Annotated in this window: 112 protein-coding genes, 3 tRNA genes and 2 rRNA genes; 58 read left to right on the top strand and 59 right to left on the bottom strand. The window is 52.9% G+C overall.

Annotated features, from left to right (window positions below):
* The first annotated feature begins 17 nt into the window (after positions 1 to 17).
* Complete coding sequence (locus ACQE32_RS16965) at positions 18 to 521, top strand: GNAT family N-acetyltransferase (protein WP_085068243.1); 504 nt, start codon at positions 18 to 20, stop codon at positions 519 to 521.
* A gap of 170 nt (positions 522 to 691) precedes the next feature.
* On the opposite strand, the gene ACQE32_RS16960 is transcribed toward ACQE32_RS16965, so the two are convergent.
* Positions 692 to 1039, bottom strand: a complete 348-nt coding sequence (locus ACQE32_RS16960) for a putative T6SS immunity periplasmic lipoprotein (protein ID WP_427022125.1) — start codon at positions 1037 to 1039, stop codon at positions 692 to 694.
* A 115-nt stretch (positions 1040 to 1154) separates the two neighbouring features.
* Positions 1155 to 1556, bottom strand: a complete 402-nt coding sequence (locus ACQE32_RS16955; RefSeq protein WP_427022124.1) for a hypothetical protein — start codon at positions 1554 to 1556, stop codon at positions 1155 to 1157.
* Positions 1557 to 1898: 342 nt separating this feature from the next.
* Between ACQE32_RS16955 and ACQE32_RS16950 the strand changes: the two genes are divergently transcribed.
* Both ACQE32_RS16950 and ACQE32_RS16945 read left to right on the top strand, forming a co-directional pair.
* Entirely contained in the window at positions 1899 to 2603 is a 705-nt protein-coding gene (locus tag ACQE32_RS16950; RefSeq protein ID WP_426982163.1) for a hypothetical protein, read from the top strand.
* Positions 2600 to 2911 carry a DUF2645 family protein gene (locus ACQE32_RS16945; protein WP_250651630.1) on the top strand — a complete coding sequence of 104 codons (312 nt, stop codon included), beginning with the start codon at positions 2600 to 2602 and terminating at the stop codon, positions 2909 to 2911. The genes ACQE32_RS16950 and ACQE32_RS16945 overlap by 4 nt, the downstream gene beginning before the upstream one ends.
* Before the next feature lie 49 nt (positions 2912 to 2960).
* Here the strand turns inward: ACQE32_RS16945 and miaE are convergent, their stop codons facing one another.
* Together miaE and rraB are read right to left on the bottom strand one after the other, a co-directional pair.
* Positions 2961 to 3731, bottom strand: coding sequence for a tRNA isopentenyl-2-thiomethyl-A-37 hydroxylase MiaE (gene miaE, locus ACQE32_RS16940; RefSeq protein WP_426974833.1), 771 nt, complete (start codon positions 3729 to 3731; stop codon positions 2961 to 2963).
* A 66-nt stretch (positions 3732 to 3797) separates the two neighbouring features.
* Entirely contained in the window at positions 3798 to 4214 is a 417-nt protein-coding gene (gene rraB / locus ACQE32_RS16935) for a ribonuclease E inhibitor RraB (RefSeq protein ID WP_085068248.1), read from the bottom strand.
* A gap of 159 nt (positions 4215 to 4373) precedes the next feature.
* Here rraB and argF point away from each other — a divergent pair, with 159 nt between their 5' ends.
* The 7 genes from argF to nrdG all read left to right on the top strand — a co-directional run bounded on the left by argF (position 4374) and on the right by nrdG (position 12488).
* A complete protein-coding gene (gene argF, locus ACQE32_RS16930; RefSeq protein ID WP_426974834.1) occupies positions 4374 to 5393 on the top strand; it encodes an ornithine carbamoyltransferase in 1020 nt (339 codons plus the stop codon).
* Positions 5394 to 5631: 238 nt separating this feature from the next.
* Positions 5632 to 6564 (top strand): aspartate carbamoyltransferase, encoded by a 933-nt coding sequence (gene pyrB, locus ACQE32_RS16925; protein ID WP_426982161.1) that lies wholly within the window; start codon positions 5632 to 5634, stop codon positions 6562 to 6564.
* A gap of 12 nt (positions 6565 to 6576) precedes the next feature.
* Positions 6577 to 7038: an aspartate carbamoyltransferase regulatory subunit gene (gene pyrI, locus ACQE32_RS16920; protein ID WP_085068253.1), complete on the top strand. Its 462-nt coding sequence runs from the start codon at positions 6577 to 6579 to the stop codon at positions 7036 to 7038.
* A gap of 77 nt (positions 7039 to 7115) precedes the next feature.
* The gene (gene ridA / locus ACQE32_RS16915) at positions 7116 to 7502 is read left to right on the top strand and encodes a 2-iminobutanoate/2-iminopropanoate deaminase (protein WP_426982160.1); all 387 of its coding nucleotides are present in this window, start codon (positions 7116 to 7118) and stop codon (positions 7500 to 7502) included.
* A 523-nt stretch (positions 7503 to 8025) separates the two neighbouring features.
* Positions 8026 to 9693 carry an alpha,alpha-phosphotrehalase gene (treC, locus tag ACQE32_RS16910; RefSeq protein WP_427022123.1) on the top strand — a complete coding sequence of 556 codons (1668 nt, stop codon included), beginning with the start codon at positions 8026 to 8028 and terminating at the stop codon, positions 9691 to 9693.
* Positions 9694 to 9906: 213 nt separating this feature from the next.
* Entirely contained in the window at positions 9907 to 12027 is a 2121-nt protein-coding gene (nrdD, locus tag ACQE32_RS16905) for an anaerobic ribonucleoside-triphosphate reductase (RefSeq protein WP_427022122.1), read from the top strand.
* The gene (gene nrdG, locus ACQE32_RS16900) at positions 12024 to 12488 is read left to right on the top strand and encodes an anaerobic ribonucleoside-triphosphate reductase-activating protein (protein ID WP_250651623.1); all 465 of its coding nucleotides are present in this window, start codon (positions 12024 to 12026) and stop codon (positions 12486 to 12488) included. Before nrdD ends, nrdG begins: the two co-directional genes overlap by 4 nt.
* Before the next feature lie 46 nt (positions 12489 to 12534).
* On the opposite strand, the gene ACQE32_RS16895 is transcribed toward nrdG, so the two are convergent.
* Entirely contained in the window at positions 12535 to 13167 is a 633-nt protein-coding gene (locus ACQE32_RS16895) for an NAD-dependent epimerase/dehydratase family protein (protein WP_427022121.1), read from the bottom strand.
* A 151-nt stretch (positions 13168 to 13318) separates the two neighbouring features.
* Here ACQE32_RS16895 and ACQE32_RS16890 point away from each other — a divergent pair, with 151 nt between their 5' ends.
* The gene (locus tag ACQE32_RS16890) at positions 13319 to 13840 is read left to right on the top strand and encodes a type 1 glutamine amidotransferase domain-containing protein (protein ID WP_085068262.1); all 522 of its coding nucleotides are present in this window, start codon (positions 13319 to 13321) and stop codon (positions 13838 to 13840) included.
* A gap of 89 nt (positions 13841 to 13929) precedes the next feature.
* Here the strand turns inward: ACQE32_RS16890 and ACQE32_RS16885 are convergent, their stop codons facing one another.
* A complete protein-coding gene (locus tag ACQE32_RS16885) occupies positions 13930 to 14370 on the bottom strand; it encodes a YhbP family protein (protein WP_427022120.1) in 441 nt (146 codons plus the stop codon).
* A gap of 89 nt (positions 14371 to 14459) precedes the next feature.
* Between ACQE32_RS16885 and ACQE32_RS16880 the strand changes: the two genes are divergently transcribed.
* Complete coding sequence (locus ACQE32_RS16880) at positions 14460 to 14762, top strand: GIY-YIG nuclease family protein (protein ID WP_085072233.1); 303 nt, start codon at positions 14460 to 14462, stop codon at positions 14760 to 14762.
* Here ACQE32_RS16880 and ACQE32_RS16875 read toward each other — a convergent pair.
* Positions 14743 to 15252 (bottom strand): GNAT family N-acetyltransferase, encoded by a 510-nt coding sequence (locus tag ACQE32_RS16875; RefSeq protein WP_250651620.1) that lies wholly within the window; start codon positions 15250 to 15252, stop codon positions 14743 to 14745. The two genes, ACQE32_RS16880 and ACQE32_RS16875, sit on opposite strands and share 20 nt — an antisense overlap.
* Positions 15246 to 15770 (bottom strand): ubiquinone anaerobic biosynthesis accessory factor UbiT, encoded by a 525-nt coding sequence (gene ubiT, locus ACQE32_RS16870; protein WP_420851604.1) that lies wholly within the window; start codon positions 15768 to 15770, stop codon positions 15246 to 15248. Before ubiT ends, ACQE32_RS16875 begins: the two co-directional genes overlap by 7 nt.
* Before the next feature lie 204 nt (positions 15771 to 15974).
* Here ubiT and ubiU point away from each other — a divergent pair, with 204 nt between their 5' ends.
* From ubiU to ACQE32_RS16855, 3 genes are all read left to right on the top strand, one after another.
* A complete protein-coding gene (gene ubiU, locus ACQE32_RS16865) occupies positions 15975 to 16970 on the top strand; it encodes a ubiquinone anaerobic biosynthesis protein UbiU (protein ID WP_250651619.1) in 996 nt (331 codons plus the stop codon).
* Between the two features lie 9 nt (positions 16971 to 16979).
* Complete coding sequence (locus ACQE32_RS16860) at positions 16980 to 17858, top strand: U32 family peptidase (RefSeq protein ID WP_427022119.1); 879 nt, start codon at positions 16980 to 16982, stop codon at positions 17856 to 17858.
* Between the two features lie 172 nt (positions 17859 to 18030).
* Positions 18031 to 19041, top strand: a complete 1011-nt coding sequence (locus ACQE32_RS16855; RefSeq protein WP_426974844.1) for a luciferase-like monooxygenase — start codon at positions 18031 to 18033, stop codon at positions 19039 to 19041.
* Between the two features lie 66 nt (positions 19042 to 19107).
* Here ACQE32_RS16855 and ACQE32_RS16850 read toward each other — a convergent pair whose 3' ends face one another.
* From ACQE32_RS16850 to rlmE, 16 genes are all read right to left on the bottom strand, one after another.
* Complete coding sequence (locus ACQE32_RS16850) at positions 19108 to 21024, bottom strand: DEAD/DEAH family ATP-dependent RNA helicase (RefSeq protein WP_427022118.1); 1917 nt, start codon at positions 21022 to 21024, stop codon at positions 19108 to 19110.
* A 178-nt stretch (positions 21025 to 21202) separates the two neighbouring features.
* On the bottom strand, positions 21203 to 22087 hold the full coding sequence (gene nlpI, locus ACQE32_RS16845) for a lipoprotein NlpI (RefSeq protein WP_426974846.1): 885 nt from the start codon (positions 22085 to 22087) through the stop codon (positions 21203 to 21205).
* A 126-nt stretch (positions 22088 to 22213) separates the two neighbouring features.
* The gene (pnp, locus tag ACQE32_RS16840) at positions 22214 to 24343 is read right to left on the bottom strand and encodes a polyribonucleotide nucleotidyltransferase (protein WP_085068274.1); all 2130 of its coding nucleotides are present in this window, start codon (positions 24341 to 24343) and stop codon (positions 22214 to 22216) included.
* Positions 24344 to 24630: 287 nt separating this feature from the next.
* Positions 24631 to 24900, bottom strand: coding sequence for a 30S ribosomal protein S15 (rpsO, locus tag ACQE32_RS16835; protein ID WP_275555870.1), 270 nt, complete (start codon positions 24898 to 24900; stop codon positions 24631 to 24633).
* Between the two features lie 106 nt (positions 24901 to 25006).
* Positions 25007 to 25951, bottom strand: coding sequence for a tRNA pseudouridine(55) synthase TruB (truB, locus tag ACQE32_RS16830; protein ID WP_427022117.1), 945 nt, complete (start codon positions 25949 to 25951; stop codon positions 25007 to 25009).
* The gene (gene rbfA / locus ACQE32_RS16825; protein ID WP_250651614.1) at positions 25951 to 26355 is read right to left on the bottom strand and encodes a 30S ribosome-binding factor RbfA; all 405 of its coding nucleotides are present in this window, start codon (positions 26353 to 26355) and stop codon (positions 25951 to 25953) included. Before rbfA ends, truB begins: the two co-directional genes overlap by 1 nt.
* Positions 26356 to 26454: 99 nt before the next feature.
* On the bottom strand, positions 26455 to 29145 hold the full coding sequence (gene infB, locus ACQE32_RS16820; protein ID WP_085068281.1) for a translation initiation factor IF-2: 2691 nt from the start codon (positions 29143 to 29145) through the stop codon (positions 26455 to 26457).
* A 17-nt stretch (positions 29146 to 29162) separates the two neighbouring features.
* A complete protein-coding gene (nusA, locus tag ACQE32_RS16815; RefSeq protein WP_085068282.1) occupies positions 29163 to 30650 on the bottom strand; it encodes a transcription termination factor NusA in 1488 nt (495 codons plus the stop codon).
* Positions 30651 to 30674: 24 nt separating this feature from the next.
* Positions 30675 to 31127 (bottom strand): ribosome maturation factor RimP, encoded by a 453-nt coding sequence (gene rimP / locus ACQE32_RS16810; RefSeq protein ID WP_157130228.1) that lies wholly within the window; start codon positions 31125 to 31127, stop codon positions 30675 to 30677.
* Positions 31128 to 31337: 210 nt separating this feature from the next.
* Positions 31338 to 31414 (bottom strand) — tRNA-Met (locus tag ACQE32_RS16805).
* 59 nt (positions 31415 to 31473) lie between these two features.
* Positions 31474 to 31560: transfer RNA gene (locus ACQE32_RS16800), tRNA-Leu, on the bottom strand.
* 47 nt (positions 31561 to 31607) lie between these two features.
* A complete protein-coding gene (secG, locus tag ACQE32_RS16795; RefSeq protein WP_085068285.1) occupies positions 31608 to 31937 on the bottom strand; it encodes a preprotein translocase subunit SecG in 330 nt (109 codons plus the stop codon).
* A gap of 280 nt (positions 31938 to 32217) precedes the next feature.
* Positions 32218 to 33552: a phosphoglucosamine mutase gene (gene glmM, locus ACQE32_RS16790; protein ID WP_085068287.1), complete on the bottom strand. Its 1335-nt coding sequence runs from the start codon at positions 33550 to 33552 to the stop codon at positions 32218 to 32220.
* 7 nt (positions 33553 to 33559) lie between these two features.
* On the bottom strand, positions 33560 to 34393 hold the full coding sequence (gene folP, locus ACQE32_RS16785) for a dihydropteroate synthase (protein WP_426974848.1): 834 nt from the start codon (positions 34391 to 34393) through the stop codon (positions 33560 to 33562).
* 81 nt (positions 34394 to 34474) lie between these two features.
* Positions 34475 to 36409 carry an ATP-dependent zinc metalloprotease FtsH gene (gene ftsH / locus ACQE32_RS16780; RefSeq protein ID WP_250651612.1) on the bottom strand — a complete coding sequence of 645 codons (1935 nt, stop codon included), beginning with the start codon at positions 36407 to 36409 and terminating at the stop codon, positions 34475 to 34477.
* Between the two features lie 172 nt (positions 36410 to 36581).
* On the bottom strand, positions 36582 to 37211 hold the full coding sequence (gene rlmE, locus ACQE32_RS16775; RefSeq protein ID WP_085068291.1) for a 23S rRNA (uridine(2552)-2'-O)-methyltransferase RlmE: 630 nt from the start codon (positions 37209 to 37211) through the stop codon (positions 36582 to 36584).
* Positions 37212 to 37336: 125 nt separating this feature from the next.
* Between rlmE and yhbY the strand changes: the two genes are divergently transcribed.
* Positions 37337 to 37630, top strand: a complete 294-nt coding sequence (gene yhbY, locus ACQE32_RS16770; protein WP_085068292.1) for a ribosome assembly RNA-binding protein YhbY — start codon at positions 37337 to 37339, stop codon at positions 37628 to 37630.
* A 225-nt stretch (positions 37631 to 37855) separates the two neighbouring features.
* Here the strand turns inward: yhbY and greA are convergent, their stop codons facing one another.
* A complete protein-coding gene (gene greA / locus ACQE32_RS16765; protein ID WP_085068294.1) occupies positions 37856 to 38332 on the bottom strand; it encodes a transcription elongation factor GreA in 477 nt (158 codons plus the stop codon).
* A 250-nt stretch (positions 38333 to 38582) separates the two neighbouring features.
* On the opposite strand from greA, the gene dacB reads away from it, so the two are divergent.
* From dacB to pmrB, 3 genes are read left to right on the top strand one after another with little or no spacing between them, the layout of a single operon-like run.
* Entirely contained in the window at positions 38583 to 40016 is a 1434-nt protein-coding gene (gene dacB, locus ACQE32_RS16760) for a serine-type D-Ala-D-Ala carboxypeptidase (RefSeq protein WP_426974885.1), read from the top strand.
* Between the two features lie 5 nt (positions 40017 to 40021).
* Positions 40022 to 40684: a two-component system response regulator PmrA gene (pmrA, locus tag ACQE32_RS16755; RefSeq protein WP_426974849.1), complete on the top strand. Its 663-nt coding sequence runs from the start codon at positions 40022 to 40024 to the stop codon at positions 40682 to 40684.
* Positions 40681 to 41775 carry a two-component system sensor histidine kinase PmrB gene (gene pmrB, locus ACQE32_RS16750; protein WP_426974850.1) on the top strand — a complete coding sequence of 365 codons (1095 nt, stop codon included), beginning with the start codon at positions 40681 to 40683 and terminating at the stop codon, positions 41773 to 41775. Before pmrA ends, pmrB begins: the two co-directional genes overlap by 4 nt.
* Positions 41776 to 41936: 161 nt before the next feature.
* Here the strand turns inward: pmrB and cgtA are convergent, their stop codons facing one another.
* The 3 genes from cgtA to rplU all read right to left on the bottom strand — a co-directional run bounded on the left by cgtA (position 41937) and on the right by rplU (position 43903).
* Positions 41937 to 43109, bottom strand: coding sequence for an Obg family GTPase CgtA (cgtA, locus tag ACQE32_RS16745; protein WP_085068298.1), 1173 nt, complete (start codon positions 43107 to 43109; stop codon positions 41937 to 41939).
* Between the two features lie 209 nt (positions 43110 to 43318).
* Positions 43319 to 43576 (bottom strand): 50S ribosomal protein L27, encoded by a 258-nt coding sequence (rpmA, locus tag ACQE32_RS16740; protein WP_038628771.1) that lies wholly within the window; start codon positions 43574 to 43576, stop codon positions 43319 to 43321.
* Positions 43577 to 43591: 15 nt separating this feature from the next.
* Positions 43592 to 43903, bottom strand: a complete 312-nt coding sequence (gene rplU / locus ACQE32_RS16735) for a 50S ribosomal protein L21 (RefSeq protein WP_085068300.1) — start codon at positions 43901 to 43903, stop codon at positions 43592 to 43594.
* A 257-nt stretch (positions 43904 to 44160) separates the two neighbouring features.
* Between rplU and ispB the strand changes: the two genes are divergently transcribed.
* Together ispB and ACQE32_RS16725 are read left to right on the top strand one after the other, a co-directional pair.
* Positions 44161 to 45132, top strand: a complete 972-nt coding sequence (gene ispB / locus ACQE32_RS16730) for an octaprenyl diphosphate synthase (protein ID WP_427022116.1) — start codon at positions 44161 to 44163, stop codon at positions 45130 to 45132.
* Between the two features lie 282 nt (positions 45133 to 45414).
* Positions 45415 to 45690 carry a helix-turn-helix domain-containing protein gene (locus ACQE32_RS16725; RefSeq protein WP_420851603.1) on the top strand — a complete coding sequence of 92 codons (276 nt, stop codon included), beginning with the start codon at positions 45415 to 45417 and terminating at the stop codon, positions 45688 to 45690.
* A gap of 86 nt (positions 45691 to 45776) precedes the next feature.
* Here the strand turns inward: ACQE32_RS16725 and murA are convergent, their stop codons facing one another.
* From murA to mlaF, 7 genes are all read right to left on the bottom strand, one after another.
* Positions 45777 to 47036 carry a UDP-N-acetylglucosamine 1-carboxyvinyltransferase gene (gene murA / locus ACQE32_RS16720; protein WP_250651607.1) on the bottom strand — a complete coding sequence of 420 codons (1260 nt, stop codon included), beginning with the start codon at positions 47034 to 47036 and terminating at the stop codon, positions 45777 to 45779.
* Between the two features lie 68 nt (positions 47037 to 47104).
* Positions 47105 to 47359, bottom strand: coding sequence for a BolA family iron metabolism protein IbaG (ibaG, locus tag ACQE32_RS16715; RefSeq protein ID WP_085068306.1), 255 nt, complete (start codon positions 47357 to 47359; stop codon positions 47105 to 47107).
* A 117-nt stretch (positions 47360 to 47476) separates the two neighbouring features.
* Positions 47477 to 47782 carry a lipid asymmetry maintenance protein MlaB gene (gene mlaB, locus ACQE32_RS16710; RefSeq protein ID WP_250651606.1) on the bottom strand — a complete coding sequence of 102 codons (306 nt, stop codon included), beginning with the start codon at positions 47780 to 47782 and terminating at the stop codon, positions 47477 to 47479.
* Positions 47775 to 48413: a phospholipid-binding protein MlaC gene (gene mlaC / locus ACQE32_RS16705; RefSeq protein ID WP_250651605.1), complete on the bottom strand. Its 639-nt coding sequence runs from the start codon at positions 48411 to 48413 to the stop codon at positions 47775 to 47777. Before mlaC ends, mlaB begins: the two co-directional genes overlap by 8 nt.
* A gap of 12 nt (positions 48414 to 48425) precedes the next feature.
* A complete protein-coding gene (mlaD, locus tag ACQE32_RS16700) occupies positions 48426 to 48965 on the bottom strand; it encodes an outer membrane lipid asymmetry maintenance protein MlaD (protein ID WP_426974853.1) in 540 nt (179 codons plus the stop codon).
* 4 nt (positions 48966 to 48969) lie between these two features.
* Positions 48970 to 49752: a lipid asymmetry maintenance ABC transporter permease subunit MlaE gene (mlaE, locus tag ACQE32_RS16695; RefSeq protein WP_250651603.1), complete on the bottom strand. Its 783-nt coding sequence runs from the start codon at positions 49750 to 49752 to the stop codon at positions 48970 to 48972.
* A gap of 4 nt (positions 49753 to 49756) precedes the next feature.
* Positions 49757 to 50572, bottom strand: coding sequence for a phospholipid ABC transporter ATP-binding protein MlaF (mlaF, locus tag ACQE32_RS16690; RefSeq protein ID WP_085068317.1), 816 nt, complete (start codon positions 50570 to 50572; stop codon positions 49757 to 49759).
* Positions 50573 to 50797: 225 nt separating this feature from the next.
* Here mlaF and ACQE32_RS16685 point away from each other — a divergent pair, with 225 nt between their 5' ends.
* The 11 genes from ACQE32_RS16685 (at position 50798) to npr (ending at position 58853) form a co-directional block, all read left to right on the top strand.
* A complete protein-coding gene (locus ACQE32_RS16685) occupies positions 50798 to 51778 on the top strand; it encodes a calcium/sodium antiporter (protein ID WP_427022115.1) in 981 nt (326 codons plus the stop codon).
* Positions 51779 to 51792: 14 nt separating this feature from the next.
* Positions 51793 to 52779 (top strand): arabinose-5-phosphate isomerase KdsD, encoded by a 987-nt coding sequence (gene kdsD / locus ACQE32_RS16680; RefSeq protein ID WP_426974855.1) that lies wholly within the window; start codon positions 51793 to 51795, stop codon positions 52777 to 52779.
* 17 nt (positions 52780 to 52796) lie between these two features.
* Entirely contained in the window at positions 52797 to 53363 is a 567-nt protein-coding gene (gene kdsC, locus ACQE32_RS16675) for a 3-deoxy-manno-octulosonate-8-phosphatase KdsC (protein WP_085068325.1), read from the top strand.
* Positions 53360 to 53935, top strand: coding sequence for an LPS export ABC transporter periplasmic protein LptC (lptC, locus tag ACQE32_RS16670; protein ID WP_250651599.1), 576 nt, complete (start codon positions 53360 to 53362; stop codon positions 53933 to 53935). The genes kdsC and lptC overlap by 4 nt, the downstream gene beginning before the upstream one ends.
* The gene (lptA, locus tag ACQE32_RS16665) at positions 53916 to 54461 is read left to right on the top strand and encodes a lipopolysaccharide ABC transporter substrate-binding protein LptA (protein ID WP_418304148.1); all 546 of its coding nucleotides are present in this window, start codon (positions 53916 to 53918) and stop codon (positions 54459 to 54461) included. The genes lptC and lptA overlap by 20 nt, the downstream gene beginning before the upstream one ends.
* Positions 54462 to 54466: 5 nt before the next feature.
* On the top strand, positions 54467 to 55192 hold the full coding sequence (gene lptB / locus ACQE32_RS16660) for an LPS export ABC transporter ATP-binding protein (RefSeq protein ID WP_085068332.1): 726 nt from the start codon (positions 54467 to 54469) through the stop codon (positions 55190 to 55192).
* Positions 55193 to 55240: 48 nt separating this feature from the next.
* Complete coding sequence (gene rpoN, locus ACQE32_RS16655) at positions 55241 to 56674, top strand: RNA polymerase factor sigma-54 (RefSeq protein ID WP_426974856.1); 1434 nt, start codon at positions 55241 to 55243, stop codon at positions 56672 to 56674.
* 23 nt (positions 56675 to 56697) lie between these two features.
* Positions 56698 to 56985 carry a ribosome hibernation promoting factor gene (gene hpf / locus ACQE32_RS16650; RefSeq protein WP_085068335.1) on the top strand — a complete coding sequence of 96 codons (288 nt, stop codon included), beginning with the start codon at positions 56698 to 56700 and terminating at the stop codon, positions 56983 to 56985.
* Positions 56986 to 57176: 191 nt separating this feature from the next.
* On the top strand, positions 57177 to 57659 hold the full coding sequence (ptsN, locus tag ACQE32_RS16645; protein ID WP_208615348.1) for a PTS IIA-like nitrogen regulatory protein PtsN: 483 nt from the start codon (positions 57177 to 57179) through the stop codon (positions 57657 to 57659).
* 70 nt (positions 57660 to 57729) lie between these two features.
* A complete protein-coding gene (gene rapZ / locus ACQE32_RS16640; protein WP_250651597.1) occupies positions 57730 to 58584 on the top strand; it encodes an RNase adapter RapZ in 855 nt (284 codons plus the stop codon).
* Positions 58581 to 58853, top strand: a complete 273-nt coding sequence (gene npr, locus ACQE32_RS16635) for a PTS phosphocarrier protein NPr (RefSeq protein ID WP_085068341.1) — start codon at positions 58581 to 58583, stop codon at positions 58851 to 58853. The genes rapZ and npr overlap by 4 nt, the downstream gene beginning before the upstream one ends.
* An 8-nt stretch (positions 58854 to 58861) precedes the next feature.
* Here the strand turns inward: npr and mtgA are convergent, their stop codons facing one another.
* Both mtgA and arcB read right to left on the bottom strand, forming a co-directional pair.
* Entirely contained in the window at positions 58862 to 59548 is a 687-nt protein-coding gene (gene mtgA / locus ACQE32_RS16630) for a monofunctional biosynthetic peptidoglycan transglycosylase (protein ID WP_426982149.1), read from the bottom strand.
* 917 nt (positions 59549 to 60465) lie between these two features.
* A complete protein-coding gene (gene arcB / locus ACQE32_RS16625; protein ID WP_427022114.1) occupies positions 60466 to 62802 on the bottom strand; it encodes an aerobic respiration two-component sensor histidine kinase ArcB in 2337 nt (778 codons plus the stop codon).
* A gap of 858 nt (positions 62803 to 63660) precedes the next feature.
* Here arcB and gltB point away from each other — a divergent pair.
* Positions 63661 to 68130, top strand: a complete 4470-nt coding sequence (gltB, locus tag ACQE32_RS16620) for a glutamate synthase large subunit (RefSeq protein WP_426974859.1) — start codon at positions 63661 to 63663, stop codon at positions 68128 to 68130.
* Positions 68131 to 68140: 10 nt separating this feature from the next.
* Complete coding sequence (locus tag ACQE32_RS16615) at positions 68141 to 69559, top strand: glutamate synthase small subunit (RefSeq protein WP_085068349.1); 1419 nt, start codon at positions 68141 to 68143, stop codon at positions 69557 to 69559.
* A gap of 51 nt (positions 69560 to 69610) precedes the next feature.
* On the opposite strand, the gene sspB is transcribed toward ACQE32_RS16615, so the two are convergent.
* The 5 genes from sspB to zapE form a co-directional block, all read right to left on the bottom strand.
* On the bottom strand, positions 69611 to 70099 hold the full coding sequence (sspB, locus tag ACQE32_RS16610; protein ID WP_085068351.1) for a ClpXP protease specificity-enhancing factor: 489 nt from the start codon (positions 70097 to 70099) through the stop codon (positions 69611 to 69613).
* A 5-nt stretch (positions 70100 to 70104) separates the two neighbouring features.
* Positions 70105 to 70746, bottom strand: a complete 642-nt coding sequence (gene sspA / locus ACQE32_RS16605; RefSeq protein ID WP_249893174.1) for a stringent starvation protein SspA — start codon at positions 70744 to 70746, stop codon at positions 70105 to 70107.
* 298 nt (positions 70747 to 71044) lie between these two features.
* Positions 71045 to 71437: a 30S ribosomal protein S9 gene (gene rpsI, locus ACQE32_RS16600; protein WP_085068355.1), complete on the bottom strand. Its 393-nt coding sequence runs from the start codon at positions 71435 to 71437 to the stop codon at positions 71045 to 71047.
* A gap of 15 nt (positions 71438 to 71452) precedes the next feature.
* The gene (gene rplM / locus ACQE32_RS16595) at positions 71453 to 71881 is read right to left on the bottom strand and encodes a 50S ribosomal protein L13 (protein WP_006121722.1); all 429 of its coding nucleotides are present in this window, start codon (positions 71879 to 71881) and stop codon (positions 71453 to 71455) included.
* A gap of 226 nt (positions 71882 to 72107) precedes the next feature.
* Complete coding sequence (gene zapE / locus ACQE32_RS16590) at positions 72108 to 73235, bottom strand: cell division protein ZapE (protein ID WP_426974860.1); 1128 nt, start codon at positions 73233 to 73235, stop codon at positions 72108 to 72110.
* A gap of 174 nt (positions 73236 to 73409) precedes the next feature.
* Between zapE and zapG the strand changes: the two genes are divergently transcribed.
* From zapG to degS, 3 genes are all read left to right on the top strand, one after another.
* Positions 73410 to 73811, top strand: coding sequence for a Z-ring associated protein ZapG (zapG, locus tag ACQE32_RS16585; RefSeq protein WP_085068359.1), 402 nt, complete (start codon positions 73410 to 73412; stop codon positions 73809 to 73811).
* A 108-nt stretch (positions 73812 to 73919) separates the two neighbouring features.
* Positions 73920 to 75290, top strand: coding sequence for a serine endoprotease DegQ (gene degQ, locus ACQE32_RS16580; protein WP_426974861.1), 1371 nt, complete (start codon positions 73920 to 73922; stop codon positions 75288 to 75290).
* A gap of 94 nt (positions 75291 to 75384) precedes the next feature.
* The gene (gene degS, locus ACQE32_RS16575) at positions 75385 to 76440 is read left to right on the top strand and encodes an outer membrane-stress sensor serine endopeptidase DegS (RefSeq protein ID WP_426974862.1); all 1056 of its coding nucleotides are present in this window, start codon (positions 75385 to 75387) and stop codon (positions 76438 to 76440) included.
* A gap of 99 nt (positions 76441 to 76539) precedes the next feature.
* Here the strand turns inward: degS and mdh are convergent, their stop codons facing one another.
* A complete protein-coding gene (mdh, locus tag ACQE32_RS16570) occupies positions 76540 to 77475 on the bottom strand; it encodes a malate dehydrogenase (protein WP_426974863.1) in 936 nt (311 codons plus the stop codon).
* Positions 77476 to 77916: 441 nt separating this feature from the next.
* On the opposite strand from mdh, the gene argR reads away from it, so the two are divergent.
* The 3 genes from argR (at position 77917) to yhcN (ACQE32_RS16555) (ending at position 79548) form a co-directional block, all read left to right on the top strand.
* Positions 77917 to 78387, top strand: a complete 471-nt coding sequence (argR, locus tag ACQE32_RS16565; RefSeq protein WP_250651589.1) for a transcriptional regulator ArgR — start codon at positions 77917 to 77919, stop codon at positions 78385 to 78387.
* A 509-nt stretch (positions 78388 to 78896) separates the two neighbouring features.
* Positions 78897 to 79160: a peroxide/acid stress response protein YhcN gene (gene yhcN, locus ACQE32_RS16560; RefSeq protein WP_085068369.1), complete on the top strand. Its 264-nt coding sequence runs from the start codon at positions 78897 to 78899 to the stop codon at positions 79158 to 79160.
* 118 nt (positions 79161 to 79278) lie between these two features.
* Positions 79279 to 79548, top strand: a complete 270-nt coding sequence (gene yhcN / locus ACQE32_RS16555) for a peroxide/acid stress response protein YhcN (protein ID WP_426974864.1) — start codon at positions 79279 to 79281, stop codon at positions 79546 to 79548.
* A 152-nt stretch (positions 79549 to 79700) separates the two neighbouring features.
* Here the strand turns inward: yhcN (ACQE32_RS16555) and ACQE32_RS16550 are convergent, their stop codons facing one another.
* The 5 genes from ACQE32_RS16550 to aaeX all read right to left on the bottom strand — a co-directional run bounded on the left by ACQE32_RS16550 (position 79701) and on the right by aaeX (position 84739).
* Positions 79701 to 79988 carry a barstar family protein gene (locus tag ACQE32_RS16550; protein ID WP_426974865.1) on the bottom strand — a complete coding sequence of 96 codons (288 nt, stop codon included), beginning with the start codon at positions 79986 to 79988 and terminating at the stop codon, positions 79701 to 79703.
* A 47-nt stretch (positions 79989 to 80035) separates the two neighbouring features.
* Entirely contained in the window at positions 80036 to 81487 is a 1452-nt protein-coding gene (locus ACQE32_RS16545) for an NAD-dependent succinate-semialdehyde dehydrogenase (RefSeq protein WP_427022113.1), read from the bottom strand.
* A 131-nt stretch (positions 81488 to 81618) separates the two neighbouring features.
* Complete coding sequence (gene aaeB / locus ACQE32_RS16540) at positions 81619 to 83583, bottom strand: p-hydroxybenzoic acid efflux pump subunit AaeB (protein WP_427022112.1); 1965 nt, start codon at positions 83581 to 83583, stop codon at positions 81619 to 81621.
* An 11-nt stretch (positions 83584 to 83594) separates the two neighbouring features.
* Positions 83595 to 84527: a p-hydroxybenzoic acid efflux pump subunit AaeA gene (aaeA, locus tag ACQE32_RS16535; RefSeq protein WP_427022111.1), complete on the bottom strand. Its 933-nt coding sequence runs from the start codon at positions 84525 to 84527 to the stop codon at positions 83595 to 83597.
* Between the two features lie 8 nt (positions 84528 to 84535).
* Positions 84536 to 84739: a p-hydroxybenzoic acid efflux pump operon protein AaeX gene (gene aaeX, locus ACQE32_RS16530; protein ID WP_085068381.1), complete on the bottom strand. Its 204-nt coding sequence runs from the start codon at positions 84737 to 84739 to the stop codon at positions 84536 to 84538.
* A 271-nt stretch (positions 84740 to 85010) separates the two neighbouring features.
* Between aaeX and aaeR the strand changes: the two genes are divergently transcribed.
* Positions 85011 to 85931, top strand: coding sequence for an HTH-type transcriptional activator AaeR (gene aaeR, locus ACQE32_RS16525; RefSeq protein WP_426974868.1), 921 nt, complete (start codon positions 85011 to 85013; stop codon positions 85929 to 85931).
* A gap of 33 nt (positions 85932 to 85964) precedes the next feature.
* Here aaeR and tldD read toward each other — a convergent pair whose 3' ends face one another.
* The 8 genes from tldD to csrD form a co-directional block, all read right to left on the bottom strand.
* On the bottom strand, positions 85965 to 87410 hold the full coding sequence (tldD, locus tag ACQE32_RS16520) for a metalloprotease TldD (protein WP_085068385.1): 1446 nt from the start codon (positions 87408 to 87410) through the stop codon (positions 85965 to 85967).
* A 64-nt stretch (positions 87411 to 87474) separates the two neighbouring features.
* Complete coding sequence (gene yhdP, locus ACQE32_RS16515; protein WP_427022110.1) at positions 87475 to 91305, bottom strand: AsmA2 domain-containing protein YhdP; 3831 nt, start codon at positions 91303 to 91305, stop codon at positions 87475 to 87477.
* Positions 91306 to 91483: 178 nt separating this feature from the next.
* Positions 91484 to 92953 (bottom strand): ribonuclease G, encoded by a 1470-nt coding sequence (gene rng / locus ACQE32_RS16510; protein WP_250651580.1) that lies wholly within the window; start codon positions 92951 to 92953, stop codon positions 91484 to 91486.
* Positions 92953 to 93540: a Maf family protein gene (locus ACQE32_RS16505; RefSeq protein ID WP_426982145.1), complete on the bottom strand. Its 588-nt coding sequence runs from the start codon at positions 93538 to 93540 to the stop codon at positions 92953 to 92955. Before ACQE32_RS16505 ends, rng begins: the two co-directional genes overlap by 1 nt.
* 8 nt (positions 93541 to 93548) lie before the next feature.
* Positions 93549 to 94037 carry a rod shape-determining protein MreD gene (mreD, locus tag ACQE32_RS16500; RefSeq protein ID WP_085068391.1) on the bottom strand — a complete coding sequence of 163 codons (489 nt, stop codon included), beginning with the start codon at positions 94035 to 94037 and terminating at the stop codon, positions 93549 to 93551.
* Positions 94034 to 95092 carry a rod shape-determining protein MreC gene (mreC, locus tag ACQE32_RS16495; RefSeq protein WP_426982144.1) on the bottom strand — a complete coding sequence of 353 codons (1059 nt, stop codon included), beginning with the start codon at positions 95090 to 95092 and terminating at the stop codon, positions 94034 to 94036. The genes mreD and mreC overlap by 4 nt, the downstream gene beginning before the upstream one ends.
* A gap of 68 nt (positions 95093 to 95160) precedes the next feature.
* Positions 95161 to 96204 carry a rod shape-determining protein MreB gene (gene mreB, locus ACQE32_RS16490; RefSeq protein ID WP_003855260.1) on the bottom strand — a complete coding sequence of 348 codons (1044 nt, stop codon included), beginning with the start codon at positions 96202 to 96204 and terminating at the stop codon, positions 95161 to 95163.
* A 305-nt stretch (positions 96205 to 96509) separates the two neighbouring features.
* The gene (gene csrD, locus ACQE32_RS16485) at positions 96510 to 98459 is read right to left on the bottom strand and encodes an RNase E specificity factor CsrD (RefSeq protein ID WP_426974871.1); all 1950 of its coding nucleotides are present in this window, start codon (positions 98457 to 98459) and stop codon (positions 96510 to 96512) included.
* 212 nt (positions 98460 to 98671) lie between these two features.
* Here csrD and ACQE32_RS16480 point away from each other — a divergent pair, with 212 nt between their 5' ends.
* From ACQE32_RS16480 to ACQE32_RS16400, 17 genes are all read left to right on the top strand, one after another.
* Positions 98672 to 99655, top strand: coding sequence for an MDR family oxidoreductase (locus ACQE32_RS16480; protein WP_427022109.1), 984 nt, complete (start codon positions 98672 to 98674; stop codon positions 99653 to 99655).
* Positions 99656 to 99773: 118 nt separating this feature from the next.
* Complete coding sequence (gene msrP, locus ACQE32_RS16475) at positions 99774 to 100778, top strand: protein-methionine-sulfoxide reductase catalytic subunit MsrP (protein ID WP_427022108.1); 1005 nt, start codon at positions 99774 to 99776, stop codon at positions 100776 to 100778.
* A complete protein-coding gene (gene msrQ, locus ACQE32_RS16470; protein WP_427022107.1) occupies positions 100779 to 101384 on the top strand; it encodes a protein-methionine-sulfoxide reductase heme-binding subunit MsrQ in 606 nt (201 codons plus the stop codon).
* A gap of 235 nt (positions 101385 to 101619) precedes the next feature.
* On the top strand, positions 101620 to 102072 hold the full coding sequence (gene aroQ, locus ACQE32_RS16465; RefSeq protein WP_250651574.1) for a type II 3-dehydroquinate dehydratase: 453 nt from the start codon (positions 101620 to 101622) through the stop codon (positions 102070 to 102072).
* Between the two features lie 21 nt (positions 102073 to 102093).
* Positions 102094 to 102561 carry an acetyl-CoA carboxylase biotin carboxyl carrier protein gene (gene accB, locus ACQE32_RS16460; RefSeq protein WP_426974875.1) on the top strand — a complete coding sequence of 156 codons (468 nt, stop codon included), beginning with the start codon at positions 102094 to 102096 and terminating at the stop codon, positions 102559 to 102561.
* 11 nt (positions 102562 to 102572) lie between these two features.
* Positions 102573 to 103922 carry an acetyl-CoA carboxylase biotin carboxylase subunit gene (accC, locus tag ACQE32_RS16455; RefSeq protein ID WP_426974876.1) on the top strand — a complete coding sequence of 450 codons (1350 nt, stop codon included), beginning with the start codon at positions 102573 to 102575 and terminating at the stop codon, positions 103920 to 103922.
* Between the two features lie 59 nt (positions 103923 to 103981).
* Positions 103982 to 104242, top strand: a complete 261-nt coding sequence (locus tag ACQE32_RS16450; protein ID WP_426974877.1) for a YhdT family protein — start codon at positions 103982 to 103984, stop codon at positions 104240 to 104242.
* Positions 104232 to 105683, top strand: a complete 1452-nt coding sequence (gene panF, locus ACQE32_RS16445) for a sodium/pantothenate symporter (RefSeq protein ID WP_426974878.1) — start codon at positions 104232 to 104234, stop codon at positions 105681 to 105683. Before ACQE32_RS16450 ends, panF begins: the two co-directional genes overlap by 11 nt.
* An 11-nt stretch (positions 105684 to 105694) precedes the next feature.
* Positions 105695 to 106576, top strand: coding sequence for a 50S ribosomal protein L11 methyltransferase (gene prmA, locus ACQE32_RS16440; protein ID WP_250651571.1), 882 nt, complete (start codon positions 105695 to 105697; stop codon positions 106574 to 106576).
* A 171-nt stretch (positions 106577 to 106747) separates the two neighbouring features.
* Complete coding sequence (locus ACQE32_RS16435; protein ID WP_427022106.1) at positions 106748 to 107482, top strand: carbonic anhydrase; 735 nt, start codon at positions 106748 to 106750, stop codon at positions 107480 to 107482.
* Between the two features lie 311 nt (positions 107483 to 107793).
* Complete coding sequence (gene dusB / locus ACQE32_RS16430; RefSeq protein ID WP_250651569.1) at positions 107794 to 108759, top strand: tRNA dihydrouridine synthase DusB; 966 nt, start codon at positions 107794 to 107796, stop codon at positions 108757 to 108759.
* 24 nt (positions 108760 to 108783) lie between these two features.
* Positions 108784 to 109080: a DNA-binding transcriptional regulator Fis gene (fis, locus tag ACQE32_RS16425; protein ID WP_000462905.1), complete on the top strand. Its 297-nt coding sequence runs from the start codon at positions 108784 to 108786 to the stop codon at positions 109078 to 109080.
* Positions 109081 to 109272: 192 nt separating this feature from the next.
* Positions 109273 to 110193 (top strand): kdo(2)-lipid IV(A) palmitoleoyltransferase, encoded by a 921-nt coding sequence (gene lpxP / locus ACQE32_RS16420; RefSeq protein ID WP_250651568.1) that lies wholly within the window; start codon positions 109273 to 109275, stop codon positions 110191 to 110193.
* A 417-nt stretch (positions 110194 to 110610) separates the two neighbouring features.
* Positions 110611 to 111636: an amino acid ABC transporter substrate-binding protein gene (locus tag ACQE32_RS16415; RefSeq protein WP_426982139.1), complete on the top strand. Its 1026-nt coding sequence runs from the start codon at positions 110611 to 110613 to the stop codon at positions 111634 to 111636.
* A gap of 65 nt (positions 111637 to 111701) precedes the next feature.
* On the top strand, positions 111702 to 112880 hold the full coding sequence (locus tag ACQE32_RS16410; protein WP_427022105.1) for an amino acid ABC transporter permease: 1179 nt from the start codon (positions 111702 to 111704) through the stop codon (positions 112878 to 112880).
* 15 nt (positions 112881 to 112895) lie between these two features.
* Positions 112896 to 113996 carry an amino acid ABC transporter permease gene (locus ACQE32_RS16405; RefSeq protein ID WP_427022104.1) on the top strand — a complete coding sequence of 367 codons (1101 nt, stop codon included), beginning with the start codon at positions 112896 to 112898 and terminating at the stop codon, positions 113994 to 113996.
* An 11-nt stretch (positions 113997 to 114007) separates the two neighbouring features.
* A complete protein-coding gene (locus tag ACQE32_RS16400) occupies positions 114008 to 114763 on the top strand; it encodes an amino acid ABC transporter ATP-binding protein (RefSeq protein WP_427022103.1) in 756 nt (251 codons plus the stop codon).
* A gap of 165 nt (positions 114764 to 114928) precedes the next feature.
* Here the strand turns inward: ACQE32_RS16400 and rrf (ACQE32_RS16395) are convergent.
* The 3 genes from rrf (ACQE32_RS16395) to rrf (ACQE32_RS16385) form a co-directional block, all read right to left on the bottom strand.
* Positions 114929 to 115044 (bottom strand): 5S ribosomal RNA (gene rrf / locus ACQE32_RS16395).
* An 86-nt stretch (positions 115045 to 115130) separates the two neighbouring features.
* Positions 115131 to 115206, bottom strand: a tRNA-Thr gene (locus tag ACQE32_RS16390).
* A gap of 14 nt (positions 115207 to 115220) precedes the next feature.
* Positions 115221 to 115336, bottom strand: a 5S ribosomal RNA gene (gene rrf, locus ACQE32_RS16385).
* Between the last annotated feature and the right edge of the window lie 7 nt (positions 115337 to 115343).

Raw genomic sequence — 115343 nt, 5'->3', positions numbered from 1 at the left:
TAATCTGAGCCAGACGTATGAATATCGCCCCAGACACTTCGCTTCGCGTCCGCCCGATTACCGCAGCAGATAACCCGTATATTGCGCAGGTAATACGTACCGTATCCGCTGAGTTCGGCCTGACCGCTGATAAAGGCTATACCGTTTCCGATCCTAATCTGGATCGGCTATTTGAGCTGTATAACACGGAGAATAGCGCCTACTGGGTTATCGAGCTGGATGGCAAGATTATGGGCGGCGGCGGCGTGGCTCCGCTGCAGTGCAGCGCGCCGGATATATGCGAACTGCAAAAAATGTATTTCCTGCCGCAGCTGCGCGGTCGCGGCATGGCGCACCGTCTGGCGCTACAGGCGATGGATTTCGCCCGTGAGCACGGCTTTAAGCGCTGCTACCTGGAAACCACCGCCAGCCTGACGCAGGCGATTCGGTTATATGAAAAACTGGGTTTTCAACATATTGACGGGCCGCTCGGTTGCACCGGTCACGACGACTGCGAAGTAAGGATGTTAAAGGCGCTGTAAGCGCCTTTTATTGGCTTGTCTTAATGAGTTCATCACTGGTGAACACAGCTGTACTTGGTAGCAGTACCAGGTAAAAGCAGTAAGTTGAAATTAACACATATGAGAGTTTTCGTTATAGCATAGCGTTATACTATGGAAACAAACCTTATCAAGTCACTGATAAGATTAAGTTATCTTCCTCCCGAGCTAATCTTTCCCTGGCGATCAACGGAAAACTCCAGCCTGTACTTATCGTTATCTAAAATATAAATAAGAGTGTATTTCGCATCTGATTGCAGGCTTGTAGAAATACACGTATCTGGATAAGTTTTTTTTATATTATCTTCTGTAGCAATAGGCTTTTTATAATGATTAACGGAAGAGCTTAGCAAGTAGTAAGATAACACCTTACCCGGCTGTGCATTAATACACACTGAATTTAAAGTAATGCTTGCGTTACCAGGATTTCTAAATTGCAGTCTGTCCCCTGAACCGCAGGATGTTAAAAAAAACAGAGCGAGTAAAATAAAATCTCTCAAAAAGGAAACCCTCCCAATACTTTTTTATATTTCAAAATTAATGAATTATGGTTTTCATTCTGATGAAGGCCTTTATACTTTACAATATAAGGATAATTTTTAAACCCGTGTGACGTTAGCAACCAGTAATGAGCGACGATAGCAGCCTGTTGCTCCATTGAATAGTCAGCCAGCCTGACTTTGTCAAATCATAAGAGTAATCAGCAGCCCATGAGAATAGCCCACGCATTATCACATACATGCCCTTTTGTTTTTGCCAGACATGCATCATTTCATGTATAAAAAGGTGTTGTAAATCGATGGAAGTATAAGAGTAATCATCTGAATATACATTGGTTTCAAACCATATCTCACCAGTTGGCGTCATCGCAGTATTGTTTTCTTGCATGCCAAAAGGTAAAAAGCTCCCGTGATGTATCCAAACCTTATTGTATTGGATTGAATGATGATATAGTTGCTGAGATAAATTAATTTCCCCAGGTGTCATTAAACGTAACCCACCTCTTTGTATCCCCATAAAAACCTCCTTGTCTGCTGTCTATAAATCATACTCTGCTTTAGATAGATGCTGTCAATTAAAAATGCGATATATTGCTTAGCTTGTCACACTTGCCAGTATTGCGCTTTATTGTAATAGTGTTGTTTTTAACCATTTTTAGATTTGTATTATTAATTCCTACATTATTATCGTATTTATAATTTTAGTATATTTACGGGCCGCTCGGTTGCAACGGTCACGACGACTGCGAAGTAAGGATGTTAAAGGCGCTGTAAGCGCCTTTTTAATAGATTCGTTATTGACGACTTTTTAACCAGAAAGTAAAATATAGTCTATGGAATTAATGCCAGGAGAGGCGACATGAATATGTTTTGCAAAGTTGATAACGAAGGTTTTCCCCATTGGAACGGAGTCGACTTCATGCGTTTTTGGTTTCTTCCAAATAACCAACGCTTCCTTACAGGGGAAAATTACCTGTGGGCCTATAAAGCGGCTTACCTGACTTATAATAAAGATAAAGTAATTAAAATAGCAAAAGAAGAACATATCCCGGCTTTATTGTTGGCAGGCGTTGCTATCGCTGAAGTCGGCGGGACACCAGAAAGATTAAAAGGCTATGGTGTATTACAATTCAGGCAATTATTAGAATTTTTACTTAAAAAAGATAATCAATGGTCTAACGCCGTCTCAGTTGGTGCCGTAGCAATTCAGTTGAGGGCGGTAGCGGAAACCTTAGGCATAAACCCTAAAAATCTTAGTTCTCTTCAACAGTTTCAGCTAGCCACATGTTTGTATAATAATGAGTTTAACTTACGTATAGTTGCACAACATCTACGACAGTTAATTAAATATGATTATCCAGACGCTGATACCGAAACGCTAAATGATGAGCAATTAATTTTGGCTGGCTCACGTTATAACCGGGGCACATCCCGGGACAAACAAGATATCATTGATTCTATCCATGCACCCAAAGGGCATGCCACACGCGCATGGAGTTCTTATGGGCGTAGAATTCTTGAAAAAAAGCAAACCTTAGAAATAATACTGGAAGTAAAAAAATGAATTGGAAAATGTTCGCCTTAACGTTGTTTTATAGCAGCTTCTGTTTTTTCAATATCGCTTATCTTTCTTATTTCAAAGAAGAGCAATATATCGATGGCGATGAAATCAAGACGGTTTGCGATGCTTACAAAACATTTGTTGTTGACGATATCCGTTCATTTACCGCTCCGTTAACGCTTCTGCTTATCGCGCCATTACTCTGGCTTAGCCTGCGTAAAAAGCAGCGCGCGCTTTATTTGCCACTGCTTGCCCTGCTATTAATGGCATTTTGGTACTGGCGGTTTTTTGGGCGGCTGCATGGATGTTAATCAGCCGCAATGGCTTATGGCTGTTCCTGAGCCGAATAGCTACCACAAGCTACATCATACGCCAGGCCGGCACGCCGCTGTGAAAGCGTAGTTCGTTATCCGGTTCCTGAATCAGACGCGCTTCGGCTTCGCCAATCTGACGCACCCTTCCGGCAATATCAAAAGGCGCGATACGTGCCGCCAGCGACAGATAATCCTGATAATGACGCGCCTCGGAACGCAGCAGTGAAACGTAAAATTTCGCCAGTTCCTCGTCCAGCCAGGGCGCCAGACTGGCGAACCGCTCGCAGGAGCGTGCCTCAATATAAGCGCCGCAGATCAGCTTATCCACCAGCGTTTCCGGTTCATGGGTAATCACTTCGCGCAGCAGGCCTTTGGCATACCGGCTGGCAGTGATCTTTTGATAAGCGATGCCGCGTGCCTGCATGATTTCCCATACCTGATAAAAATGGTGCAGCTCTTCTTTAATCAGCAATATCATCTTATCCAGCAGCTCATCGCCCCAGGGGATATCGTTACGGGTGATAATACGCCTGGACAAATTTTTATGCGCTTCAATAAACCCGCTGTCGTGATCTTCGCGATGCACAAAGGCTTCATAAGGCTTTAGCCACGCAAGGATCGCCTCGCCGCTGGGCTTATCAGCAACATATTTACGAATCAACCAGGTGGCCGTCTGTGCCGCTTTCAGTTCACAAACCATATGATCGGTGAGCAGCAAGGGGAGGTTTTCTGGTTTGCGCGCTTCATCAATCCACGCCTGCGGCGTACGGCAATGCAGAAACTGGTGAATGGGAGCAAGGAGATCGGCGTAATTCATACTATCGCTATGGTTAAAAGGCGCGCCTTAACGGCACGCCGGATCAATATTTAAAGCGGCAGGCTATTAATGGCGGATACCGTCATCGTCTTCGTCAATGTAATCACCCTCTTCTTCATCTTCCGCATCCGGATCTTCGAAGTAGGTGCCCCAGCCGTCATAATCAACGTTATGCTTGCCGGCTAGGTTAACCAGTTGCTCAACCTGCGCATCGAGCAGCTCAGGCTTAAGCGCCAGCTCGCTCAGGATATCAACGCACATAACGGTTGAACCATCTTCCAGCTCCAGCTCTTCCGGCTCGGTAACTTCATAGCCCAGCTTGAAAGCGTCTACCGCTGCTTTTTCCAGCGCTTCGAAGCTGTCGCAGGAAAGATGATGCTCAATGGTGTAAAGCGCATCGGGGTCGCTGCCATCCTCCAGCAGCTCTTCGATAATCGCTCGCGTCTCTTCGCGCTGCTCTTCCAGCAATTCTTCATATGCCATGATGGGTTCCTCTGTTTTGGCAGACAATGTGATTATTTTCCCACACTGCACTCCGCGCCACTACACAAAAGCAAAAGTTTATTGCGCACAGGGTTGAAAATGCATATTCATACGGTTAAATTGAATTTTAATTCAATTTAAAAGGACAAGGAGTGCTGTATGAGTCAGTTTTATCAACGCCATTTCCTCAGGCTGCTCGATTTTACCCCAGCAGAAATTAATGCGCTGCTGGCCCTCGCTGCTGAATTAAAAATCGCGAAAAAAAACGGTGAGGAAGTGCCGCACCTGCAGGGCAAAAATATCGCGCTCATCTTCGAAAAAGAGTCGACCCGTACCCGATGCTCTTTCGAAGTTGCCGCGTTTGATCAGGGCGCCCGCGTTACCTATCTGGCGCCCAGCGGCAGCCAAATCGGCCACAAGGAATCGATTAAGGATACCGCACGCGTGCTGGGCCGCATGTATGACGGCATTCAGTATCGTGGTCACGGTCAGCAGATCGTAGAGACCTTAGCCGAATATGCTGGCGTGCCGGTGTGGAACGGCCTGACCGATGAGTTCCACCCTACCCAGCTGCTGGCCGATCTGTTAACCATGCAGGAACACCTGCCGGAAAAATCATTACGCGCAATGGTGCTGACCTATACAGGCGATGCGCGCAATAACATGGGCAACAGCCTGATGGAAGCCGCAGCGCTGATGGGCATTGATCTGCGGCTGGTAGCGCCGAAGAGCTGTTGGCCGGAAGAGCATCTGGTGAATGAATGCCGCGAGGTGGCAAAGCTGAACGGCGGAAAAATCACCCTGACGGAAGATATTGCTGAAGGGGTCAAACAGGCGGACTTTATCTATACCGACGTGTGGGTCTCAATGGGCGAAGCCAAAGAGCGCTGGCAGGAACGTATCGCCCTGCTGCGTAATTATCAGGTGAATATGGCGATGCTACAGCTTACCGGTAATGAAAAGGTGAAATTTCTTCACTGCCTGCCCGCGCTGCACGATGACCAAACCACGCTGGGGAAACAGATGGCTGAGCAATACGATCTGCATGGCGGCATGGAAGTCACCAATGAGGTATTTGAATCGGCGCACAGCATCGTTTTCGATCAGGCGGAAAACCGGCTGCATACCATTAAAGCGGTGATGGTCGCCACGCTGGCGAAACCGGGTAAATTAGCGTAACGCAAACGGTTACCCGGCGCGCGTTTTTTACTTGATGCTGCAAACCGAATGCGTATAATGCGCCACAATTTGTCGGGAGGACGCATGCAACTGAGCCATAAAACAGCGATCGCTCAATCACGCCTGAATGCAGGCGGCGCGCCTGTTTCCTTCCGTCAGCGACCAATCGTAAAAAAGCCCCTCATTGCAGGGGCTTTTTTTTCGTCCTTAATCCGGCACGCCTAAAGGAGAGTGACGCATGAATCCGCTGTATCACAAGCATATAATTTCGATTAACGATCTCAGCCGCGAGGAGCTGGAGCTGGTGCTGCATGCGGCGGCCAGCCTGAAGGCCCGGCCACAGCCAGAGCTGCTGAAGCATAAAGTGATTGCCAGCTGTTTCTTTGAAGCCTCTACGCGCACTCGCCTCTCTTTTGAAACGGCCATACAGCGGCTGGGCGCGGCGGTGGTCGGGTTTTCCGACAGCAGCAATACCTCGCTGGGCAAAAAGGGCGAAACGCTGGCCGATACCATTTCCGTTATCAGTACCTATGTCGATGCGATTGTGATGCGTCATCCGCAGGAAGGTGCGGCCCGTCTCGCCACCGAGTTTTCCGGCGCGATTCCGATCCTGAACGCGGGCGACGGCGCGAATCAGCATCCCACTCAAACGCTGCTCGATCTCTTTACTATTCAGGAAACGCAAAGCCGCCTGAGCAATCTGAATGTGGCGATGGTCGGCGACCTGAAATATGGCCGCACCGTGCATTCCCTGACGCAGGCGCTGGCCAAATTTGACGGCAACCGCTTCTTCTTTATCGCGCCTGAGGCGCTGGCGATGCCCGCTTATATTACCGATATGCTGGATGAAAAAGGCATTGCCTGGAGCCGCCACGCCAGTATTGAAGAGGTGGTGCCGCAGGTGGATATTCTTTATATGACGCGTGTACAGAAAGAGCGTCTCGATCCCTCGGAATATGCCAACGTGAAGGCGCAGTTTGTTCTGCGCGCCGCCGATTTGCAGGGCGCTCGCGACAATATGAAAGTGCTGCATCCGCTGCCGCGCGTTGATGAGATCGCCACCGACGTGGATAAAACGCCTTACGCCTGGTATTTCCAGCAGGCCGGCAACGGTATTTATGCGCGTCAGGCGCTTCTGGCATTAGTGCTTAACAGCGATCCGGTTCTGTAAGGAGGAAACAGTATGACGCAAGATAAATTGCAGGTTGAAGCCATCAAACGCGGCACGGTAATCGATCATATTCCGGCGCAGGTGGGCTTTAAACTTTTAACGCTGTTCCGCCTGACGGAAACCGAGCAGCGCATTACCATCGGACTTAACCTGCCCTCCGGGGCGCTGGGCCGTAAAGATTTAATCAAGATCGAAAACACTTTCCTCACCGACGAGCAGATCAATCAGTTAGCAGTCTATGCGCCGCACGCTACCGTTAACCGGATCGATGATTATGAAGTGGTCGCCAAGATCGTTCCTGTGCTGCCGGATCGTATTGAGCGCGTGCTGACCTGTCCGAACGGCAACTGCATCAGCCGCACGGAGCCGGTTTACTCCAGTTTTGCCGTCAGAAAACGCGCTGATAACGTTCAGCTGAAGTGCAAATATTGTGAAAAAGAATTTGCGCATCAGGTGGTGCTGGCGAACTGGTAAACACTTTCCATCTTCCTATAATAGAGCGACAGGGCGGGCAGGCTGTCCGCCTGGCATCCCACACCTCAGGAGAATTTATGTCACGCGAAATCAGCACGGAAAATGCCCCTGCCGCTATCGGACCCTATGTTCAGGGCGTCGATCTGGGGAGTATGATCATAACTTCCGGTCAGATCCCGGTCGATCCTAAAACCGGCAAGGTCGCTGATGGCGTTGCTGCGCAGGCACGTCAGTCACTGGAAAATGTGCAGGCCATTGTGGAAGCCGCAGGTCTGAAGGTAAGTGACATTGTGAAAACCACGGTGTTCGTTAAAGACCTTAACGACTTCGCCACTGTTAATGCCACCTATGAAGCCTTTTTCAACGAGCACGGCGCACCTTTCCCTGCTCGCTCCTGCGTGGAGGTGGCGCGTTTGCCAAAAGATGTAAAAATTGAAATCGAAGCGATTGCCGTACGTCGCTAATCGGCATAACGATAAGGCCGCGTCAGTTGCACGCGGCTTTTTAATAATGCTTTCCCGACAGGTCTTTTTTACTGGCGTAAAGCAGGCTTTTCCTGATTTGCTCATCCGCGCATGCCGATGACGCTGGCCTTTCCCTTTTGCGCGTATGCGCCGCTGCGCCAGTACTGCTAAGCTACTTTATTCACTTAGCGAAACGCCTTTTCTATATTGAACAGATGCAGCCGCGCATAGGGTGCTTTTCCTGGCTATTGCGGGGTTAAATCAGCGGCGGCGGAAAATTTTTGCAACATCCCTGTAAAGAGTTTTACCAGGCTGCATAAAGGGCGCGGAGACGGCGCTATATTATGAAGCAACAGCCTTTTTCCACTCCTGAGAGGGCGTAAAAATCGCTTTTTCAGCGGATTCCTCAGCGTCCGGCGTGTCGTAATCGTAAGGAGTAGCTAACCTTACTGAGTGTGAAAAAGTAGACTTTTCGATAAAACGGGCGGCGGTTTTCGCCCCGATAAGCAATCAGGATTGAGCAATGAATAAAACTCCACCATGGTGGCAGAACGGCGTCATTTATCAAATCTATCCCAAGAGCTTCCAGGATACGACCGGTAGTGGCACAGGCGACCTGGCCGGTGTGATTCAGCGTCTGGACTACCTGAAAATGCTGGGTGTGGATGCAATCTGGCTGACGCCTTTTTATATTTCACCGCAGGTTGATAACGGCTATGACGTGGCGAACTACACCGCCATCGATCCCGCTTACGGCACAATGAGCGATTTCGACCATTTGGTTGAGCAGGCGCATAAGCGCGGGCTGCGTATTATCCTTGATATGGTGTTTAACCACTCTTCCACACAGCACCACTGGTTTCATGAATCGCTGAACCCGGAAAGCCCTTATCGCGACTACTATATCTGGCGGGATGGCAAGCCCAACGAACCGCCTAATAACTGGAAGTCAAAGTTCGGCGGCTCCGCATGGCGCTGGCATCCGGAAAGTAATCAGTACTATATGCACCTGTGGGCGCCTGAACAGGCCGATCTGAACTGGGAAAATGACAATGTGCGCGCCGAGCTCAAGCAGATTGTGAACTTCTGGGCCGATCGCGGTATCGATGGGCTGCGTCTCGATGTCATTAACCTGGTCTCCAAGCATCAGGATTTCCCTGACGATCCCGATGGCGATGGTCTGCGTCTTTATACCGACGGGCCGCGCATTCACGAATATATGCGTGAGATGAGCCGCGACGTTTTTCGTCCACGCGAGCTGGTGACGGTGGGCGAGATGTCCTCTGCAACGCTGGAGCACTGCCAGCAGTATGGCTCGCTGGAGGGCGAAGAGCTGTCGATGGTCTTCAGCTTTGACCATGTCGAAGTGGATTTCTGGAATGGCCAGAAATGGACACTGACCCCGCTGGATCTGGTGGCGCAAAAGAAAATCTTTACCCACTGGCAGCAGGGTATGCACAATCGCGCCTGGAACGCCCTGTTCTGGTGTAACCACGATCAGCCGCGCGTGGTCTCACGCTGGGGCGATGATGGCGAATATCGTGTGCAGTCGGCGAAGATGCTGGCGATGGTGCTGCATGGTATGCAGGGCACGCCCTATATTTTCCAGGGCGAAGAGCTGGGCATGACCAACCCCGGCTTTACCCGCATCATCGACTACCGCGATATTGAAAGTCATAACATGTATGCAGAACTACGTGCACAGGGTCGCGACAGCGAAAACCTGCTGGCGATACTGGCCAGTAAATCGCGCGATAATGGCCGTACGCCGATGCAGTGGGACGCCAGCCAGAATGCCGGCTTTACGACCGGCACGCCGTGGATCGGCATGAGCCCGAATTATGAAACCGTTAATGCCGAAGCGGCCATCGCTGACCCAAACTCGATTTTTTATGCTTATAAACAGCTTATCCAGCTGCGTAAGCGTTATCTGATCCTGACCTGGGGCGACTATCTTGACCTGCTGCCGAATCACCCTTATCTCTGGTGCTATCAGCGCCAGTATGAAGGTGAAACGCTGGTGGTGATGGCGAACTTCAGTCGTGAGGCGCAGACGTGGCATCCGGAAGAGTCGTTTGGCAGCAGTTGGGAAGTGATGATGAGCAATTATCCGGATCCCAAAAACGAGCCGGGCGAGATGATGCTGCGGCCCTGGGAAGCGGTCTGGTGGTATCAGAAGAAAAATCATTGAGTTAAACCGCTGCGCGTGAATAACGCGCAGCGACATCTGTTTTAATCCCTCTTATAAGCTCTGTTTTTGCCGCCGTTTAACTTTTCAACCGCCTCTGGCGATCCTTGTTCTGCGTCAAGAAAAGTGCGCTTAAATCAGGCGCAAACCCCATATATAGCGTTTACTATTCACCACCAGTCCTACATATAGTAATGACTTCACGGGAGAACGTTGGTGAAAACGACGGTAGTAAAACGAGACGGCTGTCAGGTAGCCTTTGATCAGCAGCGCATCGCTGAGGCGATTCGCGCCGCAGCCCGGGCCGCTCAGATTGAAGATGAAGCCTATTGCTTAGCGGTAGCCCAGCAGGTCAGTGAACAGGTCAGCAGCCGTGAGCGCGTCGATATTCATGAAATTCAGCAAGCCGTAGAAGACTTACTGATGGCTGGCCGCTATCCGCAACTGGCGCGTCAGTATATTGAGTACCGCCACGATCGCGATTTAGCGCGTGAGCAGCGCGGTAAACTAAGCAAAGCCATTCGCGGGCTGGTGGAGCAAAGCGACCCCGCCCTGCTGCATGAAAACGCCAATAAAGACAGCAAAGTAATCCCAACCCAGCGCGATCTGCTGGCAGGTATTGTTGCTAAACATTATGCCCAGCAGCATATGCTGCCGCGCGATGTGGTACGCGCCCACCAGCGTGGGGAAATCCACTATCACGATCTGGACTATGCCCCTTTCTTTCCGATGTTTAACTGCATGCTGATCGATTTAAAAGGCATGCTGACCAACGGCTTCAAGATGGGCAACGCCGAGATTGAACCGCCCAAATCCATTGCTACCGCAACGGCGGTAACGGCACAGATTATCGCGCAGGTTGCCAGCCATATTTATGGCGGCACCACGATCAACCGCATCGATGAGATCCTCGCCCCCTTTGTGGAGGTGAGCTATGAAAAACATCTGGCGGTGGCGCGTGAATGGCAGATTGCTGAAAGCGAGCGTTATGCCCGCGAACGCACCGAGAAAGAGTGTTACGACGCTTTCCAGTCGCTGGAATATGAGGTGAATACGCTGCACACCGCCAACGGTCAGACGCCGTTTGTCACCTTTGGTTTTGGCCTGGGAACCAGCTGGGCGGCGCGCCTGATCCAGCAGTCTATTCTGCGCAACCGTATTGCCGGCCTTGGCAAAAACCGCAAAACCGCCGTGTTCCCTAAACTGGTGTTTGCGATTCGTGAGGGGCTTAACCGTCGTCCGGGCGATACCAATTATGACATCAAACAGCTGGCTCTGGAGTGCGCCAGCAAACGCATGTATCCCGATATTCTTAATTACGATCGCGTCGTGGAGGTGACCGGCTCGTTTAAAACCCCGATGGGCTGCCGCAGTTTCCTCGGTGTGTGGGAAGAGAACGGTGAACAGGTTCATGATGGCCGCAACAACCTGGGCGTAATCAGCCTTAACCTGCCGCGTATTGGCCTGGAAGCGCGCGGTGACGAAGCGCGTTTCTGGCAGCTGCTGGATGAACGTCTGGCCATTGCCAGGAAAGCGCTGATGACGCGCATCGCCCGCCTGGAACAGACCAAAGCGCGCGTGGCGCCCATTCTCTATATGGAAGGTGCCTGCGGCGTGCGGCTTAACGCAGACGATAACGTGGCGGAGATTTTTAAAAATGGTCGTGCATCCATTTCTCTGGGTTACATTGGCCTGCATGAGACCATCAACGCCCTGAGCGGCGGCGAGACGCATCTCTACGACAGCGAAGCGTTGCGTGCCAAAGCGGTGGCGATCGTTACGCGTCTGCGCGAAGCGGTCGATGCCTGGAAAGAGGAGACCGGCTACGGTTTCAGCCTCTACAGCACGCCCAGCGAAAATCTCTGCGATCGCTTCTGCCGCCTGGATGCCGCTGAGTTTGGCCAGGTCAAAGGCGTAACCGATAAAGGCTACTACACCAACAGTTTCCATCTGGACGTAGAGAAAAAAGTTAACCCGTACGACAAGCTCGACTTCGAAGCCGTTTACCCGACAATCGCTAACGGCGGCTTTATCTGTTATGGCGAGTATCCCAATCTGCAGCACAACCTGAAAGCGCTGGAAGATGTCTGGGACTACAGCTATAACCAGGTTCCTTATTACGGCACCAATACGCCCATTGACGAATGTTACGAGTGCGGCTTTACCGGTGAGTTTGACTGTACCAGCAAAGGGTTCACCTGCCCGTCCTGCGGCAATCACGATCCGGCCAGAGTCTCCGTTACGCGTCGCGTATGCGGTTATCTGGGCAGCCCGGACGCCCGTCCGTTTAACGCCGGTAAACAGGAAGAGGTAAAACGGCGGGTAAAACATCTGTGAATATCCACCAGTACTATCCCATTGATGTGGTAAACGGACCGGGCACCCGCTGTACGCTATTTGTTGCCGGCTGTGAGCATGCCTGTCCCGGCTGCTATAACCAGCGCACCTGGCGGCTTAACTCCGGCGTGCCCTTTACCATCGATATGGAAGAAAAGCTGATAGGCGATCTGAACGATCGCCGTATTCCACGTCAGGGATTATCGCTTTCCGGCGGCGATCCGCTGCATCCAGCCAACGTGCCCGATGTGCTGCGACTGGTGCGCCGCGTACGGCGCGCTTGTCCCGGCAAGGATATCTGGCTATGGACCGGCTACACGCTGGCAGAGCTTAGCGAAGCCCAGAGAAAGGTCGTGGCTGAACTGGATGTGCTGGTAGACGGCAAATTTATCCGGGAGTTAAAAGATCCTGCGCTGGTCTGGCGTGGGAGCAGTAACCAGGTTATTCATTATCTGCGCTGAGCATCGCCCAGGCCATGGCTTGCAGGCTGACGTATTCTTTCACGCTTTATCTGGGGCGGGTAATGGCAGCAGATTCAATAATGGTGACGTTATTGTGGCCAGGCGAAAAGGCTTCGCGCATCATCGCCCCGGCAACATCTTTAGCCGTCACCGCCCGCCAGTTACCAGGCAATAGCTTAAACAACGGCGCAAAAAACGCTTCGCCCGGCCGCGGTTGCTGCCGATCGCCCAGCAGCAGAGAGGGGCGAATAAGCGTCAGGCGCGGCCAGCCCTGCTGTTGCAACGCCCGCTCCATCTCCCCTTTGACCCGATGATAGAAAAAAGGTGAATTGACGCTGGCTCCATGCGCGCTTACCGCCAGCATATGTTTGGCCCCAAGGCGCTGGCCAGCAATCGCACTGTCCACCACCAGCGTATAATCAACATGGATAAAGGCAGCCTTACTGCCCGCCTGCTTACGCGTGGTACCCAGGCAGCAAAAGACAATATCAATCGGCTGCTGCAAAGGGCGCAGCACATCGGTCAGATCCGCTTCCACCAGATTAATCACTTTATTCATTGGCGGAAGCGCGCGTCGCGTGGGCGCAATAATTTCGCTGACGCGCGGCTCGGCAATCAACAACCGCAGCAGGTGACTTCCCACCAGGCCGCTGGCTCCGGTTAATAGTACTCGACTCATCGTCTCTCCCGACAGGCGGCCTGTAGGCTCCGCATGGCATTTAACTGGCTGTTATCAATGAGGTTAGCAGAGAAAGCGCGGTTGATGATTTGATTTTTCAGCATACTCAACCAGACTTAACCGGTAGCACCACATAAACAGGAGGATAAAGATGAGCAAGAAAATAGCGGTGTTGATAACCGATGAATTTGAAGACTCTGAATTTACCTCCCCTGCAGAAGCCTATACCAAAGCGGGCCATGAAGTTGTGACCATCGAAATGGAAGCCGGTAAAACGGTAACGGGTAAGCAGGGAAAGGCACAGGTAAAAATAGATAAAGATATTGATCATGTTAGCCCGGCAGAATTTGATGCGCTGTTGCTGCCAGGAGGACATTCGCCAGATGCGCTGCGTGGCGACGACCGCTTCGTTAACTTTACTAAAGAATTTGTCGCCAGTGGGAAACCGATCTTTGCGATCTGCCACGGTCCGCAGCTGTTAATCAGCGCCAACGGCGTGCGTGGTCGTAAAATGACCTGCGTGAAGGCCATCGCCATCGATCTGAAAAATGCCGGTGCGGACTTCTACGATAAAGAGGTGGTTGTCGATAATGACAAGCTGGTAACCAGCCGTACGCCAGAAGATTTGCCTGCCTTTAACCAGGAATCGCTGCGTATTCTCAACAACCTTTAAGACTCTTTCTCTGCTGTGCGGCAACCTGTCGCACAGCTTGCACCCTGCACCTGGAAGCGGCGCATCGGAATACACCCTATTTTCTGCTGTTACCGGCTTTCTTCTGTATTACGCAGCCAGTGATTCTTTTTACCAAAACCTAATGTGTTGTCGGTCATTTTGATCTCGTCGAGCCGGATCTCCCACAGCGGCGCTAAAACCGTGCGCGCTACAGGAAAACGTTGGCAGTAAGCGGCGCGCGCCCGCTGCTCCTGTTCACCCTGCAGTAAATGCGCCGTGCCAAGAAACTGGATGCCCTTAATCAACATCACCGTTTTCGTCTGCCCGCTTACCGTGCCCGCTACCTGTGGCTGCTGCATCATTAAAGCGCCGTGGCGCGTTTCGGCTTCCGTCATTATCCAGAACGCCATACTGGTTTCATCAAACACGTAAAAACAGTTGGCACACCAAACTGTTTCATTATTACCACAGCAAACAGACAGCACATGCTGCTTTTTTAAATAGCGAATTATCGTGCTAACGTCAGACACGCTTGCTCCAGTGATAAAAAAAGCGGCTATCCATGACCAACAGGAACCATTGCCGTTACAATGCCATACCTGCAATGGAGGTTAACAAGATGAGTGAAATCGCCCCCGCGCCCTGGCAACTTTATATTGTGCGTACCGCTGCCGGTTCGCTTTATACCGGCATCAGCAATAATGTACCGCGTCGCTTTCAACAGCACCTGAAGGGCACCGGCGCTAAAGCCTTGCGTGGCAAAGGCCCGCTGGAACTGCTGCTTACCTGTGAAGCGGGCGATCGCGCCATGGCCTCCCGTCTGGAGTATCAAGTTAAACAGCTGTCACGGCAGGAAAAACTCAGGCTGGTGGCCAACCAGCCGATTTCGCTGGCGCGCTGGCTTAGCGATCGTTCAGGTTAAAATGCGTGGAATAAGCCACCTCGCCGCTCGCATCCACAAAGGCATCATCCGCCAGCTTGTAGACCTGAAAAGCAGCTTCGGTGCCCGGCCAGGGGCAATGGAGCTGATGGCGTGCGGCCGGCTCAAAGCCATAACGACCAAACCAGGCGGGATCGCCCAGCACCACAACCGCCGCATAACCAAACTCATTTAGCGTATCCAGCCCTTCAAAAAGCAGCTGTTTACCTATGCCCTGGCGGCGCACGCGCTCATCTACCGCCAGCGGAGCCAGCCCCACCCAATTGCGATCTTCGTCCTGCAGGGTTACCGGACTGAAAGCGGCATAGCCAAGAACCTGTCCCTCTTCGTCAGTGGCGACCACGCCCAGCGTAAGCTGGCCATCTTCCCGCAGCCGTTGCACCAGATCTGCCTCGGCACCGGTGGGAAAGCAGCGGCGCAGCAGGCTATCGATACCGGCCGCATCCACCCCTATTTCTGTACGAATTAACATGAAACACCTGCGCGATCTCCTGGAGATTTCGCGTCCTCGTTCAGGCCGGCCTCGACAAAGTCAGCCAGCTGCATTAATCCAATGCGCAGCGGCGCTGGCATATTTTCCAGTTCGATGGCATCCATCAGATTTTTGACCTCCAGCCCCAGCTCGGTGTCGCCTTCGATCACCAGCCGACGCTGGAAGAAAAGCGTATCCGGATCGACTTTCCGTGCGGCGATCAGCAGCAGATCGTTAGCGCTGCCGCGGAACCAGACATCTGCTTCATCACGGTTGCTAATCTGTAACCGGCCGTCCTGCAGCGTAACGGCCCAGCGCAGCGCGATATCATGAATATCAATACCCAGCCAACGCCCTTCCAGAAAGTCTAACTCACCTTCCTCCAGCGCATGGCTAAATTGCATATTCAGCAGCTGCTGTAGCAGGCGTTTTTTCAGGGTAAACGGCGTGAACTGCACCGGCAGACGCAGCAGACGCGGTCCATGATTAACACACTGAGCGCGAAGCATATTTAACACAGTCTTTACTCCTTTAAATAAATAAGTGTTATTTTGCCACAGCACCACTTTTCCCGGGCTGGCTGGATCAATAAATCTCGCTGCCAGATGAACAATTCAGCAACACTAATCCGATCAATACGCCATTCGCTGCCTTAAATCAAAATTTCTCGCGCTGAGCTTGTCTACACTCGGCGCAAATATTCATTGCCTACAGGATATCTCATGGAACTCCTTTGCCCGGCGGGAAACTTGCCCGCGCTGAAGGCAGCGATCGAGAACGGAGCAGATGCAGTTTACATCGGACTGAAAGATGACACTAATGCGCGTCATTTTGCCGGCCTGAACTTTACCGATAAACGTCTGAAAGAAGCGGCGCGCGTGGTGCATCAGCATCGGCGCAAGCTGCATGTCGCCATCAATACTTTTGCCCAGCCGGCAGGGTATAAACGTTGGGAAAATGCGATCGATATGGCCGTGGATAATGGCGCTGACGCGTTGATTATCGCCGACCTGGCGATGCTTGAGTATGCCGCTAACCGCTATCCGCATGTTGAGCGGCATGTCTCGGTGCAGGCATCAGCCACTAACCTGGAAGCGATACGCTTCTACCATCAACATTTCGATGTCGCGCGGGTGGTTTTGCCACGCGTGCTCTCTATACACCAGGTGCGCCAGCTGGCGCGTAATACGCCGGTTCCGCTGGAAGTGTTCGCTTTCGGCAGCCTGTGCATTATGGCGGAAGGACGCTGCTATCTCTCTTCATGGATGACCGGCGAATCGCCTAATACCGTCGGCGCCTGTTCACCCGCCCGCTTTGTACGCTGGCAGCAAACGCCCGCTGGACTGGAGTCGCGCCTGAATGAAGTGCTGATTGATCGTTATGAAGCCCATGAAAACGCGGGCTATCCCACCTTATGCAAAGGGCGTTATCAGGTCGATGGAGAGCGCTATCATGTTCTGGAAGAACCGACCAGCCTGAACACCCTTGAGCTATTGCCCGATCTGTTAGCCGCCAATATCGCTTCGGTAAAAATCGAAGGCCGCCAGCGCAGCCCGGCCTATGTCGCGCAGGTTGCCCGGATCTGGCGCCAGGCTATTGACCGCTGTAAAGCAGAGCCAGGCACTTTTGCCGTTCAGGAAAACTGGATGACGGAATTAGGCGCGCTGGCTGAGGGTACGCAGACCACGCTGGGCGCTTACCACCGCAAATGGCAATAAGGAAACCGCATGAAATACTCTTTAGGGCCGGTACTGTGGTACTGGCCAACCGATACGCTGGCCGATTTTTATCAGGCCGCAGCGCAAAGCAGCGCGGATATTATCTATTTAGGAGAGTCGGTATGCAGCAAACGCCGCGCTACCCGCTTTAATCAATGGATGGAGTTCGCCCGTCTTCTGGCGCAAAGCGGCAAACAGGTCGTGTTCAGTACGCTGGCGCTGGTACAGTCTGCGTCAGAATTACAGGAGATCAAACGCTACGTTGATAACGGCGAGTTCCTGATTGAAGCCAACGATCTGGGCACCGTGAATATGGCGGCGGAGCAGAAGCTTCCCTTTGTGGTCGGTCATGCGCTCAACTGCTATAACGCCGTTACGTTGCGCATGCTGCTGCAACTTGGCATGACGCGATGGTGTATGCCGGTTGAGCTGTCACGCGACTGGCTGCTCAATATTCAACAGCAGTGCGACGATTTAGGCATTCACGGCAAGTTCGAAACCGAAGTGCTGGCTTATGGTCATCTGCCGCTGGCGTTGTCGGCTCGCTGCTTTACCGCCCGATCAGAGGATAAGCCCAAAGATGAATGCGAAACCTGCTGTATTAACTATCCGCAGGGGCGTCGCGTACTCTCGCAGGAAGATCAGCAGGTTTTTGTGCTGAACGGTATCCAGACCATGAGCGGCTACTGTTATAACCTCGGTAACGATCTGACCAGCATGCATGGCCTGGTAGATGTGGTTCGTCTGTCGCCAGAAGATAAACAGACGCTGGCGCTTATCGATCGCTTCCGTGCCAATGAAGAAGGCGAAGCCCCATTAATGATGGCGCAACGCAATGACTGCAACGGCTACTGGCGCAAGCTGGCAGGAATGGCGCTGCAATCATAAAAAGTGGCGCAGCGATCTGACGTTGCGCCCTCTGTTTTAACGTTCTGCCCGCCGCCGCTTTGCTCTCAGGGCATATTCTGGCTACTCTGCTAAAAGTGCAATACGGTAAAGTGTATGCATGATTTTTTACAAGGCTGACGCTTTCGGCCTGTAGCCAACAAAGTGAGCAGATATGTCTGAGAAAAAAAGTGTTCCTCTGTCAGTACTCGATTTGGCGCCGATCCCGCAAGGCGCCTCGCCGCGTGATGCTTTCCACGCCTCGCTGGCGCTGGCACAGCAGGCAGAAGAATTAGGCTTCCATCGCTACTGGCTGGCGGAACATCACAATATGACCGGCATTGCCAGCGCGGCTACATCCGTGCTGATCGGTTATCTGGCGGCAAATACCAAAACGCTGCGTCTCGGCTCAGGCGGTATTATGTTGCCTAACCATGCGCCGCTGGTGATTGCTGAACAGTTCGGCACGCTGGAATCGCTTTATCCAGGCCGTATCGATCTTGGTCTGGGCCGCGCTCCGGGCTCTGATCAGCGCACTATGATGGCGTTACGCCGTCATCAAAGCCCCAATATGGTTGATAGCTTTCCGGAAGATGTGGAAACGCTGATTGCCTGGTTTGATGCAGAGAAAGAGGCGCAGCCGCCGGTGCAGCCAGTGCCAGGGCTGGGTTTGAACATACCGGTCTGGTTGTTGGGTTCCAGCCTGTACAGCGCGCAGCTGGCGGCGAAACTGGGACTGCCGTTTGCTTTTGCTTCCCATTTTGCGCCCGACCTGCTTTTCCAGGCGTTGCATATGTATCGTGAGAACTTCCAGCCCTCTGCGCGTCTGGATAAGCCTTACGCCATCGTCTGTATCAATATTGTCGCAGCTGATAGCGAGCGGGAAGCCCGCTTCCTGTTTACCTCTATGCAGCAGCAGTTTATCAATCTGCGCCGGGGTCAACCGGGCCCGCTACCGCCGCCGGTAGAGAATATGGATCATCTCTGGACGCCCTCGGAGCAGTATGGTGTTCAGCAGGCGTTGAGTATGTCAGTGGTCGGTGATCTTACGAAGGTACAGCATGGACTGGCGGCATTGATCCGTGAAACTCAGGCGGATGAAATTATGGTTAACGGCCAAATTTTCGATAGTCAGGCCCGTCTGCGCTCGTTTGAACTGGCAATGCAGGCTGCCCGCTCCCTGTAATCATCCCTGAATAACAGGCATAAAAAAACCAGCCTTTCGGCTGGTTTTTTATTTCACGCTTAGCGATTAGTAATCGCGACGGCGTACTGCGCCTGTACCGGTGCTGTCTTCACGACGCGGTCCACGGCTGGCACCGTCACGGTTACCGCTACTGCGCGCGCCGGCACCTTCACGACGCTCGCCGAAACGACGACCGCCTTCACGACCAGCGCCGCCTTCACGACCAGCACCGCCGAAGCCGCCACGACCGCCAGGACGACGCTCACCGCCACGTTCAGAACGCTCACGCGGCTGCGCATCACCCATCAGCTGCATATTCATCGGTTTATTCAGAATACGCGTGCGGGTAAAGTGCTGCAGGATTTCACCCGGCATGCCTTTCGGCAGCTCGATAGTGGAGTGAGAAGCAAACAGCTTGATGTTACCAATGTAACGGCTGCTGATGTCGCCTTCGTTAGCGATAGCACCAACGATATGACGCACTTCGACGCCATCATCACGGCCCACTTCGATACGATACAGTTCCATATCGCCAACGTCACGACGCTCGCGACGCGGACGATCGCCGCCTTCACGGCTGTCACGGCTGTCACGACCTTCGCGTGCTTCACGCGGGCTACGACGCTCATCACGCTCACGGAATTCACGGCGCTGCGGACGCGGAGCTTCCGGCGCCACAATCAGCGGACGTTCGCCCTGTGCCATTTTCAATAGCGCGGCAGCCAGCGTTTCCATTTCCAGATCGTTTTCCGGCGACAGCTTGCTCAGCAGGGCACGGTACTGGTCCAGATCGCTACTTTCCAGCTGCTGCTGTACTTTCGCGGCGAATTTTTCCAGACGACGCGCGCTCAGCAGCTCTCCGTTCGGCAGTTCAACTTCCGGGATCGTCAGCTTCATGGTGCGCTCGATGTTGCGCAGCAGGCGACGTTCACGGTTTTCTACGAACAGCAGCGCACGGCCAGCACGGCCAGCACGACCGGTACGGCCGATACGGTGAACGTAAGACTCTGAATCCATAGGGATGTCATAGTTTACTACCAGGCTGATACGCTCAACGTCAAGACCACGCGCCGCTACGTCAGTGGCGATCAGGATGTCCAGACGACCATCTTTCAGACGTTCCAGCGTCTGCTCACGCAGTGCCTGATTCATATCGCCGTTTAACGCAGCGCTGCTGTAGCCGCTACGCTCCAGCGCTTCAGCAACTTCCAGCGTGGCGTTTTTAGTACGTACGAAAATAATCGCCGCATCAAAATCTTCAGCTTCCAGGAAGCGAACCAGCGCATCGGTCTTACGACCCCAAACAGTCCAGTAGCTCTGGCTGATGTCAGGACGCGTGGTAACGCTGCTCTGGATACGCACTTCCTGCGGATCCTTCATAAAGCGACGCGTAATACGGCGAATCGCTTCCGGCATGGTGGCAGAGAACAGTGCGGTCTGATGACCTTCCGGAATCTGCGCCATGATGGTTTCTACGTCTTCGATAAAGCCCATGCGCAGCATTTCATCTGCTTCGTCCAGCACCAGGCCACGCAGATTAGACAGATCCAGCGTACCGCGTTTCAGGTGATCCAGCAGACGACCCGGCGTACCCACGACGATCTGCGGACCCTGGCGCAGCGCACGCAGCTGCACGTCATAACGTTGACCACCGTACAGAGCCAGTACGTTAACGCCATGCATATGTTTAGAAAATTCGTTGCACGCTTCTGCAACCTGCACCGCCAGCTCACGCGTCGGTGCCAGCACCAGAATCTGCGGTGCTTTCAGTTCAGGGTCGAGGTTATGCAGCAGCGGTAAGGAGAACGCTGCAGTTTTACCGCTACCGGTTTGTGCCATACCCAGTACATCGCGGCCTTCCAGCAGATGTGGGATACAGGCGGCCTGAATGGGTGAAGGCTTTTCATAGCCCAGATCATTCAGTGCTTTAAGGATGAATTCGTTAAGACCCAGATCGGAAAAAGTGGTTTGGATATCAGTCATGTAGTACAAGTGCCTCTTAGATTACGGCGGCCAGTCTACATAACTCATCCTGAAAATATGCAATCATTTTCATTGAAAAATGTGAACCGGCTCAAATTAGATGTTTTGACGAACAAAAAAGCCGTCACCCCGGAAGGTGATGACATTTTTTACAAAAATGGACTCAGGTGTTCGTCAGCTATTGCTGGTCAGATTCTGTTAAATCGTCTTGTGTCTGGCCTAACAGCGCCAGTTCCAACAATGCGTATCGGTGCTCAACAAAGTTATGTACGTTGTTAGCAACCGCCAGTTTGAACAACGCTTCCGCGCTGTCCTTCTCCCCCAGACTTAGGTAGTACTTACCTAAATAGAAGTTGGTTTCACTGAGATGTTCAGCGAGCGAGGTGTTATCCGGTGCGTCCGCCTTGAGACGTTCTATCAGCGTTTTTTCACTGATGTCGCCAAGGTAGAACTCGACAATATTCCATCCCCATTGATCGCGGTCCGCCCTGTCGTAACGCTGTTTCAGCGCCACTTTCGCCTTATCGGCATCTATCTCTTGTTCATCGAGATAAAGCCACAGGCTGCGGAAAGGATCGTTAGGATCGTCTTGATAAAACGCCAGCAGATCATCTTGCGCTAACTTGTATCGTCCGCCGTAATAGAGGGCGATACCACGGTTTAAATGCGCATAATTGTAAGTTGGATCAAGCTCAAGTACAGAATCAAACGCTTCATAGGCGGCATCAAAGTTGCCCGCCTGCGTTAAGTATATACCTAAATAATTAAATACTTCAGGCATATCTGGTCTTATAGACAGCGCTTGCGAAAAATCGTTCCGCGCTAATGCCCTCAGACCTAAGCTATCATACAACACTCCGCGCTCATATAATAGCTGTGCACGCTCATCATCGGTCAGTGCCCGACTGGCAAGAATTTGTTCCATGCGCGCCAGGATGACTTCCTGTTGCAGAGTTGGCTGTAGCGGAACCGCCAGCACATCGCTCTTACGCCAATTTGAGTTGCTGCATCCTGCCAGCGTGATAGCTGTCGCAACGAAACACCAGCGCAAAAAAGGCTTCATTTCCCACTCCCGAATACCAACATTGGGATGCACGTCCTGTCATCCGCCTGCCATGCACAAGGATTCCCGCCCTCGCAACGAAACAGCTCTCCCCACCGGGGGGAGAGCTCAATGTCGAACGCGCTTTTACTCTGCTTCAGGGTTAACGGCTGCAGTTTCTGCCTGCGGCTGCTGTTCTGAGGCTTCTTTAATGCTCAGACGGACACGGCCCTGACGGTCCACTTCCAGTACCTTAACCGGTACTTCCTGGCCCATCTGCAGGTAGTCGGTTACTTTCTCAACGCGCTTGTCGGCGATTTGAGAAATATGAACCAGACCTTCTTTACCGCCGCCAATTGCAACGAAGGCACCGAAGTCAACGATACGTGTGACTTTACCGTTGTAGATGCGGCCCACTTCGATCTCTGCCGTGATCTCTTCGATACGACGGATAGCATGCTGCGCTTTGTCACCGTCGGTCGCAGCGATTTTCACCGTACCGTCATCTTCGATTTCGATAGTGGTGCCGGTCTCTTCAGTCAGAGCACGGATGACAGAACCGCCTTTACCGATCACATCCTTGATTTTGTCCGGATTGATCTTGATGGTATGGATACGCGGTGCAAACTCAGAGATATCACCACGCGGCGTGCTGATAGCCTGCTCCATCACGCCCAGGATGTGCAGACGCGCACCTTTGGCCTGATTCAGCGCAGCCTGCATGATTTCGCGGGTAATGCCTTCAATTTTGATATCCATCTGCAGCGCGGTGATACCTTCACGGCTACCGGCTACTTTAAAATCCATATCGCCAAGGTGATCTTCATCGCCCAGGATATCGGACAGAACCACATAACGGTCGCCTTCTTTTACCAGGCCCATCGCGATACCGGCTACGGCCGCTTTGATCGGCACGCCAGCATCCATCAGCGCCAGAGATGCGCCACAGACGGAAGCCATAGAAGAAGAACCGTTAGATTCGGTGATTTCAGATACCACGCGCACGGTATACGGGAATTCATCCAGTTTCGGCATGACTGCCAGTACACCGCGTTTAGCCAGACGGCCATGGCCGATTTCACGACGCTTCGGTGAACCTACCATTCCGGTCTCGCCTACGGAGTACGGAGGGAAGTTGTAGTGGAACAGGAAGTTATCGGTACGCTCGCCCATCAGCTCATCGAGGCTCTGAGCATCACGTGCGGTACCCAGCGTTGCGGCAACCAGCGCCTGCGTTTCGCCACGGGTAAACAGGGCGGAACCGTGAGTACGCGGCAGCACGCCGGTACGAACGTCCAGACCACGAATCATATCTTTTTCACGGCCATCGATACGCGGCTCGCCGTTCAGAACACGGCTACGCACCACGTTTTTCTCGATGTTGTGCAGAATGTCGCTGATCTCGCCATCATCCAGCGTCTCATCTTCTGCCAGCAACGCTGCGATGGTTTCTGATTTGATCAGATCAACCTGCGCATAGCGCTCCTGCTTTTCAGTGATACGGTAAGCATCGCTAAGACGGGATTCGGCCAGAGCCGCGATACGTGCGTTCAGCGCCTGGTTAACAGCTTCAGGCTGCCAGTCCCAACGCGGTTTGCCTGCTTCAGCAACCAGCGCGTTGATGTTTTCAATAACGACCTGCTGTTGCTCATGGCCGAAAACAACCGCGCCCAGCATCTGCTCTTCAGTCAGGATATCCGCTTCGGACTCCACCATCAGCACTGCGCCCTGCGTACCTGCAACCACCAGATCCAGACGAGACTGTTTAATCTCATCGGAAGTTGGGTTCAGCACGTACTGATCGTTGATATAGCCTACGCGAGCGGCGCCAATCGGGCCGTTGAACGGCATACCAGACAGGCTCAGCGCGGCAGAAGCACCAATCATTGCCACGATATCAGGGTTAACCTGCGGGTTTACTGATACCACAGTGGCGATAACCTGAACTTCGTTAACGAAGCCTTCCGGGAACAGCGGACGAACCGGGCGGTCAATCAGACGCGCAATCAGGGTTTCGCCTTCGCTTGGACGGCCTTCACGGCGGAAGAAACTTCCCGGGATACGACCGGCAGCGTAAGTACGCTCCTGATAGTTTACGGTCAGCGGAAAGAAATCCTGACCGGCTTTCGCCTTTTTCTGACCAACAACGGTAACAAATACAGCGGTATCATCCATGCTGACCATAACGGCAGCAGTGGCCTGGCGAGCCATCATACCGGTCTCAAGCGTCACGGTATGCTGGCCATACTGGAATTTACGAATAATCGGATTTAGCAAAATGACTTCCTTTACGTCAAAGCAGGCACATAAAGCTTGCCTGCTGTGGGTTTTAAACCTTTATTGCATCCTCGCGACTAATGACAATCCTTATACCTGTCGGGCATAAAGTCTCTCATTAGCCGCGCGAACCTCTGCAAATAAAGATCACATACTGCAACAATACAATAGATTGCTATGGATTGCTGCGGATTGCTTGAAAAAAGGGGCCCGGAGGCCCCTTTTCTTTCGAAACTTGCACCATACCGTTCTGATAGCGTATTCGCCATAAAACAGCATGTTAAGACTTAGCGACGCAGGCCCAGGCTTTCGATCAGGCTGGTGTAGCGAGCAACATCTTTACGCTTCAGGTAATCCAGCAGCTTACGACGCTGAGAAACCATGCGCAGCAGACCGCGACGGCTGTGGTGATCTTTCTTGTGCTCAGCAAAGTGGCCTTGCAGGTGATTGATCTGAGCAGTCAGCAGTGCAACCTGAACTTCGGTTGAGCCGCTGTCGTTAGTGCCACGACCGTATTTAGCAACGATCTCTGCTTTAGCTTCGGTACTTAGAGACATAATGAACTCCGGTTAAATGATAAATGTCAGGGTGCCAATCTCTAATTCAGCGACCCCATGTAAAGCCGCATTATTCTACTCTCAGGCTGAGATGAGTGCAAATAGCTCAGGCAGAATATTCTACAACCAAACGGCGCGGCGCTACGCGTCCATCGTCAGCGATTTCCGCCATCCCGATAAACTTACGCGCATCCCCTTCAGTAACCCGCACCAGTCCGCTATGCGGCGCGCCTGACGCCTGCACCGGTTGCCCCTGCTTAAAATAACCAGCAGCAATTTCACTCAGATTAACTTCCGGATAATCGGAGGCCGGGCTATCCATAGGCATCAACAACGCATCCAGCTGCGTCTGCGCCTCTTCGCTTAAGTCTCCCGGCTCGCCCTGTAAGGCATACAGTTGCTCAAGCGTAATCATTTTCTCAATGGGATAGCGGGCCACCTGCAGACGACGCAGCATAATCACATGCGCGCCGCAGCCCAGCTTCTCACCCAAATCATCAATGATAGTGCGGATGTAGGTGCCTTTAGAGCAGTGAATTTCCAGCTCCAGCTCATTGTCCTGCCAGCGAATAAACTGCAGTTCATGAACCGTAATGGCGCGAGCTTCACGCGGCACTTCCAGCCCCTGACGCGCATATTCGTACAGAGGACGCCCCTGATATTTCAGGGCAGAGTACATAGAAGGCACCTGCTGCGTCTCGCCACGGAAACTTTCCAACGCTTCATCAAGCTGCGCCTGGCTGAAGGAAACAGCGCGTTCGCTGATGATCTGCCCATCGGCATCTGACGTATCGGTACGCTGCCCCAGACGCGCAATTACCCGATAACGTTTATCCGCATCCAGTAAATATTGCGAGAACTTGGTTGCTTCACCCAGGCAGATCGGCAGCATACCGGTTGCCAAAGGATCCAGCGCGCCGGTGTGGCCCGCTTTATTCGCCCGGAAAATACGCTTCACTTTTTGCAGAGCATCGTTCGAGGAGAGCCCCTGAGGCTTATCGAGCAGCAACACGCCATGAATATCGCGGCCACGACGACGAGGACGACTCATTACTCCTCCTTGTCGTCTTCTTCCGCCGGGCCCCGGCGCTGAGCATCTTTTTTCACTACGTTAGTGACCAGATTGGACATACGCATCCCTTCCACCAACGAATTATCGTAAAAGAAAGTGAGCTCAGGCACGATACGCAGACGCATCGCTTTGCCGAGCAGAGAACGGATGTAGCCAGACGCATCCTGCAGCGCTTTGATGCCGCCCTTGATGGCGTCAGCATTATCATCATTCAAAAAAGTAACAAACACTTTGGCATAGGCCAAATCGCGCGAAACCTCTACGCCTGAAACGGTCACCATCATGCCCACGCGCGGATCTTTGATCTCACGCTGGATGATCATGGCGATCTCTTTTTGCAGTTCCTGTGCGACACGCTGTGGGCGACCAAATTCTTTCGCCATAATTATTTCTCCTGATAATGGCTGAGCCCCGACCATGAAATGGCGGGGCTCAGTCCGGGGAAGCGCAGGGCTTCCCAAATGCCACTTGCGATGCGATCGTTATTCGATGGTACGCTGGATTTCGATCACTTCGAAGACTTCGATCATGTCGCCGGTGCGAACGTCGTTGTAGTTCTTAACGCCGATACCACACTCCATGCCGTTACGCACTTCGTTAACGTCATCTTTAAAGCGACGCAGAGATTCCAGCTCGCCTTCATAGATAACCACGTTGTCACGCAGTACACGGATTGGGTTATGACGTTTAACCACGCCTTCGGTAACCATACAACCAGCAATCGCGCCGAATTTCGGTGATTTGAACACGTCACGCACTTCGGCCAGACCGATGATCTGCTGTTTGTATTCCGGTGCCAGCATACCGCTCATCGCTGCTTTCACTTCATCGATCAAATTATAGATGACCGAGTAGTAGCGCAGATCCAGGCTTTCCGCTTCGATAACACGGCGCGCTGAGGCGTCGGCACGAACGTTGAAGCCCAGGATGATGGCGTTGGATGCCGCAGCCAGCGTTGCGTCGGTTTCGGTGATACCGCCCACGCCTGAACCCACGATCTTCACTTTCACTTCATCAGTAGAAAGTTTCAGCAGGGAGTCGGAAATGGCTTCGACAGAACCCTGTACGTCGGCTTTCAATACGATGTTCAGCTCGGAAACGTCGCCTTCGGTCATGTTGGCAAACATGTTTTCCAGCTTAGATTTTTGCTGACGTGCCAGTTTGACTTCGCGGAATTTGCCCTGACGATACAGCGCAACTTCACGCGCTTTTTTCTCGTCACGAACCACGGTCGCTTCATCACCGGCCGCAGGAACGCCAGACAGGCCGAGAATCTCTACCGGAATAGAAGGACCTGCTTCGGTCACTTCATGGCCCATTTCGTCGCGCATTGCACGTACACGGCCATATTCAAAACCGCACAGTACGATATCGCCTTTACGCAGCGTACCTTCACGTACCAGAACGGTAGCAACCGGGCCACGACCTTTATCCAGGAAGGATTCGATCACGACGCCGCTGGCCATACCGGCACGTACTGCGTTCAGCTCAAGTACTTCAGACTGCAGCAGAATAGCGTTCAGCAGATCGTCAACGCCGGTACCTGCTTTCGCAGAAACGTTAACGAACATGTTCTCTCCGCCCCACTCTTCCGGAATGATACCGTACTGAGTCAGTTCGTTTTTCACACGATCCGGATCGGCGTCAGGCTTATCAATCTTGTTGACAGCAACAACGACCGGCACGCCAGCGGCTTTCGCATGCTGAACGGCTTCAATGGTCTGAGGCATTACGCCATCGTCGGCAGCAACAACCAGCACCACGATATCCGTTGCCTGCGCACCACGAGCACGCATTGCGGTAAACGCGGCGTGACCCGGGGTGTCAAGGAAGGTGATCATACCGTTGTCGGTTTCAACATGGTAAGCACCGATGTGCTGAGTAATGCCGCCCGCTTCGCCAGAGGCGATTTTGGTGGAGCGGATGTAATCCAGCAAAGAGGTTTTACCGTGGTCAACGTGACCCATGATAGTGACCACTGGCGCACGAGATTCAGCAGCAGCACCGGTGTCACGATCGCTCATTACCGCTTCTTCCAGCTCGTTCTCGCGGCGCAGGATCACTTTGTGTCCCATCTCTTCCGCGACCAACTGGGCAGTTTCCTGATCGATAACCTGGTTGATGGTAGCCATCGCACCCATCTTCATCATCGCTTTGATGACCTGAGAGCCTTTAACCGCCATTTTGTTAGCCAGTTCCGCAACGGTGATGGTTTCACCGATGATTACGTCACGGTTAACAGCCTGCGCCGGTCGGTTAAAGCCCTGCTGCAGCGCACTGCCTTTACGATGCTTGCCGCCTTTACCGCCACGAATAGCCGCACGGGCTTCTTCACGATCGGTTTTAGCTTCTGCATGTTTGTTGCCCTTACGCGGGCGCGGCGCTTTAGCGGTGGTGCGAGTACGGCTACGACCACCTTCAACTTCGCGGTCGTTTTCGTCTTCAGCCTGGCGGGCATGTTGAGAAGTGGTAACGTGATAATCAGCGTCATCGCTCTCGGTTGGTTTTACTTCCCAATCGCCTGCTTTCTGCTCGGCCAGTTTGCGCGCTTCTTCTGCTACACGGCGCGCATCTTCTTCCAGCTTACGGCGGGCTTCTTCTTCCACTTTACGCTTCAGCTCTGCGGCTTCTGCTTCGCGGCGGGCTTTATCAGACTGTCCGGCCCGGGTCATTTCGTCGGTTTGTTGGTTCGTCACTTTCTCACTTTCCGCTGCTTCGCGCTTAGCCTTTTCCGCGGCTTCGCGTTTGGCTTGCTCTTCGGCTTCACGCTTCGCTTTTTCCGCTGCTTCGCGCGTGGCTTTTTCTTCCGCCTCACGACGAGCCTGTTCTTCCGCTTCACGCTGCGCCTGCGCTTCTGCTTCAGCCTTAGCTTTTTCAGCCTCAGCATCCTCTTTTACATAGGTGCGCTTTTTGCGGACTTCGATTTGCACCGACTTACTTTTACCCCCGGTGCCAGGAATATTCAAGGTGCTACGCGTTTTACGCTGCAGCGTTAACTTACCTGACGGGCTGCCATTATCGCGGTTCAGGTGCGTCAGTAAGGTTTCTTTTTCTTGCTGGGTTACAGAGTCATTTTCAGACTTACGGATCCCTGCATCAGCAAACTGCTGTACCAGGCGTTCTACCGAGGTCTGTATCTCTGCGGCCAGCGATTTTACGGTTACATCTGTCATGCTGTTCCTTCCTGTTATTACGCGTCATCGCCGAACCAGCAGATATTACGCGCCGCCATAATCAGAGCGCCGGCCTTCTCATCATCCAGGCCTTCAATATCTGTCAGATCGTCAACACCCTGCTCAGCCAGATCTTCCAGCGTGCAAACACCTCTTGCCGCCAGCTTATTGGCCAGATCACGCTCCATACCTTCAAGGTTTAGCAGATCGTCAGCAGGTACGCCGTTGCCAAGGCTCTCCGCCTTTTCCAGCGCCAGGGTCGTTAACGCATTTTTCGCACGTTCGCGTAGTGCTTCTACAGTCGCTTCATCCAGGCCGTCGATTTCCAGCAGCTCATGCATCGGCACATAGGCCAACTCTTCCAGAGAGGAGAAACCTTCCTCGACCAGCACGGTCGCGAACTCTTCGTCGACATCCAGGTGTTTAGTAAAGACACCAATAGCAGCATGCGCTTCTGCCTGATGCTTCGCCTGCAGATCGTCGACAGTCATTACGTTCAGCACCCAACCGCTCAGTTGCGAAGCTAAACGTACGTTTTGGCCGTTACGGCCAATCGCCTGAGCCAGATTTCCAGCTTCTACAGCGATATCCATGGTGTGATTATCTTCATCAACCACGATTGAAGCGACGTCGGCAGGCGCCATCGCATTAATCACGAACTGCGCCGGATTATCATCCCACAGCACGATATCAATACGCTCGCCGCCCAGTTCGCTGGATACAGCCTGAACGCGCGCGCCGCGCATGCCTACGCAGGCACCAACGGGGTCGATACGCTTATCATTGGTTTTCACCGCAATTTTAGCGCGAGAACCAGGATCGCGTGCCGCCGCTTTAATTTCAATCACTTCTTCGCCGATTTCCGGCACTTCGATGCGGAACAGCTCGATCAGCATCTCAGGTTTGGAACGGCTGACAAACAGCTGAGCGCCACGCGCTTCCGGACGCACTGCATAAAGCACGCCACGCAGACGATCGCCAGGGCGGAAGTTTTCACGCGGCAGCATATCTTCACGCAGGATAACGGCTTCAGCATTGTTACCCAAATCCAGCGTAATATTATCGCGGTTAACTTTTTTCACCACGCCAGTGATGATTTCGCCTTCCTGCTCGCGGAACTGATCAACCACCATCGCGCGCTCTGCTTCACGTACTTTCTGTACGATAACCTGCTTGGCAGTCTGCGTCGTGATGCGGTCAAATTTTACTGACTCAATCTGATCTTCGACAAAATCGCCCAGATTGATGGTTTCATCTTCGTAACGAGCGGCTTCCAGCGTGATTTCACGCGTCGGCTGCGTCACTTCTTCAACGGCCTGCCAGCGGCGGAAAGTATCGAAATCGCCGCTTTTACGATCGATGCTAACGCGAACATCGATCTCCTGCTCATATTTTTTCTTGGTTGCAGTGGCCAGTGCGCTCTCCAGCGCCTCGAAGATTTTCTCTCGCGGCAGGGCTTTTTCGTTAGAAACGGCTTCTACAACAGCTAAGATCTCTTTATTCATCCTGGTTAGCCTCAATCCGGACTTTTAAAAGTGGGGGACCAGGTTCGCTTTCTGAATATTGCTCAGCGCGAACACTTCATCTTTACCCTCGACGGTCACCGTAATCATTTCACCTTCGACAGCTTTAATGATGCCCTGCCATTTGCGGCGGTTCTGGACGGCCATACGCAGCACCAGGCTGACTTCCTCACCTGTGAATCGTGCATAGTGTTCAGCAGTAAATAGTGGGCGCTCAAGACCCGGCGAGGAAACTTCAAGGTTGTAAGGCACGGTGATGGGATCTTCCACATCCATGACTGCGCTTACCTGGTGGCTGACATCAGCACAATCATCAACATTGATGCCATCTTCACTATCAATATAGATGCGCAACGTTGAAGTGCGACCACGAATGAACTCGATACCGACCAGTTCGTAGCCAAGCGCTTCTACCGGTGCTGAAATCATCTCTGTTAATTTCTGCTCTAATGTGGACAAGCCCACCCCCAAGACATAAAAAAAGGGCATATAGCCCAGTATTGCGATTCCTGATAACAAAAAACCCCGAAAAATCGGGGCTTAATGCGACTGGACCCTGTATGCCGCATCTGCGGCTCGGCACACCATCCAAAGAATTTTTTTCAAAATTGGCTGCGGATGCGTCCGGAGATACATACAGTATATTTGAAAAATAACTCTAAGGGAAAGTGGTTGCGGGGGCCGGATTTGAACCGACGACCTTCGGGTTATGAGCCCGACGAGCTACCAGGCTGCTCCACCCCGCGTCCGAAAACGTGGCGAATATTACGCCGAACATGCACAAAATGCAAGTAAAACTGAGATTTGGTACCGAGGACGGGACTTGAACCCGTAAGCCCAATCGGGCACTACCACCTCAAGGTAGCGTGTCTACCAATTCCACCACCTCGGCACTTTAAGACTGCGACCTTATCCTGAGCCGCGTCGAAAGCTTGATACTTATTGCGGGATATCGCTGCCCGGCGCTGCCGGTTTAGCTGGTGCAGTCTGCGACTGTGCCGGCTGAGTCAGGTTTTCCCACTCGCTTCCTTTGGAAGTTTTATTGCTGTTCAGGTTACCCAGAATCAGGCTGATAACGAAGAACAGGGTCGCCAACACTGCGGTCATACGGGTCATGAAGTTACCAGAACCGGAAGAACCAAATAGCGTGCCGGAAGCGCCTGCACCAAAGGAGGCTCCCATATCAGCGCCTTTACCCTGCTGCAGCATGATCAGACCAACAAGGCCAATTGCTACTAACAGAAAAACGACTAACAGAGCTTCGTACATAATCAACCTGTTTCCTTGCGCGGTCACCGCACATCAAAAGCTTCAAACCAATTGACGGGATAATTGTTATTACCCATCAGAAGCGGGTGTGAATACTAACCAAAGGCATAAACATCTGCAAGCGCAATTTTTCCCTGCGACGCTGATTGCAGAAAAAAGCGCCATCATGCTGTTTTTTACGTCGAAACCACCGGTCCCCTGGCAGACAAAAGGTGGTCAGCCAGGGAACCTATTATCGATAGCGGACGTTAAAACAGCGTGTGCGTTTGCAACTGCCCTATCAGGCCGCTTTCACCGCATCGGCGATACGATGTGCCAGCGCGGTAACCTGCGCCTCATCTTCGCCTTCAACCATCACGCGGATTAACGGCTCAGTGCCCGATTTACGCAGCAGAACGCGTCCACGCCCCGCTAACGTTTTTTCGACTTCAGCCGTAACCGCTTTAACTTCAGCGCTCTCCAGCGGGTCTGTGGTGCCGCTAAAGCGCACGTTGACCAGGATCTGCGGCAGCAGCTTCATCCCGCTGCACAGATCGTGTAACGTCATGTGATTACGCGCCATAGCGGTAAGCACTTGCAAACCTGCAACGATGCCGTCGCCGGTGGTGGTTTTGTCCAGCAGAATGACATGCCCGGAATTTTCTGCGCCCAGACGCCAGCCTTTTTCCTGTAGTTTTTCCAGCACGTAGCGGTCGCCGACTTTGGCGCGCGCGAATGGAATACCCAGCTGCTTCAACGCCAGTTCAAGTCCCATATTACTCATCAGCGTACCCACTACGCCACCGCGCAGCTGCCCCTGACGCAGGCCTTCACGCGCAATGATGTAGAGGATCTGATCGCCATCAACCTTGTTGCCCAGATGATCAACCATCATGACGCGATCGCCGTCGCCGTCAAAAGCCAGCCCAACATCCGCTTTGGATTCAAGAACGCGCTGCTGCAATGCACGCACGTCGGTCGCGCCGCACTCTTTGTTGATGTTCATGCCGTCAGGCTGTACGCCAAGCGAGATTACCGTTGCGCCCAGTTCACGCAATACGTTAGGCGCGATGTGATAAGTGGCGCCATTCGCGCAATCGACCACTATTTTCAAGCCGTTCAGATTCAATTCGCTGGGGAACGTGCCTTTGCAAAACTCAATATAACGGCCAGCGGCATCGACAATACGGCTGGCGCGCCCCAGCAACGCAGACTCCACGCAGGTTAACGGCTTTTCCATTTCCTGTTCGATCGCTTCCTCAACTTCGTCCGGCAGTTTTGTGCCTTCAGAAGAGAAGAACTTGATGCCGTTATCCTCAAACGGATTATGCGAGGCGGAAATTACGATCCCTGCCTCAGCACGAAACGTTCGGGTTAAATAAGCAATAGCGGGTGTTGGCATCGGGCCGGTGAACGCAGCAGACAGGCCGGCAGCGGCCAGACCTGCCTCCAGCGCCGACTCCAGCATATAGCCGGAGATACGCGTATCTTTACCAATAATGATTTTTTTCGAGCCGTGACGCGCCAGCACCTTTCCTGCAGCCCAGCCCAGCTTAAGCACAAAATCAGGCGTAATAGGCATTTCGCCTACTTTTCCGCGAATGCCGTCGGTGCCAAAATACTTACGATTACTCATAGCGTTATTATTCCTTCGCTGAACGTGTCGCTTCAACGACGCGCATTGCTTCTACGGTCTCTTTAACATCGTGCGCGCGTATAATCTGCGCACCCTGCATCGCAGCAATCACCGCACAAGCCAGGCTACCGGTTAAACGCTGAGAAGGCCCTACGTTTAGCAGTTGCCCTATCATCGATTTACGCGACATTCCCACCAGTAGCGGCAGGCCAAAATCATGGAAATCGGCCAGATGCGCCAGAAGCTGATAATTGTGGCTGAGATTCTTACCGAATCCGAAGCCCGGGTCGAGTAGCAACTGCGATTTTTTGATACCTACGGCTTCACAGCGGGCAATATGATCAACAAAAAAGTCGTTCACTTCTTGCAGCAGGTTTGTGTAGTGCGGCGCGGCCTGCATGGTGTCGGGCTCTCCCTGCATATGCATCAGACACACCGGTAAGCCGGTCTCTGCCGCAGCCTCAAGCGCACCAGGCAGCCGTAACGAGCGGACATCATTTATAATGTGAGCGCCCACTCGCGCTGATTCACGAATAACTTCAGGCTTTGAGGTATCAACGGAAATCCATACTTCAAACCGTTGCGCAATCGCCTCGACCACCGGAATAACGCGCTCCAGCTCCTCTTCCGTGGTTACCGCATCCGCCCCAGGGCGGGTTGACTCACCGCCGACATCAATAATGGTCGCGCCTGCGTTCACCATCTCATTGGCATGCGTTAGCGCCGCCACCAGTGAATGATGCTGACCACCATCGGAGAAAGAATCAGGAGTCACGTTAAGAATGCCCATAACATGGGGATGAGACAGATCCAGTAGGGAATCCCTTGCGTACAACTTCATCTTTTTCTCCTTAAGATATTTGGTCATGTGATAGATGCAAAAAACCCCGGACCAGCCGGGGTTTTTATCGCCTGAGGGCGTTTATTTATTAAACTGCTCAGACATGGTGTTACCTGGGTTCGGCGTGCGCGGCTCATCAACCGGACGCGGCGCTTTTGGCGAACCGTCATTGTCCGAATGGTTAGAGTTGGAAGTTGCATCTTCCCAACCCGCTGGCGGACGCACTTCACGGCGAGCCATCAAATCGTCGATTTGCGGCGCATCGATAGTTTCATATTTCATTAGCGCATCTTTCATCGAGTGCAGGATATCCATGTTCTCGTTAAGGATGCGACGTGCACGTTCGTAATTATTATCAATCAGCAGTTTCACTTCCTGATCGATCAAACGCGCCGTTTCATCAGACATATGTTTCGCTTTAGCCACCGAACGACCAAGGAAAACCTCGCCCTCTTCTTCCGCATACAGCAACGGACCCAGTTTTTCCGAGAAGCCCCACTGCGTCACCATGTTACGCGCCAGGTTCGTCGCGACTTTGATGTCGTTAGACGCACCGGTAGAAACATGTTCCGGACCGTAGATGATCTCTTCAGCCAGGCGACCGCCGTAAAGGGTAGAAATCTGGCTTTCCAGTTTCTGACGGCTGGCGCTAATCGCATCGCCTTCCGGCAGGAAGAAAGTTACCCCAAGCGCACGTCCACGCGGAATAATCGTCACCTTGTGCACCGGATCGTGTTCCGGCACCAGACGACCAATAATGGCATGGCCCGCTTCGTGGTAGGCGGTAGACTCTTTTTGCGCTTCCGTCATTACCATGGAGCGACGTTCCGCACCCATCATAATTTTGTCTTTCGCTTTTTCGAACTCCACCATCGATACAACGCGCTTGTTACCACGAGCGGCAAACAGAGCGGCCTCATTCACCAGGTTAGCCAGATCGGCACCGGAGAAGCCAGGCGTACCACGCGCAATAATCGCGGCATCAATATCGGTTGCCAGCGGCACGCGACGCATATGTACTTTCAGAATTTGCTCACGACCACGCACGTCTGGCAGACCAACAACAACCTGACGGTCGAAGCGGCCCGGACGCAGCAGTGCCGGGTCCAGTACATCAGGACGGTTGGTTGCGGCAATAACGATGATGCCTTCATTGCCTTCGAAGCCATCCATTTCTACCAGCATCTGGTTCAGCGTCTGCTCACGTTCATCGTGACCACCGCCTAAGCCAGCGCCACGCTGACGACCTACCGCATCGATCTCATCGATAAAGATGATGCACGGTGCTGCTTTTTTCGCCTGCTCAAACATATCGCGCACACGAGAAGCACCCACACCCACAAACATCTCTACGAAGTCAGAACCTGAGATAGTGAAGAACGGCACTTTAGCTTCACCGGCGATCGCTTTCGCCAGCAGCGTTTTACCGGTACCCGGCGGGCCTACCATCAGTACGCCTTTCGGAATTTTACCGCCCAGTTTTTGGAAGCGGCTGGGTTCGCGCAGGTATTCTACCAGCTCGCCCACTTCTTCTTTTGCTTCATCGCAGCCTGCAACGTCAGCAAAAGTGGTTTTAATCTGATCTTCCGTCAGCATGCGGGCTTTGCTTTTACCAAAGGACATCGCGCCTTTGCCACCCCCGCCCTGCATCTGGCGCATAAAGAAGATCCAGACACCAATCAGCAGCAGCATCGGGAACCAGGAGATGAAGATGGAAGCCAGCAGGCTTGGCTCTTCCGGTGGTTCACCGACAACTTTTACATTTTTAGTCAACAGGTTATCGAGTAACTTGGGATCGTTGACGGGAATGTAGGTCGTATATCGATTACTGTCTTTTTTGGTAACGTTGATTTCACGCCCGTTAATACGTGCCTCGCGGACCTGATCCTGGTTCACTTCCGACAGGAAGGTTGAATAATCAACCCTACGGCCATTCGACTCGCTGGGCCCAAAGCTCTGGAAAACAGACATCAGCACAACTGCGATGACCAACCAGAGAATCAGGTTTTTCGCCATGTCACTCAAGGGATTAACCTCTTATTACAACTGTGTTAACAGACAGCGTAGGGTACTATATATCCACCATACTTGGAATCGCTGCGGTGTTGACTGCGCTCACTAACCCAAATCACTTACTGCGTAAGCTCATCGGGACATGCACGCCTTGCCACGGCTCCAGTTATTTTGGCTATAGTTTGCGCCCTGTCGCTACAATGTACACTTCGCGTGAACGTGAACGCGAAGCGTCCGGCTTACGAATTTTCACTTTCGTAAACAGGGAGCGAATTTCCCGCAGGTATTCATCGAAGCCATCTCCCTGAAATACTTTCACTACAAAACTGCCACCAGGTGCCAGTACATCGCGACACATTTCCAGTGCCAGCTCCACTAAATACATCGACCGGGGAATATCAACGGCTGGAGTGCCGCTCATATTGGGCGCCATATCGGACATGACAACCTGGACTTTCTCTTCGCCGACGCGTTCCAATAGTGCTTTCACTACGGATTCTTCACGAAAATCGCCCTGAAGGAAATCGACACCAACGATAGGATCCATCGGTAAAAGATCACAAGCGATAATACGTCCCTTTGAGCCAATCTGGGTCGCAACGTATTGAGACCAACCGCCAGGCGCTGCACCAAGATCGACCACGGTCATCCCGGGCTTAAACAGCTTATCGCCCTGCTGTATTTCATCAAGTTTAAACCAGGCGCGCGAACGCAACCCCTTTTTCTGTGCCTGTTGCACATATTTATCGCTAAAGTGTTCCTGAAGCCAGCGGCTGGAACTGGCTGAACGCTTTTTACCTGTCATACTTTTTCCAACTATTCTTCATCGTAGCGATAAATAACCAAACATAGTGATGTCCTGTTTGGTGATATACCAGAGATGGCGGTAGAATGTACCGTTTTCAATCCCAATGTAAGTAAAAATATACGATGAATCTGAGTACCAAACAAAAACAGCACCTGAAAGGTCTGGCCCATCCGCTGAAACCCGTTGTTATGCTGGGTAACCATGGCCTGACCGAAGGCGTGCTGGCCGAAATCGAACAGGCGCTTGCGCATCACGAACTGATTAAGGTGAAGATCGCTACCGAAGATCGGGAAACGAAAAACCTGATGGTAGAAGCCATTGTTCGTGAAACGGGGGCCTGTAACGTGCAGGTTATCGGCAAGACGCTGGTGCTGTACCGTCCGTCAGAAGAACGCAAAATCTCCCTGCCGCGCTAACCGGGCAAGCTGATTATACGCTAAATAATTCGGGTTGCGTGAAAGCAGCAACGCAGCAAATCCTGGAAGCTTACTGAGTAAGTGAGCAAGGAAAGCCAATGCACATGCAGCCTGAAATATAACGATTATAGTCAGCCGGAAGAAGTTGCCATGCTCCTGCTCAGGATAAAAGGCCGCAACGCGGCCTTTTTCCTTTCTTTACAATTATGTGATGCGTCAGAGCGATTAAAGATATTCTACTTTCAGAATTTCATACTCGACGTCGCCGCCGGGCGTTTTAATCACCACTACATCATCCACTTCTTTACCAATCAACCCGCGCGCCATCGGCGAGTTTACGGAAATCAGGTTCTGCTTAAAGTCCGCCTCATCATCACCAACGATACGATAGGTTGACTCTTCATCAGTATCGATATTCAGCACGGTTACCGTCGCGCCAAAAATCACCCGGCCATTGTTAGCGATTTTAGTGACATCGATCACCTGCGCATTCGACAGCTTGGCTTCGATCTCCTGAATACGCCCTTCACAAAAGCCTTGTTCTTCACGCGCGGCATGATACTCGGCATTCTCTTTCAGATCGCCATGCTCACGCGCTTCCGCAATTGAGGCAATAATACGGGGGCGTCTGACGGTCTTCAGCTCTTCGAGTTCTTCACGCAGCTTCTCCGCGCCCCTTAACGTCATCGGAATCTGATTCATTTTAATACCTCGTCATCGGTCCTGTTTGCTTGTTGTCGTCCTGACCATTGGGTCGTCGGCCTGACGCGTTGTGCAACGCTACCGGCTGATTCGCAAACAAAAGAAACCTGACCCGGAGCAGGCTCCAGGTCAGGATTCAGGTTTGCATTTTGATACGTATTTTAACCCAGAGTTCCCTATGGGTCATCGTTTACTTTCTACTACGATGCACCGTAGTATGACGGCTTCACCCGTCAGTTACCGCGAGATTATGCGATTTTCACGACTTGTTACCGGACTAACCTGTGCGTTTATGCTGCAAGCTCAGGCAGCACCCGTGGAAGAATACACACAATATTTACCGGATGGCGCAAACCTGGCGCTGATGGCACAAAAAGTGGGTTCATCAACGCCGCTGGTCGATTATCACAGTAAACAAATGGCTTTGCCAGCCAGCACCATGAAAGTAGTGACGGCGCTCGCAGCGCTGCTGGAGTTGGGTCCAGACTTCCGCTTTCGCACCACGCTGGAAACTCAGGGCAAAGTGGATAATGGCACCCTGCAGGGCGATCTGATTGCCCGCTTTGGCGGCGATCCCACGCTTTCGCGTCAGGATTTACGTAATATGGTTACCGCCCTGACCAAACAGGGTATTACCCATATTCAGGGCAATCTGGTGATCGACACCTCGGTCTTCGCCAGTCACGATAAAGCGCCAGGCTGGCCATGGAACGATAATACTCAGTGCTTTAGCGCGCCGCCTGCCGCTGCTATCGTGGATAAAAACTGTTTTTCCGTGTCCTTGTATAGCGCCGACCGTCCCGACGATAACGCCTTTATTCGCGTAGCGTCTTATTATCCGGTTACCATGTTCAGCCAGGTACGTACCTTAGCGAAAGGGTCGCCCGATGCGCCTTACTGCGAACTGGATGTCGTACCGGGTGAGCTGAATCGCTTTACACTCACCGGCTGTATGACGCAGCGCAGCGAACCTTTGCCGCTGGCCTTTGCTATTCAGGATGGTGCCGCCTGGTCCGGAGCCATTTTAAAAGCGATGCTGCAGGACGCCGGTATTGATTACACCGGACATCTGGTGCGCCAAACGCGCGTCACCGAGCCAGGCACCCTCCTGGCGGAGACACAGTCCGCGCCGCTGCGTGATTTGCTGAAAGTGATGCTGAAAAAATCGGACAATATGATCGCCGATACGGTTTTCCGCACCATCGGGCGTCACTATTTTAACGTTCCTGGCACCTGGCGTGCCGGTTCAGATGCGGTGCGCCGTGTTCTGCGCCAGAAGGCGAATATCGATCTTGGCAACAGTATTCTGGTCGATGGATCCGGACTATCGCGTCACGATCTGATCTCTCCGGCAACCATGATGCAGGTGCTGCAATATATTGCGCAAAACGATCAGCAACTGAACTTTATCTCTATGCTGCCGCTGGCGGGCTACGATGGCACGTTGCGCTATCGCGGCGGTCTGCATGAAGCCGGCGTGGATGGCAAAGTTTCCGCTAAAACCGGTTCGTTGTCAGGGGTTTATAACCTGGCCGGCTTTATTACCACCGCCAGCGGTCAACGCGTGGCATTTGTGCAGTTCCTGTCCGGGTATGCCGTACCGCCAGAGGACAAACGCATCCGCCGCGTGCCGCTAGTGCGCTTTGAAAGCCGGCTATACAAAGACATCTATCAGAATAACTGAGGCGCATGAAAATTCTCATTGTGGAAGATGATGTGCTATTGCAGGAAGGCATCGCCCTCGCGCTAAGTAGCGAGGGTTATGCCGTGGATTGCGCGGATAAAGCGGCTCAGGCGGATGCCCTGCTGCACAGTGGGGAGTATAGTTTAGTCGTACTGGATCTTGGCCTGCCGGATGCGGATGGAACCGATTTGCTGCGCCGCTGGCGTCGAAAAAATATCGACCTGCCGGTATTGATTCTCACAGCCCGCGATGCGCTGGAGGATCGGGTTGACGGACTGGACGCTGGCGCTGACGACTATTTGATTAAGCCTTTTGCGCTGGCTGAATTAAAAGCGCGCGTACGGGCGCTCATCAGACGTTACCAGGGCCACAGTGACAATCATATCCAGCATGGAGATCTGGCGCTTAACCTCTCCTCTTTGCAGGTCTCGGTGAATAATCAGCCAATAGAGGTTACGCCTAAAGAGTTCGCTCTGCTTTGCAGGCTGCTGATGCGAATTGGTCAAACCGTGCATCGCGAGACATTACAGCAGGATATCTACAGCTGGCAGGACGATAACAGCTCGAATGCGCTGGAAGTTCATATCCATAATCTGCGCCGCAAGTTGGGTAAAGATCGTATCAAAACGGTACGCGGCGTGGGTTACCGGCTGGAAGAGCGTCAATGAACAGTATGCGTCGGCGTTTGTTAATTATGCTGGCGCTTATTTTGCTGACTTGTCAGCTAATGAGCGCCATTTGGTTATGGCATGAAAGCCGTGAACAGATCGGTTTTCTGGTAAACGAAACGCTGACGGCGAAATCACGTAATCAGCATGTTGAAAACGAGATCCGTGAAGCGATAGCCTCTCTCCTGCTTCCGTCGTTAGTCATGGTCGGCTTTACGCTAACTCTCTCTTTCTGGGCGATCAGCTGGGTTATTCGTCCACTTAAGGCCTTACAAAACAGTTTGGCTGAACGCTCCGCCGATAATCTCTCGCCGTTGCCTGTCTATTCGGAGATGGAAGAAATCGTGGCGGTAACCGGAGCAATGAATCAGCTGCTTGCCCGCCTTAATCAAACGCTTCAGCAAGAAAGGTTATTTACAGCAGACGCGGCCCATGAGTTACGCACGCCGCTGGCAGGGATACGCCTGCACCTTGAGCTGATGGCGCAGCAGGAGATCAAGCAGGCGCCCATGCTGGTCGCGCGTATCGATCAGTTGATGCATGTCATCGAGCAGCTGTTAATGCTTTCACGTGCCGGACAAGCGCTGGCCAGCGGCCATTATCAAACGCTGAGCTGGCAGCGGGATATTTTTCTTCCCTTGCAGGCTGAAATGAGCGAATTACTGCAACAGCGACAGCAGACGCTGGAGTGGACGCAACAGGATATGAAAGTGCAGGGTGATGCAGTTTTATTGCGCCTGATGGTGCGTAACTTACTGGAAAACGCTTCCCGCTATAGCCCGGAGCACTCACCCATTACGCTGCAGCTACAGGCGCAAGATAATGGCAGCCTGTTGACAATTCGTGATGAAGGTCCCGGTATTGATGAAAAGAGCGCGGGAGAACTTACTCAGGCGTTTCATCGACGCGATCGGCGTTACGGCGGCAGCGGGCTGGGTTTAAATATTGTGTTGCGAATTTTACAGCTCCACGGCGGAAAGATGCAGTTAAGCAATCGTCAGAACCGCTCCGGACTGGAAGCACAATGCTGGTTGCCGGCTATCCTGAACCAGGGCAGCGGACAAACCAGCACAAGCCAGTGCTCAGGCTAATACCGGGCGCGCCAAACTGGTAACGTCCTTCAATCATTTGCACACTCCCTGCACGACAGCAGGGTTTATCAGTATGCTCTCTACGTCAGGCATAAAGCCCGCAGCAATAAAAACAGCAAAAAAAGCCCGGCGATAAGCCGGGCTGCAGTTATCAGGCATGATTAATGCTGATAGATGATTTCGACACCTTCGTCGTCATCTTCGTCCCAGTCATCATCCCAATCTTCATCTACTTCTTCTTCTGCCTGTTCCAGCGCTTCACGGTGGTAATCGTCCCACATGAATTCAGCTTTCTCAGGTTTCTTCTCTTCCTGTTCCGCCTCTTTGGGATTGGCGATCAGGAAGGACATCACATCCCAGCACAGCGCATTCACGCCGGTCTGACTGGCGGCAGAGATAAGGTAATATTTCTCATCCCAGCCAAGCGCTTCCACAATGGCCTTCGCACGCGTTTCCGCTTCTTCTTTACTCAGCAGATCCACTTTGTTGAAGACCAGCCAGCGCGGCTTGTCATACAGTTTTTCACTGTATTTCTTCAGCTCGCCGAGGATGATACGCGCATTTTCTACCGGATCGGATTCATCAATTGGCGCCAGATCGATCAGGTGCAGCAGAACACGGCAGCGTTCCAGATGCTTCAGGAAACGAATGCCCAGTCCCGCGCCATCCGCTGCGCCTTCAATCAGGCCCGGAATATCGGCGACCACAAAGCTTTTTTCATTATCCATACGCACCACACCAAGGCTCGGCACCAGCGTGGTAAAAGGATAATCAGCCACTTTTGGCTTGGCGGCAGACACCGCGCGGATAAAGGTTGATTTACCGGCGTTCGGCAGACCCAGCATGCCAACATCGGCCAGAAGCATCAGCTCCAGCTGCAGGTCGCGCTTCTCACCCGGCGTACCCATGGTTTTCTGACGCGGGGTACGGTTAACGGAGGATTTAAAGCGCGTGTTGCCCAGACCGTGCCAGCCGCCTTTTGCTACCATCAGCTTTTGCTCATGGCGCGTCAGGTCGCCCAGCGTTTCACCGGTACCCTGATCGATAACGCGCGTGCCGACCGGCACTTTAATCACGATATCTTTACCACGCTTGCCGGTACAGTCGCGGCTCTGCCCGTTCTGTCCACGCTCGGCGCGGAAAGATTTTTCAAAGCGATAATCGATCAGCGTGTTAAGGTTTTCATCGGCCAGCAGATAGACATCGCCGCCGTCACCGCCGTCGCCGCCGTCCGGGCCGCCTTTCGGAATATATTTTTCGCGGCGGAAGCTAACGCAACCATTACCGCCATCACCTGCAACGACCAGAATCGTCGCTTCATCAACAAACTTCATTTACCTTCTCCGTAAATCATTCACCTGGCGACCGGATAAACCGGTGCGGCTTTAATTCCGCCGAGGCCATAAGCGATGACCCGTTGCGGAAAGACTGTACGTAAATTGTACAGCAAATCAGGCAAGCTCAAAATGTAAAAAGCCCCGCAATATTCTGCGGGGCTTTCATTCTCTGGCAGGCAGATTAACCCGCCTGCAGCACGACAACCTTACTCAGCAACGATGCTGACGTATTTACGGTTGTTCGGGCCTTTAACTTCGAATTTCACTTTACCGTTTGCAGTAGCAAACAGAGTGTGGTCACGGCCAAGACCAACGTTGGTGCCTGCGTGGAACTTGGTGCCACGCTGACGAACGATGATGTTGCCAGCCAGTACAGATTCACCGCCGAAACGTTTTACGCCCAGGCGCTGTGCATTTGAGTCGCGACCGTTACGTGTTGAGCCGCCAGCCTTTTTGTGTGCCATTTGTCAGATCTCCTCTCAGGCGCTGATGCCAGTGATTTTCACATCAGTGAACCACTGACGATGGCCCTGCTGCTTACGATGGTGTTTACGACGACGAAACTTAACGATCTTAATTTTCTCGCCACGACCATGAGCAACAACTTCTGCTTTGATCACGCCACCTGAAACCAGCGGTGCGCCGATTGTAACGTCGTCACCATTTGCAATCATCAGAACCTGATCGAACTCAATAGTTTCGCCGGTTGCGATGTCCAGCTTTTCCAGGCGAACGGTTTGACCTTCGCTTACTCGGTGTTGTTTACCACCACTTTGGAAAACCGCGTACATATAAAACTCCGCTTCTGCGCTTACCTTCTTCAATTGTCAGGCGGCGCGATAAATATTCACAATAGGGCGCGAATTCTACGCAAAAATCCCTGCGTTGACAAGAGGACATAGCAAAGGATTGCAGAAAAAAAACGCAGCGCCATACTCAGGATTCAAGAGCCTCGTTTTTCAAGTACAATCTGTAATACATTACATGGCACAGACATGGGCAAAGTCGCTTAACATGGCGCTGAACAGAGCAATAGCTGAACAGACTGATGAATTTAGAACAAATTAATGAATTAACCGCCCCAGATATGGCGGCCGTCAACGAGACCATCCTCTCACAGCTGAATTCAGATGTTTCGCTCATCAATCAGTTGGGTTACTACATTATCAGCGGCGGCGGAAAGCGTATTCGTCCTATGATTGCCATTCTTGCGGCGCGCGCGCTCGGCTATGAAGGTAAGCAGCACGTGACTATTGCCGCGCTGATTGAATTTATTCATACCGCGACGCTGTTGCATGACGATGTGGTGGATGAATCTGATATGCGGCGCGGAAAAGCTACGGCCAACGCGGCCTTTGGCAACGCAGCCAGCGTGCTGGTAGGCGATTTTATTTACACTCGCGCCTTTCAAATGATGACCAGCCTTGGTTCACTGCGTATTCTGGCGTTGATGTCAGAAGCGGTAAACGTTATCGCCGAAGGCGAAGTGCTGCAGCTAATGAACTGTAACGATCCTGATATCACTGAAGAGAGCTATATGCGGGTGATTTACAGCAAAACGGCGCGTCTGTTCGAAGCGGCGGCGCAATCTTCCGGGATTCTGGCGGGCGCTACTGAAATTCAGGAGCAGGGTTTACAGGATTATGGTCGCTATCTCGGCACCGCTTTTCAGCTGATTGACGATCTGCTTGATTACAGCGCCGATGGACAAACGCTGGGGAAAAACGTTGGTGACGATCTCAGCGAAGGTAAACCTACCCTACCGTTGCTGCATGCCATGCGCCATGGCAATGCCCAGCAGACCGCCATGATACGTGAAGCCATTGAACAGGGTAATGGTCGCCATTTGCTGGATCCGGTACTGGAGGCGATGCGTCAATGCGGTTCTCTTGAGTGGACGCGCAACCGTGCCGAACAGGAAGCGGATAAGGCTATCGCTGCTCTGCAGGTGTTGCCAGAATCTCCCTGGCGCAGTGCGCTGGAAGCGCTGGCTCATATGGCAGTACAGCGCGACTCCTGATGCGTTACGGGGGCGCTATTTAACGCTCCCCCGCTCTTTATTTTTTCCTTCCGTTTGCAAACACCCATCACGCTTTTGCGAAGAGAAACACATTTCTTTCGCTTCATTTGGAATTTACTGGAAATAAATGGATTCTGTTTGCTATAAAAAACCACCTTCTGGCAAGATGGAGCTTGAAATGCAAACAGCAACATACTCTTTCCCCTAACTCTTTTAATTTAAAGTTTCTTAAAAACTCCAGTAATTCTCATCAAGAAAAATCAGCATAGGGAGACGTGCGCTATGGGTAATGTGAATAAAACAAAGCAAGACTGGCATACGGCGGATATCATTGCCGCCCTGCATAAAAAGGGAACCTCTCTTGCCGCCGTATCGCGCCAGGCTGGCCTGAGTTCATCAACGCTGGCTAATGCGCTCAATCGTCCATGGCCGAAAGGGGAATGGTTAATTGCCGAGGCGCTCGCAGTTCATCCTGCGGAAATTTGGCCCAGCCGCTACTACGATCCCATAACCAGGAAGCTGATTGATCGTAAGAAGCTGATTCGTTCCCGCTCCTGACCCCGCTTAAGTAAAAAAAAACAGCCCCCGAAATCGGGCGCTGTTTTTAACAAAAACGTCTTCAGAACGCGCTACAGCAGCGAGATCTATTCGCCTTTAACCCGTTCGATTTTCGCGCCCATGGCGATCAGCTTATCTTCGATATGCTCATAGCCACGATCGATATGATAAATACGATCGACCACTGTGGTTCCTTCAGCAATACAGCCGGCCAGTACCAGGCTGGCGGAAGCGCGTAAATCCGTCGCCATCACCTGCGCACCAGACAGCTTCTCTACGCCGTAGCAAATCGCCGTATTGCTTTCGATCTCTGCATGCGCGCCCATACGAATCAGCTCAGGAATATGCATAAACCGGTTTTCGAAAATGGTTTCGGTAATGACGCCGGTTCCTTCTGCAACCAGGTTTAGCAAGGTAAACTGCGCCTGCATATCGGTAGGAAAACCCGGGTGCGGTGCGGTACGCACGTTAACGGCTTTCGGACGTTTACCGTGCATATCAAGGCTGATCCAGTCTTCACCCGTTTCGATTTCCGCACCGGCTTCACGCAGCTTCGCCAGTACCGCATCCAGCGTATCAGGCTGCGTTTTATGACACACAACCTTGCCGCCAGAGATCGCTGCGGCAACCAGAAAAGTTCCCGTTTCAATACGGTCAGGCAACACGCGGTAAACGCCGCCGCCCAGGCGCTCAACGCCCTCAATCGTAATACGATCGCCGCCTGCACCGCTGATTTTTGCGCCCAGGGTATTCAGGAAGTTCGCGGTATCCACGATTTCCGGTTCACGCGCGGCGTTTTCAATGATGGTCGTGCCGGTCGCCAGGGTCGCTGCAGACATAATGGTTACCGTCGCGCCAACGCTAACTTTATCCATTACAATGTGCGCGCCCTTCAAACGCCCATTGACCGAGGCTTTAACATAGCCCTCTTCCAGCTTGATTTCCGCGCCCAGTTGCTCCAGCCCGGTAATATGCAAATCAACCGGTCGCGCGCCGATGGCGCAGCCGCCGGGTAAAGAGACCTGCCCCTGGCCAAAACGCGCTACCAGCGGTCCCAGCGCCCAAATCGAGGCGCGCATGGTTTTCACCAGCTCATAAGGAGCGCAGTAAATATCTACTTTACTGGCATCAAGATGCACGGATCCATTGCGCTCCGCTTTTACACCCAGCTGGCTGAGCAGCTTCATGGTGGTATCAATGTCCTTTAGTTTCGGGACATTCTGAATCTCCACCGGCTCTTCAGCCAGCAGAGCGGCGAACAGGATCGGCAGGGCGGCATTTTTGGCGCCGGAGATGGTGACTTCACCGCTTAGCCGGGTCGGACCCTGTACACGAAATTTATCCATTGCAACTGCTCTCTGTTATCAGAACTTAAAAGGCCATCGAGTCGCGGACCATAAGCCGCCTCAACAGCTTAAAAACCGTTTAGCTTACGATCCCGTTCCCACTCTTCAGGGGTGTAGGTTTTGATGGATACCGCATGAATACGGTTATCAGCGATATATTCCATCAGCGGTGCATAGACCGCCTGCTGTTTTTTCACGCGGCTCAGCTCAGCGAACAATTCGCCAACGGCGATAACCTGAAAATGACTGCCGTCACCGCTGACATGTACTTCTTTTAACGGCAGTGCGTTCATTAGTACTGTCTGAATTTCACTATTTTCCATGATTTTTTTACATTCGGTTGATGATAAACAGGCTGTCATATTAGTTGAAAGCGCATTTATCTTAAACAAACAAAAAGCCCCTGACTGTGCAGGGGCTTATACAAAAATCCAGCGCGATTAGGCGCAATTTTCAGCAGAAACAATAATCTGCTGTAAATTGTACAGCATGATCAGGGAGTGTAATTTATCCGTGATACCGCTGAAAACGGGGCTGGCACCCTGCTGTTGCGCTATCTGACGCAGATGCACCAGTAACGCCAGACCGGCCGAGTCTACGCGCTGCAGCCCGGAAACATCGATAACCTCAATTTTTTGCATTGCGGTTTCGCGCTGCTGCCACAGGCCGAGCAGTGTTTCCCGGTCAAGCTCCCCGCGAAGGTAAAGCGTTTTTGCCTCAACCTGCCAGCTCAGAAGATCAGCCATTATTTTTCTGATCCAGAGTAATAGGCTGCGCCGCATAGTTTTTCAGCTGCTGCGTCAGGCCGTCGATGCCTTTGGTACGCAGAATATCGCTCCACTCATTTTGTTTGGTGGTGATCATACTGATCCCTTCGGCGATCATGTCATAGGCCTGCCATTCGCCGGTACGGCTGTTCTTACGCCACTGAAAATCAAGGCGAACCGGGGGCCGTCCGTTGGGATCGATAATGCTGACGCGGATGGCAATGATATTCGCGTTGCCCAGCGGCTGCTCCGGCGCGATTTGATACGTTTGTCCATGATAAAGCGCCAGCGCCTGGCCATAAGCCTGCGCAAGATAATCGCCAAACGCGTTGAAATAGGTTTCGCGCTGCGCCGGCGTCGCTTCACGGTAGTAGCGGCCCAGAACCAGCGCGCCAGCGTATTTAATTTGTACATAAGGCAGCAGTTCCTGACGAACAATCTCGCGCAGATAATTGGGATCCTGCTTGATTTTCGGTTGCTCGTTTTTCAGGCGGGTGAATGTCTTCGCCGCTGCCTCATTCATCAGCTTATAAGGATTGGTTTGATCTGCCGCGTTTGCCGCCAGCGGCGCGATAACCAGCATAGCGACCATCAGTAAACGTTTAAACATACGTGTAGCCTCTTAAGGTTGTTCCGGGTTAGCAGAAGTCGGTGCTGCAGGCGCGTTTGGTTCCTGCGCAGGGCTTTGATTACCATCGCCACTCTTATACAAAAACTGACCAATCAGATCTTCCAGCACCAGCGCCGATTTCGTATCCTGGAGCGTATCGCCATCCTTCAGAATAGCCGTGCCCATGTCAGGATCGTCAAAACCAACATTTAACGCCAGATACTGTTCGCCCAGCAGCCCCTGAGTACGAATCGCCAGTGAACTGGTATCGGGAAGATGGTTATATCTGTCTTCAATGTCCATGGTTACGCGTGGCGACAGAGATTTCTCATCCAGGGTAATATCCGTAACGCGACCAATCACCACGCCGCCAATTTTAACCGGAGAGCTAACCTTCAACCCGCCGATATTGTCAAAAGTCGCGTAGAGCCTCCATGTAGGCTCGGTGCCCAGCGATTTCACATCTGCAACGCGCAGACAGAGAAACAGGATGGCGATAAGCGCCAGCAGCATGAACGCCCCTACTCCAATTTCACTTTTTTTTGTTTGCATAGTCCTAGTTCCCAAACATCAGTGCCGTCAGCACAAAATCTAACCCCAGTACCGCCAGTGAGGAATGTACTACCGTACGCGTGGTGGCCCGGCTGATCCCTTCAGAGGTCGGAATCGCATCGTAGCCGTTAAATAACGCAATCCAGGTTACCGTAATGGCAAACACCGCGCTTTTAATCAGGCAGTTAATAATATCGGTGCGGAAATCTACCGCGTTCTGCATCGCCGACCAGAAGAATCCAGGGTCGATACCTTTCCAGCTGACGCCTACCAACGCCCCGCCCCAAATGCCCACGGCGGTAAAAATCAGCGTTAATAGCGGCATACTGATAAAACCCGCCCAGAAGCGCGGTGAGATTACCCGACGCAGCGGATCTACCGCCATCATTTCCATGCTGGAAAGCTGCTCCGTCGCTTTCATCAGGCCAATTTCCGCCGTTAACGCCGAACCGGCGCGTCCGGCAAACAGCAACGCCGTAACCACCGGCCCCAGCTCGCGCAGCAGCGATAATGACACCAGCATGCCAAGGCTGGTTTCAGCGCCATAGGTCGTTAGCACCAAAAACCCCTGCAGCCCCAGCACCATGCCGATAAACAGGCCAGAAACCAAAATGATCAGCAAGGACATCACGCCTACGCTATATAACTGTTTGATCAGCAGCGGGGTGTGTTTGCGAAACTGCGGTTTACCGGCCAGCGCATGAAACAGCATCAGACCGGCACGGCCAAACGAAGCACAGGTTTGGATCCCCTGGCGACCCAGTAGCGCCAGCGCATTTAAAAACATCAGTTTATTGACTCCCTGAACCGGTAAGATCGGCAAAATAGTCGCCAGCCGGATAACGGAAAGGCACCGGCCCATCAGCAATCCCATCGATGAACTGGCGTACACGTGCGTCAGGATTGTCCTGAAGCGCCTGCGTTGTTCCCTGAGCAATGATTTTTTGCCCTGCCACAATATAGGCGTAATCGGCGATGCTCAAGACCTCAGGCACATCATGTGAAACGACGATACAGGTCATGCCCAGCGAATGATTCAGCTCATCAATCAGCTTAACCAGTACGCCCATGGTAATAGGATCCTGACCAACAAAAGGCTCGTCGAACATGATCAGATCCGGTTCCAGCGCAATCGCACGCGCCAGCGCGGCGCGGCGCGCCATCCCGCCCGAAAGCTCTGAGGGCATTAATTTCGCCGCTCCGCGCAGACCGACCGCTTCCAGCTTCATCATCACGGTGCTGTGCAGCAGCGGCGCGGGCAAGCGTGTATGCTCCCGTAACGGCCAGGCGACATTCTCGTAAACATTAAGATCGGTAAACAGCGCTCCGGACTGAAACAGCATGCTCATACGCTTGCGTGTCTCATACAGACGCGAGCGCGACAGTTGAGGAATATTTTCGCCGTCGAACCAGATATCACCGGCATCTGGCTGCAGTTGGCCGCCAATAAGACGCAGCAGGGTCGTTTTACCGATACCGGAAGGCCCCATGATGGCGGTGACTTTCCCTTTTGGCACCGTTAACGAGATATTGTCGAAAATGGTGCGATTACCACGGGTAAAGCTAACGCCGTGGACTTCGACCAGATTCGTGGATGGCTGGTGCATTGATACCTCTGTTATCCATTTTAGGCGATTCAAAAGATTTATGTTAATCGCATCTAAGTAACCATTGCCGCGAGTTTTACAGAAATCGGATGCTTCTTCGTAGCGAAAACCGGCATACGTTTTACTTTTTGCTCGCAGACGGTCAAAATCATCGCCATTCTTTATATCGCCTGCAAAATGACGAGTCTGGCAAACCGACGAGTATAACCGATCCAAGGATTTTTCATGCTTTTAGCCGCTGCACTGTTAGTTATCGGTTTAGTTTTACTGGTCTATGGAGCCGATCGTTTAGTGTTTAGTGCCGCCATTCTCTGTCGTTCGCTGGGCATTCCTCCACTGATTATCGGTATGACCATTGTGGGCATCGGCACCTCGCTGCCTGAATTGATCGTCTCCTTTACTGCCGCCACGCATGGGCAGATGGATATGGCCGTCGGCACTGCAATGGGTTCCAATATTACCAATATCTTGCTGATTCTTGGCGGCGCGGCGCTACTGCATCCCCTTACGGTCCATTCGAACCTGGTACGGCGTGAACTGCCGTTAATGCTGCTGGTAACCTTGTTGAGCGGCATCATCCTGTGTGACTACCAGTTGAGTCGCGTTGATGGCGTCGCACTGATCGCCTTTGCCCTGCTCTATCTGCTGTTTATTATTCGTATCGCCCGCCAGGCCGAACGGGATAATAGCGATACGTTAACGCGGGAACAGCTGGCTGAACTGCCGCGTGACGATTCAGGCAACACGGTCGCCTTCCTGTGGCTGGCGGTTGCGCTGATTATTCTACCAATGTCGACCCGCATGGTAATCGATAACGCAACGGTGATTGCAGACTACTTCGGCGTAAGCGAGCTGGTGATTGGGCTAACAATTATCTCCGTCGGAACCAGCCTGCCAGAGCTGGCGACCGTGATCGCAGGCGCATTAAAAGGAGAAGATGACATAGCCATTGGCAACCTTATCGGCTCCAACATTTATAATCTGGCTATTGTACTTGGACTTCCGGCTCTGCTTCAGCCCGGAGAGTTTGACAGCGCCGCCTTTGAACGCGATTACTGGGTTATGCTCGGCGTCAGCGCCCTGTTTATGCTTATTTGCCTACAGCGCAGCCGTCGTATTGGTCGTCGCGCCGGGGCGATTTTACTGGCCGGTTTTATAGCCTGGGTAGCCGTACTTTACCTGCAGCCATTTAGTCTCAACGGATAAAGGACTGAACATCAATGACGCACATCATGCCCGAGCCGGGATTCGATTTCCAACAGGCCGGTAAAGAAGTACTTGATATTGAACGCCAGGGGCTGGAACAGCTCGATCAATACATCAACGATGATTTTACCCGCGCCTGCGAAATGATGTTCTATTGCCAGGGAAAAGTCGTGGTAATGGGGATGGGTAAATCGGGGCATATTGGCAAAAAAATGGCAGCCACCTTCGCCAGTACCGGTACACCCGCCTTTTTCGTGCATCCCGCCGAAGCCAGCCATGGCGATTTAGGGATGGTCACCAGCAGCGACATCGTGATCGCCATTTCCAATTCCGGCGAATCAAACGAAATCCAGGCGCTGATCCCGGTGTTAAAACGGCTTAAAGTGCCGCTGATTTGCATCACCAGCCGCCCGGAAAGCAGCATGGCGCGTGCCGCAGATCTTCATCTGTGTGTTAAAGTGCCGCACGAAGCGTGTCCGTTGGGCCTGGCACCGACCTCCAGCACTACGGCGACGCTGGTGATGGGCGATGCGCTGGCGGTTGCCCTGCTAAAGGCGCGCGGCTTTACCGCCCAGGACTTCGCCCTTTCTCACCCTGGCGGCGCGCTGGGCCGCAAACTGTTGCTGCGCGTCAGTGATATTATGCACACCGGCGATGAAATTCCCCACGTTACCCGCGAAGCCTCGCTACGCGATGCGCTGCTGGAAATTACACGCAAAAACCTGGGTATGACGGCAATCGTAGACGATTTAATGCAGATTCAGGGCATTTTCACCGACGGTGATTTACGCCGCGTTTTTGATATGGGCATCGATTTTCAAAATGCGTCTATCGCCAGCGTAATGACGCCGGGCGGCATTCGCGTACGTCCCAATATGTTAGCGGTTGACGCTCTGAACCTGATGCAAAGTAAGCATATCACTGCCGTCATGGTTGCCGACGGCGACCAGCTTATTGGTATTGTTCATATGCATGACATGCTGCGCGCAGGCGTAGTATAAACCGAATGGAAACCAGAATGACGCAAGAAAAAAACGTTGTGGAAACCTGCTACGGCGAGGTAAGCCAGGACGTCATACAACGCGCCAGCGAGATTCGCCTGTTGATCTGCGATGTTGACGGCGTAATGTCCGATGGCCTGATTTATATGGGCAATAGCGGCGAAGAGCTAAAAGCGTTTAACGTTCGTGATGGTTATGGCATTCGCTGCCTGCTGACTTCCGATATCGAGGTGGCGATTATCACCGGCCGACGGGCCAAACTGCTGGAAGATCGTTGCCAGACGCTGGGCATTACACATCTTTACCAGGGGCAGTCTGATAAGCTTTTGGCCTTCAGGGAACTTCTGGATAAACTGTCGTTAGCCCCCAATCAAGTCGCCTACGTCGGCGACGATTTGATTGACTGGCCGGTGATGGCCAAAGTGGGTTTAAGCATCGCCGTAGCTGATGCTCACCCGCTGCTGCTGGGGCGCGCCAACTATGTGACCCGTATTGCCGGTGGGCGCGGCGCGGTACGCGAAGTCTGCGATCTGATTTTGATCGCCCAGGATAAGTTTGATGATGCCAAAGGGCAATCGGTATGAGTAAAACCAGGCGTTGGATAACGCTCTTGTTGGCGTTGATTGCCATTATCTTGATCGGCTGGAATCTTGCCGGTAACGAAGATGAACAGGGTCAGGTGGAAACAAACGATCGGGAACCGACCTATACCAGCGCGAATTCCAGTACCGTGGTATATAACCCAACCGGCAGCCTGAGCTACAAGCTGGTGTCGGATAAGGTGACCTACTTTTCCGCTGATGAGATCAGCTGGTTTGACAGGCCGCTGATGACCACTTATGACGAAAACAAGATCCCTGCCTGGTCAGTACGGGCCGACAAAGCCAAACTGACGAAAGATCGCATGCTTTATCTTTACGGTCACGTTGAGGTCAATAGCCTGGCTAAAGATGCCCAGATTGAGCGCATCAAAACCGATAATGCGCAGGTGAATCTGGTTACGCAGGATGTGATGTCTGATGATCAGGTCACTCTTTATGGCCGCAGCTTTAATTCCACTGGTATGAAGATGCGCGGTAATTTACGGACGAAAACGGCCGAGCTGATTGAAAAGGTCAAAACAAATTATGAAATCAATGCACAACAACAGCCTTAAACTACTGCTTATCAGTACTCTGCTGGCCGCCAGCGTTCCGGCTTTTGCCTTAACCGGCGACTCTGAAAAGCCGGTTAACATCAATTCGGCCAATCAGGCGCTGGACATGCAGGGCAATGTCGCGACCTTTACCGGCAACGTTATCGTTACTCAGGGTTCGATAAAAATTACCGCAGATAAAGTGGTGGTTACGCGTCCCGGCGGCGACAGCAAAAAAACCGTGGTCGACGCCTATGGCAACCCGGCCACTTTTTATCAGCTACAGGACGATGGCAAGCCGGTAAAAGGCCATGCGGCGAAGATGCGCTATGAGCTGGCGAAGGATTTCGTTGAGCTTACCGGCAATGCTTATATTGAGCAGCTGGACAGCAACGTGAAAGGCGATCGCATTACCTATCTGGTTAAAGAGCAGAAGATGCAGGCCTGGAGTGAAGGCGATAACAAACGCGTCACCACGGTACTGGTTCCTTCGCAGTTGCAGGATAAACCCGCCTCCTCATCCACTAGCCAACAGAAGAGCCGCTGATCCCTATGGCAACACTAATCGCTGAAAATCTGGCAAAAGCCTATAAAGGCCGCCGCGTGGTGGAAGATGTCAGCCTGCAGGTTAAATCAGGCGAGATCGTTGGCCTGCTCGGTCCAAACGGGGCCGGCAAAACCACAACGTTTTATATGGTCGTTGGTATTGTGCCGCGTGATGCGGGCCGCATCGTTATTGATGATGAAGATATCAGCATTCTGCCGCTGCACGCTCGCGCCCGACGCGGGATTGGCTATCTGCCGCAGGAAGCCTCTATTTTTCGTCGTCTGAGCGTTTATGACAACCTGATGGCGGTGCTGCAGATACGGGAAGATCTCACCACCGAGCAGCGTGAAGATCGCGCCAAAGAGCTGATGGAAGAGTTCCATATTGCGCATCTGCGCGATAGCCTCGGCCAGGCGCTGTCAGGCGGCGAACGCCGTCGTGTTGAAATTGCCCGAGCGCTGGCGGCAAATCCCAAATTTATTCTACTGGATGAGCCTTTTGCCGGCGTCGATCCCATTTCCGTGATCGATATTAAAAAAATCATCGAGCATCTGCGCGACAGCGGGCTTGGCGTCCTGATCACCGACCACAACGTCCGTGAAACGCTGGCCGTCTGCGAACGCGCTTATATCGTTAGCCAGGGCCATTTAATCGCGCACGGAACGCCCGAAGCGATCCTGGCCGATGAGCAAGTAAAACGTGTCTATTTGGGTGAAGAGTTCAGACTCTGATATGGTGTCAGTTATGACGGTGTTTTATCAGGAATCTTTATTCTGAATATGAAGCAAGGTTTGCAACTCAGACTCAGTCAACAGCTTGCGATGACTCCGCAGCTACAGCAGGCAATCCGTTTGCTGCAGCTTTCTACGCTGGAACTTCAACAGGAGATACAGCTGGCGTTGGAGAGTAATCCGTTGCTTGAGCAGACCGATATCCATGAGGAAGTAGATTCTCTCGAATATGCTGAAAGCGAAGCGCTTGATACGCGTGAGGCGCTTGAGCAAAAGGATATGCCGGAAGAGTTGCCGCTTGATGCCACCTGGGATGAGATCTATACGGCCGGTACGCCCTCAGGCACCGGCAATGACTATCGCGATGATGAACTACCGGTTTATCAGGGCGAAACCACCCAAACCTTGCAGGATTACCTGATGTGGCAGGTAGAGCTAACGCCGTTTAGCGATACCGACCGCGCGATTGCCACCTCGATCGTCGATGCCATTGACGATACCGGCTACCTTACCGTTACGCTGGATGATATCCGCGACAGCCTTGGCGACGAGGATGTAGCGCTGGATGAGGTCGAAGCGGTTCTGAAGCGAGTCCAGCGTTTCGATCCGGTTGGAGTAGGCGCACGTAACCTGCGTGACTGTCTGCTGGTACAGCTTTCGCAGTTTGCGCGCGATACGCCCTTTCTGGCCGAAGCGCAGCTGATTGTGGATCAATACCTCGATCTGCTGGCCAACCATGATTTCCGCAGCCTGATGCGCGTGACCCGTCTGAAAGAGGATGTGCTGAAAACGGCGCTGGCGCTGATTCAGTCACTGGATCCACGACCAGGCCAGTCAGTTAACACCCGTGAACCGGAATATGTCATCCCTGATGTGCTGGTGCGTAAAACAGGCAATCGCTGGACGGTTGAGTTAAACAGCGACAGCGTGCCGCGCCTGCAGATCAACCAGCAATACGCCGCGCTGGGCAATTCGGCGCGTAGCGACAGCGATAGCCAGTTTATTCGCACCAACCTACAGGATGCGAAATGGCTGATTAAAAGCCTGGAAAGCCGCAATGATACGCTGCTCAAAGTCACGCGTTGCATTGTGGAACAACAGCAGGCTTTTTTTGAGCAGGGTGAAGAGTTTATGCGTCCAATGGTGCTGGCGGATATCGCCCAGGCCGTTGATATGCATGAATCGACCATTTCCCGCGTTACCACCCAAAAATATCTGCACAGCCCACGCGGCATTTTTGAACTGAAATACTTTTTCTCCAGCCATGTTAATACCGAAGGCGGGGGCGAAGCCTCATCAACCGCCATTCGCGCGCTGGTGAAAAAGCTAATCTCGGCGGAAAATCCCGCCAAACCGCTGAGCGACAGCAAGCTCACTACCCTGTTGTCTGAGCAAGGCATTATGGTGGCGCGCCGTACCGTCGCGAAGTATCGCGAGTCTTTATCCATCCCGCCATCAAACCAGCGTAAGCAATTGGTTTGATCATCACTGAGAAGGAAGACGCTATGCAACTCAATATTACCGGGCAACACGTTGAAATCACGACCGCTTTACGTGAGTTTGTGAACACCAAATTTGCCAAACTGGCCCAATATTCTGACCGGATAACCCAGGTTCATATTGTGCTAAAGGTAGAAAGAGTGCAGCAGATAGCGGAAGCGACGCTGCACGTCAGCGGCGGCGAACTGCACGCAACGTCTGAAGCCAGTGATATGTATGCGGCGATCGATGGTTTAATCGATAAGCTGGCGCGCCAGCTAACCAAACATAAAGATAAGTTAAAACAACACTAATCACCACGCGGCTTAAGGAAAAACAGGCCGTCAGGTTGCCGGATACGGTAACATGCACAGACCGGGGGCGAGCTTTTTCGCCCCGTTTTTCCATTCACGCCGGCTGGCGAAGTTTTTGCTGCTGTTCTCGTCGCAAGACGCGTAAAGTAGCGTGATGTGCCAGTAAATGTGAACACGCAAGTGAAACTATGATGAACAACGAACTCTCACTGGAACTCAGCTCTGTACTTAGCCTTGACTGTACCCGCAGCGGCGTGCATTGCCAGAGCAAAAAGCGGGCACTGGAAATCATCAGTGAACTGGCTGCCAAACAGCTTAACCTGCCTCATCAGACGGTTTTTGAAGCTATTCTGACGCGCGAACGCATGGGCAGTACCGGTATCGGGAACGGTATTGCGATCCCACACGGCAAGCTGGAGGAGGATACGCTACGCGCGGTCGGCGTTTTTATCCGCCTCGATCAGCCTATCGCTTTTGATGCCATTGATAACCAGCCGGTGGATTTGCTCTTTGCCTTGCTGGTGCCGGCGGATCAATGTAAAACACATCTACATACCCTTTCGCTGGTAGCAAAGCGACTGGCTGACAAAACCGTTTGCCGTCGTCTGCGGGCTGCGCAAAGTGATGAAGAGTTATATGAAATCATCGCCGCGATGCCAGAAGAAAATCACTAAATAGTCAGCTTGCACTTTTGCCCGTACCGGGACAGCCCGGTATTCACGGGTTGAATGGGGAGATAACTTAATGGTGCTGATGATCGTCAGCGGTCGTTCAGGCTCAGGGAAATCTGTCGCGTTACGCGCGCTGGAAGATATGGGTTTTTACTGTGTAGATAACCTGCCGGTAACGTTACTGCCCGAGCTGGCAAGCTCGCTGGCCGCACGCAATATTTCTGCGGCGGTCAGTATTGATGTCCGCAATATGCCGGAATCACCGGACGTGCTGGAAAAAGCCTTAACCGGCCTGCCCAACAGCTTTTCACCTCAGCTGCTGTTTCTGGACGCCGATCGTAACACCCTGATCCGCCGCTATAGTGACACCCGCCGACTACATCCGCTTTCCAGTAAAAACTTATCGCTGGAAAGCGCCATTGATGAAGAGAACGATCTTTTAGAACCGTTGCGCTCACGTGCCGATCTGATTGTTGATACTTCCGAAATGTCCGTGCATGAGCTGGCAGAAATGCTGCGTACCCGCCTGCTGGGCAAACGTGAACGCGAACTGACGATGGTGTTTGAATCGTTCGGCTATAAGCATGGTATTCCTATCGATGCCGACTATGTGTTTGACGTGCGTTTTCTGCCGAACCCTCACTGGGATCCCAAGCTGCGCCCAATGACCGGCCTCGATCGCCCGGTGGCGGCCTTCCTCGATCGCCATACTGAAGTGCATAACTTTATTTATCAGACGCGCAGCTATCTGGAGCTGTGGCTGCCCATGCTGGAAACCAATAATCGCAGCTATTTAACTGTCGCCATTGGTTGTACCGGCGGTAAGCACCGTTCCGTTTATATTGCCGAACAGTTGGCCGATTACTTCCGTTCACGCGGTAAAAATGTTCAGTCCCGTCATCGTACGCTGGAAAAACGTAAATCATGACCGTCAGACAAACCGTTGAAATCAAGAATAAGCTGGGCATGCATGCGCGCCCGGCAATGAAGCTGTTTGAACTGGTGCAGAGTTTTGATGCTGAAGTGCTGTTGCGCAATGAGACAGGCACCGAAGCCGAGGCCAGCAGCGTCATTGCGCTGTTGATGCTCGACTCGGCAAAAGGCGGTCATATAGAAATTGAAGCCAGCGGCCCGCAAGAACAGCAGGCGCTGGCGGCGGTAATCGAGCTGTTTGAAGCCGGCTTCGACGAAGAGTAAGCGTACCTCTACAGATTATGCTGCCGGATAAAGCCCGTGCCGCCCAGCTGGCTCATCTGGCGCATAATCCACGCCTGACGCTGCCGTACATAGCCTGAAGGCGCATCGGCGCGAAAGCGCAGCGGATTGGGCAGGACCGCAGCCAAAAGCGCCGCTTCTGACATAGTCAGTCTGCTGGCGGGCTTATGAAAATAGCGCTGCGCAGCGGCTTCAACGCCAAAGATCCCGTCGCCAAACTCAGCAATATTCAGATAGACCGTCAGAATACGTCTCTTGCTCCATACGCTTTCCAGCCCCAGCGTTAAACCTGCTTCCAGACCTTTACGCAGCCAGCTGCGCCCATCCCACAGAAACAAATTTTTTGCCGTTTGCTGCGTCAATGTAGAGGCGCCACGCAGTCGGCCGTTCTGGTTATCAAGTACCGACTCAATGGCTTCAACATCAAACCCCCAGTGAGCCGGGAATTTTTGATCCTCAGCGGCAATTACCGCCAGCGGCATCCAGGGGGATATCTCATCTCTGGAAACCCAGTCAGAATGTGCCACCCATGTGAAATCCCCTGTTAGCCATGCAGAAACCTGCCGCTCTGCCATCACGGCTGAAAACGGTACCGGCAAAAAGGCAAAAAGCGCAATTCCGGCCAGCCAAAGTCCCCCAACAAGCATGACTGTTCGCGCCAGCCAGCGCCGAGCCATGCTTAAGAAACCCCCTTTATTTTTCCTCATTTTCTCTCTTCCGCTATTGGTTTTATAACTTATTAATCACGGTTGTTACTGACTTCTTTTGCGTGGCGATCAAGCGCAAAAAAGCTGATAAAAAATGGCGCTTCTTGACTGAATTTTCTGAATCACAACTTTAGAATTTGTAAAATTCTTCCTACATCAATGGTTTCCATGCCAGCGGAATCGGTTCCAAAGTTTAGTCTATTTGTTGTTTAACGCGATTTTACCCAAACATACCGCCGAACACCCATAAGAAAAAACATTTAAACTATTTATAAATAGGACGATAACTCAACACTTAAAAGATGGAAATGGCAAAATTAATTGAAGTAATCTTCCCTTTCATCCTCTTGCCGGTAGCTGATTTTCATTTTATAAATGCTTTTTACCGCCGGTTGTATGCGTTTCCACCACCAGTAAACAACCAGGCCGCCTAAAGGGTTAGACGCTTCTTTTATTCAGCCGGTTTTGGCATGAATTATCACTCAGTAAAATTTAGTAATATTAAGAGTTTAATTACAAATCTTATGTTGATCCGGTACGAAGAACTGTTAAAAAATAAGAGCCCAGCCAGAGCTTCTTAAAGCGAAAAGATTTTTGTAATGAAAACCTTTACAAAAGCTTAAACTGACGCCAATATAGGGCCTCAGTTAATTCCTTGCTTGACTGTGTCAGTAAATTAATGTTTTCTGTATATGAACGCTGGCGCACATCACATATTTTAATGAATCATTTAACAGATACGTTGAGATTTGCTAAGGTGTGTCAAAGCGTTAACCAATACCATGCTTGTGCCGCTTGTGAACTCTTCAAAGAAATGGCGTGAGCAACCTTTTCCCTGGTGTTGGCGCAGTATTCGCGCACCCCGGCACAAGCCGGGGTCATTTTTTTCAGCGTCCTGCTTCCTGTTGTTCAATCCATTCCCGCAATACGGCCACATCATGCCGCCATTCTTGTTTGAGTTCGTCGATCCACTCCTGGACGTTATCCCACCATGCTGGCAGCTCCGGACTCTGAATCTGCTTCGCTAGCTGCTGTAGGTGCTGTAAGCCAACCGAGCCCGCAGCGCCTTTGATTTTATGCCCTTCCTCAGCAATTCCCTTTTGATCGCGCGCCATCATGTTAGAATCCAGCACCGCCAGATAGCCAGGCAACAGCTGCTCAAACATATCAAGGCTGCGGGTAATAAGTGACGGGCCGACCAGCTCGGCATATTGCTCCAGCATTGGCAGGTCCAGTAACGCCAGTTTCTTCTCATCCAGTTGAGCGTGCGTCTCGATCGGAGCGATCTCCTGATAGTCCCAAAACTTTTTGATCATTGCCGTTAATGCCGGCACCGCCAGCGGTTTACTGAGTACGTCATCCATGCCCGCATCCAGATACTCTTTTTTATCTTTCAGGACATTGGCCGTCAGCGCGATCAGCGGCGGCAGGCTCTGCCCGCTAAAGCGCTGATGAATGGCGCGCGCCACATCCAAACCCGTCATATCCGGCAGCTGAATATCCAGTAGCACCAGATCAAATTCATCGGGATCAAACATATCCAGCGCCGCCTGTCCGGTCATGGCGACCTCAACGCTATTCCCCAGCTTCTCCAGTACAGAACGCGCAACGACAACATTTAACTCAATATCCTCAACCAGCAGCACGTGTAGCGCAGGCAGCGGCATCTCGTCGGCCAGCATCTCATCCTCTACCTCTTCAGCGATTTGCGGCGCGTTCAGCGTCACCGTAAAGCACGCCCCTTCACCTGGCTGGCTGCGCACGGTGATATCCCCGCCCATGGCCTGCGCTAAACGTCGGGATACCGCAAGGCCGATACCGGTGCCGGTAGCGGGTTTGCCGCCGTGCTGGTCTTTAACCTGATAATACATCGCAAAGATTTTATCCTGCTCATCAAGCGGGATCCCCATCCCGGAATCCTCCACTTCAAAGCGTAGTTTCTCTGCCTCATAGGCAACCCGCACGATAATTTCACCCTGTTGAGTGAACTTCACCGCGTTACCAATCAGGTTCCACAGGATCTGACGCAGGCGCGTGCCGTCGGCGACGATTTTATGAGGCAGCGGCAGCTGAGGTTGCAGGACAAACTTCAATCCTTTCGGTTGGGCCAGCAGGCCGGATAAATTCTCTAAGTCTGCGAGGAAGCCGGTAAAATCGAGCGGCTGATTATCCAGCTGTACCTTACGACGCTCGATCTTATCCATCTCGATCACATCATTAAAAATATTGCCCAGCGTTATCGCAGAAACATGAATGGTTTTGAGATATTTAAGTTGTTCCTGATTCAGCTCGGTATCCAGCAAAATACGGCTGAGGCCAACAATGCCGTTAAGCGGCGTACGCAGCTCGTGGCTGATGGTTGAGATAAAGGTGGTCTTCTCACGGCTGGCGTTCTCCAGCGCGTCCTGATAGCGCTTACGCTCGGTAATATCGCGGCCAAAACCCATCAGGCCGCTGCGTTTGCCTACGCGGTCATAATAAGGCACTTTACGGATCTCAAAGCAGGCTTTGCGTCCGTCAGGATATTGCAGCCACTGCTCATAGGTTAGCGAAACATTATGCCGGAAAACTTTTTCATCCGTTTCCAGCACTTTTGTCGCGGCTTCTCTATCGTAAACCTCTTTTGGCGTCAGGCCGATCAACTGTTTTTCACTTTTTCCTGTTAACAGCTCCATTGCCCGGTTACAGCCGGAAAATTGCTGATCGATATTGCGGTAGAAAACCAGATCCGGTGAGGCATCCAGAAAGGATCGCAGGAAAGAGGATTGTTGCTCCAGTTCGATTTGCGCCTGCTCGCGACGCGCCATCTCCTCTTTTAACTTATCCACTACCAGCAAACGTGCCTCTTCCGCTTTAATACGGTCAGCAATCTCCTGATTGAGCTGGCTAATGGTTTCCTTCATCTGCTGATTAAGCTCCAGATCGCGGTGGCGCATCTCTTCCAGCTTATCTACCAGACGCGAAAGCCGCTGTCGCGACTCCTCCAGTTGCTCAACAACAACCGACAAAAAATAGACGGCCCACGGCGTAATGAGCAGCCCAAAGAACACGGAGCGCACCATATCAATACTTTCAACATGGCCGCGCAGCAGCATGGTAACCGCCATTTGCACTACCATCGCCAGTACCACCAGCGCCGAGGCTAACAGCAGGGAAAAGCGAATCAGCCCCAGCTTTACCATTAAATCGACATAATATTGCGCCAACAGACGAATTTGTTTCATATCAGCTTCCTTTGGGGTCTCTTCTTCCATCATACCCCACTTTAATGTCAGCGGGACGTGACAAGCTCAAACACGTCTTCAACAGAGAAATAGCCGAAGCTGCACTATTAAAGTGCGAATAAACCCGTTTTAGCCAGTAAAGAAGGTTAGCGGGTCAAAAGCATTGACTATTTTATTAACTCGCATACATTGAAGGGCCCTGTTAATAACAGGTTTATTTCCCGACATCTGATGCTTTTCAAGGCAATGCCTGCGCAATGTCTTTGTCCCTCCATTACCTCAACGAATAATCATTCAAATTAAGCAGCGTTTTAGTCACTCTTCGCTTGATTAATTTTCCTTATAACTCTGCCGTGGTTTATACAAAAAAGACGCCATAAGAAAAACAGATGCATCCTGCAGTTCATAGAGATTTAACAGCATATAATGCTGCAATACGCGTCAGCACTAGCATGGTGCAGAGATTTGGCCGCTGCACTATAGTGAGACAGCTCACACTATGCGGGTATGCTTACCGTTATCGCCTGCCACCAAAACCACTTAAAAAATCATATTTAACAATGAGTTAATTCAAAGAACCGTAAAAAAGCATAAGTAAGAACGCTATTTGACCTCTTTGCGCTTTCCCGATAAGTTGGAAATCCGCTGGAAGCTTTTCGGATGAGTGTTCCACTCATCATATTTATGCAGTAATTGAGATTCCCTCTGAAACAAGTCCGCAATACTTGTGACACCGATGCCTGAGGCCATGAATGGGAGCACGCGACCGGTAGCGTATGATGCGCAATCCTGCCGCCAGCCCTTTCTACGCCCGCCGTCGGCGCCGGGAATCCGCAGAGCCTGGGGAGGTTCACTGAAATGTTGTACGATAAATCCCTTGAAAAGGATAACTGTGGTTTCGGCCTGATCGCTCATATTGAAGGCGAACCCAGCCATAAAGTAGTGCGCACCGCGATTCATGCCCTGGCTCGCATGCAGCACCGCGGCGCAATTCTTGCTGATGGCAAAACCGGTGACGGCTGTGGCCTGCTATTACAAAAGCCCGATCGTTTTTTCCGCATCATTGCGGAAGAACAGAACTGGCGCTTAGCCAAAAATTACGCGGTCGGCATGCTGTTCCTGAGCAAGGACGATGAGCAAGCCCGCGCCAGCCGTCGCATTGTCGAAGAAGAAGTGCTGCGCGAAACCTTATCGATCGTTGGCTGGCGCGAAGTGCCAACCAATCAGGACGTGCTGGGCGAAATCGCCCTCTCCTCTCTGCCGCGCATTGAGCAAATTTTTATTAACGCCCCTGCTGGCTGGCGTCCGCGTGATATGGAGCGCCGCCTGTATATGGCGCGTCGTCGTATTGAAAAGCGTATCGAAGCGCTGGGCGATAAAGAGTTCTATATCTGCAGCTTCTCCAACCAGGTCAATATCTATAAAGGTCTCTGTATGCCGGCGGACCTGCCGCGCTTCTACCTTGACCTGGCAGATCTGCGCATGGAATCGGCCATCTGTCTGTTCCATCAGCGCTTTTCCACGAATACCGTGCCGCGCTGGCCGCTGGCGCAGCCGTTCCGCTATATGGCGCATAACGGTGAAATCAATACCATTGCCGGCAACCGGCAATGGGCACGCGCACGCGCCTATAAATTCCAGACGCCGCTGATCCCCGATTTACAGGATGCCTCACCGTTCGTGAATGAAACCGGCTCTGACTCCAGCTCCATGGATAATATGCTGGAACTGTTCCTGAATGGCGGGATGGATCTGATCCGCGCGATGCGTCTGCTGGTGCCGCCTGCCTGGCAAAATAATCCCAATATGGATCCTGAGCTGCGCGCCTTTTTTGACTTTAACTCCATGCATATGGAACCGTGGGATGGCCCGGCCGGCATTGTAATGTCTGATGGTCGCTATGCAGCCTGTAACCTCGACCGTAACGGTCTGCGACCGGCGCGCTATGTGATCACCAAAGATAAGCTGATCACCTGTGCCTCTGAAGTCGGTATTTGGGATTATCAGCCAGATGAGGTGCTGGAAAAAGGCCGCGTTGGGCCAGGCGAACTGATGGTTATCGATACCCGAGCGGGCCGTATTCTGCACTCCGCCGAAACCGATAACGATCTGAAAAGCCGTCATCCTTACCAGTCATGGATGGAGAAAAACGTTAAGCGCCTGATCCCGTTTGAGGATCTGCCTGACGATCAGGTTGGCCGCCGCGAGCTGGATGACACCACGCTTGCCACTTACCAGAAACAGTTCGCCTACAGCAGCGAAGAGCTGGATCAGATTATTCGCGTGCTGGGTGAAAACGGTCAGGAAGCGGTGGGCTCAATGGGCGATGATACCCCGTTCGCCGTGCTTTCCAGCCGTCCCCGCATTATTTATGACTATTTCCGCCAGCAGTTCGCGCAGGTCACTAACCCGCCGATCGATCCGCTGCGTGAAAATCATGTTATGTCGCTGGCGACCAGCATCGGTCGCGAGATGAATGTCTTCTGCGAAGCGGAAGGCCAGGCACATCGCGTCTCGTTTAAGTCGCCGATCCTGCTCTATTCCGACTTCCGTCAGCTAACGACGATGGAAGGCGAATACTATCGCGCCGATACGCTTGACTGCACTTTTAATCCTGCGGAACAAACGCTGGAAGCGACGATGCATCAGCTTTGCGATCGGGCTGAAAGCATGGTGCGTAACGGTACCGTACTGCTGGTGCTCTCCGATCGGGCTATTGCGGAAGATCGTCTGCCGGTCCCGGCGCCGATGGCGGTGGGGGCGATTCAGGCGCGCCTGGTTGAGAAAAACCTGCGCTGCGATGCCAATATCATTGTCGAAACCGCCAGCGCGCGCGATCCGCATCACTTCGCCGTACTGCTGGGATTCGGCGCGACCGCTATCTATCCTTACCTTGCCTATGAATCACTGGCGAAAATGGCCGATAGCGGCGTGATTGAGAAAGATTACCGTACGCTGATGCTGAACTACCGTAACGGTATCAACAAAGGCCTGTACAAGATCATGTCCAAAATGGGCATCTCAACCATCGCCTCTTACCGCTGCTCAAAGCTGTTTGAAGCGGTTGGCCTGCATAAAGAAGTCTCTTCGCTCTGCTTCCAGGGCGTGGTTAGCCGTATCAATGGCGCCAGCTTCGCGGATTTCCAGCAGGATCTGATTAATCTGGCAAAACGCGCCTGGCTTCAGCGCAAGCCGCTGGAACAGGGCGGTCTGCTGAAATATGTGCATGGCGGGGAGTACCATGCGTATAACCCCGACGTAGTGGCAACGCTGCAAAAAGCGGTGCAGAGTGGCGAATATAGCGATTACCAGCTCTATGCCCGCGAGGTAAACGAGCGTCCTGTCGCTACGCTGCGCGATCTGCTGGCGATCCAGCCAGGCACCCAGCCGGTAAGGCTGGATGAGGTTGAGCCTGCCAGTGAACTCTACAAGCGTTTTGATACCGCTGCGATGTCCATTGGCGCGCTGAGCCCGGAAGCCCATGAATCTCTGGCTGAGGCGATGAACAGCCTGGGCGGCTACTCTAACTCCGGCGAAGGCGGTGAAGATCCGGCGCGTTACGGAACCAATAAAGTGTCGCGCATTAAACAGGTTGCTTCCGGCCGCTTTGGCGTTACGCCCGCTTATCTGGTTAACGCAGATGTTATCCAGATCAAAGTGGCGCAGGGCGCGAAACCTGGCGAAGGTGGACAGCTGCCGGGCGATAAGGTGACGCCTTATATCGCTAAGCTGCGTTATTCCGTACCGGGCGTAACTCTGATTTCACCGCCGCCGCATCATGATATCTACTCGATTGAAGATCTGGCGCAGCTGATTTTCGATCTGAAGCAGGTTAACCCGAAGGCGATGATTTCCGTGAAGCTGGTTTCAGAACCGGGCGTGGGAACGATCGCTACCGGCGTGGCAAAAGCCTATGCCGATTTAATCACTATCGCTGGCTATGATGGCGGTACCGGCGCCAGCCCGCTCAGCTCAGTGAAGTATGCTGGCTGCCCATGGGAGCTGGGGCTGGTGGAAACGCAGCAGGCGCTGGTGGCCAACGGCCTGCGTCATAAGATCCGCCTGCAGGTTGATGGCGGTCTGAAAACCGGGCGAGATATCATCAAAGCGGCGATTCTCGGTGCAGAGAGCTTTGGCTTTGGTACCGGCCCCATGGTGGCGCTCGGCTGTAAATATCTGCGTATTTGCCATCTGAATAACTGTGCGACCGGTGTGGCAACCCAGGATGAAAAGCTGCGTAAAAATCATTACCACGGTCTGCCGTATCGCGTAACCAATTACTTCCAGTTTATCGCACAGGAAACGCGGGAAATTATGGCGGAGCTGGGCGTTAAACGGCTGGTGGATCTGATTGGCCGTACTGACCTGTTAACCGTGCTGGAAGGCTTCACAGCGAAACAGCAGAACCTGGATCTCTCTTCATTGCTGGTAACGGCTACGCCGATGCCGGGTAAAGCGGTGTACTGCACTGAAAGCAGTAACCCGCCGTTTGATAATGGCGACCTTAACAAAGCGCTGTTGCAACAGGCGATGCCTTACGTAGAAGCGAAGCAGAGCAAAACGTTCTGGTTTGACATTCGCAACACCGATCGCTCCGTTGGCGCGACGCTCTCCGGTGCTATCGCCGCGATCCATGGCGATCAGGGACTGGCAGCCGATCCGATCAGAGTGCACTACAGCGGGACAGCAGGACAAAGCTTTGGCGTATGGAACGCCGGCGGCGTTGAGCAGATCCTTACCGGCGACGCCAATGACTACGTGGGCAAAGGGATGGCTGGCGGCACACTGGCTATCCGTCCGCCAGTGGGTTCAGCGTTCCGCAGCCACGAAGCCACCATTGCCGGCAACACCTGCCTGTATGGCGCTACCGGTGGCAAATTGTTTGCGGCAGGCCGCGCAGGTGAACGTTTCGCCGTGCGTAACTCAGGTGCGATTACTGTGGTAGAAGGCATCGGCGATAACGGCTGTGAATATATGACCGGCGGCATTGTTTGCATCCTGGGTAAAACCGGCGTCAACTTTGGCGCAGGGATGACCGGTGGTTTTGCTTACGTACTGGATGAAGATGGCGAATTCCGCAAGCGGGTTAACCCGGAGCTGGTAGAAGTGCTGAAGGTGGACGAGCTGGCGATTCATGAAGAGCATCTGCGTGGTTTAATCACCGAGCATGTTCAGTATACCGGATCGGCGCGCGGCGAAGAGATCCTGGCTAACTGGCCGGAGTGGGCTTCCCGGTTTGCGCTGGTCAAACCAAAATCCAGTGATGTCAAAGCCTTGTTAGGGCATCGCAGTCGTTCCGCAGCTGAGCTGCGGGTGCAGGCGCAGTAAGAGGTAATCAATGAGCCAAAACGTTTATCAGTTTATCGACTTGCAGCGCGTTGATCCGCCGAAAAAACCGCTCAAGATCCGTAAAATTGAGTTTGTAGAAATCTACGAACCTTTTTCGGGAAGTCAGGCGAAAGCCCAGGCGGATCGCTGTTTGTCATGCGGTAACCCCTACTGCGAATGGAAATGTCCGGTACACAACTACATCCCGAACTGGCTTAAGCTGGCCAATGAGGGAAGAATTATCGAAGCGGCTGAGCTATCGCACCAGACAAATAGTCTGCCTGAAGTATGCGGGCGCGTTTGCCCGCAGGATCGCCTGTGCGAAGGCTCCTGTACGCTTAACGATGAGTTTGGCGCTGTCACCATTGGCAACATTGAGCGTTATATCAATGATAAAGCGATGGAGATGGGCTGGCGTCCGGATCTGTCGCACGTTAAGCCCACCGGTAAACGCGTGGCGATCATCGGTGCGGGTCCGGCTGGCCTGGCCTGCGCTGATGTCTTAACCCGCAATGGCGTCAAAGCGGTGGTTTACGATCGGCATCCGGAAATCGGCGGCCTGCTCACCTTTGGTATCCCGGCTTTCAAGCTGGAAAAAGAGGTCATGACGCGTCGCCGTACCATGTTTACTGAGATGGGCATTGAGTTTCAGCTGAATACTGAAGTTGGCCGTGATGTTCAGCTAAGCGATCTGATCAGTGATTTTGATGCGGTGTTCCTTGGCGTTGGCACTTATCAGTCAATGCGTGGCGGACTGGAAAATGAAGATGCGCCGGGCGTGTACGATGCCCTGCCGTTCCTGATCGCCAATACGCGTCAAATCATGGGCTTTGATGAGCTGGCTGAGCAACCCTATATCAATATGCAAGGCAAACGCGTGGTGGTATTGGGCGGCGGCGATACGGCGATGGACTGTGTACGCACCTCTATTCGTCAGGGCGCGACGCACGTAACCTGCGCCTATCGTCGTGATGAAGAGAACATGCCGGGCTCACGCCGGGAAGTTAAAAACGCACGTGAAGAAGGCGTGGAATTCCAGTTCAATCTGCAGCCGTTAGGCGTGGAGATAAACGGTAACGGTCGTGTCTGCGGCGTCAGGGTTGCCCGCACTGAAATGGGCCAGCCCGATGCACAAGGTCGTCGTCGTGCTGAAATCGTTGCCGGTTCTGAGCATATTCTGCCCGCCGACGCGGTCGTCGTTGCCTTTGGCTTCCGTCCGCATAAAATGGAATGGCTGGAGCAGTTTAGCGTCGAGCTTGACGCACAGGGCCGAATCATTGCGCCAGAAGCAGAAGAAAATGCTTTCCAGACCACTAACCCGAAAATTTTTGCCGGCGGTGATGCAGTACGCGGCTCTGATTTAGTAGTTACTGCGATTGCTGAAGGGCGTAAAGCTGCTGAAGGGATTATGAACTATCTGGAAGTCTGACCAGACTGCCCAATAAAAAAAGCCCGCCTGATTTTGGCGGGCTTTTTATTTTTATTTAACGACGCGTAATGCAGGACGGCCACCGCGCGGCGGCGGATCGTCATCAGGATTATCGCCTTCGGGTTCGGCATCATCAGGACGGTCGCCGTCAATCACGGACATGACCGTCTCTTCCTGTCCCTGAGACAGCTCATCCATATCCTGCAGCTCATAAGCGGGCTCTGGCTCAAACATGGTGCCAGCACCATTCTCACGCGCATAGATAGCCAGCACTGCCGCGATAGGCACGCTAACCTGACGAGGAACGCCGCCGAAGCGCGCATTAAAGCGCACCTCATCATTACCCAGCTCCAGATTGCCGACGGCACGCGGCGCGATGTTCAATACAATCTGTCCATCGCGTGCATACTCAAGCGGCACCAACACGCCAGGCAGATTGATATCCACCACTAAATGCGGCGTGAGCTGATTGTCCAACAGCCACTCATAAAAAGCGCGCAGCAGGTAAGGACGGCGAGCGGTAAGCTGAGACATTTCCATAGCCGTTAGCCCCGGGCTTGCAGGCGCATTTCGCGTTCTGCTTCGGTCAGCGAAGCGAGGAAAGAGTCACGCTCAAATACGCGTGTCATGTAGCCTTTAAGTTCTTTCGTTCCGCTGCCCACCAGTTCCACGCCAAGCAACGGCAAACGCCATAACAGCGGAGCCAGATAGCAGTCTACCAGGCTGAACTCTTCACTCAGGAAGAAAGGCGTGCGCGTAAACAACGGCGCAATCGCCAGCAGCTCTTCACGCAGCTGCTTACGTGCCGTTTCCGCCTGCTGAGCGGAGCCGGTTTCAATAGTGCGCATCAGGCTGTACCAGTCTTGCTCAATACGATGCATCATCAGACGGCTTTCACCACGTGCAACCGGATAAACAGGCATCAGTGGCGGATGCGGGAAACGCTCGTCGAGGTATTCCATAATGATGCGTGATTGATACAGCGTCAGCTCACGATCGACCAGCGTAGGCACGGTACGATACGGGTTGAGGTCAATCAGATCCTGCGGCAGATTATCCATTTCAACCTGCTCGATCTCAACGCTGACACCTTTTTCTGCCAGTACGATACGCACCTGATGGCTGAAAATGTCAGTCGGACCAGAAAACAGCGTCATTACCGAACGTTTGTTGGCAGCGACAGCCATGAAAACCTCCAAGTTTATCCAGAATACAGTGCGAATAGCCAACCGCGCGGCGACTAACCTGCTTGACGAAACCACCCGCAGCGGAGCGACGCCAATCCTTTCCTGTCAGGACGCTCTCCGTTTAACGGGCGCAAAGTGACAGTCAGTTTACCAGATTTTAGGCAGCTTGTGGGGATGGGCAAAAAGAATTGCCGGTAAAAAGGCGGCATTTACCTCTGTTTTACGGCTTTTTACGCATAAAAAAACCCAGCGCAAGGCGCCGGGTTTTTTGTAACTGTTGCTGCCGAAGCAGAAACAATTAACGTTTGGAGAACTGCGGACGACGACGTGCTTTACGCAGGCCGACTTTCTTACGTTCAACTTCACGAGCATCACGAGTAACGAAGCCAGCTTTACGCAGTTCGCCACGCAGGGACTCGTCGTACTCCATCAGAGCGCGGGTGATACCGTGACGGATCGCACCAGCCTGACCAGAGATACCACCACCTTTAACGGTGATGTAGAGATCGAATTTACCAACCAGATCCAGCAGTTCCAGCGGCTGACGAACTACCATGCGGGCAGTTTCACGACCGAAGTACTGTTCCAGAGAACGCTGGTTGATAACGATGTTACCGCTACCCGGCTTGATAAAGACGCGAGCGGAAGAGCTTTTGCGGCGACCAGTGCCGTAGTTTTGATTCTCAGCCATTGCCTGTAATCCCGATTAAATGTCAAGAACTTGCGGTTGCTGTGCCGCATGGTTGTGCTCGTTGCCCGCGTAAACTTTCAGTTTACGGTACATAGCACGACCCAGCGGGCCCTTCGGCAGCATACCTTTAACCGCGATTTCAATTACGCGCTCAGGACGGCGAGCAATCATCTCTTCGAAGGTCGCTTGCTTGATACCACCGATATGACCGGTGTGATGGTAATAGATCTTATCGCTACGCTTGTTACCGGTTACGGCAACTTTTTCTGCGTTCAGAACGATGATGTAATCACCAGTATCAACGTGCGGAGTGTATTCCGCTTTATGCTTGCCACGCAGACGGCGAGCCAGTTCAGTCGCTAAACGACCTAAAGTTTTGCCCGTCGCGTCAACGACATACCAGTCACGTTGGACGGTTTCTGGCTTAGCTGTAAAAGTTTTCATCTAAAAGCTTACCCAAATTAAGTTACACGTTGGTGAAATCCCAAACGCTTGAATAAACGGTTGAGGCTCACACGACCTTATCGACCAGCAAGCCACCCCCTCGGACAGTTTTGCCGGTGCTACAAAGTTTCTGGGAAAAAAAACTTTGCCGTAACGTGGGGTCGCAAGATTATAGAGAAGTCGCTGCCAAAGATCGATCACTTTTCAACAAAAAAAGGTGCCGGGCTCAGGTGAGATGCTTTAAGCGCAAATACTCTTCGCTTTGCATCTCCTGCAGACGCGACAGGCAGCGCTGATACTCGAATTTCAGCCGTTCGCCCTGATAAATATCAAACAGCGACGCCTCGGCGGAAACCACCAGCTTTACGTGCCGTTCGTAAAACTCATCCACTAACGCCAGAAAACGCCGCGCACGGTCTTCGCTGCGCGCCTGCATAACCGGGACATCCAGCAGCAGCACGCTATGAAAACGCCGCGAAAGCTCAATGTAATCATGCTGGCTGCGCCCTTCTCCGCACAGCGTGGCGAAGTCGATCGCCAGTACGCCCTTTTCCACACCCTGCGTCGGTAACTGACGGTGATTGATTTCCAGCACCGGCCGCTCTTCGGCCGCCTGCCCTGCCAGCGCGATAAACATGCGGCTCATCGCCTGACGCGTTTCTTCACTTAACGGCGACATCCAGAGATGCGCTGACGTTAACGTACGCAGGCGGTAATCGATGCCTGCATCAACGTTCATGATTTCGCAATGCTGCTTGATCTGCTCAATAGCAGGTAAAAAGCGCGCGCGCTGCAGACCGTTGCGGTAGAGCTCATCAGGCGGGATATTGGAAGTGGCGACCAGGGTAATGCCACGGGCAAAGAGGGCTTCCATCAGGGTGCCCAGCAGCATGGCATCCGTAATATCAGAGACAAAAAACTCATCGAAGCAGAGCACATCCGCCTGGGCTTTAAAGCGGTCCGCCACGATTTCCAGCGGATCGCTTTCACCCTGCAGCGCGGTTAACTCTTCATGCACCCGCAGCATGAAACGATGGAAATGAAGCCGCAGCTTGCGCTCGCCAGGAATAGACTGAAAAAAGAGATCCATCACCCAGGTTTTGCCGCGCCCGACGCCGCCCCACATATAAAGGCCACGCACCGGCGGCGGCTGACTGCTTTTCTCTTTTCCCAGCAGCTTATTGAACTTGCCCAGCCAGCCTGAAGTGGGTTGCTGTTCTGAAAGTTGACGGGCGATAAGCGCCCGCTGAATCGCATCCAGGCGGCTTATCGCCTTATGCTGAACTTCATCAGGTTGATATTCACCTTTATCCAGCGCCTGCTGATAACGCGCCAGCGGAGACATCGTTTGCATTCTTGCTCCTGCTTCCCTAAAAAATGTCAGGCAACTGCCTGTTTGTCGAAAAAAAGTTCGTTCTACACTAAGCGATGCTGCCGCAGGATTCCACTTCCATTAGATTAACGGTTATAGTGGCTACTATTGAAGTGGAACGCCCTACGGAACAACGAGGACAATACGGGAGTCATTATGACCTGGGAATACGGGCTAATTGGTTTAGTCGTTGGCATTATTATCGGCGCTGTCGCCATGCGTTTTGGTAATAAGAAATTGCGCGAGCAGCGCTCGCTGCAGTATGAACTGGAGAAATCCAAAGCGGAGCTGGCGGATTACCGCGAAGAGTTGACCAACCACTTTGCTCATAGCGCAGAGCTGCTGGATAACATGGCGCGTGATTATCGTCAGCTTTATCAGCATATGGCGAAAGGATCTAACGATCTGCTGCCTGACCTGCCGGGTGAGAAAAATCCGTTCTCTTATCAGCTTACCGAAGCGGAAGCGGATAACGATCAGGCACCGGTGCAGATCCCGCGTGATTATTCAGAAAATGCGTCCGGTCTGCTGCGTGGTGAGCGCACGCCACGCAATTGATTCACGGGGCGCGCCAGCGCCCTGTCTTCTTTCGCTTTTTCAAGCCAGCTACCTGAGCTGGCAAGTCACTCTGTCAATCCCCTGTTAAGCAGCGAGAGCGTCGTAACGATGAAGAAAAGATCATTATTGTTGAGCGCGGTAGCCTTATCCGTTGGTTTAAATTTCAGCCTGGCACCTTCAGCCATGGCTTCGCTGCCTTCCCAGGTCCAGAATCAGGCCCTGCCCAGTCTGGCGCCCATGCTGGAGAAAGTGTTGCCGGCCGTGGTCAGCGTTCATGTTGAGGGCACGGCAACCGAAAACGCCGCGCAGGATCTGCCTGAGCCGTTAAAACGCTTTTTCGGTCAGGGACAGGGGGATGCGCAACCTCAGCCTTTCGAAGGACTGGGTTCGGGCGTGATTATTGATGCCCAGAAAGGCTATATTTTAACCAACAACCATGTGGTTAACGGCGCTGATAAAATCAGTGTTCAGCTGAGCGATGGCCGTGAATATGACGCTAAGCTGCTGGGCCGCGATGCTCAGACCGACATTGCGCTTATTCAGGTGTTGAATGCGAAAAACCTGACGCAGGTTAAAGTTGCAGATTCAGACCAGTTACGGGTCGGCGACTTCGCTATCGCCATCGGCAACCCCTTTGGCCTCGGTCAGACAGCAACCTCAGGCATTATCTCTGCGCTGGGCCGCAGCGGGCTGAACCTGGAAGGCCTGGAGAACTTTATTCAGACCGATGCTGCAATTAACCGCGGCAACTCCGGCGGCGCGCTGGTAAATCTTAACGGTGAGCTGATCGGCATCAATACTGCTATTCTTGCCTCCAGCGGTGGCAACATTGGCATCGGCTTTGCTATTCCGGGCAATATGGCTATGGAGCTGGCTAAGCAGCTGATTGAGACTGGCGAAGTAAAACGTGGTCAGTTGGGCATTAAAGGCACGGAAATGACCGCTGATATGGCGCGCGCCTTTAATGTGGATGCCCAACGCGGCGCCTTCGTCTCTGAAGTGCTGCCTAAATCCGCGGCGGCGACCGCTGGAATCAAGTCTGGCGACATTATTACTTCTGTGGACGGCAAGTCCATTACCAGCTTTGCTGAACTGCGGGTGAAAATCGGTACCACGCCGCCGGGCAAAGAGGTAAAAATCGGCCTGCTGCGCGAAGGGAAACCGCTTAGCGTCACGGTGAAGCTTGATGCCAGCGCGCGTACTATGACCAGCGACGAACTCATGACGCCTGCGTTACAGGGCGCGGCGCTCAGCGATGGTCAGCTGCCTGACGGTAATAAAGGCGTTAAGGTAGATAGCGTACAAAAGGCGACGCCGGCGGAGCAGATCGGTTTGCAAAAAGATGATGTCATCATTGGCGTTAACCGCACGCGCGTTCAGAACCTGGATGAGATGCGTAAGGCACTGGCCAGCAAGCCGCCTTTCCTGGCACTGAATATCGTACGCGGCGGTGAAAGCCTCTATCTGCTGCTGCGCTAAAAAAGCGCCATATCATGTTGCGGACACAAGCCCGTGTGTGTCCGCGCAACTCATGATATTCTGCCCCAGTTCTTTTCCGATATAGCTTAACATCATGTTTCTTAAACTCTTGCGCTCGGTAGTTCTGGGGCTGATCGTCGCAGGTATTTTACTGGCGGTGATGCCCGCGTTGCGCATCGGCAGCAGCCTGCTTTCTGTGCCGGAAAGCAGCGCCGATCAAACGCCATTTAGCTTTAATCAGGGAGTACGCCGCGCCGTTCCGGCCGTGGTAAACGTCTATAACCGCAGCGCGTCGAGCAGTAACGGACGAGGTATTACTACGCTCGGCTCCGGCGTGATAATGAATAATAAAGGTTATATCCTGACCAACCGTCACGTTATCAACGGTGCCGATCAGATTATTGTCGCGTTACAGGATGGACGTTTTATTGAGGCTATGCTGGTTGGCTCTGACAGCCTGACCGATCTGGCGGTACTGAAAATCACCGCCACTAACCTGCCGGTTATTCCCATTAACCCGGAACGCATCGCGCACGTGGGCGATATCGTAATGGCTATCGGCAACCCCTATAACCTTGGGCAAACCGTCACCCAGGGCATTATCAGCGCCACTGGCCGCGTAGGCTTAAGCCCTTCCGGGCGACAAAACTTTCTGCAAACCGATGCTTCGATTAACCGGGGCAACTCTGGCGGCGCGCTTATCAACTCCCTGGGCGAGCTGATGGGCATCAATACGCTTTCGTTTGATAAAAGTAACGATGGCGAGACGCCGGAAGGGATCGGCTTTGCAATCCCCACCGCGCTGGCGACAAAAATCATGGATAAGCTTATTCGTGACGGGCGCGTTATTCGCGGCTACATCGGGATTACCGGGCGTGAAGTGCCACCGCTGCATGGACAGAATGCCGGTGTGGATCATATTCAGGGAATTGTAGTGAATACCGTTGCGCCTGAAGGCCCGGCAGCCAAAGCCGGTATTCAGGCGAATGACCTGATTACCAGCGTTAACGGCAAGCCCGCCGTTTCTGCGCAGGAAACCATGGATCAGGTGGCTGAGATACGTCCCGGCTCGGTGATTGATGTGCAGGTTATTCGTAACGATCGGAAACTGACGCTGGAAGTCACCATTCAGGAATATCCTGCGCAATAGCGACGCCGTAACAAGACGCTCGAAGGCTCCTTTTAAAACGGTCTTCTGCTGCGTAATAAAAAAGGGAGCCCTGTGGCTCCCTTTTTAATATCAGTAATATTACTTAACGAACTCTTCGCCCAGCTGAATATCTTTCTTCAGCGTCTCCAGCATGCCTTCCAGCGCTTTTTGCTCAAAGTCGCTCAGTTGTCCAATGGGACGACGCTCAGCCACGCCCTCTTTGCCCAGCAGCAGCGGCTGCGAGAAGAATCGCGCATATTCACCATCGCCCTCAACATAGGCGCACTCTACCACATTGCTTTCACCCTGCAGCGCGCGTACCAGTGACAGACCAAAGCGCGCAGCTGCCTGTCCCATTGACAGCGTAGCGGATCCGCCGCCCGCCTTGGCCTCAACCACTTCCGTACCCGCGTTCTGGATACGTTTGGTCAGATCGGCTACTTCCTGTTCGCTGAAAGAGACGTCTGGCACCTGTGAAAGCAGTGGCAGAATGGTGACGCCGGAGTGTCCACCCACTACCGGTACATTCAGTTCGGTCGGCTGTTTGCCTTTCAGCTCCGCCACGAAAGTGTTTGAGCGGATAATATCCAGCGTAGTCACGCCGAACAGACGATTTTTATCGTAAACGCCGGCTTTTTTCAGCACCTCTGCGGCAATGGCAACGGTAGTGTTTACCGGATTGGTAATGATACCAATCAGCGCTTTAGGAGCGGTTTTAGCCACCTGCTCGATCAGATTGCGTACAATACCGGCATTAACATTAAACAGATCGGAGCGATCCATACCCGGCTTACGTGCCACGCCGGCAGAGATCAATACCACATCGGCGCCCTGCAGCGCAGGCGTTGCATCTTCACCGCTGAAACCTTTGATTTTAACCGGCGTAGGAATGTGGCTTAAATCAACGGCCACACCGGGCGTTACGGGAGCAATATCATACAGAGAGAGTTCTGAACCCGCAGGTAACTGGGTTTTCAGCAGAAGTGCGAGTGCCTGGCCGATACCACCAGCCGCACCGAGAACTGCAACTTTCATCCTAAACTCCTTATTATTGTGAGCATAAAAATGTCGGAATCCAGCGGGGTACTATGCTGGACGACCTGAGAAGTAATAGCGAGGACGTTGTCATCGTTTTACCTGGCCGATAAAAGCCAGCAGAAACGGGTGAAAATGACCGCATTACGTACAGGCCTGACACTGGGCGTAACCGGATACAGATAAATTAATCAACAATACCTTACACCGTCCGCGCTTAGCAGAACAACATCAATTTTATAACAATCCCTTCACTTCGTCTGCCATAGCTATGCGCTTCGCGTAAATTTTATCTGCGCCAAAAGTCTGGTAAAATGCGCGCCCACTGCGCGGTAACGGCACTGTTCACCGCAGCGTATTTGCATAAACATTCATTTAAATGCATAATAATGTATTGCCTGCTGGCCGGGCTTCACAGCATTTTTATATTATCGGTAGCCTATGCGTAACCCATCGAAACAAGAAGATCTGATTAAAGCATTCAAGGCTTTATTGAAAGAGGAAAAATTCAGCTCGCAGGGTGAAATTGTGACAGCCCTGCAGGATGAAGGCTTCGACAATATCAACCAGTCGAAAGTCTCCCGTATGCTGACCAAGTTTGGTGCGGTGCGTACCCGTAACGCGAAGATGGAAATGGTTTACTGTCTGCCAGCCGAACTGGGGGTGCCCACCACAACCTCTCCGCTTAAAAACCTGGTGCTGGATATTGATTACAATGATGCGCTGGTGGTGATTCATACCAGTCCCGGCGCAGCACAGTTGATTGCCCGCCTGTTGGACTCATTAGGCAAAGCGGAAGGGATCCTTGGTACGATTGCAGGCGACGACACCATTTTTATCACGCCAGCGCGCGCCTTTACCGTGAAACAACTTTATGAAGCTATCCTGAATCTGTTTGAACAGGAACTGTAAGCAAAGCGGGATCGCTGGCTGTTAGTGGGCGATCCTGTTTTCTGTTAATTCAGTATGATTGCTTTTTGCGCATATTATCCTCTACCCGTTCTTCTCCTTCTTCCTGCCTTACTGTGTTTCAAAACGCCACTCTCAGCGTTAAATGGAATAAGAGCGCCTTTTTTTATTGGCTGCTATATCAACATATTCGCATATCGTGCTGCCTGCATTACCACCAGGCAGGAGATGTGACCATCTAAGCATGTTTACTGGTTGATTCGACCAAAAAGCAAAGCACAAATAGATAAAGCCACTTATCACACTGTTTTAATTAAAAAATAACCAATTCTGCGCAATAAATAGCCTTTCTATATAACTCTTGGTTATAAAAAAAGCGTCATTAGCTAAAGCGTAACAACAAAACATTATTAGCAGAATATTAATTTCATGCGTGATTAGATCTATACTTGTTTTTGTGATGCGGATCACAGAGCAAACAAAGACAAAAATAGAAGACGAGGAACAGATCAATGAACATTAAAACTATCATCGCAACCGTAGGACTTGCTTCTACTCTCTCATTCAGCGCTTTTGCAGCAGAATCTATCAACGCCGATCAGGCACAAAACCTGCAGCCAATTGGTACGGTAAGCATCAGCGGCATTGCAGGTACGCCGATGGATATCCATCAGGCGCTGCAGGCAAAAGCTGAGCGTCAGGGTGCCAGCGCTTATCGCATTATCGAAGCGCGTAACAACGATAACTATCACGTTACTGCTGAGCTGTATAAATAAGCGCAACGTGACTGCCGGGTGCACCGGTTTAATGCATGAACGACTCAGGCAGCCTCAGAAATAATAATCGCTATCAAGCCATCCCGGCTGCCGTAACATCGATATTCAGGAGTAAGAAATGAAAACTACATTTACCTTTGCTGCTTTAGGTCTGGCTTCCGTGCTTTCATTTGGCGCAGCTGCAGCCGATCTGGTTACTCAGCAAGACGTTGCCAGCCAGAATCTGCAACCCATCGGCACCATTTCCGTAAGCGGTATTGATGCCAGCCCAACCGCCATTCGTCAGCATCTGTCGCAGAAAGCAGACAAAGAAGGCGCTTCTGCCTATCGCGTTGTTGAGGCTTATACCAACGGTAACTACCACGCCACCGCTGAAATCTACAAATAATTACCGGGCCGACGGCCTGAACATGATATCCCGTCAAATACCTGAATTATTAGCGGGTCTGACAGGCTGAACGTGACATTTAATAAAGCGCTATCAGTCATTCCTCGTCAGCTGTTTGACGAACCCCTTGGCCCTACTGTTTAGGGCCTTTTTTATTGGTTTTTTCTCGTCTGACGGACATTAAAGCGAAGCTGACCTTCCAGTTCCTCTTCTGCTTCATCGAACAGCAAAATCAGCGCGCCATAGCGGCGTTTTTGCCCGGCTCCTAAATGAATAAACTCTATTTCTAGCGGTAATGGCAGTTGCGATTGCGTAACGGCATCCCATAATGAATCCAGATCAACAATTAACCGATCGTTAAGCGCAAAGCGTTCGCTAAACTGACGATAAAAATGCGCCTGATCGACGATCTCATTAAAGTCAAAAATCTCTTTCTTCATGCCGGTTGCTCCTTACCAGGATATTGGGCGCCACGCGCCCAATCTGCTTACAGGCCACCAATATGCAGGGCTTTTACTTCCAGATATTCTTCCATACCTAATACCGAGCCTTCACGTCCCAGACCGGACTCTTTTACGCCACCGAAAGGTGCCAGTTCGGTTGATACTGCACACTCATTGATACCGATCATGCCGCTTTCCAGCGCGGAAGAGACGCGAAAGATCCGTTGCAGATTTTGCGTATAAAAATAGGCTGCAAGGCCATATTCCGTGGCGTTTGCCCGACGGATAACCTCATCTTCATCAGTAAAACGAAAACAGGCTGCTACCGGGCCAAAAGTCTCCTCATGCGCTAACTTCATCTCTTCACTGGCCTCGGCGATAACCGTGGGCTGCCAGAAATTACCGCCTAATGCATGTCGTGCGCCGCCGGTCACGATACGTCCGCCCTTCGCCTGCGCATCTTTTACATGCTCCTCAACTTTTTCTACCGCAGCATGGTTGATTAACGGGCCAACCACTACGCCCTCCTCCATACCGTTGCCGACCCTGAGTTTGTTAACTTCCTCTGCCAGCCGCTCAACAAAGCGCTCATAAACCGCATCGTGAATAAAAAAGCGATTCACGCTAACGCAAACCTGGCCGGCATTACGGAATTTATTGGCGAGCGCCCCTTTAACCGCAGCCTCAATATCCGCATCCTCAAACACGATATAAGGCGCATTGCCGCCCAGCTCCATAGAAATTTTTTTCATGGTTTCTGCAGCGTTACGCATCAGGGTTTTGCCTACGGCCGTGGAGCCGGTAAAGGAGATTTTACGCACCGCGCCGCTGGCCATAATGGCATCGCTGATGGCATGGGTATCCCCAGCAACGCCGTTCAGCACGCCATCGGGTACGCCCGCCTTTTGCGCCAGCGCCAGCAGCGCAAAGGCGGAAAGCGGCGTATTGTTGGCAGGCTTGATAATGCCGGTGCAGCCTGCTGCCAGCGCGGGGCCCAGCTTACGCGTCAGCATCGCCATTGGAAAATTCCATGGCGTAATGGCCGCTACCACGCCTACCGGTTCCCGCGTGACCAGTATGCGCGCGCCGCTTTTGGCCGGTGGAATGATTTCGCCATTGGCGCGTTTGGCCTGCTCGGCAAACCACTGAATAAAGCTGGCGGCATACTCCACTTCACCTTCAGCCTCTTTCAATGGTTTCCCCTGTTCAGCGGTCATCAGCTGTCCCAGCCAGCTTTTATTCTCGATAATCAGCTGATACCAGCGATAAAGAATCTCCGATCGCTGTTTCGCGGTCAGGGCACGCCAGGCGGGAAAAGCTTGCTCGGCTGCAGCAATCGCCTGTTCGGTTTCGCGCTTGCCGCCTTTAGCTACGCGCGCGATCGCCTCGCCGGTAGCCGGATTCAGCACCTCAAAGGTTTCGCTCAGGGTTTGCCACTGGCCGTTAACCAGACAGCCCGTCTGGAAAAGTTCATGATCTTGCAGGGAATGGGTCATTTTACGCTCCTGTTTTTACTGTCCCGTTGTGCCAAGTATAGTTGGCAAAGCGTGGGCCTTCGGTTTCAGCACGGCAGGAAAACAGGGAGAACGGGCGCAAAGGCCGGTGCCTGAGGGCACCGACGGCAGGATTAAATATTGATCAGGGTGTTCTGATATTTTTTCAGCATATCGGCCAGGCGCTTAACCGGCTCGGTAACGCTTAACGGCGCCTGATAGCGCTGGAGCTTTTCCTGATAGGTATCAAACTCGCGCAGTAGCTTATGATAATAATAACGTCGCTTGTCATCGCTACGTGAAGCTATCACCCGGTCAGCGGTATAACGCAGCTGCTTATGAAACGCCGAGAGATCGGCGTTCACCGGGATCTCCGCATTCCGCAAGCGCTGATGACCAATAATCAAAGTCAGCGCCAGACGGTACTTATCAATATCGCCGGGAAACAGATTCAACAGCAAAAACAGCTGTTGATAAAGCGCAGGCAGATGGTTCTCTTTACGTCGCGCCTGATTGGTCGTCAGAGCCGATACTGCTGCATACATAAAGCGATTCAGCAAGGTGCGTCCAGTGCGGGCGCGTGAGTTGTCGCGAATAATCAGGATCACCATCAGCGCCACAAAACAGCCGATAACCTGACCCAGCGCGCTATCAAGGAAGGAGTTTACTGAGAACGTCATAGGGTTATCCAGCACCACAATATTCAGCGTGCCGACAAACGCACCGAGCGTACCCAACTGCCGCCGCTGGATAAAGATACCGGCGACAAACGCTAACGTACCGAGCGCGATACAGAGCAGCAGCATACTCTGCTGCGTAGAGGGCATAATCACCATAAAATAGAGCGCCCCCAGCGGTACCGCCACCGTCATCCCGTAAAGAAAGTCTTTCGCCATCATCAGCGGATTCGGCGCACGCATCGCCAGCGCGGTAATCACCGCCAGCATCAGCATACAGCCGCTGCCGGACGTCCAGCCGCTATAGAGCCAGAAGAGCGTCCCCAGCGCCGTAGCAACAAAAGTACGGATGCCGTTAATCATCGCATGATGGGTTTCCGCTGAGCGCGCACGCACCACTTCCACTTCGTGGCTCAGCAGAGCTTCTTCCTGCTGACTCATGCTGCTATTGGTCTGTACGCCCTTTAACAGCATCAAATATTGCGTCGCAGCGCCTACCCAGCTCACCAGCGTCATCGGCGTGCTTTTACTGCCGGATGCGCTTATCACACGTCGCAGATTTTTCAGATGCTTGTGCAGATCGCTGAGGTTGTTGACCTCTTTTTCCAGCAGAACACGATACTGCGGCGGTATAAATTCAGGACGCGAGTTTTGGATCAGGAACGTTTCCGCTGCCTGCGTAATCAATGTCAGCGAAAGCGTGTGCATCCCTTTCAGGCGGCGGTTTGCCCGCTGCCAGCGTGACGACTCCATATTCAGCTGGCTACGCATGCCGTTAAGGGTCGTGGTGCGTCGCACCAGATTGCCCCACGCCTTATCCACCTCTTCTTTATCGCCATGAGCCACGCAGAGCTGCAGCAGGCGGTACTGCTCTAACAGCAGCGTTTCGATCTCTTTATCGATCACCTTCTTGATCGAGCGCGGCGAGAACACCACATCCGCCAAAATTGCTGAGATGATGCCAATAATAATCTCACTGCAGCGTTCTACCGCAAACTGCGGAGCCAGCATTGGCGTGCCGGCAGTTAAATCCACGCTGACCACGATAATCAACGCGGTGTAACCCGCCAGCCCCAGCGCATAAGAGTTTTCTACACGCATCAAAGAGGAAACCCAAACGCAGAACCCGGCCCAGATACAGCAGAGCAGCATCATTACCACCGGCGCGCGAATGGTGGCGATCATAATTACCAACGCCGCCAGACAGCCCAGGAAGGTGCCGATGATACGCAGCATACCGCGGTGACGCAGCGCGCCAGAGTAAGGGTCGCCGCCTGCGGCAAAGGCGGTACCGCCGGCGACGATACCGGCAGTCATCACCGCCCAGCGCGGCGTTTCCAGATTAAAGTGAAAGCCAATCAGTAGCGCGATAAGAATGGCAAAAGTCAGCTTAACCGGAAAGCGTAATCGTTCGAGTTGCATCACGCCCTCGCTTAGCCGAACTCACGCAGGCGATGCAGCAGCCGGGTCAGCGGATTTTCCGGTTTCTGCTCGCGATCTTTCTCGCCGGTGACAACGATGGTGGCCGTGGTGCCTGCAGGATAGAGGTTACCCTGCTGCCGATCGAGGCGGATCTTGACCGGCACGCGCTGCGCCAGACGCACCCACTCCAGATTCGAATCGATGGTAGCCATGCCTTTGCTGTCGACGCTGCTGCTGCTGTTGGTTACGCCAGCCGCCACCGAATCAACCGTACCACGCAGCACGCGATCGCTGCCCAGCGGCGTGATCTCAGCACGATAGCCGGGACGAACGCCTTCCAGCTTGGTCTCTTCCATGTAGCCCATCACGTAGTAGGAGTTCTGTTTTACCAGCGCCACGGAAGTTGTGCCACGCGTGATAAATTCACCGGTAAATACATTGAGGTTGGTAACCCAGCCATTAGCTGGCGCACGGATAACCGTACGTTCCAGATCCAGCTTCGCCAAATCGCGTGAGGCCTGCGCCTTCGCCAACTGATGTTCGGCGGTTTGCAGATCGTTATTGGATTGCTCGATCGCTTCGCGTGACATAGCGATCACGCCCAGCTTGTTGCGGCGGGCCGCTTCACGACGTTTCTCATTAACCAACGCCTGGTAATACTGCACATCCGCATCTGCTTCCGCGAGCGCTTTCTCGAAACGCGGCTGGTCGATGGTAAACAGCACGTCGCCCTTTTTTACCAGTTGGTTATCACGTACGCGCACGTCAGTAATCAGACCGGTGACGTCAGGGGCGATAGCCACCACGTCAGCGGCGAATTTAGCGTCTCGTGTCCAGGGCGATTCGGTATAAAAAGCCCAGGCGCGGAAAACAACCACCACGGCGATAACAACCAGAATCAGGGTAATGGCATAGCGCGCAATTTTTCTTATTAGAGCTTTCACTTAAAACCTCAGACGAACAGACAGGATACTAAATAGAACAGGCAACAATAGAGTGCGGTATTAAACAGCGCCGGATGCCAGACAAAATCATACAAACCAACCGGCTGCAGTACGCGACGTACCAGCCAGAACAGCAAGAGCGAGACAATGATTTCAAAAAATATGGGCGGAAAAGAGAGCCCAAATATGACAATAACCGGTAACACACTCATCTTTTATCCTTGTTGATACGTAACCGGGCCATACCGTGATGCCAGCGCGAAACGGCCTGCAAATACAGGTAGTTTCATATTACGGGTTGATGATGATCGGACGACAGGTACACTGTCAGACGAATATCAGCACCTAAAGCATAGCGTGTACTTAAGTGTCCTGGCACAAAAGGTGAGTCACCAGACGGCAACCCGGCGTCATATAGTAACGCGCCTGACTATAAGTTATCTACATAATGTGATCTAAATCACTTTTAAGCCAGAGTGAATAATGGAACGACTCAAGGGTATGTCGGTTTTTGCCAAAGTGGTTGAATTGGGGTCGTTTACTGCCGCTGCGCGTCAGTTACAGATGAGCGTTTCCTCTATAAGCCAGATTGTCTCTAAACTGGAAGATGAACTGCAGGTTAAATTACTCAATCGCAGCACCCGCAGCCTTGGGCTGACTGAAGCGGGCCGTATTTACTATCAGGGCTGTCGCCGGATGCTGACGGAAGCGCATCAGGTCCATGAACAGCTGTATGCTTTTAATAACTCGCCGATCGGCACGCTGCGCATCGGCAGCTCATCCACCATGGCGCAAAACGTGCTGGCAAATATGACGGCGGAAATGCTGCAGGAATATCCCGGCCTGACGGTGAATCTGGTAACCGGTATTCCGGCACCCGATCTGATTGCCGATGGGCTGGACGTGGTGATCCGGGTCGGAGCCTTACAGGATTCCAGCCTGTTTTCGCGTCGACTGGGCTCAATGCCGATGGTGGTTTGCGCCGCGAAACACTATCTTGAGCAGCACGGTACGCCCGAGAAACCCGCCGATATTGCTAACTTTTCATGGCTGGAATATAGCGTGCGGCCAGACAGCGATTTCGAACTGATTGCGCCGGAAGGGATCAGCACGCATCTTTCGCCGCAGGGGCGCTTTGTTACCAATGACTCACAAACGCTGATCCGCTGGCTGAAGGCAGGCTGCGGCATCGCCTATGTTCCGCTGATGTGGGTGATTGAAGAGATTAAGGCGGGTGAAGTGGAGATTCTGTTTAGTCGCTATCAGTCAGATCCGCGTCCGGTCTATGCCCTTTATACGCAGAAAGATAAGCTGCCGTTGAAAGTACAGGTATGTATTGATTATCTCAGCGCCTGGTTTAAAAAGGTGGCGGAGATCTATCAGGAACATCGCAACAGCGGTTAAATCCCTGGCAGAGAGCCTGCCAGGGAAGATAAATCAGGCGGTGCCGCCTACGGTCAAACGATCCAGTTTCAGCGTTGGCTGGCCGACGCCTACCGGCAGGCTCTGCCCTTCCTTGCCGCATACGCCCACGCCTTTATCCAGCGCCAGATCGTTGCCGACCATGGAAATTTGCTGCATCGCTTCAATACCCGATCCAATCAGCGTCGCGCCTTTTACCGGACGCGTCACTTTTCCTTTCTCGATCAAATAGGCTTCTGAAGTAGAGAAAACAAACTTGCCGGAGGTGATATCCACCTGCCCGCCGCCAAAGTTAGGCGCGTAGAGGCCATACTCCACGCTTTCAATAATTTCCTGCGGCGTCGACTGCCCCGCCAGCATATAGGTATTGGTCATGCGCGGCATCGGCAGATGCGCATAAGATTCACGGCGACCGTTACCGGTGGGCTTAACTCCCATCAGGCGCGCGTTAAGCTTATCCTGCATATAGCCTTTCAATATGCCATTTTCGATCAGCACGTTGTACTGGCCCGGTACGCCTTCATCATCAATGGCTAACGAACCGCGCAGGCCATCCAGCGTACCATCATCTACCACCGTACAGAGTTCAGATGCCACCAGTTTGCCCATCTGCCCACTGAACATAGAGGTGCCGCGTCGGTTGAAATCACCTTCGAGCCCATGCCCGACCGCTTCGTGCAGCAGCACGCCAGGCCAGCCTGCGCCCAGCACCACCGGGATTGAGCCCGCAGGCGCCGCAACGGCGGAGAGGTTAACCAGCGCCATGCGTACCGCTTCGCGCGCCCAGCGCTCGGCCCGCACTTCGCCCGCTTCATCAGCAAGGAAGAAATCATAGCCGGTACGTCCGCCGCCGCCGCTGGAACCGCGCTCGCGTTTGCCATCCTCTTCCACCAGTACGCTGACCGACAGGCGCACCAAAGGACGCACGTCTGCCGCCAGCGTGCCGTCGGTCGCCGCCACCAGCACCAGTTCATATACGCCGGTCAGGCTGGCGCTGACTTCCTGCACGCGCTTGTCCGCCATACGCGCCGCGCTATCGACGCGGTGCAGCAGCGCGATTTTTTCTTCGCGCGACAGGCTTTGTAAAGGATCGAAAGCGGGATAAAGCGCCTGATGCGATACCGCAGCCAGCGCCTGCGCCTTGCCGTTGCCCTGCTCACGAACAATGCTGCGAGCAGCCTGCGCGCTTAGCTGCAGCGCGTTCAGAGTAATCTGGTCGGCATAGGCGAAGCCGGTTTTCTCACCGCTAACGGCGCGTACTCCAACGCCCTGATCGATATTCCAGGAACCATCTTTAATGATGCGATCCTCCAGCACCCAGGACTCATGGTAGCTGGACTGGAAATAGAGATCGGCATAATCCAGGCGACGTTCTGAAAGCTGCCCAAGCAGGGTGAACAAATCCTGCTGATTGATGTTGTTCGCAGTTAGCAATTGCTCACTTACCAGATTCAGACTCATCGTTTCTCACTCGTTGTGTGACATTATTGCTATAGCCTGCGGTAATTCCCCTGCGGCGTCAAATTCACTTCGCGCTCTTTTCACGCGGTTTGCGCAACACTTCGTTAATTTCCGGTTTATCGATGGGGCCGCTGATGTGATAACGCAGCAGCGAGATTTTGTTCCACAACGGTCCCAGCACCCTGCTGGCAGCAAAAACCGCTGCGCCGACCACCGGATTGATTACAAACGCGGTCGCAACCCCTACCGATGCTGAAATTTCAGGCGCAACAACGGCTTCCATATTAATCTGCCGCTTCACCAGATCCAGCTTGCCCTGCATGGCGATATCCGCTTCCAGTCCATCTACCAGCAGATTGTCGGTTTGCATCACGCCATCTTTGATCCATGCCGTGCCGTTAATGGAGTCAAACCAGAACCCCTCGCTAAAGGTATCGCTAAAATCGAGGCGCAATTTGCGCAGCAGTGCGTCGAAGCTCACCAGCCGCAGCAGCTGACCAGCGCGTCCACTGCTGACATCAGCGATTTGCCCTTTGCCAAAATGGGTTTTCAGCACGCCGCTTAGCGACGATTCCGATGGCTGCCAGGGCGCAGCACGCCAGTGCAGATCATAATCGAGCGTGAAAGGCGCATCGCGTAGCGGCGTATTCACGCCAAACCAGTTGGTGGCATTATTGATATTGCTGCCGCTGAGTTTGCCTTTCAGCGAGGTACGCTGTTCGTCGGAGCGATTAACCCACTCGCCGCTAACGGTCAGGCGCGAGCTGCCGGTATCCACCAGCCCGTTGGTCAGCATTAGCGTGTCCTTCTGCGGCGTCAGGTATGCCTGGATGCGTCCGAACTTTTGTCCGCGCAGCCAGCAATCGTCACAGTTGATTTGCAGCGCTGGCCAGCCGGCAAAGTTAATTGTGCTGCTTTCCTGCGGCTGAGCGGGCGAGGCCTCTTCGCTGCCGCTTTGCCATTCCGGGTTGTAATAAAGCCAGCCAAGATGCGCGCGCCATGGCCCACTGGCAGGAATATCTAACTTGCCGTTGACTTCACGGCTCTGCGCCTCGACCTGCATTCCCCCGGCCATTAGCTGGCGCAGCGTAATCTGCGTATCGCGCCACTGCTGTCCTGCCAGCTCGAGAGCGGGCGTACTCAGCGTGATATCGCCAGGCAATTGGTAACCGGTTATCGCACTGCCGCCGCCGGTTTTTGAGGTGGCTTTCTGCGTTCCGCCATCGGCCATCAGCAGTTTCAGCCAACTGTCGCCGTCCAGCGGCGGTAGATGCAGCACCATACCGCGCGTATTCGGCAAGGCTGGCGTGCTTTTCGCCTCGTTCAGCCAGATACCGCGATCGAGACGCAGCTGTTTACCAATCAACCAGCGGCTGTTAAAGCGCTGCTGATCACCTGCTACGCCCTGTAAGTCAAAGTGCTGCAGATCGCCGCTTGCCGTTATCTTTATCGGCAGCGCTTCGCCGCGCTTTTTTGCCAGCGGAGAGGGTAAGTTACTGCTTACATTCTTCAGGTCGCCAGCAAGATCAATTTTATAATTCGCTCCGCCCTTATTTGGCAACGTGATAGCCACATCGCCCTGCCAGGGAAGCGTGCCCCTCAGCTGCTGGCTTACGCCTGCGGGCAGTGGCGCAAGTTTATTAACCTGCCACTCAGCCGCCAGACTAACGCCAATTTGATAATCCTGCGGCCGCTCTTCGGTATGAAAATTAACGCTGACCGGCTGCCCAAACCAGTTGGCCCGCAGCGTATCGCTGCGCAGGTTACCATTATCGTAGGTAAAGCTGCCGTTAAGTGCGGTAAGACGACTATTCAGCGGGGCAATAAACAGCGTGTTATTCGCCAGCTGCACATCACCGCGCGCATGAACCTGCTCGCCATCCAGCGGAATATCCAGCTGCAGGTGTCCGCCGGTTTCTCCGCCCAGCTGCAGTTCATCCAGCGCGGCACCCAGCGAAGATCGCAGCGGCGTCTGGTTAAAGTAATCGCGGATGTCAGCCGCCTCGCCGCGCAGATCGCCATTAACGATCAGCTGCTCTTTCAGGTAATCCGGTATCACAGCGCTGACGTTGTTTGCCTGAACCTTGCCGAGCATCGCCTGCTTCGCCGTCATCCACAGGCCATCGTTAACAAAATCGAGATCGATATCCAGGTTCTCAAGCGCCGGCCAGCCGGGCTGAAAAGCGTAGCTTGCGCGACGCAGCGGCACAGAGACTTCAAACATGCCTTCGTTATGGCGGAAAGGGAACAGTTTCGGGTTGCCGGCAAACAGTAATGTGGCGTTAGCGGCCTGCCCGCCTTTAATCGCCCCGCTGAGATAGTCGGTTAAGTGAGTGCCCATCAGCGGTTCAGGAAAGTAACGCCAGGCATCGCCGGCATCGGTAACATGGATCCCGGCCAGAATATCGAGGCGCGGCGGCAGCCCGGTGCCCTGACGGTAGCTGAAATCCCCTTTGGCCCACAGCGCGCGCGCCTGCACATCAAGGTTTTTGCCCTGCAGCGCCAGCGCATTTTTACTTTGCTGCCAGCTCAGGGTGCCGGTGGCGCTTTTGATCTCCAGTGGCGCCCGAAACATGGTGCCGTAAGGCATTACCGCGTCCTTGATGCCAATATCCAGCCGACCATCCGCCAGGCTACCGCTCAGTGTGCCGGTAACATGCTGCGCGCCCGGCAGCAGCTGCCAGTGTTGCCAGCTTAAATCGCGCCAGCGCGCCTGAAAGCGACTTTGATCCGGCTGCTGCAACGGAATATCCAGCGCCAGCGCATCAATTTGCCCGTGCGGCTGCAGGGTGCGCCAGTTCTCCAGCATCTGTGGCGACAGGCGGGAGAATAACGGAATTAGCGGCTCCAGCCGCTGGAGATTAAGCCCGGTGGCGCGTACGCGCAGCTCTTCCACGCTTTGCGGCTCCGGGCCGATAGCATGCTGCGACAGCCATGCCAGAGAAAAGTGCCCTTTTGGCCAGGGCTGGCCATCGGTGCGTAAGCTGTTTTGCGGCACGGTTACCGTCCAGCCGCTGCGCCAGCGCGCCAGATGCATCGTCAGGTTATCTACCTCCAGCCGATGCGGTTGCTTATCGCCCTGCCAGCGTGCACCGCCCTGTTTCAGCCAGACATCGCCATCATACACTTCGCCCTCTCTCAGGCTAAGCCAGGCGGCCAGGCTAAAACGTGCGCTCTGAAGCGTGGTGTTATCGCGCATCCACTGCCCCAGCCAGGGTTTAACATCCACGTCGTCCGCCTGTAGCCAGATGCGTCCGTCATTCAACAGACCATTCTCATCATGCAGATCTAAGCGTACCTGTACCACGCCATGCTGGCCGGTAAAGCTGGAGAGGCTGACTTCTCCTTCCGCCCGATGGCGTGCTTTTTCATTCAGCCAGCTCAGCCGTGGGATCGCCAGCTCGGCGCGCTGCCCGGAAAGCGTTTGAAAACGAATACGGCTATCGCGCAGATCAAAATGGTCGAACTGACGCAGGAACAGATCATTGATCTGACCCGCTTTTAGCGTGTGATTATTTTTATCATTGCTGATGAGCGGCGAACGGCTATCGAGGTCGAGCTGCCAGAAAGTCAGCTCACGAAACTGCCAGCGGGCGTGCAACAGGGACTGCCAGACATCCAGCGCCAGCGTCACGCGGCCAATATCCAGCGAGCCGCCATCAGGCAGGGAAACGGCCAACTGGCGCACATCCAGCGTCGGGCCGAAGTTTTCCCAGCGCCCCTGCAATGAGGCAGCATCAATTTTTAAACCGGTCGCGGAGGAAACGGCGTCAAGCAGCGCGCTGCGATGATGATTTAACTGCGGCATCACCAGCCGCAAGCCACTGACCAGTAGCGCAACGATAACGATTACCGCAGCGCCTGTAAGTAACAGGATCCTGGGCAGTTGCCTCACACTCCTCTCCTTGTCTTGCGCAAACTGTACGGATGAATAAGCTGGTTCATATTCCCGAACGTGCCGTTGCAGCAGCCAGGGAGAATCAGGTCAGCAGAGTTTACCTGAAACAGAGGCGCATTTTTAGCGCTTGACCGGAGTGAAATCTTCAAATACAGACCAAAATATTAACCAGATTTTACATCATCACCACGTCAAACTGCTCCTGGGTATAGAGCGGTTCGATCTGCACCTTTACCTGCTTGCCGACAAACAGCTCTACTTCAGCCAGCGCATGCGACTCTTCGCTTTTCAGCGCTTCGCCAACGGTGGGTGAAACATAGACCAAAAAGCGGTCGGAGTCATAAGCATGATGAACGCGTACAATTTCACGCATGATCTCGTAGCAGACGGTTTCCACCGTTTTCAGCGTACCGCGTCCTTTACAGACCGGACAATCCTGGCATAAGACATGCTCAATGCTTTCGCGGGTACGCTTACGCGTCATCTCCACCAGCCCCAGCGCGGAAAAACCGTTGATGCTGGTTTTCACCCGATCTTTACTCAGCGCGCTGTCCAGCGAGTGCAGTACGCGACGGCGATGTTCTTCATTATTCATATCGATAAAATCGATAATGATGATGCCGCCCAGGTTACGCAGCCGCAGCTGACGTGCGATCGCCTGCGTCGCTTCGATATTGGTGTTAAAAATGGTCTCATCCAGATTGCGATGCCCCACAAAGGCACCGGTATTGATATCGATAGTCGTCATTGCTTCCGTCTGGTCGATAATCAAATAGCCGCCCGATTTCAGCTCAACCTTGCGATCGAGCGAACGCTGGATCTCATTTTCCACATCATAAAGATCGAAAATCGGCTGACGACCGCTGTAATGTTCCAGCTTGGCTGTCATTTCCGGCATATATTCTGAGGTGAACTCCAGCAACAGCTCATAGGTCAGCCGTGAATCAACGCGAATGCGATCGAGCGCGGCGCCAGCGAAATCACGCAGTACGCGCTGCGCCAGCGCTAATTCGCCATACAGACGGCAGCGCGTTTTATTACGCTTTTTTCGCTCAATGACTTTGGTCCACAGACGCTTGAGAAAAGCGGCATCCTGCGCCAGCTCCTCTTCGCCAATGCCTTCCGCCGCCGTGCGAATGATAAATCCACCCTGCTCATCGCAATAGGCGGAAACCACAGCTTTCAGACGGTCGCGCTCGGCTTCGCTTTCAATGCGCTGTGATACGCCAACGTGAGAGGCACCCGGCATAAAAACCAGATAGCGCGAAGGCAGGGTAATATCGGTGGTCAGACGCGCCCCTTTGGTGCCAAGTGGATCTTTCACCACCTGCACCATCAGATCCTGACCCTGACGCACCAGCTCTGCGATATCGCGGACGCTGAAATTCTTCTGTTCTTCGCCAGCCACGCATTCGGTATGCGGCATAATATCGGAGGCATGCAGAAACGCCGCTTTGTCCAGGCCGATGTCCACAAAAGCAGCCTGCATGCCTGGCAAAACCCGACTTACGCGACCTTTGTAGATATTGCCGACGATGCCGCGCTTCGCTTCGCGCTCAATATGGATTTCCTGCAGGATACCGCCGTCAATATAGGCCACGCGTGTTTCTGATGGCGTGACGTTAACCAGTAGCTCAGCCGTCATCATGTCCCCTTACTTACCTCACGCAACGATTGAAAATGGCTGAGCAGTTCGCTGGTTTCCACCAGCGGCAGGCCAACCACGGCGTGATAGCTTCCGTTAATTTTTCTGACAAAATTGCCGCCAAGCCCCTGTATACCGTATGCGCCCGCCTTATCCATCGGTTCGCCGCTGGCGATGTACGCCTGAATATCCTGTGCCGTCAGCAGCCGGAAGGTCACATCCGTTGTCACCAGACAGTCAAGCTCACGCTGACGATCCGCCAGCGCCACGGCCGTCAGTACCTGATGCGTCTGGCCAGAGAGACGCGTCAGCATCTCTGCAGCATGCAGCGCATCGCGCGGTTTTTCCAGCACTTCGCCGTTCAGTACCACAATCGTATCAGCGCCCAGCACCGGCAGATCCTGCGGTGCCACAGCCACGCCCGCCTGCGCTTTTTCCCGCGCCAGCCGACGCACATATTGCAGCGCGCTCTCGTCCTCCCGGCGCTGCTCTTCTACGTCGGTAATAACACGTTCAAAATGCAGGCCAAGCTGCGTCAGCAGTTCACGACGACGCGGTGAACCGGAGGCAAGATAAAGGGATAACATAGTTGTCCTTACTGAACAGCGAATTGACGACGAATCTTTCTCATCAATAAGAATAGCCAGGGCCACAAAATACCGTCTACCACGCTACTCCAGAAAATCTCTGGTCGGAACGAAATATTGATAACTAAAAACTCAGCCCAGAAAACAATGACATCCATTGCCAGCGACAGCACCATAACCATTAACGCCTGTTGCCACAACGCCAGGTTACGGAAAAGCTGAAATTTGAAAGCGACCAGATAGGCGATAATGCTCAGCGCCAGCGCCCGTACCCCCAGCGTGGAGCCGGAGATCAGATCCATAATGCCGCCCATGACAAAACCGGTGCCAACGCTCACCCGATGCGGTAGCGCCAGCAGCCAGTAAATCAGGATCAGTAGCAGCCAGGAGGGACGAAACATATAAAAATTGTCCGGCCACGGCATAATTTGCAGGATCAGCGCCACCAGAAAGGATAGCCAGATAACCCAGCGGCCATGGCTGCGATAGCGACTCAAGGACGGCCTCCCTGCGCGGCAGGCTGGCTGCCCGGTACGGCGGTGCGGCTATCGGTTGAAGGCGTCGCTAAGGCAGGCGTTGAAGGATTTGCCTGCGCCGGCGCGCCTTCAGCGGCTGGCGGTAACGGCGGCCCCATTTCTCCGGCTGGCGGCAGCACCTGTGGCATCATCTGCATCAGGCGCTCGTTCGCTACCCGATGCACTTCATCCGGTGCCATCGGCATATCGCCGTTACGATCTGCGCCCCACAGCAGCAGCAAATAGCGCAGACGCTGCAGCCCTGCCGTTGGACGCGCCTGAATCACCGTGTAGGCGCGCTGCGTATCCACTTTCACGGATGATACTACCGCGACCGGATACCCTTCCGGGAAACGCCCGCCGAGGCCGGAGGTGACCAGCACGTCGCCAACGCGAATATCGGTATTGCCCGGCAGATGCTCTAGCTGCAGATCTTCGGTGCAGCCGTTGCCGGCAGCGATAACGCGAATATCATTACGCAGCACCTGAATCGGCAGAGCATGAGACGCATCGCAAATCAGCAGTACGCGGCTGGTCATCTGCCCCACCGCAATCACCTGCCCGACCACGCCCTTATCGCTGATTACCGGCTGTCCTTCATAGACGCCATTGACGCTGCCTTTATCAATCACCACCTGATCGGTATAGGGATCGGTGCCGGTAGAAATCACCTGAGTCACCATTTTATGCTCATCCTGACGCAGCGGCGATCCTAACAGCTCGCGCAGACGCGCATTTTCCTGCCGGTATTGTCCCAGCATCAGCAGCTCAGTGTTTTTCAGAAAGAGTTCGCGCTGCAGCGCTTTATTTTCCTTTTCAAGCTGCTGGCGAGAGGCCAGCGTTTCAGCAACGCTGTCCAGAATTTGTCGTGGCCCATTGGCCAGAAAATAGAATGGACTTACGGCCGTGTCCATATAGTTACGGATTTGGGTAAACGAACCCACGCGGCTGTCGGCGACAATGATGCCGATGGCCACAATAACCGCCAGAAAAAGGCGGAGCTGCAGGGAGGGCCCCCTGCTGAAAATTGGCTTCATAAACTCTGCGTATTCCCCGACATCAAAAAAAGGGAGTGTTGCTTTGCCGTGCACTCCCTTCTGGCAGATTATTCTTCGCTGAACAAATCGCCGCCGTGCATGTCGATCATTTCCAACGCTTTACCGCCGCCACGAGCGACACAGGTCAACGGATCTTCCGCTACCACGACCGGAATGCCGGTCTCTTCCATCAGCAGGCGATCAAGATTACGTAATAGCGCGCCGCCGCCGGTCAGGACCATGCCGCGCTCTGAAATATCGGATGCCAGCTCTGGCGGACACTGTTCAAGCGCAACCATTACAGCGCTAACGATACCGGTCAGCGGTTCTTGCAGGGCTTCCAGGATTTCGTTGGAATTAAGGGTAAAGCCACGCGGCACGCCCTCAGCCAGATTACGGCCGCGCACTTCGATTTCGCGAACCTCATCACCCGGATAGGCAGAACCGATTTCATGCTTGATACGTTCTGCGGTTGCTTCACCAATCAGTGAGCCGTAGTTACGGCGTACATAATTAATAATAGCTTCATCAAAACGATCGCCGCCGATACGTACGGAGGAGGAGTAGACCACACCGTTAAGAGAAATCACCGCGACCTCGGTGGTACCGCCACCAATATCCACCACCATAGAACCGGTTGCTTCAGATACCGGCAGGCCTGCGCCGATTGCGGCAGCCATTGGCTCTTCGATCAGGAAAACTTCACGCGCGCCTGCTCCCTGAGCAGATTCGCGAATTGCGCGGCGCTCAACCTGAGTAGCGCCGACCGGAACGCATACCAGCACGCGCGGGCTGGGACGCATAAAACTGTTGCTATGCACCTGCTTAATAAAGTGTTGCAGCATTTTCTCAGTAACAAAGAAATCAGCGATTACGCCATCTTTCATTGGACGAATAGCGGCAATATTGCCTGGCGTACGACCAAGCATCTGTTTTGCATCATGACCGACAGCCGCAACGCTCTTGGGAGAGCCGGCACGATCCTGGCGGATGGCAACGACTGAGGGCTCATTCAGCACGATACCCTGGCCTTTGACGTAGATCAGGGTATTCGCGGTACCCAGGTCAATGGACAAGTCGTTGGAAAACATGCCACGAAATTTTTTAAACATACTAAAGGATAATCCTGCAAGCTGGGGGCGGAAAATAAAATCCGCTTACTTTACCAACCACGCGAAGCCGCCACAAGGCGCAAAAACGTTCTACTTCGGTGAAAAATCAAGCTATCTCGCGCTTGTTACCATGTTATCGAACTGATGCAGCAATATTCGGCCGAAAAAGCAGCTGAATACCCGCGAAATCGGGCTGATAAGCGGACATAACAGTTATAAAATCTAACATTTAAATTCCACGGCGGTTGGCAGCCGCAAATAGCCGCTGGCTCCTTAACCGCGCGCCATTATGTCAAATCATCCGGCTAAACCCGAACTCTTTGCGAATATTTTTTCACATTACTATTAACCAGTTGTGAAGTAGAGAAAAAGTCGCCCTGGCCACCTGCAACGCCAAGCGCTGACAGCATTTGCCACTCTTCCCGCGTTCTGACGCCTGCGGCGAAAACCTGCGTCGGCGTCATGCTGCACACCTCAATTAAGCTTTTCACAAACAGCTGGTTTTCAGTTCGTCTTTCAATATTACGCACCAGACCCGGATGAAGCTTAATAAGCTCAACGCCCGCCTGGGTAATATAGGCGGTGCTGACTACCGTTAAGCCAGCCTGGCTGACCGCCAGACGACAGCCAAAACCTTTAAGCAATCGCAGCGCCGGTTGCAAACGATTGAAGTGTTGACACACTTCTGCCTCAGCAAGTTCAAATAAAAAACGTTGCCGCTGCGATTTAGTACACTGCAGCAGCATATCGCGCAGCGTTCGCTGAAACGTCGGCTGTAATAATGAATCAATCGTCATCGGCACCGCCAGCGTCTCTTCCGGCCAGCAGGCAGAGAGCGTCATAATACGCTGCATCAGCTGATGGTCGTACGCCTCAGCCAGCCCCATCTGCTGCACTAACGGCATAAACTCTGCTGCCTGCAGCTCTTTTTCGCCGTCAAAAATGCGCGGCAACATTTCACGATGATGCACCTGACCATCGCGCAGTACGGCCGGCTTTTGATAGAGCCGTGGGCCGCCGCGCTTCAGCGTATGCTCCAGCAGCGTACGCCATTGAACGCTGCCGCGTCCGCCATCCACATCCATTCCTTCCGCCGTCACCCATGTGTTGCCGCCCTGCAACGCAGCATGGCGTGTGGCCTGCTCAACGCTCTCCATCACCTGTTGTGTGGTTTGTCCGCTACGCCAGGCGCTAATGCCGATATAAATCATATTTTGCCGATCGATCATTGCCGTCGGCGGCAGCGCATCAACCGCTTTGATTAGATGAGCCGCGATGCCGTCCGCCTCTTTTAGCGTGCGGTGCGGCAACAGCACCATAAAATCACTGCGAAAATAGCGCGCCAGCAGAGCGCCGGAATAGCGCATAACAAACGTCGAAAGCATATTAACCAGAGAAAAGAGATAATCCTGTACCGCCCCGCTGCCCCATTTTTCACTCAGGCTGTCAAAATCGGGCAGACGGATCATCATTACCACGCCGTGGGTGCCCACTTTTTCCTGATCTTCTAATAGGGTCGCCAGTTGATTATCAAAAAAGAGCCTATTATTCAGGCCGGTCGCCGCATCCTGCGCGGTAAAGGCGCGGATAAGAGTATCAATGCGGGTACGCTGCTCGCCCGCTTCCTGGAGATCGTCCAGCAGCAGATCGATAGCCGTGGAGGCTTTCGATGGCCACTCATTGACGTTGCCGCGACCAATCCCGCGCCGTTCGCCGTCAATAATGCGTTCTGCTCGCTTTTCCAGACTCTCCATTCCTTTGAGTTGACGCCATAACCAGCGCTGCGTAGGCACCAGCAACAGCAACATAAATGCCGCTACCAGCACAACGGCAATGATTACCGAGGAACCGATAAAAGATTTAAACCAGGTATTCGCCGGATCAAGTACCTCAACACGCAACACCCAGCCGGGCTGATGCATTAGCGGCAGATCGTAACGGCGGAAGCGATTGGGAACGTCATCGAGTAGAGGATACTGACGGTGAGAAAGCGCAAGAATGGCCTTTTCTTTACTGAGGATATGTAAGCGTTCTATATCCATAAGCGGCATTGTACGCTGTAACCATGGCGTCAGTTCAGCTGGACTTTGAGTCAGCAGCGCCTGATCCACTTCTGTTTTCAGCGTCTCTATCTGCTGCTCGGCCCATTCGCTACGTAGCCAGAAAAAGCTCAGCGTGCTGCCCACCAACATTAATACTATTGCCAGAGTAATAAGCAGCGTTACAAACGCTGAGAGTTTTGTGGTTGATCGCATCCCTGTGCCTTTTTCACTGCGTTATGACCACGCCGCAACGATGAGAAGCGGGTGTCAGAGGGTAAACATATGGAGGTTATTCGCCCGGCCAGCGCTAAAAAATCAATAGCCTGCGATTTATTTGCGGCGGGTCAGCCTCTGCTACCATTCGGCGAGTATAGTTGCCAAAGACTTTATCGTTACCATCGACTCACAAAATTCAGGAGAATCTCATGCAGGCTTTACTGATTGAACAAGCTGACGGCGCTTATCACGCAGCGCTGAGCGATATTTCGCCACAGCAGTTGCCGCCAGGTAATGTGACGGTAGATGTTAGCTGGTCGGGCATCAACTATAAAGATGCGCTGGCAATTACCGGTAAAGGCAAAATTGTTCGCCAGTTTCCGATGGTGCCCGGCATCGATTTTGCGGGCACCGTGCACCACAGCGAAGATCCGCGCTTCCATGTGGGACAGCAGGTTTTACTAACCGGCTTTGGCGTGGGTGAAACGCACTGGGGTGGCCTGGCGGAACAGGCGCGAGTCGATGGCGACTGGCTGGTGCCGCTGCCGGAAGGACTGACGGCGCGTCAGGCAATGATTTTAGGCACGGCGGGTTTTACTGCCATGCTGTGCGTTATGGCGCTGGAGGAAGGCGGCATCACCCCGGATAAAGGTGATGTGCTGGTGACCGGTGCCAGCGGCGGCGTCGGCAGTACGGCAGTGGCTCTGCTCAGCGCGCTGGGCTACCAGGTCACCGCCGTCAGCGGCCGGGAAAGCAATACGGATTACTTGCGTCAGCTTGGTGCCGCTAAGGTGCTGCCGCGCAGCGAGTTTGCTGCCGAAAGCCGCCCGCTGGAGAAACAGCGCTGGGCAGGCGCGATCGATACTGTTGGTGATAAGGTGCTGGCCTCGGTGCTGGCGCAAATGCACTATTCCGGCGTGGTGGCCGCCTGTGGTTTGGCTGGCGGATACGCGCTGCCCACCTCTGTCATGCCTTTTATTCTGCGCAATGTTCGTTTGCAGGGCGTGGATTCGGTGCAAACGCCAGCGCCCCGACGGATTGAAGCCTGGAAACGCCTGGTGAAAACCATACCGGCCAGCTTCTTTCAACAGGCCACCACCGAGGTGACATTATCGGCAGCGGCTGATGCCGCCCAGCGCCTGCTGGATAATAAAGTCACGGGTCGTACACTGGTGAAAATCGCGCAGAGATAATGCACGCCAGGAAATTTCATATTTTCACCTGAAAACCTGCGCTGGTTCGACGTTTTGCTTCATGCTTAGTTATCTGCTCTCCGCCAGCGCTGCGGAGGGCCTGCACAGGAGTAGAACCATGAAGCCGGTAAATAAGCTCACCGAAGCGGATATCACCCCCGAAACGATTTTCCACCAGCAGCGTCGTCAGGTGCTTAAGGCGCTGGGTTTAGGCGCGGCGGCGCTCAGCGTGCCGGGAGGCGCACGGGCCGATGTGCTTTCCTGGTTCAGGGGCAACGATCGTCCGCCTGCGCCCGCTGGCCGCCCGCTGGATTTCAGCAAACCCGAGGCGTGGCAGGCCGCGTTGCCGCTCACGCCAGAGGACAAAGTCAGCGGTTACAACAACTTTTATGAATTTGGTCTGGATAAAGCGGACCCTGCCGCCAACGCCGGCACGCTGAAAACGGAAAACTGGAAAATCCGCATCGACGGTGAAGTGGCGAAACCGCTCACGCTGGATATGGACGATATCTTTAAACGCTTTCCCCAGCAGCAGCGTATTTACCGTATGCGCTGCGTGGAGGCCTGGTCGATGGTGATCCCCTGGGTCGGCTTCGAGCTGGGCGCGCTGCTGAAAGCCGTTGAACCCACCAGTCATGCGCGCTATGTCGCCTTCCAGACGCTTTATGCGCCCGATCAGATGCCAGGACAAAAAGATCGCTTTATTGGCGGTGGACTGGATTATCCCTATGTTGAAGGGCTGCGTCTGGATGAAGCGATGCATCCGCTGACGCTGCTTACCACCGGCGTTTACGGCAAAGCGCTGCCGCCGCAAAACGGCGCTCCAATCCGCCTGACGGTGCCGTGGAAGTATGGTTTTAAAGGCATTAAATCGATTGTTCATATCAGGCTAACGCGTGAGCAGCCGCCAACGACCTGGAATCAGCTGGCACCGAATGAGTACGGCTTCTTTGCCAACGTCAACCCGCATGTAGACCATCCGCGTTGGTCGCAGGCCAGCGAACGCTTTATCGGCAGCGGCGGCATTCTGGATGTGAAACGTCAGCCGACGCAGCTCTTTAACGGCTATGCCGGGCAGGTTGGGTCGCTCTACCGCGGGCTTGATTTAAGGGAGAATTACTGAGTGCGCCTGACGTTAAAACAGATAACGGGGCTGAAGGTTCTGCTGCACCTGGCGGGATTACTGCCCTTGCTGTGGTTGATATTTTCCATCCTGCAGGGCACAGGATTTAGCGCCGATCCGGCAAAAGATGTTCAGCATTTTACCGGGCGTATGGCGCTAAAGTTTTTGCTGGCTACGCTGCTGGTGTCTCCGCTGGCGCGCTATGGCCGTCAGCCGCTGCTGATTCGTGTGCGCCGCCTGCTGGGTTTATGGTGCTTTGCCTGGGCTACGCTGCATCTGGTGAGCTATGCGCTGTTGGAACTGGGAATCAGTAATCTGTCGCTGCTGGGTTCAGAGCTTATTTCACGTCCCTATTTAACGCTGGGCATTATCAGCTGGGCGATGCTGCTGGCGCTGGCGGTAACCTCATTACAAAAACTCCAGCGTAAAATGGGACCTCGCTGGCAAACGCTGCATAACTTTGTCTATCTGGTGGCGATTCTCGCGCCAGTTCACTATATCTGGTCCGTAAAAGTACTCTCTCCGCAGCCGCTTATTTACGCATTACTGGCCATAATCCTGCTGGCCTGGCGTTATAAGAAATTTCGCCGATGGTGGTCTAAATAGCGGCATAATTTGTGCCGCATCCCACATATCTGTCTAACTCCCAGGAAACTTTTGCCGCCTGCGTTGATAATCTCCGCAGATACGACCAGTATTTAGCTGCGAAAAGTAACGAAATAGATATAATGCCCGGCTTCGGTTGCTATGAAAGACTCTTTTTCACTTCAGAAAGGTGACAAATGGCTTTTCACGAGGTATTTTACGCGATGCCTCACTTATTGCAGGAGATAGCAGCAAAATGGCGCATGATTTTCATATTCTGCTCTTGAATGGCCCCAACCTCAATTTATTGGGGACGCGTGAGCCAGACAAATATGGGCATGACACGCTGTCCGGGATCGTAGACGATCTGACATCGCAGGCCAGCGCGTTAAATGTGAAATTAAGCCATTTACAGTCGAATGCAGAACACGTTCTGATTGATCGTGTTCACGAGGCGAAAGGCAATGTTGATTACATCATTATCAACCCGGCGGCGTTCACGCATACCAGCGTTGCGCTACGTGATGCGTTGCTGGCGGTGGATATTCCTTTTATCGAGGTACATATCACCAACGTGCATGCCCGTGAGTCTTTCCGCCACCATTCCTGGCTTTCTGATATTGCTGCCGGCGTAATCTGTGGACTTGGCGTCGACGGTTACTCCTGGGCTTTACAAACGGCAGTAAAACGCCTGTCAAAATCAAATTAAACAGAGTACGGAACCACACTCATGGATATTCGTAAGATTAAAAAACTGATCGAACTGGTTGAAGAATCCGGTATCGCTGAACTTGAAATTTCCGAAGGCGAAGAATCAGTTCGTATCAGCCGCGCACCTGCAGCCGCTCCTTATCCCATGATGCAACAGGCTTACGCCGTACCGGCTCCGCAGCCGGCGCTGGCGACCGCCGTTGCCCCAGCCAGCGCGCCGGCTATTGAATCGCCTGCTGCCGCTGAACTGAGTGGTCACATTGTTCGCTCACCGATGGTCGGGACGTTCTACCGTACCCCTAGCCCGGACGCTAAAGCGTTTGTTGAAGTGGGCCAGAAGGTGAATATCGGCGATACCCTGTGCATCGTTGAAGCCATGAAAATGATGAACCAGATCGAAGCAGACAAGGCGGGCGTGGTTAAAGCTATCCTGGTCGAGAGCGGTCAACCTGTTGAGTTTGACGAGCCGCTGGTCGTCATCGAATAACGAGGCGAACCATGCTGGATAAAATTGTTATTGCCAACCGTGGTGAGATTGCCCTGCGTATTTTGCGTGCCTGTAAAGAATTAGGCATCAAAACCGTTGCAGTACACTCCACCGCGGATCGTGATTTAAAACATGTGCTGTTGGCAGACGAGACTGTTTGTATCGGTCCGGCGCCGTCTGTAAAAAGTTATCTGAATATTCCGGCGTTGATCTCCGCTGCGGAAATCACCGGCGCGGTAGCTATTCACCCGGGCTACGGCTTCCTGTCAGAAAACGCTGATTTTGCCGAGCAGGTTGAGCGCTCCGGCTTTATTTTCATCGGCCCTCGTGCCGAAACGATTCGTCTGATGGGCGATAAAGTTTCCGCGATTAACGCGATGAAAAAAGCGGGCGTGCCTTGCGTGCCTGGCTCTGACGGCCCGCTGGGCGATGATATGGATAAGAACCGGTCGATCGCGAAACGCATCGGCTATCCGGTCATTATCAAAGCCTCCGGCGGCGGCGGCGGACGCGGTATGCGCGTTGTCCGCAGCGATAAAGAGCTGGAAAACTCCATCAGCATGACGCGTGCGGAAGCGAAAGCCGCTTTCAACAACGACATGGTTTATATGGAGAAGTACCTGGAAAACCCACGCCACATCGAAATTCAGGTGTTGGCTGACGGCCAGGGCAACGCGATCTACCTGGCTGAACGCGACTGTTCTATGCAGCGCCGTCACCAGAAAGTCGTGGAAGAAGCGCCTGCACCAGGTATTACCGCTGAAATGCGCCGTTATATCGGTGAGCGCTGCACCCAGGCCTGCGTTGAGATCGGCTATCGCGGCGCGGGTACTTTTGAGTTCCTGTATGAAAACGGCGAGTTCTACTTTATTGAGATGAACACCCGTATTCAGGTTGAGCATCCGGTGACCGAAATGATTACCGGCGTGGATCTGATCAAAGAGCAGCTGCGTGTGGCTGCAGGTCAGCCGCTGTCGATCAAGCAGGAAGAAGTTGTGGTGAAAGGCCACGCGGTGGAGTGCCGTATCAACGCGGAAGATCCGAATACGTTCCTGCCAAGTCCGGGCAAAATCACGCGCTTCCATGCGCCGGGTGGTTTTGGTGTACGTTGGGAATCGCATATTTATGCCGGTTACACCGTACCGCCGTACTATGACTCCATGATTGGCAAGCTGATCACTTACGGTGAAAACCGTGACGTGGCGATTGCCCGCATGAAAAACGCGCTGGCTGAGCTGATCATCGACGGGATTAAAACCAACGTCGAACTGCAGATGAAGATCATGTGCGATGAAAACTTCCAGCACGGTGGTACCAATATCCACTATCTGGAGAAAAAGCTGGGTCTGGCAGAGAAATAATTTTTCTGTTGCCCTGTCTGAGGCCGGCTTGTCCGGCCTTTTTCTTTCTGGTTTTGCTGATGATGAAAAGCACTTCTCTCGATACGCGCTTTATTCAGGCACACCGTGAGGCCCGCTGGTCCTTCTGGCTGGCAGTGGCTTATCTTACCGTCTGGGCGCTTGCAGCCTGGCTGGGCGGTGTACAACCCGGCTTTACCGGCCTGCCGCGCTGGTTCGAGCTTTCCTGTCTGTTTGCGCCCCTACTGTTTATTTTCCTGTGCTGGTTGATGGTTCGCGTCTGCTTCCGTGATATTCCGCTGGAGGATGATGATGCAAACTGAAGTTATTCTTCCCCTGCTTGGTTACCTGCTGCTGATTGCCCTGCTCTCGGTCTACGCCATGCGTAAACGTCGTCAGGGAAACTTTCTTAACGAATATTTTCTTGGCGGACGCTCTATGGGCGGCTTCGTACTGGCAATGACGCTGACCACTACCTATATCAGCGCCAGCTCCTTTATTGGCGGGCCTGGCGCAGCATATAAATATGGGCTGGGCTGGGTACTGCTGGCGATGATTCAGGTTCCCGCCGTTTGGTTATCGCTTGGTGTGCTGGGTAAAAAGTTCGCCATTCTGGCGCGACGTTACAATGCGGTGACCCTTAACGATATGCTTTATGCGCGCTACCGCAGCTCGCTGGTGGTTTGGCTGGCCAGCATTAGCCTGCTGGTGGCGTTTGTTGGTGCCATGACCGTACAGTTTATCGGCGGCGCCCGGCTGCTGGAAACCGCAGCTGGCATTCCATACGATACCGGTTTGCTGATTTTCGGCGGTACCATTGCGCTCTATACCGCGTTCGGTGGTTTTCGTGCCAGCGTGCTGAACGATGCAATGCAGGGATTGGTGATGCTGATCGGCACCTTTTTGCTGCTGTTCGCCGTGATACATGAGGCAGGCGGTATGCATGCGGCGGTGAGTAAACTGCAGCATATCGATCCACGTCTGGTCACGCCGCAGGGCGTCGATAATATTATTACGCCTACTTTTCTCTCTTCTTTTATTGTTCTGGTCTGTTTTGGCGTTATCGGCCTGCCCCATACCGCCGTGCGTTGCATCTCCTATAAAAACAGCAAAGCGGTGCATCGCGGCATTATCGTTGGCACGATAGTGGTTTCGGTGATGGTGTTTGGTATGCATTTGGCTGGTGCGCTCGGTCGTGCGCTGCTGCCCGATCTGACTATCCCGGATCGGGTTATTCCCACCCTGATGCTGACCGTCCTGCCACCCTTTGCCGCCGGGATCTTTCTGGCCGCGCCGATGGCGGCAATTATGTCGACGATCAATGCTCAGCTGCTGCAATCCTCTGCAACGATCGTTAAAGATCTTTATCTGCGGCTTTATCCACAGCAGCTGGAGAACGAGCCACGGCTGCGCCGTCTTTCCGGCATCGTTACGCTGGTGCTGGGGATGTTGCTGCTGCTGGCGGCGTGGAATCCGCCCGATATGTTGATCTGGCTGAATCTGCTGGCGTTCGGCGGGCTGGAGGCGGTCTTTCTCTGGCCGCTGGTGTTAGGCCTCTATTGGGAAAAAGCCAATGCCGCCGGCGCTCTGAGTGCGATGATTGTCGGCGCGACCTGTTATACCCTGTTGGCAGCGCTGCAACTGCAGCCAGCAGGCTTTCATCCTATCGTGCCGGCCCTGCTGTTAAGCCTGCTGGCATTTATTATCGGTAACCAGTTTGGTCGCCCGGCTTCAGCGTCGGACGCCTCCTCACTGTATGAATAAAGAGAATCGCTATGCCCTGGATACAAATCAAGATCAACACAACCGGCGCGGATGCAGAAGCGCTGGGTGACCTGTTAATGGAACAGGGAGCCGTGTCGGTAACCTTCCAGGATACTCACGATACGCCGGTGTTTGAGCCGCTGCCGGGCGAGACGCGCCTGTGGGGCGATACCGATGCTATCGGCCTGTTTGATGCCGAAACGGATATGGCGGAAGTGGTTAGCCTACTGGAGCAGGATCCGCTGCTGGGCCAGGGCTTTCGCCATAAGATCGAACAGATCGAAGATAAAGACTGGGAACGCGAATGGATGGAAAATTTCCATCCGATGCGCTTTGGGCAACGTTTATGGATCTGCCCAAGCTGGCGCGACGTGCCCGATCCCACTGCGGTTAATGTGATGCTCGATCCGGGTCTCGCTTTCGGAACCGGTACACATCCCACGACCGCGATGTGCCTGAGCTGGCTTGACGGGCTGGATTTACAGGGCAAAACCGTGATCGATTTCGGCTGTGGCTCCGGTATTCTCGCTATCGCAGCCCTGAAGCTTGGCGCTGCGCAGGCGATTGGGATCGATATCGATCCGCAGGCCATTCAGGCCAGCCGCGACAATGCTGAGCGTAATGGTGTATCCGAGCGCTTATCGCTCTATCTGCCCCACCAGCAGCCGGATAACCTGAGCGCCGATGTGGTGGTCGCGAATATCCTTGCCGGACCGCTACGTGAGCTGGCACCGCTTATCAGCGTCCTGCCGAAAACGGGTGGCCATTTAGGTCTGTCGGGTATTCTTGCCAGTCAGGCAGACAGCGTTTGTGAAGCTTACAGCGAACGCTTTGAGCTTGACCCTGTGGCGGAAAAAGAGGAATGGTGCCGCATTACCGGTATTCGCCGCTAAGCCTGCCTGCCCGCGCGTTGTGAACGGCTATCGCAACGCGCCATTTCCTTTTTCCTCTTTTCTACTTACAGATAACTGTCTGCTTTTTGTACTATCAGCACGGTTCAAAGCTTCCTGCTTCGATCGGTAAGGCGCTGAGACGCCTCTGATAAACAAAAAAGGGATAGCAAGATGCAAAAAACAATAGCCGTGCTGCTGAGCTTGCCGCTGGCCTGGGCGGCATCGGCCCTTGCGGAAAATCAATGGTCATATGAAGGGAGTGCTTCACCAGGGCACTGGAGCGAACTCAACGAGCAGTGGTTTTTCTGCAATAAAGGACGATACCAGTCACCCATTGATATCAGCGATCCTGTAGCGGGAAATCTGCCGCCGTTAACGGTTGATTTCTCCACCCTGGCAGCCAGCATTATCAACAACGGTCACACGATCCAAATCGCTGTTGGGCATGGAAATAGCTTTATGCTGGACAGGCAAAGCTGGGAGCTAAAGCAGTTCCATTTTCATACCCCGAGCGAAAATCATATCAACGGTCAAAGCTTTCCGCTGGAGGTGCATTTCGTTCATGCTAACCGTAATGGTGAATGGGCGGTAGTCGCCGTCATGCTGGTAGCCGGTAAGCCCAATCCAGCGCTGGACTGGCTCCTTGATGCGTTGCCGCAACGGCAAAATCAGGAAAAAGCGCTGCATAAAAACCTCTCTTTTGCATCGCTTTTTCCACAGGATAAACATTATTACCGGTTCAGCGGTTCCCTGACCACCCCGCCCTGTACGGAAGGCGTGATATGGCTGGTAATGAAACAGCCGGTGGAAGCATCAAAAGCGCAGCTGGCACGTTTTGCGCAAGCGATGCACAGGGCAAATAACCGCCCATTGCAGCCGCTCCATGGCCGGCAAATTGTGGAATAAGTGTGCCTTAACGCTATCCAGGTAAAGCCATAGCGGGTTTCAGAGGTGTTATTGATGTTATATCTGTGGTTTTAAGCGCCGGAAAGCCGCTTTTATCCTGTGGATGAGATCACATTTTAATAAAAATCTTTGCTCACAATTTAAACGCGAAATTTTAAACTCATGTTTTTAAAGGATAAACTTTGAAGGGTCATGGAGTAACCGACTTTTCTATGATTTTCACCCAATGATTGTTCAAAGTTTGGCCTTTCATCTTCAGTAAAAAATGCGTAATATACGCCGCCTTGCGAGTAGATACGGTCACTTCTTTCATGCGCATTGGACAACACCAGCTCCGTAATCAACTGATAGCCGCTCCGATGGCCGGTATTACTGACAGGCCTTTCAGAACGCTCTGTTATCAGATGGGGGCCGGAATGACCGTTTCCGAGATGATGTCGTCAAACCCAGAGGTTTGGGCCAGCGATAAGTCTCGTTTGCGTATGGTACATAGTGACGAGCCCGGAATTCGCGCCGTGCAGATTGCCGGTTGCGATCCTGATGAAATGGCTGAAGCGGCACGGATTAATGTTGCGTCCGGCGCTCAGGTTATTGATATCAATATGGGCTGCCCGGCCAAAAAAGTTAATCGTAAGATGGCAGGCTCTGCGCTGCTGCAATATCCCGACGTGGTGAAGAATATTCTTACCGCTGTGGTTAATGCAGTAGAGGTGCCGGTTACCTTAAAGATTCGTACCGGCTGGGATAGAGATAATCGTAATTGCACTGAAATTGCCCAATTGGCTGAACGTTGTGGTATCCAGGCTTTGACCATTCATGGCCGAACCCGCGCCTGTTTGTTCAATGGCAACGCTGAATACGACAGCATTCGGACAGTTAAGCAGAACGTTTCCATTCCGGTTATCGCGAACGGAGACATTACTGACCCGCACAAGGCCAGGGCGGTGCTCGACTATACGGGAGCTGATGCTCTGATGATAGGACGCGCCGCTCAGGGAAGACCGTGGATCTTCCGGGAAATCCAGCATTATCTGGACACTGGGGAGTTGCTCCCACCCATGCCGCTGGCAGAAGTGAAGCGCTTGCTCATCGGGCATATACGGGAACTGCACGACTTTTACGGTCACGGCAAGGGATACCGTATTGCACGAAAACACGTTTCCTGGTATCTCCAGGAAAACGCCCCAAACGACCAGTTTCGGCGCACATTCAACGCCATTGAGGATGCCAGCGAACAGCTGGAGGCGTTGGAGGCATACTTCGAAAAACTTGCGTAAACGAAATAAAGAGCTGACAGAACTATGTTCGAACAACGCGTAAATTCTGACGTACTGACCGTTTCTACCGTTAACTCACAGGATCAGGTGACGCAAAAGCCGCTGCGTGATTCGGTAAAACAGGCACTGAAGAACTATTTTGCTCAACTGAATGGTCAGGATGTTAATGATCTGTATGAGCTGGTACTGGCTGAAGTAGAGCAGCCTCTGTTGGACATGGTGATGCAATATACCCGTGGCAACCAGACCCGTGCAGCCCTGATGATGGGTATCAACCGCGGTACGCTGCGTAAGAAACTGAAAAAATACGGCATGAATTAATTTCTTCGCTGTGAAAAAAGGCGCTCCATTCGGATGCGCCTTTTTTAATGTCTGGACCTCAAGAATTGTCCGTTTTTTGTAAATCTGGCCTGCCCGGCCTAACTTCTGTGTACCATCGTTGTCTGAGAAACTGTACCGCGACTGATTGCCATCTTTATGCGTTACATCTTTTTTTACGCATATGAGAGCGTCATGAAATCATCACCACGTTTTACCCTTGATATGCTGCATCCTCGCCACTGGCTTACCTGGTTTGGTCTTGGCGTTCTGTTTCTGTTGGTTCAGCTTCCTTTTCCGCTGCTTGAGAAGCTGGGTGTCTGGATGGGTCGTACCTCGATGCGCTTTTTGCCGCGCCGCGTACGTATTACACGTCGTAATTTAGAGCTCTGCTTCCCCGATCTTAGCCCATCTGAGCTGGAACAGCGCATCATCCATAATTTCGAATCGTTAGGCATGGGCCTGATGGAAACCGGCATGGCGTGGTTTTGGTCCGACGCACGCGTAAAGCGCTGGTTTACCGTTAATGGTTTACATAACCTCCATGCAGCACAGAAAAACAAACGCGGCGCGCTGATTATTGGCGTGCATTTTATGTCGCTGGAATTGGGCGGCCGCACGATGGGTCTGTGTCAGCCGATGATGGCGATGTACCGCCCGCATAACAACAAGCTGATGGAATGGGTGCAAACCAAAGGCCGTATGCGCTCTAATAAAGCCATGATCGATCGTCGTGACCTGCGCGGTATGGTAAAAGCGCTTAAGCAAGGCGAGGCCGTATGGTTTGCTCCCGATCAGGATTACGGCCCGAAAGGCAGCGTATTCGCTCCGCTTTTTGCGGTTCCGCAGGCGGCGACCACTAACGGTACCTTTATGCTGGCCCGCATGGCGAAACCGGCGATGATTACCGTGGTGTTGATTCGTAAAGAGCGCGGCCAGGGATATGAACTGGTTATACAGCCAGAGCTGGAAAACTATCCGCTGGAAGATGAACAGGCTGCCGCTGCCTATATGAATAAAATTATTGAACGGGAAATTCTGCGCGCGCCCAGCCAATATCTATGGCTACACCGACGTTTTAAAACCCGTCCGGTAGGCACTGCCTCACTCTATTAGTTAACCCGATCGATGAAAGCCCGTTAGTGGTAACACTAACGGGCTTTTTTATGCAGGTCGCGGCACAAGTGTAATGTGCGCGCCAGTTCACATTCCAGTTATCCTCTTTAACTCTTTAACTCTTTAACTCTTAAACTCTTGCACTCTTGCACTCTTGCACTCTTGCACTCTTGCACTCTTGCACTCTTGCACTCTTTGTGATCGCCACACCTTACCTCGCCTCATACTGGTGCGCGATAGTAGCCAAACTTTTCCGTTACCTTCCGTTATTAATCGCGTTTCTACAAAGAACCAGGATCCTGCAATTCTGGCACTCTCCTTGCACTGTTGTGAATGGCTAACCGCCGCAGACAGGAAAAGCGCAGCACAAGCGCTCGTCACCCCATAACGATATGATCACGCCACACAGGATGATTTATGAATAAAATGATGCTTTCCGCTGTGTTAGCTACCGCGTCGCTGCTGGCTATCGCGAATCAGGCTCATGCCGGCGCTACGCTTGACGCCATTAAAAAGAAAGGGTTTATTCAGTGCGGGATTAGCGATGGTCTGCCAGGATTTTCCTGGGCTGATGCCAACGGTAAATTTACCGGACTGGATGTCGATTTGTGCCGGGCCACCGCCGCTGCGCTATTTGGCGACGCAAGCAAAGTTAAATATACCCCGCTTACCGCTAAAGAGCGCTTTACTGCCCTGCAATCGGGAGAAGTGGATATTTTATCGCGTAACACGACATGGACATCCTCACGCGACGGCGGGATGGGCTTCCTGTTTGCTGGCGTCAACTACTATGATGGCATCGGCTTTCTTACCCATAACAAAGCCGGGCTGAAAAGTGCGAAAGAGCTTGATGGTGCCACCGTATGTATCCAGGCCGGGACCGATACTGAGCTAAACGTGGCGGATTACTTTAAAGCAAACAAGATGCAGTACACGCCCGTAACCTTCGATCGCTCCGATGAGTCAGCGAAGGCGCTCGACAGCGGTCGCTGCGATACGCTGGCTTCCGATCAGTCACAACTCTATGCCTTGCGCATCAAGCTGGGCAAGCCTGACGAATTTATTGTCCTGCCTGAAGTGATTTCAAAAGAACCGCTTGGCCCGGTTGTTCGTCGAGGTGATGATGACTGGTTCACTATCGTAAAATGGTCTTTCTACGCCATGCTGAATGCCGAAGAGATGGGCATCAACTCGAAAAACGTCGACCAAATGGTGGCCAAACCCAGCACGCCGGATATGGCGCATTTGCTGGGTTCAGAAGGCGATTTCGGTAAAAATCTGAAGCTGGATAATAAATGGGCTTATAACATCATCAAACAGGTCGGCAACTATCAGGAGAGTTTCGATCGCAACGTAGGTAAAGATAGCCCGCTTAAAATAGCGCGTGGGCAAAACGCGCTCTGGAAAGATGGCGGCATCCAGTACGCGCCTCCCGTACGTTAATTCCTGCCAGTACACCGGGCACCGCTACGGTGCCCTCGCCAGTATTTTCGCTTTTGAGGTCGATCATGTCTCAACGCCCAACCGTGAAAAGGGACTTTTCATTCTCTAATCCTGCGGTTCGCGCCTGGCTTTACCAGATTTTCGCCGTTGTCGCCGTTTTCGCCGTAGTGGGATATCTCATCCATAATACCGTTCTCAATCTGGCCAACCGGGGCATTACCTCCGGCTTCGGCTTCCTGGAACGCAGCGCTGGTTTCGGGATCGTTCAGCACCTTATCGATTATTCTGACGGCGATACCTATGCGCGTGTTTTTCTGGTTGGCTTAACCAATACGCTGCTGGTCTCTGCGCTTTGTATTGTTTTTGCTTCCGTGCTGGGCTTTTTTATCGGTCTGGCGCGCCTTTCTGATAACTGGCTGCTGCGTAAAATCTCAACCTTCTATATCGAAACCTTCCGTAATATCCCGCCGCTGCTGCAAATATTCTTCTGGTACTTCGCCGTGCTGCGTAATTTGCCCGGGCCCAGGCAGGCGCTGAATGCTTTTGATCTGGCGTTTATCAGTAATCGCGGGCTTTATATTCCCTGGCCGGAGTATGCTCCGGGGACGTGGCCTTTTATCGTCGCCCTGCTGTTGGCCACTATCGCTACCGTTGCCCAGTTTCGTTTTAATCGCAACTATCAGTTGAAAACCGGCAGGCTACGCCGCACCTGGCCCGCAGCTGTAGCAATGCTGGTTATTTTACCGCTGATCGCACATTTGCTGTTCGGCGCGGCGATGCACTGGGATATTCCTGCACTGCGTGGTTTTAACTTTCGTGGCGGTTTTGTATTGATACCTGAACTGGCTGCGCTCACCCTGGCGCTCTCTATTTATACCTCTTCGTTTATTGCCGAGGTGATCCGTTCAGGCATTCAATCAGTACCGCATGGACAACATGAAGCAGCCATGTCGTTGGGCTTGCCTAATCCGGTTAGCTTGCGACAGGTCATCCTTCCGCAAGCGATGCGGGTCATTATTCCACCGCTAACCAGCCAGTATCTGAATATCGTAAAAAACTCCTCGCTGGCGGCTGCCATCGGCTATCCCGATATGGTTTCGCTGTTTGCCGGCACGGTTCTTAACCAGACCGGCCAGGCAATAGAGACGATTGCCATGACGATGGCGGTTTATCTGACGATCAGCCTGTTGATCTCGCTACTTATGAACATCTACAACCGCAAAATCGCCCTGGTTGAACGTTAAAAGGTACGGCTTACCATGACAGTAACCACACACGATCCGTCTCCCGTCCCGACAAATGTTGTTATGCGCATGTCGCGGTGGGCTCAGAAAAATCTTTTTTCCAGCTGGTTCAATACGCTGCTTACTTTGCTCTGCTTATGGATTATATGGAGCGTTATCCCGCCTGCGCTGAACTGGTTGATTTTTCAAGCTAACTGGTTTGGCGAAAGCCGTACCGACTGTACAAAAGAAGGGGCATGCTGGGTATTTATTCATGCCCGTTTTGGCCAATTTATGTATGGGCTTTATCCGCATGAACTGCGCTGGCGTATCAATATTACGTTAATCATCGGGCTGCTTTCTCTTATACCAATGTTTATCAGGCAAATGCCACGCCGTGGTCGCTATATTGCCGTCTGGGCTATGGTATTTCCCCTTTTTGTCTGGCTGATGCTCTATGGCGGTCTGTTTGGCCTTGAGCGCGTAGAAACGCGTCAATGGGGTGGTTTAACGCTGACGTTGATTATTGCGGCTGTTGGGATTGCCGGCGCTTTACCGCTGGGCATTTTACTGGCTCTGGGACGCCGCTCAACCCTGCCGGTGGTACGAGCGCTGTCAGTGATTTTCATTGAGTTCTGGCGCGGCGTGCCCCTGATTACCGTACTTTTTATGTCATCCGTTATGCTGCCGCTGTTTATGGCTGAGGGAACATCGATAGATAAGCTGGTACGGGCCCTGGTTGGCGTTATTCTCTTTCAGTCGGCCTATGTTGCAGAAGTGGTGCGCGGCGGATTACAGGCGTTGCCAAAAGGACAAACTGAAGCGGCGGAATCTTTGGCGCTCGGCTACTGGAAAACCCAACTGCTGGTTATTCTCCCTCAGGCTCTCAAACTCACCATCCCTGGCCTGGTCAATACCATTATCGCCCTGTTCAAAGATACCAGCCTGGTAATCATTATCGGTCTGTTTGATCTGTTCAGTAGCGTACAGCAGGCTACTGTCGATCCAGCCTGGCTCGGTACGTCGACCGAAGGCTACGTTTTTGCTGCGCTGGTTTACTGGATCTTTTGCTTCGGTATGTCGCGTTACAGTCAGCACCTTGAAAACCGTTTTAACACCGGGCGTAAAGCACATTAAGGAGTATTCTAATGAAACCAGTGACTCATTCTACAGATACAATGATTACGCTTGAAAATGTGAACAAGTGGTACGGGCAGTTTCATGTGCTGAAAAATATTAACCTCACGGTAAAACCGCGTGAACGTATCGTGCTGTGCGGTCCTTCCGGTTCCGGAAAATCAACAACAATACGCTGCATTAATCATCTTGAAGAGCATCAGCAGGGACGAATCATTGTGGATGGCATTCATTTAAATAACGACCTGCGCAATATTGAAAAAGTCCGTACTGAAGTCGGCATGGTATTCCAGCATTTTAATCTTTTCCCGCATCTCACAGTGTTGCAGAACTGTACCCTTGCGCCAATCTGGGTGCGAAAGACGCCAAAAAAAGAGGCTGAGGCGTTAGCGATACATTACCTTGAGCGGGTTCGTATCGCTGAACATGCCCATAAATTTCCCGGACAGATTTCTGGCGGTCAGCAGCAGCGGGTAGCGATTGCTCGTTCACTTTGTATGAAACCTAAAATTATGCTGTTCGATGAGCCAACATCAGCGCTTGATCCTGAGATGGTAAAAGAAGTTTTGGATACCATGATTGGTCTGGCAGAAGATGGTATGACGATGCTTTGCGTCACACATGAGATGGGATTCGCCCGTACCGTGGCCGATCGGGTGATTTTTATGGATCGCGGGGAGATTGTAGAACAGGCACCGCCTGAAGAATTCTTCGCGTATCCTAAATCAGAACGTACGCGTATGTTTTTATCGCAGGTTATTCATTAAGCCAGTTTTGAGATCTACTCCGAACTGGGCTGGGCTGGGCTGGGCTGGGGTAGATAGTTTCTAACTGCCCAACAGAAATATATCTATTAACGGCCGGCAAAACTTCTCTGATAAGCAGAAACGAAAAAGCCTCAGCTTTCGCTGAGGCTCTGTCGTTTATTTGATGCCTGGCAGTTCCCTACTCTCGCATGGGGAGACCCCACACTACCATCGGCGCTACGGCGTTTCACTTCTGAGTTCGGCATGGGGTCAGGTGGGACCACCGCGCTCTTGCCGCCAGGCAAATCTTTTTATAAGTTGTCTAAGACGACTTATTTAAACTGTTGCTTTTTAAGCATGGGCCACATTACTGCCGCCCTGATAAAACTGGTGCTGATACCCAGAGTCGAACTGGGGACCTCACCCTTACCAAGGGTGCGCTCTACCAACTGAGCCATATCAGCACACTAAATTTGATGCCTGGCAGTTCCCTACTCTCGCATGGGGAGGCCCCACACTACCATCGGCGCTGCGGCGTTTCACTTCTGAGTTCGGCATGGGGTCAGGTGGGACCACCGCGCTCTCGCCGCCAGGCAAATTC

The sequence above is a fragment of the Pantoea sp. FN0302 genome, from assembly GCF_050113775.1.
GTDB classification, from domain to species: Bacteria; Pseudomonadota; Gammaproteobacteria; order Enterobacterales; family Enterobacteriaceae; genus Mixta; species Mixta alhagi.
This window is presented reverse-complemented; position numbering and strand designations above follow the sequence as displayed.

Bases quoted from the DNA above. Each gene is read 5' to 3' on its own strand.
- ACQE32_RS16965 (WP_085068243.1), top strand. From the start codon at position 18: ATGAATATCGCCCCAGACACTTCGCTTCGCGTCCGCCCGATTACCGCA.
- ACQE32_RS16955 (WP_427022124.1), bottom strand. From the start codon at position 1,556: ATGGGGATACAAAGAGGTGGGTTACGTTTAATGACACCTGGGGAAATT.
- ACQE32_RS16950 (WP_426982163.1), top strand. From the start codon at position 1,899: ATGAATATGTTTTGCAAAGTTGATAACGAAGGTTTTCCCCATTGGAAC.
- ACQE32_RS16945 (WP_250651630.1), top strand. From the start codon at position 2,600: ATGAATTGGAAAATGTTCGCCTTAACGTTGTTTTATAGCAGCTTCTGT.
- miaE (WP_426974833.1), bottom strand. From the start codon at position 3,731: ATGAATTACGCCGATCTCCTTGCTCCCATTCACCAGTTTCTGCATTGC.
- rraB (WP_085068248.1), bottom strand. From the start codon at position 4,214: ATGGCATATGAAGAATTGCTGGAAGAGCAGCGCGAAGAGACGCGAGCG.
- argF (WP_426974834.1), top strand. From the start codon at position 4,374: ATGAGTCAGTTTTATCAACGCCATTTCCTCAGGCTGCTCGATTTTACC.
- pyrB (WP_426982161.1), top strand. From the start codon at position 5,632: ATGAATCCGCTGTATCACAAGCATATAATTTCGATTAACGATCTCAGC.
- pyrI (WP_085068253.1), top strand. From the start codon at position 6,577: ATGACGCAAGATAAATTGCAGGTTGAAGCCATCAAACGCGGCACGGTA.
- ridA (WP_426982160.1), top strand. From the start codon at position 7,116: ATGTCACGCGAAATCAGCACGGAAAATGCCCCTGCCGCTATCGGACCC.
- treC (WP_427022123.1), top strand. From the start codon at position 8,026: ATGAATAAAACTCCACCATGGTGGCAGAACGGCGTCATTTATCAAATC.
- ACQE32_RS16895 (WP_427022121.1), bottom strand. From the start codon at position 13,167: ATGAGTCGAGTACTATTAACCGGAGCCAGCGGCCTGGTGGGAAGTCAC.
- ACQE32_RS16890 (WP_085068262.1), top strand. From the start codon at position 13,319: ATGAGCAAGAAAATAGCGGTGTTGATAACCGATGAATTTGAAGACTCT.
- ACQE32_RS16880 (WP_085072233.1), top strand. From the start codon at position 14,460: ATGAGTGAAATCGCCCCCGCGCCCTGGCAACTTTATATTGTGCGTACC.
- ACQE32_RS16875 (WP_250651620.1), bottom strand. From the start codon at position 15,252: ATGTTAATTCGTACAGAAATAGGGGTGGATGCGGCCGGTATCGATAGC.
- ubiU (WP_250651619.1), top strand. From the start codon at position 15,975: ATGGAACTCCTTTGCCCGGCGGGAAACTTGCCCGCGCTGAAGGCAGCG.
- ACQE32_RS16860 (WP_427022119.1), top strand. From the start codon at position 16,980: ATGAAATACTCTTTAGGGCCGGTACTGTGGTACTGGCCAACCGATACG.
- ACQE32_RS16855 (WP_426974844.1), top strand. From the start codon at position 18,031: ATGTCTGAGAAAAAAAGTGTTCCTCTGTCAGTACTCGATTTGGCGCCG.
- ACQE32_RS16850 (WP_427022118.1), bottom strand. From the start codon at position 21,024: ATGACTGATATCCAAACCACTTTTTCCGATCTGGGTCTTAACGAATTC.
- nlpI (WP_426974846.1), bottom strand. From the start codon at position 22,087: ATGAAGCCTTTTTTGCGCTGGTGTTTCGTTGCGACAGCTATCACGCTG.
- rpsO (WP_275555870.1), bottom strand. From the start codon at position 24,900: ATGTCTCTAAGTACCGAAGCTAAAGCAGAGATCGTTGCTAAATACGGT.
- truB (WP_427022117.1), bottom strand. From the start codon at position 25,951: ATGAGTCGTCCTCGTCGTCGTGGCCGCGATATTCATGGCGTGTTGCTG.
- rbfA (WP_250651614.1), bottom strand. From the start codon at position 26,355: ATGGCGAAAGAATTTGGTCGCCCACAGCGTGTCGCACAGGAACTGCAA.
- infB (WP_085068281.1), bottom strand. From the start codon at position 29,145: ATGACAGATGTAACCGTAAAATCGCTGGCCGCAGAGATACAGACCTCG.
- nusA (WP_085068282.1), bottom strand. From the start codon at position 30,650: ATGAATAAAGAGATCTTAGCTGTTGTAGAAGCCGTTTCTAACGAAAAA.
- secG (WP_085068285.1), bottom strand. From the start codon at position 31,937: ATGTACGAAGCTCTGTTAGTCGTTTTTCTGTTAGTAGCAATTGGCCTT.
- glmM (WP_085068287.1), bottom strand. From the start codon at position 33,552: ATGAGTAATCGTAAGTATTTTGGCACCGACGGCATTCGCGGAAAAGTA.
- folP (WP_426974848.1), bottom strand. From the start codon at position 34,393: ATGAAGTTGTACGCAAGGGATTCCCTACTGGATCTGTCTCATCCCCAT.
- ftsH (WP_250651612.1), bottom strand. From the start codon at position 36,409: ATGGCGAAAAACCTGATTCTCTGGTTGGTCATCGCAGTTGTGCTGATG.
- rlmE (WP_085068291.1), bottom strand. From the start codon at position 37,211: ATGACAGGTAAAAAGCGTTCAGCCAGTTCCAGCCGCTGGCTTCAGGAA.
- yhbY (WP_085068292.1), top strand. From the start codon at position 37,337: ATGAATCTGAGTACCAAACAAAAACAGCACCTGAAAGGTCTGGCCCAT.
- greA (WP_085068294.1), bottom strand. From the start codon at position 38,332: ATGAATCAGATTCCGATGACGTTAAGGGGCGCGGAGAAGCTGCGTGAA.
- dacB (WP_426974885.1), top strand. From the start codon at position 38,583: ATGCGATTTTCACGACTTGTTACCGGACTAACCTGTGCGTTTATGCTG.
- pmrA (WP_426974849.1), top strand. From the start codon at position 40,022: ATGAAAATTCTCATTGTGGAAGATGATGTGCTATTGCAGGAAGGCATC.
- pmrB (WP_426974850.1), top strand. From the start codon at position 40,681: ATGAACAGTATGCGTCGGCGTTTGTTAATTATGCTGGCGCTTATTTTG.
- cgtA (WP_085068298.1), bottom strand. From the start codon at position 43,109: ATGAAGTTTGTTGATGAAGCGACGATTCTGGTCGTTGCAGGTGATGGC.
- rpmA (WP_038628771.1), bottom strand. From the start codon at position 43,576: ATGGCACACAAAAAGGCTGGCGGCTCAACACGTAACGGTCGCGACTCA.
- rplU (WP_085068300.1), bottom strand. From the start codon at position 43,903: ATGTACGCGGTTTTCCAAAGTGGTGGTAAACAACACCGAGTAAGCGAA.
- ispB (WP_427022116.1), top strand. From the start codon at position 44,161: ATGAATTTAGAACAAATTAATGAATTAACCGCCCCAGATATGGCGGCC.
- ACQE32_RS16725 (WP_420851603.1), top strand. From the start codon at position 45,415: ATGGGTAATGTGAATAAAACAAAGCAAGACTGGCATACGGCGGATATC.
- murA (WP_250651607.1), bottom strand. From the start codon at position 47,036: ATGGATAAATTTCGTGTACAGGGTCCGACCCGGCTAAGCGGTGAAGTC.
- ibaG (WP_085068306.1), bottom strand. From the start codon at position 47,359: ATGGAAAATAGTGAAATTCAGACAGTACTAATGAACGCACTGCCGTTA.
- mlaB (WP_250651606.1), bottom strand. From the start codon at position 47,782: ATGGCTGATCTTCTGAGCTGGCAGGTTGAGGCAAAAACGCTTTACCTT.
- mlaC (WP_250651605.1), bottom strand. From the start codon at position 48,413: ATGTTTAAACGTTTACTGATGGTCGCTATGCTGGTTATCGCGCCGCTG.
- mlaD (WP_426974853.1), bottom strand. From the start codon at position 48,965: ATGCAAACAAAAAAAAGTGAAATTGGAGTAGGGGCGTTCATGCTGCTG.
- mlaE (WP_250651603.1), bottom strand. From the start codon at position 49,752: ATGTTTTTAAATGCGCTGGCGCTACTGGGTCGCCAGGGGATCCAAACC.
- mlaF (WP_085068317.1), bottom strand. From the start codon at position 50,572: ATGCACCAGCCATCCACGAATCTGGTCGAAGTCCACGGCGTTAGCTTT.
- ACQE32_RS16685 (WP_427022115.1), top strand. From the start codon at position 50,798: ATGCTTTTAGCCGCTGCACTGTTAGTTATCGGTTTAGTTTTACTGGTC.
- kdsD (WP_426974855.1), top strand. From the start codon at position 51,793: ATGACGCACATCATGCCCGAGCCGGGATTCGATTTCCAACAGGCCGGT.
- kdsC (WP_085068325.1), top strand. From the start codon at position 52,797: ATGACGCAAGAAAAAAACGTTGTGGAAACCTGCTACGGCGAGGTAAGC.
- lptC (WP_250651599.1), top strand. From the start codon at position 53,360: ATGAGTAAAACCAGGCGTTGGATAACGCTCTTGTTGGCGTTGATTGCC.
- lptA (WP_418304148.1), top strand. From the start codon at position 53,916: ATGCACAACAACAGCCTTAAACTACTGCTTATCAGTACTCTGCTGGCC.
- lptB (WP_085068332.1), top strand. From the start codon at position 54,467: ATGGCAACACTAATCGCTGAAAATCTGGCAAAAGCCTATAAAGGCCGC.
- rpoN (WP_426974856.1), top strand. From the start codon at position 55,241: ATGAAGCAAGGTTTGCAACTCAGACTCAGTCAACAGCTTGCGATGACT.
- hpf (WP_085068335.1), top strand. From the start codon at position 56,698: ATGCAACTCAATATTACCGGGCAACACGTTGAAATCACGACCGCTTTA.
- ptsN (WP_208615348.1), top strand. From the start codon at position 57,177: ATGAACAACGAACTCTCACTGGAACTCAGCTCTGTACTTAGCCTTGAC.
- rapZ (WP_250651597.1), top strand. From the start codon at position 57,730: ATGGTGCTGATGATCGTCAGCGGTCGTTCAGGCTCAGGGAAATCTGTC.
- npr (WP_085068341.1), top strand. From the start codon at position 58,581: ATGACCGTCAGACAAACCGTTGAAATCAAGAATAAGCTGGGCATGCAT.
- mtgA (WP_426982149.1), bottom strand. From the start codon at position 59,548: ATGGCTCGGCGCTGGCTGGCGCGAACAGTCATGCTTGTTGGGGGACTT.
- arcB (WP_427022114.1), bottom strand. From the start codon at position 62,802: ATGAAACAAATTCGTCTGTTGGCGCAATATTATGTCGATTTAATGGTA.
- gltB (WP_426974859.1), top strand. From the start codon at position 63,661: ATGTTGTACGATAAATCCCTTGAAAAGGATAACTGTGGTTTCGGCCTG.
- ACQE32_RS16615 (WP_085068349.1), top strand. From the start codon at position 68,141: ATGAGCCAAAACGTTTATCAGTTTATCGACTTGCAGCGCGTTGATCCG.
- sspB (WP_085068351.1), bottom strand. From the start codon at position 70,099: ATGGAAATGTCTCAGCTTACCGCTCGCCGTCCTTACCTGCTGCGCGCT.
- sspA (WP_249893174.1), bottom strand. From the start codon at position 70,746: ATGGCTGTCGCTGCCAACAAACGTTCGGTAATGACGCTGTTTTCTGGT.
- rpsI (WP_085068355.1), bottom strand. From the start codon at position 71,437: ATGGCTGAGAATCAAAACTACGGCACTGGTCGCCGCAAAAGCTCTTCC.
- rplM (WP_006121722.1), bottom strand. From the start codon at position 71,881: ATGAAAACTTTTACAGCTAAGCCAGAAACCGTCCAACGTGACTGGTAT.
- zapE (WP_426974860.1), bottom strand. From the start codon at position 73,235: ATGCAAACGATGTCTCCGCTGGCGCGTTATCAGCAGGCGCTGGATAAA.
- zapG (WP_085068359.1), top strand. From the start codon at position 73,410: ATGACCTGGGAATACGGGCTAATTGGTTTAGTCGTTGGCATTATTATC.
- degQ (WP_426974861.1), top strand. From the start codon at position 73,920: ATGAAGAAAAGATCATTATTGTTGAGCGCGGTAGCCTTATCCGTTGGT.
- degS (WP_426974862.1), top strand. From the start codon at position 75,385: ATGTTTCTTAAACTCTTGCGCTCGGTAGTTCTGGGGCTGATCGTCGCA.
- mdh (WP_426974863.1), bottom strand. From the start codon at position 77,475: ATGAAAGTTGCAGTTCTCGGTGCGGCTGGTGGTATCGGCCAGGCACTC.
- argR (WP_250651589.1), top strand. From the start codon at position 77,917: ATGCGTAACCCATCGAAACAAGAAGATCTGATTAAAGCATTCAAGGCT.
- yhcN (WP_085068369.1), top strand. From the start codon at position 78,897: ATGAACATTAAAACTATCATCGCAACCGTAGGACTTGCTTCTACTCTC.
- yhcN (WP_426974864.1), top strand. From the start codon at position 79,279: ATGAAAACTACATTTACCTTTGCTGCTTTAGGTCTGGCTTCCGTGCTT.
- ACQE32_RS16550 (WP_426974865.1), bottom strand. From the start codon at position 79,988: ATGAAGAAAGAGATTTTTGACTTTAATGAGATCGTCGATCAGGCGCAT.
- ACQE32_RS16545 (WP_427022113.1), bottom strand. From the start codon at position 81,487: ATGACCCATTCCCTGCAAGATCATGAACTTTTCCAGACGGGCTGTCTG.
- aaeB (WP_427022112.1), bottom strand. From the start codon at position 83,583: ATGCAACTCGAACGATTACGCTTTCCGGTTAAGCTGACTTTTGCCATT.
- aaeX (WP_085068381.1), bottom strand. From the start codon at position 84,739: ATGAGTGTGTTACCGGTTATTGTCATATTTGGGCTCTCTTTTCCGCCC.
- aaeR (WP_426974868.1), top strand. From the start codon at position 85,011: ATGGAACGACTCAAGGGTATGTCGGTTTTTGCCAAAGTGGTTGAATTG.
- tldD (WP_085068385.1), bottom strand. From the start codon at position 87,410: ATGAGTCTGAATCTGGTAAGTGAGCAATTGCTAACTGCGAACAACATC.
- rng (WP_250651580.1), bottom strand. From the start codon at position 92,953: ATGACGGCTGAGCTACTGGTTAACGTCACGCCATCAGAAACACGCGTG.
- ACQE32_RS16505 (WP_426982145.1), bottom strand. From the start codon at position 93,540: ATGTTATCCCTTTATCTTGCCTCCGGTTCACCGCGTCGTCGTGAACTG.
- mreC (WP_426982144.1), bottom strand. From the start codon at position 95,092: ATGAAGCCAATTTTCAGCAGGGGGCCCTCCCTGCAGCTCCGCCTTTTT.
- mreB (WP_003855260.1), bottom strand. From the start codon at position 96,204: ATGTTTAAAAAATTTCGTGGCATGTTTTCCAACGACTTGTCCATTGAC.
- csrD (WP_426974871.1), bottom strand. From the start codon at position 98,459: ATGCGATCAACCACAAAACTCTCAGCGTTTGTAACGCTGCTTATTACT.
- ACQE32_RS16480 (WP_427022109.1), top strand. From the start codon at position 98,672: ATGCAGGCTTTACTGATTGAACAAGCTGACGGCGCTTATCACGCAGCG.
- msrP (WP_427022108.1), top strand. From the start codon at position 99,774: ATGAAGCCGGTAAATAAGCTCACCGAAGCGGATATCACCCCCGAAACG.
- aroQ (WP_250651574.1), top strand. From the start codon at position 101,620: ATGGCGCATGATTTTCATATTCTGCTCTTGAATGGCCCCAACCTCAAT.
- accB (WP_426974875.1), top strand. From the start codon at position 102,094: ATGGATATTCGTAAGATTAAAAAACTGATCGAACTGGTTGAAGAATCC.
- accC (WP_426974876.1), top strand. From the start codon at position 102,573: ATGCTGGATAAAATTGTTATTGCCAACCGTGGTGAGATTGCCCTGCGT.
- ACQE32_RS16450 (WP_426974877.1), top strand. From the start codon at position 103,982: ATGATGAAAAGCACTTCTCTCGATACGCGCTTTATTCAGGCACACCGT.
- panF (WP_426974878.1), top strand. From the start codon at position 104,232: ATGCAAACTGAAGTTATTCTTCCCCTGCTTGGTTACCTGCTGCTGATT.
- prmA (WP_250651571.1), top strand. From the start codon at position 105,695: ATGCCCTGGATACAAATCAAGATCAACACAACCGGCGCGGATGCAGAA.
- ACQE32_RS16435 (WP_427022106.1), top strand. From the start codon at position 106,748: ATGCAAAAAACAATAGCCGTGCTGCTGAGCTTGCCGCTGGCCTGGGCG.
- dusB (WP_250651569.1), top strand. From the start codon at position 107,794: ATGCGCATTGGACAACACCAGCTCCGTAATCAACTGATAGCCGCTCCG.
- fis (WP_000462905.1), top strand. From the start codon at position 108,784: ATGTTCGAACAACGCGTAAATTCTGACGTACTGACCGTTTCTACCGTT.
- lpxP (WP_250651568.1), top strand. From the start codon at position 109,273: ATGAAATCATCACCACGTTTTACCCTTGATATGCTGCATCCTCGCCAC.
- ACQE32_RS16415 (WP_426982139.1), top strand. From the start codon at position 110,611: ATGAATAAAATGATGCTTTCCGCTGTGTTAGCTACCGCGTCGCTGCTG.
- ACQE32_RS16410 (WP_427022105.1), top strand. From the start codon at position 111,702: ATGTCTCAACGCCCAACCGTGAAAAGGGACTTTTCATTCTCTAATCCT.
- ACQE32_RS16405 (WP_427022104.1), top strand. From the start codon at position 112,896: ATGACAGTAACCACACACGATCCGTCTCCCGTCCCGACAAATGTTGTT.
- ACQE32_RS16400 (WP_427022103.1), top strand. From the start codon at position 114,008: ATGAAACCAGTGACTCATTCTACAGATACAATGATTACGCTTGAAAAT.